The organism is Streptomyces sp. NPDC015345, from assembly GCF_043078805.1.
GTDB lineage: Bacteria > Actinomycetota > Actinomycetes > Streptomycetales > Streptomycetaceae > Streptomyces.
Genome location: NZ_JBIBTX010000011.1, coordinates 1 through 112,712, shown reverse-complemented (window position 1 = coordinate 112,712; position 112,712 = coordinate 1). Strand labels below are relative to the sequence as shown.

Annotated in this window: 104 protein-coding genes and 3 tRNA genes (1 of these 107 running past the window's edge); 45 read left to right on the top strand and 62 right to left on the bottom strand. The window is 71.4% G+C overall.

The genetic code is table 11. The annotated features are described in order from the left end of the window. From ACF062_RS35005 to ACF062_RS34995, 3 genes are all read right to left on the bottom strand, one after another. Window positions 1-242, bottom strand: partial view of a cellulose-binding protein gene (locus ACF062_RS35005; protein WP_392143618.1) — the 5' portion only. 661 nt of this gene lie to the left of the window's left edge; 242 of the gene's 903 nt are visible here — the first part of the coding sequence; its start codon is at window positions 240-242; its stop codon lies beyond the left edge, outside the window. Window positions 243-575: 333 nt separating this feature from the next. Next, entirely contained in the window at window positions 576-3,452 is a 2,877-nt protein-coding gene (locus ACF062_RS35000; protein ID WP_392143617.1) for an SUKH-4 family immunity protein, read from the bottom strand. 7 nt (window positions 3,453-3,459) lie between these two features. Next, window positions 3,460-4,455 (bottom strand): SMI1/KNR4 family protein, encoded by a 996-nt coding sequence (locus tag ACF062_RS34995; protein WP_392143616.1) that lies wholly within the window; start codon window positions 4,453-4,455, stop codon window positions 3,460-3,462. A gap of 361 nt (window positions 4,456-4,816) precedes the next feature. On the opposite strand from ACF062_RS34995, the gene ACF062_RS34990 reads away from it, so the two are divergent. Beyond that, window positions 4,817-5,344: a YwqJ-related putative deaminase gene (locus ACF062_RS34990; protein WP_392143820.1), complete on the top strand. Its 528-nt coding sequence runs from the start codon at window positions 4,817-4,819 to the stop codon at window positions 5,342-5,344. 46 nt (window positions 5,345-5,390) lie between these two features. Beyond that, window positions 5,391-5,909 carry an SUKH-3 domain-containing protein gene (locus ACF062_RS34985; RefSeq protein ID WP_392143615.1) on the top strand — a complete coding sequence of 173 codons (519 nt, stop codon included), beginning with the start codon at window positions 5,391-5,393 and terminating at the stop codon, window positions 5,907-5,909. Window positions 5,910-6,225: 316 nt separating this feature from the next. Here ACF062_RS34985 and ACF062_RS34980 read toward each other — a convergent pair whose 3' ends face one another. Beyond that, window positions 6,226-7,563 (bottom strand): sensor histidine kinase, encoded by a 1,338-nt coding sequence (locus ACF062_RS34980; RefSeq protein ID WP_392143614.1) that lies wholly within the window; start codon window positions 7,561-7,563, stop codon window positions 6,226-6,228. 209 nt (window positions 7,564-7,772) lie between these two features. Here ACF062_RS34980 and ACF062_RS34975 point away from each other — a divergent pair. From ACF062_RS34975 to pth, 5 genes are all read left to right on the top strand, one after another. Further along, a tRNA-Gln gene (locus ACF062_RS34975) sits at window positions 7,773-7,845 on the top strand. Between the two features lie 132 nt (window positions 7,846-7,977). Then, entirely contained in the window at window positions 7,978-9,426 is a 1,449-nt protein-coding gene (gene glmU / locus ACF062_RS34970) for a bifunctional UDP-N-acetylglucosamine diphosphorylase/glucosamine-1-phosphate N-acetyltransferase GlmU (RefSeq protein WP_392143613.1), read from the top strand. A gap of 116 nt (window positions 9,427-9,542) precedes the next feature. Further along, window positions 9,543-10,517: a ribose-phosphate diphosphokinase gene (locus tag ACF062_RS34965; RefSeq protein ID WP_223775080.1), complete on the top strand. Its 975-nt coding sequence runs from the start codon at window positions 9,543-9,545 to the stop codon at window positions 10,515-10,517. A 165-nt stretch (window positions 10,518-10,682) separates the two neighbouring features. Further along, the gene (locus tag ACF062_RS34960; protein ID WP_223775081.1) at window positions 10,683-11,276 is read left to right on the top strand and encodes a 50S ribosomal protein L25/general stress protein Ctc; all 594 of its coding nucleotides are present in this window, start codon (window positions 10,683-10,685) and stop codon (window positions 11,274-11,276) included. A 78-nt stretch (window positions 11,277-11,354) separates the two neighbouring features. Further along, window positions 11,355-11,951: an aminoacyl-tRNA hydrolase gene (gene pth / locus ACF062_RS34955; protein ID WP_392143612.1), complete on the top strand. Its 597-nt coding sequence runs from the start codon at window positions 11,355-11,357 to the stop codon at window positions 11,949-11,951. Window positions 11,952-12,023: 72 nt separating this feature from the next. On the opposite strand, the gene ppc is transcribed toward pth, so the two are convergent. Next, the gene (gene ppc, locus ACF062_RS34950) at window positions 12,024-14,768 is read right to left on the bottom strand and encodes a phosphoenolpyruvate carboxylase (RefSeq protein ID WP_392143611.1); all 2,745 of its coding nucleotides are present in this window, start codon (window positions 14,766-14,768) and stop codon (window positions 12,024-12,026) included. 258 nt (window positions 14,769-15,026) lie between these two features. Between ppc and ACF062_RS34945 the strand changes: the two genes are divergently transcribed. Further along, window positions 15,027-16,037 (top strand): acyl-CoA desaturase, encoded by a 1,011-nt coding sequence (locus ACF062_RS34945; RefSeq protein WP_392143610.1) that lies wholly within the window; start codon window positions 15,027-15,029, stop codon window positions 16,035-16,037. Next, window positions 16,034-16,720, top strand: a complete 687-nt coding sequence (locus tag ACF062_RS34940; RefSeq protein WP_223775085.1) for a TetR/AcrR family transcriptional regulator — start codon at window positions 16,034-16,036, stop codon at window positions 16,718-16,720. The genes ACF062_RS34945 and ACF062_RS34940 overlap by 4 nt, the downstream gene beginning before the upstream one ends. Before the next feature lie 27 nt (window positions 16,721-16,747). Here the strand turns inward: ACF062_RS34940 and ACF062_RS34935 are convergent, their stop codons facing one another. The 3 genes from ACF062_RS34935 to ACF062_RS34925 all read right to left on the bottom strand — a co-directional run bounded on the left by ACF062_RS34935 (window position 16,748) and on the right by ACF062_RS34925 (window position 18,700). Next, on the bottom strand, window positions 16,748-17,368 hold the full coding sequence (locus ACF062_RS34935; RefSeq protein WP_392143609.1) for a Uma2 family endonuclease: 621 nt from the start codon (window positions 17,366-17,368) through the stop codon (window positions 16,748-16,750). A 124-nt stretch (window positions 17,369-17,492) separates the two neighbouring features. After that, entirely contained in the window at window positions 17,493-17,855 is a 363-nt protein-coding gene (locus ACF062_RS34930; RefSeq protein ID WP_392143608.1) for a VOC family protein, read from the bottom strand. Next, entirely contained in the window at window positions 17,855-18,700 is an 846-nt protein-coding gene (locus tag ACF062_RS34925; protein ID WP_392143607.1) for a trans-aconitate 2-methyltransferase, read from the bottom strand. Before ACF062_RS34925 ends, ACF062_RS34930 begins: the two co-directional genes overlap by 1 nt. Window positions 18,701-18,819: 119 nt before the next feature. On the opposite strand from ACF062_RS34925, the gene tamR reads away from it, so the two are divergent. After that, the gene (tamR, locus tag ACF062_RS34920; protein ID WP_392143606.1) at window positions 18,820-19,317 is read left to right on the top strand and encodes a MarR family transcriptional regulator TamR; all 498 of its coding nucleotides are present in this window, start codon (window positions 18,820-18,822) and stop codon (window positions 19,315-19,317) included. On the opposite strand, the gene ACF062_RS34915 is transcribed toward tamR, so the two are convergent. Further along, on the bottom strand, window positions 19,276-20,052 hold the full coding sequence (locus tag ACF062_RS34915; RefSeq protein WP_223775089.1) for a response regulator transcription factor: 777 nt from the start codon (window positions 20,050-20,052) through the stop codon (window positions 19,276-19,278). The genes tamR and ACF062_RS34915 overlap by 42 nt on opposite strands. Before the next feature lie 285 nt (window positions 20,053-20,337). On the opposite strand from ACF062_RS34915, the gene ACF062_RS34910 reads away from it, so the two are divergent. Beyond that, window positions 20,338-20,781: a GNAT family N-acetyltransferase gene (locus ACF062_RS34910; protein ID WP_392143605.1), complete on the top strand. Its 444-nt coding sequence runs from the start codon at window positions 20,338-20,340 to the stop codon at window positions 20,779-20,781. Window positions 20,782-20,795: 14 nt separating this feature from the next. On the opposite strand, the gene ACF062_RS34905 is transcribed toward ACF062_RS34910, so the two are convergent. The 8 genes from ACF062_RS34905 to ACF062_RS34870 all read right to left on the bottom strand — a co-directional run bounded on the left by ACF062_RS34905 (window position 20,796) and on the right by ACF062_RS34870 (window position 31,365). Then, window positions 20,796-21,143, bottom strand: coding sequence for a DoxX family protein (locus ACF062_RS34905; protein WP_392143604.1), 348 nt, complete (start codon window positions 21,141-21,143; stop codon window positions 20,796-20,798). A gap of 109 nt (window positions 21,144-21,252) precedes the next feature. Further along, the gene (gene galK, locus ACF062_RS34900; RefSeq protein ID WP_392143603.1) at window positions 21,253-22,407 is read right to left on the bottom strand and encodes a galactokinase; all 1,155 of its coding nucleotides are present in this window, start codon (window positions 22,405-22,407) and stop codon (window positions 21,253-21,255) included. 6 nt (window positions 22,408-22,413) lie between these two features. Next, the gene (galE, locus tag ACF062_RS34895) at window positions 22,414-23,373 is read right to left on the bottom strand and encodes a UDP-glucose 4-epimerase GalE (protein ID WP_392143602.1); all 960 of its coding nucleotides are present in this window, start codon (window positions 23,371-23,373) and stop codon (window positions 22,414-22,416) included. After that, entirely contained in the window at window positions 23,370-24,431 is a 1,062-nt protein-coding gene (gene galT, locus ACF062_RS34890) for a galactose-1-phosphate uridylyltransferase (RefSeq protein WP_392143601.1), read from the bottom strand. The genes galE and galT overlap by 4 nt, the downstream gene beginning before the upstream one ends. Window positions 24,432-24,681: 250 nt before the next feature. After that, entirely contained in the window at window positions 24,682-25,422 is a 741-nt protein-coding gene (locus ACF062_RS34885; protein WP_392143600.1) for a LuxR C-terminal-related transcriptional regulator, read from the bottom strand. A 212-nt stretch (window positions 25,423-25,634) separates the two neighbouring features. Next, entirely contained in the window at window positions 25,635-27,509 is a 1,875-nt protein-coding gene (locus tag ACF062_RS34880) for a PQQ-binding-like beta-propeller repeat protein (RefSeq protein WP_392143599.1), read from the bottom strand. A 61-nt stretch (window positions 27,510-27,570) separates the two neighbouring features. After that, complete coding sequence (locus ACF062_RS34875) at window positions 27,571-29,397, bottom strand: PQQ-binding-like beta-propeller repeat protein (RefSeq protein ID WP_392143598.1); 1,827 nt, start codon at window positions 29,395-29,397, stop codon at window positions 27,571-27,573. A 156-nt stretch (window positions 29,398-29,553) separates the two neighbouring features. Beyond that, window positions 29,554-31,365 carry an ATP-binding cassette domain-containing protein gene (locus ACF062_RS34870; protein ID WP_392143597.1) on the bottom strand — a complete coding sequence of 604 codons (1,812 nt, stop codon included), beginning with the start codon at window positions 31,363-31,365 and terminating at the stop codon, window positions 29,554-29,556. A 157-nt stretch (window positions 31,366-31,522) separates the two neighbouring features. Between ACF062_RS34870 and ACF062_RS34865 the strand changes: the two genes are divergently transcribed. After that, complete coding sequence (locus tag ACF062_RS34865) at window positions 31,523-32,149, top strand: Uma2 family endonuclease (protein WP_392143596.1); 627 nt, start codon at window positions 31,523-31,525, stop codon at window positions 32,147-32,149. Here ACF062_RS34865 and ACF062_RS34860 read toward each other — a convergent pair. From ACF062_RS34860 to rsmI, 7 genes are all read right to left on the bottom strand, one after another. Next, a complete protein-coding gene (locus ACF062_RS34860) occupies window positions 32,127-33,479 on the bottom strand; it encodes an acyltransferase (protein WP_392143595.1) in 1,353 nt (450 codons plus the stop codon). The genes ACF062_RS34865 and ACF062_RS34860 overlap by 23 nt on opposite strands. Window positions 33,480-33,641: 162 nt before the next feature. Next, the gene (locus tag ACF062_RS34855; protein ID WP_392143594.1) at window positions 33,642-34,529 is read right to left on the bottom strand and encodes a 4-(cytidine 5'-diphospho)-2-C-methyl-D-erythritol kinase; all 888 of its coding nucleotides are present in this window, start codon (window positions 34,527-34,529) and stop codon (window positions 33,642-33,644) included. Then, a complete protein-coding gene (gene rsmA, locus ACF062_RS34850; RefSeq protein WP_392143593.1) occupies window positions 34,526-35,392 on the bottom strand; it encodes a 16S rRNA (adenine(1518)-N(6)/adenine(1519)-N(6))-dimethyltransferase RsmA in 867 nt (288 codons plus the stop codon). The genes ACF062_RS34855 and rsmA overlap by 4 nt, the downstream gene beginning before the upstream one ends. A gap of 158 nt (window positions 35,393-35,550) precedes the next feature. Next, window positions 35,551-36,918, bottom strand: coding sequence for a ubiquitin-like domain-containing protein (locus ACF062_RS34845; RefSeq protein WP_392143592.1), 1,368 nt, complete (start codon window positions 36,916-36,918; stop codon window positions 35,551-35,553). A 109-nt stretch (window positions 36,919-37,027) separates the two neighbouring features. Next, a complete protein-coding gene (locus ACF062_RS34840) occupies window positions 37,028-37,903 on the bottom strand; it encodes a TatD family hydrolase (RefSeq protein WP_392143591.1) in 876 nt (291 codons plus the stop codon). A 90-nt stretch (window positions 37,904-37,993) separates the two neighbouring features. Next, entirely contained in the window at window positions 37,994-38,464 is a 471-nt protein-coding gene (locus ACF062_RS34835; RefSeq protein ID WP_392143590.1) for a hypothetical protein, read from the bottom strand. Between the two features lie 173 nt (window positions 38,465-38,637). After that, a complete protein-coding gene (rsmI, locus tag ACF062_RS34830; RefSeq protein ID WP_392143589.1) occupies window positions 38,638-39,534 on the bottom strand; it encodes a 16S rRNA (cytidine(1402)-2'-O)-methyltransferase in 897 nt (298 codons plus the stop codon). Between the two features lie 62 nt (window positions 39,535-39,596). Between rsmI and ACF062_RS34825 the strand changes: the two genes are divergently transcribed. The 5 genes from ACF062_RS34825 to ACF062_RS34805 all read left to right on the top strand — a co-directional run bounded on the left by ACF062_RS34825 (window position 39,597) and on the right by ACF062_RS34805 (window position 46,369). Further along, the gene (locus ACF062_RS34825) at window positions 39,597-41,336 is read left to right on the top strand and encodes a dolichyl-phosphate-mannose--protein mannosyltransferase (RefSeq protein ID WP_392143588.1); all 1,740 of its coding nucleotides are present in this window, start codon (window positions 39,597-39,599) and stop codon (window positions 41,334-41,336) included. A 112-nt stretch (window positions 41,337-41,448) separates the two neighbouring features. Continuing rightward, a complete protein-coding gene (locus tag ACF062_RS34820) occupies window positions 41,449-43,086 on the top strand; it encodes a penicillin-binding transpeptidase domain-containing protein (RefSeq protein ID WP_392143587.1) in 1,638 nt (545 codons plus the stop codon). A 101-nt stretch (window positions 43,087-43,187) separates the two neighbouring features. Further along, window positions 43,188-44,918 (top strand): penicillin-binding transpeptidase domain-containing protein, encoded by a 1,731-nt coding sequence (locus ACF062_RS34815; protein ID WP_392143586.1) that lies wholly within the window; start codon window positions 43,188-43,190, stop codon window positions 44,916-44,918. Between the two features lie 96 nt (window positions 44,919-45,014). Next, on the top strand, window positions 45,015-45,521 hold the full coding sequence (locus ACF062_RS34810; RefSeq protein ID WP_392143585.1) for a YbaK/EbsC family protein: 507 nt from the start codon (window positions 45,015-45,017) through the stop codon (window positions 45,519-45,521). Continuing rightward, complete coding sequence (locus ACF062_RS34805; RefSeq protein WP_392143584.1) at window positions 45,518-46,369, top strand: EamA family transporter; 852 nt, start codon at window positions 45,518-45,520, stop codon at window positions 46,367-46,369. Before ACF062_RS34810 ends, ACF062_RS34805 begins: the two co-directional genes overlap by 4 nt. A 124-nt stretch (window positions 46,370-46,493) precedes the next feature. On the opposite strand, the gene ACF062_RS34800 is transcribed toward ACF062_RS34805, so the two are convergent. After that, entirely contained in the window at window positions 46,494-47,177 is a 684-nt protein-coding gene (locus ACF062_RS34800; RefSeq protein ID WP_392143583.1) for a permease prefix domain 1-containing protein, read from the bottom strand. After that, window positions 47,174-47,515, bottom strand: a complete 342-nt coding sequence (locus ACF062_RS34795) for a helix-turn-helix transcriptional regulator (RefSeq protein ID WP_356573851.1) — start codon at window positions 47,513-47,515, stop codon at window positions 47,174-47,176. The genes ACF062_RS34800 and ACF062_RS34795 overlap by 4 nt, the downstream gene beginning before the upstream one ends. A gap of 77 nt (window positions 47,516-47,592) precedes the next feature. Between ACF062_RS34795 and ACF062_RS34790 the strand changes: the two genes are divergently transcribed. Both ACF062_RS34790 and ACF062_RS34785 read left to right on the top strand, forming a co-directional pair. Continuing rightward, window positions 47,593-48,054 carry a hypothetical protein gene (locus ACF062_RS34790; RefSeq protein ID WP_392143582.1) on the top strand — a complete coding sequence of 154 codons (462 nt, stop codon included), beginning with the start codon at window positions 47,593-47,595 and terminating at the stop codon, window positions 48,052-48,054. Next, on the top strand, window positions 48,051-48,320 hold the full coding sequence (locus tag ACF062_RS34785) for a hypothetical protein (protein ID WP_392143581.1): 270 nt from the start codon (window positions 48,051-48,053) through the stop codon (window positions 48,318-48,320). The genes ACF062_RS34790 and ACF062_RS34785 overlap by 4 nt, the downstream gene beginning before the upstream one ends. 1 nt (window position 48,321) lies before the next feature. Here the strand turns inward: ACF062_RS34785 and ACF062_RS34780 are convergent, their stop codons facing one another. The 4 genes from ACF062_RS34780 to ACF062_RS34765 all read right to left on the bottom strand — a co-directional run bounded on the left by ACF062_RS34780 (window position 48,322) and on the right by ACF062_RS34765 (window position 52,264). Then, the gene (locus tag ACF062_RS34780) at window positions 48,322-49,488 is read right to left on the bottom strand and encodes a serine hydrolase domain-containing protein (protein WP_392143580.1); all 1,167 of its coding nucleotides are present in this window, start codon (window positions 49,486-49,488) and stop codon (window positions 48,322-48,324) included. 67 nt (window positions 49,489-49,555) lie between these two features. Further along, on the bottom strand, window positions 49,556-50,344 hold the full coding sequence (locus ACF062_RS34775) for an energy-coupling factor ABC transporter ATP-binding protein (RefSeq protein WP_392143579.1): 789 nt from the start codon (window positions 50,342-50,344) through the stop codon (window positions 49,556-49,558). Continuing rightward, window positions 50,320-51,081: a cobalt ECF transporter T component CbiQ gene (cbiQ, locus tag ACF062_RS34770; protein WP_392143578.1), complete on the bottom strand. Its 762-nt coding sequence runs from the start codon at window positions 51,079-51,081 to the stop codon at window positions 50,320-50,322. Before cbiQ ends, ACF062_RS34775 begins: the two co-directional genes overlap by 25 nt. 1 nt (window position 51,082) lies before the next feature. Next, entirely contained in the window at window positions 51,083-52,264 is a 1,182-nt protein-coding gene (locus tag ACF062_RS34765; RefSeq protein WP_392143577.1) for an energy-coupling factor ABC transporter permease, read from the bottom strand. A 231-nt stretch (window positions 52,265-52,495) separates the two neighbouring features. Here ACF062_RS34765 and ACF062_RS34760 point away from each other — a divergent pair, with 231 nt between their 5' ends. Beyond that, on the top strand, window positions 52,496-52,843 hold the full coding sequence (locus tag ACF062_RS34760) for an SsgA family sporulation/cell division regulator (protein ID WP_392143576.1): 348 nt from the start codon (window positions 52,496-52,498) through the stop codon (window positions 52,841-52,843). A 12-nt stretch (window positions 52,844-52,855) separates the two neighbouring features. On the opposite strand, the gene ACF062_RS34755 is transcribed toward ACF062_RS34760, so the two are convergent. Both ACF062_RS34755 and ACF062_RS34750 read right to left on the bottom strand, forming a co-directional pair. Continuing rightward, the gene (locus tag ACF062_RS34755) at window positions 52,856-55,105 is read right to left on the bottom strand and encodes an MMPL family transporter (RefSeq protein ID WP_392143575.1); all 2,250 of its coding nucleotides are present in this window, start codon (window positions 55,103-55,105) and stop codon (window positions 52,856-52,858) included. A gap of 122 nt (window positions 55,106-55,227) precedes the next feature. Further along, window positions 55,228-55,818, bottom strand: a complete 591-nt coding sequence (locus ACF062_RS34750; RefSeq protein ID WP_223775120.1) for a TetR/AcrR family transcriptional regulator — start codon at window positions 55,816-55,818, stop codon at window positions 55,228-55,230. 157 nt (window positions 55,819-55,975) lie between these two features. On the opposite strand from ACF062_RS34750, the gene ACF062_RS34745 reads away from it, so the two are divergent. Next, window positions 55,976-59,407 carry a S41 family peptidase gene (locus ACF062_RS34745; protein ID WP_392143574.1) on the top strand — a complete coding sequence of 1,144 codons (3,432 nt, stop codon included), beginning with the start codon at window positions 55,976-55,978 and terminating at the stop codon, window positions 59,405-59,407. A 114-nt stretch (window positions 59,408-59,521) separates the two neighbouring features. After that, the gene (locus ACF062_RS34740) at window positions 59,522-59,746 is read left to right on the top strand and encodes a hypothetical protein (protein WP_392143573.1); all 225 of its coding nucleotides are present in this window, start codon (window positions 59,522-59,524) and stop codon (window positions 59,744-59,746) included. 76 nt (window positions 59,747-59,822) lie between these two features. Here the strand turns inward: ACF062_RS34740 and ACF062_RS34735 are convergent, their stop codons facing one another. From ACF062_RS34735 to ACF062_RS34725, 3 genes are read right to left on the bottom strand one after another with little or no spacing between them, the layout of a single operon-like run. Beyond that, window positions 59,823-60,698 carry an SDR family oxidoreductase gene (locus tag ACF062_RS34735; RefSeq protein WP_392143572.1) on the bottom strand — a complete coding sequence of 292 codons (876 nt, stop codon included), beginning with the start codon at window positions 60,696-60,698 and terminating at the stop codon, window positions 59,823-59,825. Next, window positions 60,695-61,621 carry an alpha/beta fold hydrolase gene (locus tag ACF062_RS34730; RefSeq protein ID WP_392143571.1) on the bottom strand — a complete coding sequence of 309 codons (927 nt, stop codon included), beginning with the start codon at window positions 61,619-61,621 and terminating at the stop codon, window positions 60,695-60,697. The genes ACF062_RS34735 and ACF062_RS34730 overlap by 4 nt, the downstream gene beginning before the upstream one ends. Beyond that, the gene (locus ACF062_RS34725; protein WP_392143570.1) at window positions 61,618-63,183 is read right to left on the bottom strand and encodes a flavin-containing monooxygenase; all 1,566 of its coding nucleotides are present in this window, start codon (window positions 63,181-63,183) and stop codon (window positions 61,618-61,620) included. Before ACF062_RS34725 ends, ACF062_RS34730 begins: the two co-directional genes overlap by 4 nt. A 175-nt stretch (window positions 63,184-63,358) precedes the next feature. Between ACF062_RS34725 and ACF062_RS34720 the strand changes: the two genes are divergently transcribed. Continuing rightward, the gene (locus ACF062_RS34720) at window positions 63,359-63,985 is read left to right on the top strand and encodes a MerR family transcriptional regulator (RefSeq protein ID WP_392143818.1); all 627 of its coding nucleotides are present in this window, start codon (window positions 63,359-63,361) and stop codon (window positions 63,983-63,985) included. 12 nt (window positions 63,986-63,997) lie between these two features. Here ACF062_RS34720 and ACF062_RS34715 read toward each other — a convergent pair whose 3' ends face one another. Then, a complete protein-coding gene (locus ACF062_RS34715) occupies window positions 63,998-65,014 on the bottom strand; it encodes a DUF6528 family protein (protein ID WP_392143569.1) in 1,017 nt (338 codons plus the stop codon). Between the two features lie 140 nt (window positions 65,015-65,154). Then, a complete protein-coding gene (locus ACF062_RS34710) occupies window positions 65,155-65,946 on the bottom strand; it encodes an exodeoxyribonuclease III (RefSeq protein ID WP_392143568.1) in 792 nt (263 codons plus the stop codon). A gap of 286 nt (window positions 65,947-66,232) precedes the next feature. Here ACF062_RS34710 and ACF062_RS34705 point away from each other — a divergent pair, with 286 nt between their 5' ends. Continuing rightward, entirely contained in the window at window positions 66,233-66,757 is a 525-nt protein-coding gene (locus ACF062_RS34705) for a GNAT family N-acetyltransferase (protein WP_392143567.1), read from the top strand. A gap of 65 nt (window positions 66,758-66,822) precedes the next feature. Here ACF062_RS34705 and ACF062_RS34700 read toward each other — a convergent pair. From ACF062_RS34700 to galU, 7 genes are all read right to left on the bottom strand, one after another. Continuing rightward, window positions 66,823-66,896: transfer RNA gene (locus tag ACF062_RS34700), tRNA-Ala, on the bottom strand. A gap of 86 nt (window positions 66,897-66,982) precedes the next feature. Continuing rightward, window positions 66,983-68,185: a gephyrin-like molybdotransferase receptor GlpR gene (glpR, locus tag ACF062_RS34695; protein ID WP_392143566.1), complete on the bottom strand. Its 1,203-nt coding sequence runs from the start codon at window positions 68,183-68,185 to the stop codon at window positions 66,983-66,985. Window positions 68,186-68,402: 217 nt separating this feature from the next. Further along, the gene (locus ACF062_RS34690; RefSeq protein ID WP_392143565.1) at window positions 68,403-68,963 is read right to left on the bottom strand and encodes a GNAT family N-acetyltransferase; all 561 of its coding nucleotides are present in this window, start codon (window positions 68,961-68,963) and stop codon (window positions 68,403-68,405) included. A 59-nt stretch (window positions 68,964-69,022) separates the two neighbouring features. Further along, window positions 69,023-69,523 (bottom strand): molybdenum cofactor biosynthesis protein B, encoded by a 501-nt coding sequence (locus ACF062_RS34685; protein ID WP_392143564.1) that lies wholly within the window; start codon window positions 69,521-69,523, stop codon window positions 69,023-69,025. Continuing rightward, window positions 69,520-70,044 carry a cyclic pyranopterin monophosphate synthase MoaC gene (gene moaC / locus ACF062_RS34680; RefSeq protein ID WP_392143563.1) on the bottom strand — a complete coding sequence of 175 codons (525 nt, stop codon included), beginning with the start codon at window positions 70,042-70,044 and terminating at the stop codon, window positions 69,520-69,522. Before moaC ends, ACF062_RS34685 begins: the two co-directional genes overlap by 4 nt. Before the next feature lie 87 nt (window positions 70,045-70,131). Further along, complete coding sequence (gene glp / locus ACF062_RS34675; RefSeq protein ID WP_392143562.1) at window positions 70,132-71,478, bottom strand: gephyrin-like molybdotransferase Glp; 1,347 nt, start codon at window positions 71,476-71,478, stop codon at window positions 70,132-70,134. A gap of 4 nt (window positions 71,479-71,482) precedes the next feature. Beyond that, window positions 71,483-72,418 carry a UTP--glucose-1-phosphate uridylyltransferase GalU gene (gene galU / locus ACF062_RS34670; protein ID WP_392143561.1) on the bottom strand — a complete coding sequence of 312 codons (936 nt, stop codon included), beginning with the start codon at window positions 72,416-72,418 and terminating at the stop codon, window positions 71,483-71,485. A gap of 93 nt (window positions 72,419-72,511) precedes the next feature. On the opposite strand from galU, the gene ACF062_RS34665 reads away from it, so the two are divergent. Beyond that, a complete protein-coding gene (locus ACF062_RS34665; RefSeq protein WP_392143560.1) occupies window positions 72,512-73,129 on the top strand; it encodes a 5-formyltetrahydrofolate cyclo-ligase in 618 nt (205 codons plus the stop codon). Window positions 73,130-73,208: 79 nt separating this feature from the next. Here ACF062_RS34665 and ACF062_RS34660 read toward each other — a convergent pair whose 3' ends face one another. After that, window positions 73,209-76,010 carry a penicillin acylase family protein gene (locus tag ACF062_RS34660; RefSeq protein WP_392143559.1) on the bottom strand — a complete coding sequence of 934 codons (2,802 nt, stop codon included), beginning with the start codon at window positions 76,008-76,010 and terminating at the stop codon, window positions 73,209-73,211. 216 nt (window positions 76,011-76,226) lie between these two features. Between ACF062_RS34660 and ACF062_RS34655 the strand changes: the two genes are divergently transcribed. From ACF062_RS34655 to mscL, 6 genes are all read left to right on the top strand, one after another. Next, window positions 76,227-77,759, top strand: a complete 1,533-nt coding sequence (locus ACF062_RS34655) for a potassium/proton antiporter (RefSeq protein WP_392143558.1) — start codon at window positions 76,227-76,229, stop codon at window positions 77,757-77,759. Between the two features lie 263 nt (window positions 77,760-78,022). Beyond that, the gene (locus ACF062_RS34650) at window positions 78,023-79,294 is read left to right on the top strand and encodes an MFS transporter (RefSeq protein WP_223775137.1); all 1,272 of its coding nucleotides are present in this window, start codon (window positions 78,023-78,025) and stop codon (window positions 79,292-79,294) included. 67 nt (window positions 79,295-79,361) lie between these two features. Further along, window positions 79,362-79,691 carry an FmdB family zinc ribbon protein gene (locus tag ACF062_RS34645; protein WP_392143557.1) on the top strand — a complete coding sequence of 110 codons (330 nt, stop codon included), beginning with the start codon at window positions 79,362-79,364 and terminating at the stop codon, window positions 79,689-79,691. Between the two features lie 84 nt (window positions 79,692-79,775). Next, a complete protein-coding gene (locus ACF062_RS34640) occupies window positions 79,776-80,627 on the top strand; it encodes an S-methyl-5'-thioadenosine phosphorylase (RefSeq protein ID WP_392143556.1) in 852 nt (283 codons plus the stop codon). 235 nt (window positions 80,628-80,862) lie between these two features. Then, window positions 80,863-81,378, top strand: coding sequence for an RcpC/CpaB family pilus assembly protein (locus ACF062_RS34635; protein ID WP_392143555.1), 516 nt, complete (start codon window positions 80,863-80,865; stop codon window positions 81,376-81,378). 138 nt (window positions 81,379-81,516) lie between these two features. Continuing rightward, the gene (gene mscL / locus ACF062_RS34630; RefSeq protein WP_392143554.1) at window positions 81,517-81,993 is read left to right on the top strand and encodes a large conductance mechanosensitive channel protein MscL; all 477 of its coding nucleotides are present in this window, start codon (window positions 81,517-81,519) and stop codon (window positions 81,991-81,993) included. A 7-nt stretch (window positions 81,994-82,000) separates the two neighbouring features. Here mscL and ACF062_RS34625 read toward each other — a convergent pair whose 3' ends face one another. Continuing rightward, on the bottom strand, window positions 82,001-82,228 hold the full coding sequence (locus ACF062_RS34625) for a hypothetical protein (protein ID WP_392143553.1): 228 nt from the start codon (window positions 82,226-82,228) through the stop codon (window positions 82,001-82,003). Window positions 82,229-82,265: 37 nt separating this feature from the next. After that, window positions 82,266-82,580: a hypothetical protein gene (locus ACF062_RS34620; RefSeq protein WP_392143552.1), complete on the bottom strand. Its 315-nt coding sequence runs from the start codon at window positions 82,578-82,580 to the stop codon at window positions 82,266-82,268. A 232-nt stretch (window positions 82,581-82,812) separates the two neighbouring features. Here ACF062_RS34620 and ACF062_RS34615 point away from each other — a divergent pair, with 232 nt between their 5' ends. From ACF062_RS34615 to ACF062_RS34600, 4 genes are all read left to right on the top strand, one after another. Then, entirely contained in the window at window positions 82,813-84,084 is a 1,272-nt protein-coding gene (locus tag ACF062_RS34615) for a low temperature requirement protein A (protein ID WP_392143551.1), read from the top strand. A gap of 23 nt (window positions 84,085-84,107) precedes the next feature. Continuing rightward, window positions 84,108-85,175 (top strand): P1 family peptidase, encoded by a 1,068-nt coding sequence (locus ACF062_RS34610; RefSeq protein WP_392143550.1) that lies wholly within the window; start codon window positions 84,108-84,110, stop codon window positions 85,173-85,175. Window positions 85,176-85,328: 153 nt separating this feature from the next. Then, complete coding sequence (locus ACF062_RS34605; protein ID WP_392143549.1) at window positions 85,329-86,546, top strand: Ig-like domain-containing protein; 1,218 nt, start codon at window positions 85,329-85,331, stop codon at window positions 86,544-86,546. 155 nt (window positions 86,547-86,701) lie between these two features. After that, on the top strand, window positions 86,702-87,463 hold the full coding sequence (locus ACF062_RS34600; protein ID WP_223775146.1) for a DUF6227 family protein: 762 nt from the start codon (window positions 86,702-86,704) through the stop codon (window positions 87,461-87,463). A gap of 73 nt (window positions 87,464-87,536) precedes the next feature. Here ACF062_RS34600 and ACF062_RS34595 read toward each other — a convergent pair whose 3' ends face one another. The 6 genes from ACF062_RS34595 to ACF062_RS34570 all read right to left on the bottom strand — a co-directional run bounded on the left by ACF062_RS34595 (window position 87,537) and on the right by ACF062_RS34570 (window position 94,487). Further along, complete coding sequence (locus tag ACF062_RS34595; protein WP_392143548.1) at window positions 87,537-87,800, bottom strand: hypothetical protein; 264 nt, start codon at window positions 87,798-87,800, stop codon at window positions 87,537-87,539. Between the two features lie 104 nt (window positions 87,801-87,904). Continuing rightward, a complete protein-coding gene (locus ACF062_RS34590; RefSeq protein WP_392143547.1) occupies window positions 87,905-89,896 on the bottom strand; it encodes a fructose-specific PTS transporter subunit EIIC in 1,992 nt (663 codons plus the stop codon). Between the two features lie 46 nt (window positions 89,897-89,942). Further along, on the bottom strand, window positions 89,943-90,890 hold the full coding sequence (pfkB, locus tag ACF062_RS34585; RefSeq protein WP_392143816.1) for a 1-phosphofructokinase: 948 nt from the start codon (window positions 90,888-90,890) through the stop codon (window positions 89,943-89,945). Between the two features lie 23 nt (window positions 90,891-90,913). Continuing rightward, the gene (locus ACF062_RS34580) at window positions 90,914-91,675 is read right to left on the bottom strand and encodes a DeoR/GlpR family DNA-binding transcription regulator (RefSeq protein WP_392143546.1); all 762 of its coding nucleotides are present in this window, start codon (window positions 91,673-91,675) and stop codon (window positions 90,914-90,916) included. 129 nt (window positions 91,676-91,804) lie between these two features. Beyond that, the gene (locus tag ACF062_RS34575; protein WP_392143545.1) at window positions 91,805-92,479 is read right to left on the bottom strand and encodes a TetR family transcriptional regulator; all 675 of its coding nucleotides are present in this window, start codon (window positions 92,477-92,479) and stop codon (window positions 91,805-91,807) included. Window positions 92,480-92,963: 484 nt separating this feature from the next. Beyond that, window positions 92,964-94,487 carry an MFS transporter gene (locus ACF062_RS34570; protein ID WP_392143544.1) on the bottom strand — a complete coding sequence of 508 codons (1,524 nt, stop codon included), beginning with the start codon at window positions 94,485-94,487 and terminating at the stop codon, window positions 92,964-92,966. 127 nt (window positions 94,488-94,614) lie between these two features. Here ACF062_RS34570 and ACF062_RS34565 point away from each other — a divergent pair, with 127 nt between their 5' ends. After that, window positions 94,615-95,619: a helix-turn-helix transcriptional regulator gene (locus tag ACF062_RS34565; RefSeq protein WP_392143543.1), complete on the top strand. Its 1,005-nt coding sequence runs from the start codon at window positions 94,615-94,617 to the stop codon at window positions 95,617-95,619. A 17-nt stretch (window positions 95,620-95,636) separates the two neighbouring features. On the opposite strand, the gene ACF062_RS34560 is transcribed toward ACF062_RS34565, so the two are convergent. After that, entirely contained in the window at window positions 95,637-96,635 is a 999-nt protein-coding gene (locus ACF062_RS34560) for an RNA polymerase sigma factor RpoD/SigA (protein WP_392143542.1), read from the bottom strand. 232 nt (window positions 96,636-96,867) lie between these two features. On the opposite strand from ACF062_RS34560, the gene ACF062_RS34555 reads away from it, so the two are divergent. Continuing rightward, window positions 96,868-97,410 carry a GNAT family N-acetyltransferase gene (locus ACF062_RS34555; RefSeq protein WP_392143541.1) on the top strand — a complete coding sequence of 181 codons (543 nt, stop codon included), beginning with the start codon at window positions 96,868-96,870 and terminating at the stop codon, window positions 97,408-97,410. Window positions 97,411-97,458: 48 nt separating this feature from the next. Continuing rightward, window positions 97,459-98,526 carry a questin oxidase family protein gene (locus ACF062_RS34550; RefSeq protein ID WP_392143540.1) on the top strand — a complete coding sequence of 356 codons (1,068 nt, stop codon included), beginning with the start codon at window positions 97,459-97,461 and terminating at the stop codon, window positions 98,524-98,526. An 18-nt stretch (window positions 98,527-98,544) separates the two neighbouring features. On the opposite strand, the gene ACF062_RS34545 is transcribed toward ACF062_RS34550, so the two are convergent. Then, window positions 98,545-99,324 carry a dioxygenase gene (locus tag ACF062_RS34545; protein ID WP_392143814.1) on the bottom strand — a complete coding sequence of 260 codons (780 nt, stop codon included), beginning with the start codon at window positions 99,322-99,324 and terminating at the stop codon, window positions 98,545-98,547. Between the two features lie 109 nt (window positions 99,325-99,433). On the opposite strand from ACF062_RS34545, the gene ACF062_RS34540 reads away from it, so the two are divergent. Continuing rightward, on the top strand, window positions 99,434-99,949 hold the full coding sequence (locus ACF062_RS34540) for a MarR family winged helix-turn-helix transcriptional regulator (protein ID WP_392143539.1): 516 nt from the start codon (window positions 99,434-99,436) through the stop codon (window positions 99,947-99,949). A gap of 16 nt (window positions 99,950-99,965) precedes the next feature. On the opposite strand, the gene ACF062_RS34535 is transcribed toward ACF062_RS34540, so the two are convergent. Together ACF062_RS34535 and ACF062_RS34530 are read right to left on the bottom strand one after the other, a co-directional pair. Further along, the gene (locus ACF062_RS34535; protein WP_392143538.1) at window positions 99,966-101,474 is read right to left on the bottom strand and encodes an MFS transporter; all 1,509 of its coding nucleotides are present in this window, start codon (window positions 101,472-101,474) and stop codon (window positions 99,966-99,968) included. Window positions 101,475-101,597: 123 nt separating this feature from the next. Next, on the bottom strand, window positions 101,598-102,254 hold the full coding sequence (locus tag ACF062_RS34530) for a helix-turn-helix domain-containing protein (protein WP_320590724.1): 657 nt from the start codon (window positions 102,252-102,254) through the stop codon (window positions 101,598-101,600). 281 nt (window positions 102,255-102,535) lie between these two features. Between ACF062_RS34530 and ACF062_RS34525 the strand changes: the two genes are divergently transcribed. After that, the gene (locus tag ACF062_RS34525) at window positions 102,536-103,819 is read left to right on the top strand and encodes a M6 family metalloprotease domain-containing protein (RefSeq protein WP_392143537.1); all 1,284 of its coding nucleotides are present in this window, start codon (window positions 102,536-102,538) and stop codon (window positions 103,817-103,819) included. Here the strand turns inward: ACF062_RS34525 and rho are convergent. From rho to ACF062_RS34510, 3 genes are all read right to left on the bottom strand, one after another. Continuing rightward, window positions 103,806-104,999: a transcription termination factor Rho gene (gene rho, locus ACF062_RS34520; RefSeq protein ID WP_392143536.1), complete on the bottom strand. Its 1,194-nt coding sequence runs from the start codon at window positions 104,997-104,999 to the stop codon at window positions 103,806-103,808. The two genes, ACF062_RS34525 and rho, sit on opposite strands and share 14 nt — an antisense overlap. 308 nt (window positions 105,000-105,307) lie before the next feature. Further along, on the bottom strand, window positions 105,308-106,096 hold the full coding sequence (locus ACF062_RS34515) for a maleylpyruvate isomerase family mycothiol-dependent enzyme (RefSeq protein ID WP_392143535.1): 789 nt from the start codon (window positions 106,094-106,096) through the stop codon (window positions 105,308-105,310). Further along, the gene (locus ACF062_RS34510) at window positions 106,080-106,592 is read right to left on the bottom strand and encodes a MarR family winged helix-turn-helix transcriptional regulator (RefSeq protein ID WP_392143534.1); all 513 of its coding nucleotides are present in this window, start codon (window positions 106,590-106,592) and stop codon (window positions 106,080-106,082) included. Before ACF062_RS34510 ends, ACF062_RS34515 begins: the two co-directional genes overlap by 17 nt. A gap of 139 nt (window positions 106,593-106,731) precedes the next feature. Here ACF062_RS34510 and ACF062_RS34505 point away from each other — a divergent pair, with 139 nt between their 5' ends. Both ACF062_RS34505 and ACF062_RS34500 read left to right on the top strand, forming a co-directional pair. Then, entirely contained in the window at window positions 106,732-107,145 is a 414-nt protein-coding gene (locus ACF062_RS34505) for an organic hydroperoxide resistance protein (RefSeq protein WP_223775163.1), read from the top strand. A gap of 95 nt (window positions 107,146-107,240) precedes the next feature. Then, window positions 107,241-107,316, top strand: a tRNA-Arg gene (locus ACF062_RS34500). A 609-nt stretch (window positions 107,317-107,925) separates the two neighbouring features. Here the strand turns inward: ACF062_RS34500 and ACF062_RS34495 are convergent. Further along, the gene (locus ACF062_RS34495; protein ID WP_392143533.1) at window positions 107,926-108,261 is read right to left on the bottom strand and encodes a hypothetical protein; all 336 of its coding nucleotides are present in this window, start codon (window positions 108,259-108,261) and stop codon (window positions 107,926-107,928) included. 168 nt (window positions 108,262-108,429) lie between these two features. Here ACF062_RS34495 and ACF062_RS34490 point away from each other — a divergent pair, with 168 nt between their 5' ends. The 3 genes from ACF062_RS34490 to ACF062_RS34480 all read left to right on the top strand — a co-directional run bounded on the left by ACF062_RS34490 (window position 108,430) and on the right by ACF062_RS34480 (window position 111,323). Beyond that, the gene (locus ACF062_RS34490) at window positions 108,430-109,761 is read left to right on the top strand and encodes a transcriptional regulator (RefSeq protein ID WP_392143532.1); all 1,332 of its coding nucleotides are present in this window, start codon (window positions 108,430-108,432) and stop codon (window positions 109,759-109,761) included. Window positions 109,762-109,804: 43 nt separating this feature from the next. Further along, complete coding sequence (locus ACF062_RS34485) at window positions 109,805-110,353, top strand: NUDIX hydrolase (RefSeq protein ID WP_392143531.1); 549 nt, start codon at window positions 109,805-109,807, stop codon at window positions 110,351-110,353. 214 nt (window positions 110,354-110,567) lie between these two features. After that, window positions 110,568-111,323 (top strand): hypothetical protein, encoded by a 756-nt coding sequence (locus ACF062_RS34480; RefSeq protein WP_392143530.1) that lies wholly within the window; start codon window positions 110,568-110,570, stop codon window positions 111,321-111,323. Between the two features lie 86 nt (window positions 111,324-111,409). Here ACF062_RS34480 and ACF062_RS34475 read toward each other — a convergent pair whose 3' ends face one another. After that, window positions 111,410-112,333, bottom strand: coding sequence for a DUF4365 domain-containing protein (locus ACF062_RS34475; protein WP_392143529.1), 924 nt, complete (start codon window positions 112,331-112,333; stop codon window positions 111,410-111,412). Between the last annotated feature and the right edge of the window lie 379 nt (window positions 112,334-112,712).

The following is a 112,712-nucleotide window of genomic DNA, read 5'->3' as shown; positions in this document are numbered from 1 at the left end:
CGGGCCCGCCCGCCGAGGTTGTCGTACGTCTGCGGGGCGAGCCGGGAGACCACCTCGCGCAGGTGGGCGGCCTCGGCCTCCATGTTCTTGGCGAGGACGGTCAGCCGGGCGGCGCGCTCCCACGCCTCGTCCCGTTCCTGGAAAAGTGCGGCGGCGTACGCCTCCACCTGCTGGGGACGGTAGCCGCGGCCGCGCACGGTGGTGAAGCCGTGCGGCGACGACGTTGCACCGCTGCTGCTCATCCTGGGAACCCCTCTCCGACGTACCTCGCGCGTGGAGCACGATGGGCGCACATCTTGATGGATCCAGCGGAAGCACCCATAACGCGACACTCCGCCCACTCCACAGGTCAAGGATGCGGCAATCGCGGCCGGAAGGAGGAATCAAGCGGCCGGTTCACCCTCTCCAGGTCCATATGGGCGAGACATGGGCGCGAGATGGCGAGAGATGGCGAGACATGACGAGACATGGGCGAGCACCCCGCCACATACGGGAGAAGGCGCCCGACCCGTCGCACAGGTCGAGCGCCTTCTTCCGTACGCCGCCGGCTCACGCCCCGGCTCCGTACCGCCCCGCTACAGCAAGCCGTCCCACATCTGCTCCAGGAGAACCGACCACCAGCTCTCCGGCGACGCGAGCGCCGCCGGGTCCAGGGCCGCGAGCTGGTTCTGGAAGTCGACGGTCCAGCGGCCCGCCTGCTCCTGGTTGAGCCCGAAGCGCAGCCGCCACATCCGGCCGAGCAGCGCCATGCACCGCGCGAACTCGGGCAGGCCCGTGTTCACGAACTGCGGCGGTACGGGGGCGCCGCCGGGGCCGGCCTCCACCGGCACCGCCACGATGTGCGCCGTCCCGTACTGGACGCAGAGCGCACGCCCGAAGTCGCTGCCCATCACCAGGTACGAGCCCGCGTCGGACGCCGGCTGCACCCCGCGTTCCTGCGCAAGCTCCGCCAGTGTCGGCACCGGCCGGCCCGGCTGGGCCTGTGCCCAGAAGAACGGCCCGAAGTCGACGGGCAGCCCGGCCACCACGAGGGTGTGCGCCACGATGTCCGGCACGCCCTGCCGCGACACCGCCCGCTGGTCGAAGCGGAACACGCCCGGGCCGAAGGCCGCGGCCAGCTCCTGCGCCACGCCCTCCGGCGGGATCGGCGGGGCGGGCGGCATCTGCTGCAACGGCGCGCGCACGGGCGCCGGACGCGCCGGGCCGTCCGCGACCTGGTGCAACTCGCCCTGATGCGCGATCAGTTCCCGCATGCCCTGCTGGCGGGACGCGTGGTCCCTGCCGTACGGGGCGATGGACGTGATCCGCGCCTGCGGCCAGGTCTCGCGGATCATGCGGGCGCAGTACGCGCCCGGCAGCTCGCAGGACTCCAGCTCGGTGTGGAGCTCCAGGACCTGCTGCGGGGGCACGTTCATGCCGCGCAGCTCGTGCAGGATCTGCCACTCCGGGTGCGGGGTGCCGGGCGCCGAGCGGCGGATGAGCTGCTGCTCGGAGCCGTCGGCCGCGCGGTAGCGCAGCACGGCCTGGTAGCCGGGGCCCACGGTGGGCTGACCGGTGGGCGGCTGCGGGTAGCCGTACGGCTGTCCGGGCGGGCCGGGCTGTACGGGCGCGGGCGGCGGCGGCATGCCGGGCCCACCCGGACCGCCGACCGCGGGACCGGCCAGCATCGTCGCGGCGTGGTGGACGCCGCCGCCGGGCGGGCCGGGGGGCTGGGGGGCGCCGGAAGCACCGGGGGCACCGGGAGGCCCGGGAGGCTGCGGGGCACCGGGAGCGCCGGGAGGGCCCGGAGGCTGCGGCGCGCCGGGCGGCTTGATCCCACCCGGACCACCGAGACTCGGATCGGCGAACATCGTCGCGGCATGGTGCACACCACCGGGAGGCGTACCGGGCGCGCCGGGCGGCCCAGGCGGCTGCGGCGCGCCGGGCGGGCCAGGAGGCTGCGGCGCCCCGGGAGGCTGAGGCGCACCCGGCGGCTTGATCCCACCCGGACCACCGAGACTCGGATCGGCGAACATCGTCGCGGCATGGTGCACACCACCGGGAGGCGTACCGGGCGCGCCGGGCGGACCAGGAGGCTGCGGCGCACCGGGAGCCGCGGGCGCGGCCGGCGGCTGTCCGTCCGGGCCGAGGGAGGAGACGAGCTGCGTCGGGACGTACCCACCGGCAGGAGTACCGGGGGCGCCTGGCCCGGACGGAGGCGGTGGCGTCGCACCGGGCGGCCCCACCGGCGGCGGAGTCGCCCCACCGACGGCACCGGGCCCTTGCGGATAGCCGTACGCGGAGGCATCGGCCCCCGGCGGCGGAACCGGCGAACCAGCGGGCGGCTGCGACGCGTTCACACCAGCGGCACCAGGCGCACCCTGCGGATACCCGTACGCGGAAGCATCGGGCCCCGGCGGCGGAACCGGCGAAGCAGCGGGCGGCTGCGGAGAGTTGCCGCCGGCAGCACCCGAAGCGTCCGAAGCGCCGGGCACACCCACCGCACCCTGCGGCCCCGCCACACCGGGCCCTTGCGGATAGCCGTACGCCGAAGCGCCATCCCCGGGCGGCGGAGGCAGCGGCGCGCCGGTGGGCGGGGGCGGAGTCGCCGGGCCCGCGGACGGCGCAGGCGTGGCCGGGCCGTCCAGGGCCGGGGCGATCGCCGTGGCGGGCAGATGGCTGCCGCCGTGCATCAGCGCCGTCTTGGCGTCCGGCGCGACACCGGGCGGCGGGGTGTCGTCCTCGCCCAGCGAGGACAGCGGCGGCGAGAACACCGTCGCGGGCAGCGGCACCGAATGGTCCTCGGCCGGGTCGGCGTTGGTGTCCGTACCGGCCCACGGCGTCGCCCCCGCGGGCGTGCCCGCCGACGTGGCGGCCAGGCTGTCGTCCCACGCGGGCTCGCCATCGCCCTGACCACCGGCCTCGGGCCACGGCGTGCCGCCACCGGGAGCGGCGGGAGGCAGGGGCGCCCCTGCGTCCGTGGGAGCCGGCGGCGCCGGCTGCCCGGCACCGGAAACCTCCCCGGGCCCCGCCCCCGTACCCGCAGCCGAATCCGAATGCGAATCCGCAGCGGACGCACCCGAACGGCGGTCCGGGATGCCCATCTTGTCCGCCGCCTCCTGGAGCCACTCCGGAGGACTCAGCAGGAACGACGTCTGATTCAGATCGACCCGCTCCACAGGCGGCGGCGCCGCGTCCTGCGGTGCCGCGTCCGGCAGGCCGTACTCCTCCTCGTACCGGCGGATCACCTCGCCCACGGGAAGCGAGGGCCACAGCGTGGCCTCGCCGCTGTCCCGCGCGATGACGAGCCGCTGGGCGCCGCCGTCCGACACCGGACCGTCCTGGCGGTCCTCGGCCCAGACGACGAATCCGAGATCGAACTCCCGCACCCGCACCTCACGGTGCTGGTAGCCCGGCACATCGCCGTTGATCCACTCTTCGGCGCGCTCCTGCGCCTGCGCGAAGGTCACCATCGCCTAGTCACTCCCCAGCCGAGGACACGGGAACGGCGCGCGCGAAGCCGCCGTCCACCATCAGATTCGCCACGGTCTCCAGCTCCGGCGGATTGCCCGCGAGCCGCCCCAGGAACGCGTCGAAGTCGTCACCGCACGGCAGCAGCAACCGCCGCACACGCTCCGCCGGCGGCCACGAGGCCGCCTCCGAGACGTCCCGCACGTCGTCGTACGCGCAGAACCACACCGAACCGACCCGCTCACCCTTGACCTTCACGGCGAGCAGCCCGCCCTGCACGAACCCGACACCCAGAAAGTCCTTGGTGAGATGGTCGCGCAGACACTTGTTGACGTACACCAGGTCATTGACGGCGGCCTCGTCGCGCACCGTGAAGAACGGCTGGTCCACCAGCAGGCCCAACTCGGCGTCGAGCGCCGCGCCGACCGGCGCGCAGCCGCCCGCAGCCTTCAGGAACGAACGGTAGGCACCCGGCAGCCGGTAGCCCAGGTCCTCCTCCACGCCCTGCACCTGCTGCTCGGTCACCGCGACCGCGGCCTTCGGCAGACCGAAGTGCGCCGGACGCGTCTCCTGCAACGGACGCGTCCCCCTCTTCTCGTGGTCCACGGCCGTCGTCGCGATCCCACCGTGATGCCGGAGCAACGCCTTCACCTCGACCGGCACCAGCTCAAGCCGCCGACCGCCCGGCACGTGATGCCAGGTCCAGCCGTGCGGGGTCGCCACCGCGGGAATCGTGTCCCACAGGTCATGGCCGTCCGCCGCCAGCGCCGCGTTCGCCGACACGTAATCCGTCAGGCGTAGTTCATCGACGCCGAAGCCCTCCGGGGGCTCCGCGATCTCGGCGGCGGCCCGTGCGTAGGCCGAGAAGTCCGGATAGCCCCGCTCGTCCACCCGCACGCCTCTGGGATGGCGGGCGGCGCGGACCGGATCCGGGAAGTGCACGACCTGCCCGGCGTAGGCCGCGTTCGGCGGCGCGGACTGCTGCCCCAGCCGACCTGTCGTCATGGCGGTTGCCCCCTGCGGCACTGTGAAGGTTCTGATGCTGCTTCTGCGAATGCTGGTTCCGCGGATTCTCGGTCCCGCGGATGCCGACACAGCCTATGCGTAAGGACGACACGGGTCACCGGGCCTCCGGTTCCATGACCAGCAGCCACCGGACGGTCACCGTGCGGCGAAACCTCTTCAAAGCCAGGCGTGTCGCAGTGCCCCAGCTTCCGCATCACCCGCCCCATTTGACAGGCTGTCCCCCGCGACGCGGGGGCGTGGCACAGCGGTGACGGCCGCGAGCAGGGGGAGGGACAACAGCACGATGCACACGGCACAGAGCGGCACGACCGGTCAGACGCTGTCCACGACGGCGGCCACCATGCCACCCACGGCGGCATCCGCCGGCGGCGAGGCGGCGGCCGCCGCCTCCGGCGACCCACGCGTCGGCTGGAGCAGTACCGCCGCCCTCGCGCCCATCCTGCGCCAGCGCCGCGACGGCATCCTGCCGACCGTCGCCGCCGCGCTCTCCGTACGCGGCCAGACCACGCTCACCTGCACCGCGGGCCGCGGCGAGGAACCACCCGCGCTGCACCCGCTCGTCCAGGACTTCCTCGACACCCTCACCAGCGGCCAGCGCGAACGCTTCACCGGCCGCTGCGCCGAAGCCATCCTCATCTCGCGCCACCTCACGGCGGCGGACGCGAGCCGCTCCAAGCGGGCCGCGCGCAAGCCCATGACCAACGGTGAGGCCCGCAAGGCCCTCAAGCACGCCAGACTCACCACGCGCCGGATCCGCGAGGACGGCGACCCCCTGCACGGCTCCTTCGCGCCGCTCTGCCGCTCCTGTACCGCCCTCACGGCGCACTTCGGCGTACGGGTCGTGGACCCGACGGCGACCGAAGCCTGACCGCCGCCCCTCCACGCGACCGCCCCGACCGAACAAGGGCCACCCCATGCACGCCGACCACAGCACCACCACCGCCGTCCCTGCGGGCGGCAGCACCCGCTTCCCCGTCCCCGTCGACGCCGCCCTGCGCGCGGCCGGCTGGCGGCCGGGACACTGGGACATCAAGCAGGCCGAGATCTGGGCCGACGTCCTGCGCCGCCACACCTCACCCGCCGGACACCGCCACGCCGTCTTCCCCGCCGCCGTCGAGGCCTGGGCGGAATTCGGCGGGCTGCACATCACCCCACAGGGCCCCGGCCGCCAGATAGCCCCGGCCACCATCCACCTCGACCCGATGTACGGCCTCCACCTCGCCCGCACCCTCGGCGACCTCGGCCGCGCCCTCGACTCCGAGGTGTGCCCCATCGGTGAGGAGACGGACACCCAGGCGCTGCTCGCCATCGACGCCGACGGCCGCGTGTACAGCCTCGACCACAGCGGCGACTGGTTCCTCGGCGCCCACCTCGACCAGGCCCTGGCCACCCTGATCACCGGCGCCCAGCCGACCCGCCTCTCAGCAACCTGACCCCCAGCACGCACGAGCCCGTTCCCGGCGCCCGCAGTCAAACGTGGGCCAGAGAGAGGGCACGAGCCACGACGGGCCCGCAGCCGCCCACGCACCCGAGGGGACGTGGGGGTATGTGCGCGCGGAGCACAGTGGTGGTCACCAGGGCCCCGAAGCAACAAAACGCCCGCGCCAAGATAGCGAGCACGGACATACCCCCACGGCCCCGCCCCCAAAACGACCACCGGCACCCCCACGCACCCGCACACGCACCCCACCGCTACCGCACCCTCAGACAGGCACCCCCCGTACCCCCATCCCCACCACTACCCCAGCCCTACCCCACCCCCGGAACCGCCGCCGGCAGCACCGCCGACACGCGGAAACCGCCCCCATCCGTCGGCCCCGACACGAAGACGCCGCCGAGCCCCGTCACCCGCTCCTTCATCCCCACCAGACCATTGCCCCCGCTCGGCAGCCGCGCATCCGCCGTCGACCCCGCCTCCGGCGGCGGCTCGTTCTCCACCTGCATCGCGATCTCCGCAGCCCGATGCGCCAACCTCACATACGTCTTCGCACCCGCCGCGTGCTTGTGGACGTTGGTCAACGCCTCCTGCACCACCCGGTACGCCGTCTGCTCCACATCGGCGGCATAGCCACGCGGCTCCCCCTCCACCGACAGGTCCACCGCCATGCCCGCGGCCCGCGACTGCCCCACCAGCTCGTCCAGCTCCGCCAGGCACGGACCGTCCTCGTCCACCGCACGCGACGCCGCGGCCGCCGCCGCGTACCCCACGGCGGCCAACGGCACCGGCTCCACCGGCTCCACGGGCTGCGCGCGCCTGCCGCCGTCGCCCGTACGCAGCACCCCGAGCATCTCCCGCAGCTCCGTCAGCGCCTGCCGGCCCATGTCACCGACCAGCGCCGCGTTCTTCACCGCCTTCTCCGGGTCCTTCCTCGCCACCGCCTGCAACGCCGCCGCGTGCACCACCATCAGACTCACCCGGTGCGCCACCACGTCGTGCATCTCGCGGGCGATCCGCGTCCGCTCCTCGCCCCGCGCCCACTCCGCGCGCTCCTCCGCCCGCTCGGCAAGGAGCTGAAGCTCCCGTTCCAGATCGTCCGCCCGCTCCCGCAGGCTCTCCATCAGCCGCCGCCGCGCCCCCACATACAGCCCGAGCAGCACCGGCGGAGCCGTCACACCGATCGCCGCGGCCACCGCGAAGAACGGCACGTACTCGCTTCCGATCGGCGGATGCGCCCCCTCCTCCGCGAGATCCCGGCTGGCCCGCACCATCGTGACGATCAGCGTCCCCGCCATCGACATGCCCGCGAGCGCGCCCGTGATCCGGCGCGGCAGCTCCGAGGCCGCCAGCGAGTACAGGCCGACGATCGTCAGCAGAAAGCCCATCTGGGCGGGAGTGATCGCGATGGCTATCAGCACCACGGCGACGGGCCAGCGGCGGCGGAACAGCAGCGAGGAGCCCGCGAGCACCCCGAAGCCGACACCCACCGCCGTCGGCAGCCCCGCGTCCTTCGCGAACGCGATCCCCTCGGCCCCGCACTCGGCCGCGGACACCGCCGCGAGCCCCACATCCAACGCGGCCCCGAGCCGCCTCTCCCACCACCACGGCCCGGTCAAGGCCGCGGTGTGGTCGTCCCCCGTCGTGGTCATGCCTTCCAGCGTACGGGCGTTCCTCCCCGGTTTTCCGGTGAGTTTCCGGCGCGGTGATCCAGCCGCCGGGTCCGGGTGCCGACGAGCCGCCCGTGATCCACGCCGAGCAAAGTGCCGATCTCCACCGTCGCGTCGAAGGGCCTTGGTACGGCATAGTGTTGGGGGCCGACTCGGCAACCTGACCGGATGTCCGGTTTAGTCGAGTTTCATCCCCCATGGTGTAATCAGGCAGCACTGCGGTTTTTGGTACCGTCTGTTCAGGTTCGAATCCTGATGGGGGAGCTGCGCTTTTCGTCGGGTCCTGACCGCCACGGTCAGGACCCGCCCCCATTTCCACCCCCCTACGCCCCGGTATCCTGCGGATGTCCACCCCACCCAGGCACCCCAAGCCATCCGAAGCCGAAGGGCACCCCCGTGAGCGCAACCTGCCCGGCAGCCGTCGTCGTCCTCGCAGCGGGTGAGGGCACCCGCATGAAGTCGGACCTGCCCAAGGTCCTGCACGAGATCTGCGGCCGTTCCCTCATCGGGCACGTGCTGCACGCCGCCTCCGCGCTCTCGCCCGAGCAGCTCGTCACCGTCGTCGGCTTCCAGAGCGACCAGGTCCGCGAGCACCTCGGCGCCATCGCGCCGCAGGTCCGCACCGCCTACCAGGCCGAGCAGAACGGCACGGGACACGCCGTCCGCATCGGTCTCGAGGAGCTCGGCGGCTCCGTGGAGGGCACCGTCATCGTCGTCTGCGGCGACACCCCGCTGCTGACCGGCGCCACGCTCCAGAAGCTCGCCGCGACCCACACCGGCGAGGGCAACGCCGTGACCGTGCTGACCGCCGAGGTGCCGGACGCGACCGGCTACGGCCGCATCGTGCGCGACGGCGTGAACGGCGCGGTCACCGCGATCGTCGAGCACAAGGACGCCACCGAGTCGCAGCGCGCCATCCGCGAGATCAACTCCGGAGTCTTCGCCTTCGACGGCCGGCTGCTCGCGGAAGCCCTCGGCAAGGTCCGCACGGACAACAGCCAGGGCGAGGAGTACCTCACGGACGTGCTGGGAATCCTGCGCGAGGCCGGGCACCGGGTCGGCGCGTCGATCGCGGAGGACCACCAGGAGATCGCGGGCATCAACAACCGCGTTCAACTCGCCGAGGCCCGCCGGACCTTGAACGACCGGCTGCTCACGGCGGCGATGCTCGACGGCGTCACCGTCGTCGACCCGGCCTCGACGTGGGTCGACGCGACCGTCACCTTCGAGCGGGACGCCGTCGTGCACCCGGGCACGCAGCTGCACGGAGCCACGCATCTGGGCAAGGGCGCCGAGGTGGGGCCGAACGCGCGGCTGACGGACACGAAGGTGGGCCCGGGGGCCCGGGTCGACAACAGCGTCGCGAACGGCGCGGAGATCGGGGAGCGGGCGAACGTCGGCCCGTTCGCGTATCTGCGGCCGGGCACCCGGCTTGGGGTGCAGGCCAAGGCGGGTACATATGTGGAGATGAAGAACGCGACGATCGGTGACGGTTCGAAGGTGCCGCACCTGTCGTACGTGGGTGACGCGACGATCGGTGAGCACTCCAACATCGGCGCCGCGAGTGTCTTCGTGAACTACGACGGCGAGGCGAAGCACCACACCACGGTGGGGTCCCACTGCCGGACCGGCTCGGACAACATGTTTGTGGCTCCTGTCACGGTCGGGGACGGTGCCTACACCGCCGCCGGGTCCGTGATCACCAAGGACGTGCCGGCGGGTTCGCTGGCCGTCGCCCGGGGCCAGCAGCGGAATATCGAGGGCTGGGTGGCCCGCAAGCGTCCGGGGAGCGCGGCCGCGAAGGCGGCCGAGGCGGCATCCCGGGAGGCGGACGGCGCAAGCTGACCGGAAACAGGTGCGCCTGACACGGCGTACCGTGATAGGTGCACACATTCGGCCGACTCGTCGCATCGGGACGCGTGAGTACGGCAGCGGGAAGAACTCTCTGAGGAGACAGTGCTGTGACCGGGATCAAGACGACCGGCGAGAAGAAGTTGATGCTCTTCTCCGGCCGCGCCCACCCCGAGTTGGCCGAGGAGGTCGCACACAAGCTGGGTGTCGGCATCGTGCCGACGAAGGCCTTCGATTTCGCCAACGGCGAGATCTACGTCCGCTACCAGGAGTCGGCGCGTGGCGCCGACTGCTTCTTGATCCAGAGCCACACCGCTCCGATCAACAAGTGGATCATGGAGCAGCTGATCATGATCGACGCGCTGAAGCGCGCGTCGGCCCGCTCCATCACCGTCATCGTGCCGTTCTACGGTTACGCCCGTCAGGACAAGAAGCACCGCGGGCGTGAACCGATCTCGGCGCGCATGGTCGCCGACCTGATGAAGACCGCGGGCGCGGACCGCATCCTCACGGTCGACCTGCACACGGACCAGATCCAGGGCTTCTTCGACGGCCCGGTGGACCACCTCTTCGCGCTGCCGATCCTCGCGGACTACGTGGGCGCGAAGGTCGACCGCACGAAGCTGACCGTCGTCTCCCCCGACGCGGGCCGCGTGCGCGTCGCCGACCGCTGGTGCGACCGTCTGGGCGCGCCGCTGGCGATCGTCCACAAGCGCCGCGACAAGGACGTCGCGAACCAGGTCACCGTCCACGAGGTCGTCGGTGAGGTGCAGGGCCGCGTGTGCGTCCTGGTCGACGACATGATCGACACGGGTGGCACGATCTGCGCCGCCGCCGACGCGCTGTTCGCGCACGGCGCGGAGGACGTCATCGTGACGGCGACGCACGGTGTGCTGTCCGGTCCGGCCGCCGACCGCCTGAAGAACTCGAAGGTCAGCGAGTTCGTGTTCACGGACACGCTGCCGACGCCGGGCGAGCTGGAGCTCGACAAGATCACGGTGCTGTCGATCGCGCCGACGATCGCGAACGCGGTGCGCGAGGTCTTCGAGGACGGTTCGGTGACGAGCCTCTTCGAGGAGCAGTAAAGATCCTTTTGGGTGTGGCCTCCCGGCCGAGTAGACTGCTGAAGTTGCTCGGCGAGGGAGGCCTCACCTTTTTGGTGGGGCGGTCCGTTATCGACGCGCTCTTCGTAGCAGGCCAGTCGTATGGCCGGGTAACCCCATCCGACACCTGTTGTACGAGGAGTGCACATGTCCGAGGTCAAGATCTCCGCCGAGGTCCGTACGGAGTTCGGCAAGGGCGCTTCGCGCCGCGTCCGCCGCGAGAACAAGGTTCCCGGCGTCCTCTACGGCCACGGTGCCGACCCGGTCCACCTGACCCTGCCGGGCCACGAGCTGCTGCTCGCCCTGCGTACCCCGAACGTCCTGATCTCCCTGGACGTCGACGGCAAGACCCAGCTGGCCATCCCGAAGGCCGTGCAGCGTGACGCCCTCCGTCAGGGCATCCTGAAGCACGTCGACCTGCTGCTCGTGCGCAGCGGCGAGAAGGTCACGGTCGAGATCCCGGTCCACACCGAGGGCGAGCTGGCCCCGGGCAGCAACCTGCTCGAGCACGTGCTGAACACGCTGCCGGTCGAGGCCGAGGCCACGCACATCCCGACCGAGGTCACCGTCTCCATCGCGGGCCTGGACGCCGGTGCGTCCATCCTCGCCAAGGACATCCCGCTGCCCGCCGGCTCCAAGCTGGCGATCGACGAGGACGCGGTCGTCATCCAGGTCCTGGCCGCGCAGGCCGAGGAGGCCCCGGCCGAGGGCGCCGAGGGCGACGCGTCCGCCGAGGCCTGATCCTCGCGACGCACATCCGGCACGGCAGCCGCCGCTCCTTCGGGGGCGGCGGCTGCCGCGTATGAAGGAGACACGCACGTGACGACCGACGCCAACGCCCCCTGGCTGATCGCGGGCCTGGGCAACCCCGGCCCCGAGTACGCCATGAACCGGCACAACGTGGGTTTCATGGTGGCCGACCTGCTCGCGCACCGCATCGGCGCCAAGTTCAAGCGGGCCGCGAAGGCGCAGGCCCAGGTGGTCGAGGGCCGGATCGGGGCGCCGGGTCCGGCGAGCCGCCGGGTGATCCTCGTGAAGCCCATGTCGTACATGAACGTCTCGGGTGGTCCGGTGACGGCGCTGCGTGACTTCTACAAGGTGCCGACGGAGCACATCGTCGCCGTCCATGACGAGCTGGACATCGACTACGGCACGCTTCGGCTGAAGCTGGGCGGTGGCGACAACGGCCACAACGGTCTGAAGTCGATGACGAAGGCGATGGGTCCGGACTACCACCGGGTGCGGTTCGGGATCGGCCGCCCGCCGGGCCGGATGCAGGTCGCGGACTTCGTGCTGAAGGACTTCTCGTCGACGGAGCGCAAGGAGCTGGACTACCTGGTGGACCGGGCGGCGGACGCGGTGGAGGCCCTGATCACCGAGGGCCTGGAGCGGGCACAGAGCACGTACAACTCCTGAGGGACGCCCCGTGAGGAGCGCCCCGAAGGGGCGCGGGGAACTGCGCGACCAGCCCCCACGCGCCCGCGGGAGTCAGCCGGTGTTCCGCAACCCGGCCGCGACACCGTTGACGGTGAGAAGCAACGCCCGGCCGAGCAACGGGTCCGGCTCCTCCCCCGCCGCCGCCGCGTCCCGCTGCCGCTTGAGCAGCGCGACCTGGAGATACGAGATCGGGTCGAGGTAGGCGTCGCGGATCGCGAAGGTCTGCCGCAACGCCGGGTGCGACCCGAGCAGTTCGCTCTCCCCCGTGACGCGCAGGACCTCGCGGACGGTCAGCTCGTGCTCTTCCTCGATCATGGCGAAGACGTGCTTGAGCTCGTCCGGCACGAGGGTGTCCACGTAGTGCCTGGCGATCCGCAGGTCCGTCTTCGCGAGCGTCATCTCGACGTTGGAGATGAAGTTCCGGAAGAAGTGCCAGTGCTCTTGCATCTCGTCGAGCACGGTGTCGAGACCGGCCTCGCGCAGCGCCTTGAGGCCGGAGCCGACACCGAACCAGCCGGGCACGATCTGCCGGGACTGGGTCCAGCCGAAGACCCACGGGATGGCCCGCAGGCCGTCGAGCGAGACGCCTGAGCCGGGGCGGCGGGACGGCCGCGAGCCGAGGTGCAGGTCGGCGAGCTGGTCGACCGGCGTCGACGCGAGGAAGTACGTCGGCAGGTCCGGGTCCTCGACCAGGCGCCGGTACGCGGAGTGCGCGGCGTCCGAGACGACGTCCATGGCGGCGTCCCAGCGGGCGAGGGCCTCGTCGGACTGGCGCGGCGCGGTGTGCAGGGCGGAGGCCTGGAGCGTCGCCGCGACGGTCAGTTCGAGGTTCTCACGGGCCAGGGACGGCACGAGGTACTTGTCGGAGATGACCTCGCCCTGCTCGGTCACCTTGATCTCGCCCTCCAGGGTGCCCCAGGGCTGGGCTAGGATCGCGTCGTGCGAGGGGCCGCCGCCGCGGCCGACGGTGCCGCCGCGGCCGTGGAAGAGGCGCAGCCGTACGCCGTACCGGTGGGCGACGTCACGCAGCCGCCGCTGCGCCCGGTGGATCTCCCACTGGCTCGTGGTGATGCCGCCGAACTTGGAGGAGTCGGAGTACCCGAGCATGACCTCCTGCACGTCACCGCGGAGCGCGACCAGCCTGCGGTACGACGGGTCGGCGAGCATCTCGTCGAGGATGACGTCGGCGGCGCGCAGCTCGTCGGTGGTCTCCAGGAGCGGCACGATGCCGATCTTGGCCCAGCCGGCGTGCAGGTCGATGAGGCCCGCCTCGCGGGCGAGGACGGCGGCGGCGAAGACGTCGTCGGCGCCCTGGCACATCGAGATGATGTACGACTCGACGACCTCGGGGCCGAAGACCTCAAGGGCCTTCTTGACGGTGAGGAAGACGCCGAGGGTCTTCTCGCCGGCGGCGTCGAGCGGTGCCGGGGACGGCGCGAGCGGGCGCCGGGAGCGGAGCTCCTTGGCGAGCAGCTTCTGGCGGTACTCGCGGGGCATGTCCGTGTAGCGCCAGGACTCCTCGCCAAGACGATCGAACAGCTGACCGAGCGCGTGGTGGTGGGCGTCGGCGTGCTCGCGTACGTCCATGGTGGCCAGCTGGAGGCCGAAGGCGGCGAGCGTGCGGATGGTGCGGTTCATCCGGCCGTCGGCGAACAGGGCGCCCTTGTGCTCGCGCAGCGACGTCTGGATGAGCGTCAGGTCGTCCAGCAGCTCGCTCGTACCGAGGTAGTCGCGGCCGGGCTCGTGGGCGGTGCCCCTGGCGAGGCGCTGCTTGGTGTTCTCCAGCTTCTGCCGGATGCAGGTGGCCTTGAGGCGGTACGGCTCCTCGGCGTTGAGCCGCTTGTAGCGGGGGCTGATCTCCGGGAGGCGCTCCAGGTCGCCCTGGAGGGAGGCCTTCAGCTCGTCGGTGGCTCCGGTGTAGCGGATGGAGTTGGAGAGGAAGCCGCGCAGCTCGTCGATGATGTCGAGCGCGTCGTTGATGCCGTGCTCGTGCTGGAGGATCAGGACGTCCCAGGTGACGGCGGGCGTCACGTTGGGGTTGCCGTCGCGGTCGCCGCCGATCCAGGTGCCGAAGCTGAGGGGGCGGGTGCCCTCGGGCAGCTGGACGCCGACGCGCTCCAGCTCGGCGGTGAGGTCTTCGAGTACGTCCCCGACGGCGCCGGCGTGCAGCTCGTCGAGGTAGTAGATGGCGTTGCGGGCCTCGTCGGCGGGCTCGGGGCGGACCACGCGCAGCTCGTCGGTCTGCCAGACGAGGTCGATGTTCTCGGCCAGGCGGGTGTCGTGGCGGCGCCGGTCGGAGTCGATGACCGGGGTCTCCAGGAGCTCGGCCACGCGGCGGAGCTTGTTGAGGACCGAGCGGCGGGCGGCCTCGGTGGGGTGCGCGGTGAAGACGGGCCGCACATTGAGGTGCTGCACGGTCTGGCGCAGGTGGTCGGGGTCGGCGTCCTTGAGGCGGTCCGCGGTGCGGGCGAGGAGACCGCCCTCGGTGGCGCGCCGGGCACGCAGCTCGCGGCCGCGGTGGACCTGCTCCGTGACATTCGCCAGATGGAAGTACGTGGAGAAGGCGCGGACCAGCTTGGCCGCGGTCTCCAGTTCCGTGCCGCCGAGCAGCTTGGCGGCGGCCTCGCCGTCCTCGCGCGTCAGGCGGCGGACCTTCTCGACCAGTTCGAGTAGTTCGGGACCCTCCTGGCGTACGAGGGTCTCGCCGAGCAGGTCGCCGAGGCGGCGGATGTCGGCGCGCAGCTCGGTGCTGGCGGGGCTGGTGGCCTGGCGGCCCTGGTCGTCGGCACTGCTCACAGGTGCGGCTCCTTGCAGTGTTTGAAGCTCATCTGGGAGGGGTCCCGGTACGGGTCCGGGGAGTATCAGAGCGGACCGCGCTGTCCGACCGGTTCCAAGGATATGTGTCGTGTCGCGGCGCGGAAGTTTCGGCCACTTGCCGAGACGCTCCTCACTGCCATACTTACGACGCCGTAGGTTACGGAACCGTAGGAAGCGGAACCCGTACCTGTGCACCTTCTCTCCGACCTTGACCCTCGACCCCCAGGGGACGTGCCCATGACGACAGCTTCCGATGCGCCTTCCGAGACCGATGTGATCGACGACGCTCCCGCCCACAGGGTGGCGGCGTCCACCGAACCGCTTCCTCCCGCGACGCTGGGCGGTGAGCAGAAGCGGTCCGTGGAGCAGCTGGCCCTGCTCCTGTTCATCGTCGTCCCGTTCCTGGCGGTGCTCGCGGCGGTGCCGCTGGCGTGGGGGTGGGGGGTGAGCTGGCTGGATCTCGGCCTGCTCGTCTTCATGTACTACCTGGGGTGCCACGGCATCACGATCGGTTTCCACCGCTACTTCACGCACGGTTCCTTCAAGGCGAAGCGTCCGCTGCGGATCGCGCTGGCGGTCGCCGGTTCGATGGCCGTGGAGGGGCCGGTGGTGCGGTGGGTGGCCGATCACCGCAAGCACCACAAGTTCTCGGACGCGGAGGGTGACCCGCACTCGCCGTGGCGTTTCGGTGAGACGGTCCCGGCTCTGATGAAGGGCCTGTGGTGGGCGCACATCGGATGGATGTTCGACGAGGAGCGGACGTCGCAGGAGAAGTACGCGCCGGACCTGCTCAGGGACCCGGCGATCCGCCGGATCTCCCGGCAGTTCCTGTTCTGGACGATCGTCTCCCTCGCGATCCCGCCGCTGGTCGGCGGTCTGGTGACGATGTCGTGGTGGGGGGCGTTCACGGCGTTCTTCTGGGGCTCGCTGGTCCGCGTGGCGCTGCTGCACCACGTGACGTGGTCGATCAACTCCATCTGTCACGCGGTCGGCAAGCGTCCCTTCAAGTCCCGCGACCGCTCCGGCAACGTGTGGTGGCTGGCGGTGCTGTCGTGCGGCGAGTCCTGGCACAACCTCCACCACGCCGACCCGACGTCCGCGCGGCACGGCGTGATGAAGGGGCAGCTGGACTCGTCGGCGCGGATCATCCGCTGGTGCGAGCAGCTCGGCTGGGCGTACGACGTGCGGTGGCCGTCCAAGTCGCGCATCGACTCCCGCCGACAGCCGCAGGGCGCTGACGCGGCATGATGGACGACGTGGCGACCGACTCCAGCAATTCCAGCCCTGCCGGCAAAGAGAAGCAGCCCCGGCGCACCCGCCGGACCCGGATGACGGGTGCCGAGCGCCGGGAGCAGTTGCTGGACATCGGCCGCACGCTCTTCGCCTCGAAGGGCTTCGAGGGCACGTCGGTGGAGGAGATCGCGGCGAAGGCCGGGGTCTCCAAGCCGGTGGTGTACGAGCACTTCGGCGGCAAGGAGGGGCTGTACGCCGTGGTGGTGGACCGGGAGATGCGCCAGCTCCTGGACATGGTGACGAGCGCGCTCACCGCCGGGCACCCGCGGGAGCTCCTCGAACAGGCCGCCTTCGCCCTCCTCGACTACATCGAGACGTATACGGACGGCTTCCGCATCCTGGTCCGTGACTCGCCCGTGGCGCAGTCCACGGGCACCTTCGCCTCCCTCATCTCCGACATCGCCACGCAGGTGGAGGACATCCTGGGCCAGGAGTTCAAGGGCCGCGGCTTCGACCAGAAGCTGGCGCCGCTGTACGCGCAGGCGCTGGTCGGCATGGTCGCGCTGACGGGCCAGTGGTGGCTGGACGTCCGCAAGCCGAAGAAGGCGGAGGTCGCGGCGCACCTCGTGAACCTGGCCTGGCACGGCCTGGACGGCCTGGAGCCGAAGCCGCGGCTGATAGGCCACAGGAAGAGCTGACGCTCCTGTCTGTCCCGGGGGGCGCGGTCAGCCGCGCGTGATCTCCTCGCCGATGGCGAAGCCCTTGGCGGGGCCGCTCGGGACCTCCACCTCAGCGCCGTAAGGCACCCGTAGCTCGCCCTCGTAGATCGCCTTCTGCACGTTGGGCAGGGTCAGCACGAGGACGGCGCCGTCCTCGTCGAAGTCGTCGACGATCACGTAGACCGGGATGCCCGCGCGAGCGTACTCGCGGCGCTTGCGGACCCGGTCCCGCTCGATGTTGCGGCGGCCGGGTGACACGACCTCGATGACCATGGCGACTCCGGAGGCGTCGACGCCGAGGTCTTCTTCGTCGGGGACCTCGTCGAGGTCTTCGGGGGCGAGGAAGACGTCAGGGATCCAGGCTTTTTGGCGGTGGATGACATTGACGTCCTGGTACGCCGCGTAGTCACCGCCCGCCAAATGGCGGTTCAGCGCGCGGCTGAGACGGTTGCTGAGCACGCCGTGACGACGGCGACCGGTAGGCGACACCTCGATGGCTCCCTCGATGATCTCGGCGCGGTAGCCCTCGGGGAGATCCATGGCCTTCCACGCCTGCCACAGGATCTCGTCCAGGTCGGATACCGGGTTGTCCACCACGGGAGTCACCTCGTGTGCGAGAGCGGTCATCGTGCAGCACCTCCTCCATCAGTGTGGGCGCGGGCGCCACTGCGGCACAAGCGACACCGCGACGCTAGGGCGCGTGGCGCGCTCTCACCCGGAAAGTCCGGGGCCTTCACCCAAACGTGCGAGGTCAGGCCAAGGGTTCGAGGAATTCGAGCCGGTTCCCTACCGGGTCCTGCGAGTAGAACCGCCGGTGCCCCGGCAGGTTCTCGTCCCACGTCACCTCCGCGCCCCGCGCGGCCAGCCGTTCCGCGTACGCCTGGATGCCCCGCACCCGCAACCCCGGGTGCGCCTTCCTGGCAGGCCTGAAGTCCTCCTCGATGCCCAGGTGCAGCTGTACGCCGCCCGCAGCGAACCAGCAGCCGCCGCGCGCCGCGAGAGCGGGCGACTTCAGTGTCTCCGTCATGCCGAGGACGTCGACGTAGTACGTACGAAGGACCGGTTCGCTGTCCGGAGGGGCGGCGAGCTGTACGTGGTCGAGGGCCACCAGCATCAGACCTCGCCCCCTGCCCGCGCCACCACGAAGACCCGCCGGAAGGGGAACACCGTGCCCCCGCCCCCGGGCATCGCCGGGTAGGCCTCGCGCAGGAGGGCTCGGTACTCGCCCAGGAAGGCCTCCGTCGCCTCCTCGTCGTCCGCGAGCGCCGTCAGGACCGGGCGCAGGCCCGTCCCCTTGACCCAGTCCAGGACCGGGTCCTCGCCCTCCAGTACGTGCAGGTACGTCGTCTCCCACGCGTCGACCTCGCAGCCGAGCCCCGCCAGCCGCTCCAGATACGCCCCGGGCGTCAGCACCGCGTCCGCGTGCCGCAGGCGCCCGCCGAGCCGCTCACGCCACCGCGCACGCGCGCACAGGTCCCGCATCAGCACATGGCTGGGAGCGTCGAAGTTGCCGGGCACCTGGAAGGCGAACGTACCGCCGGGCGTGAGCGCGCGGAGCCAGGCGGGGAAGGAGTCCGCGTGGTCCGGCACCCACTGGAGGGTGGCGTTGGAGACGATCAGGTCGTACGTTCCCGGGTCCGGCGCCCAGGCGATGGCGTCGGCGGCGGCGAAGTCCAGGCGGCCGCCGCCCGGCGTGGGCCCCGCGTACCGCTCGGCTTCGGCCAGCATGTGCGGGGAGTTGTCGAAGCCGGTGATGTGCGCGTCGGGCCAGCGCCGGGCGAGCAGCCGTGTGACGTTGCCGGGCCCGCAGCCGAGGTCGGCGACGCGTGGCGGGCGGCCATCGGGGCGGGGCGGATCGGGGACGCGTGCCAGCAGGTCGACGAAGGGCCTGGCGCGGTGGTCGAAGTGGCGCAGGTACTGCGGCGGATCCCAGGTGGCGGCGGTCGCGGCGGCGGACATGGAGAGCCTCCTCATGGACGGCGGCGGCAGGTGTTCACACCCCTCGCCCCGTCATCCTCACCCGCAAGTATCTTGACGTCAAGAGACTTCACGTCGACAGACCCCCTACACTGATCGTCATGGAGGACGAGGTCGATCGGCTGGTCGCGGCGTGGCGCAGAGAGCGCCCGGACCTCGACGTGGAGCCACTCGAGGTGCTCAGCCGCGTGAGCAGGCTCGCGCGCCATCTGGACCGGGCCCGCAGACTCGCCTTCTCCGAGCATCAGCTGGAGCCGTGGGAGTTCGACGTCCTCACCTCGCTGCGGCGCGCGGGCGCGCCCTATCAGCTCTCCCCCGGCCAGCTCCTGACGCAGACCCTCGTGACGTCCGGGACGATGACGAACCGCATCGACCGCCTCGCGAAGAAGGGCCTCGTCGAGCGCCTGCCCGACCCCAGCGACCGGCGCGGCGTGCTCGTGCGCCTCACCACCGAGGGCCGGGACCGCGCCGACCAGGCCCTGGCCGGACTCCTGGAGCAGGAGCGGGCGATCCTCGGCGAGCTCTCCCGCGCCCAGCGGGGCGAACTGGCCGGGCTGCTACGCCAGTTGACCGCCCCGTTCGACAACATCCCCGGTTAGGTCGACCGGGCCGACACCGGCCCGGCGGGCGAGCGCGACCGCCGCGAGCGTGGAGTGGACGCCCAGCTTCCCGAGCACGTTCTGCATGTGCGTACGCACCGTGTGCGGGGAGAGGAAGAGGCGCTCGGCGACGGCCTTCCTGCCCAGGCCCGCCACCATGCAGCGCAGTACCTCGCGCTCGCGCGGGGTCAGGGACTCCACGAGGCGCTCGGACTCGGTGCGGTGCTTGCGGGCGGCGGTCAGCTCGCGCAGGACGCCGGTGAGCAGGGCGGGCGGCAGATGCGTCTCCTCCCGGAGCACGCCCCGGATGACGGTGAGCAGACGCGAGAGCGAGCAGTCCTTGGCGACCCAGCCACAGGCGCCGGCCTGGAGCGCGAGGGCCGCGCGGCGCGGGTCGTCCTTCTCGGCGAGCACCACGGTGCGTACGGCGGGCTGGCCGGTGCGGACGCCCGCGACCAGGGAGATGCCGTCGACGAGCCCCTCGGCGTTGCCGTCCTGGACGGGGACCGCGGGCCGGCTGCCGTGCAGGGCGCTCGCGGTGGCGCCGAGGTCGGCGTCGACCAGCAGCACGTCATATCTGCGGCCCTCGGCGACCGCTCGCTCCAGGCAGCGCAGCGCGGCCGGCCCGCTGCCCGCCGCGGACACCTCCACGTCGGGCTCGGCCGCCAGCGCCGCGGCCAGCGACTCGGCGAAGATGCGATGGTCGTCGACGACCAGGACTCGGATACGAACCACAGAAACCCCCTTCCCCGCGCTCCCGCAAGGAGCAGGGGATACCCCCGTCGGACACGTCGGGGAACGATCCGCGCGGGTACGGCGTCCGGGACAGGGGTCGCCGCGGTCGCACGGCCGCCGCCGCGCGTGCCCGCGCCCACCCCCATGCCGGGCGTCGTACCCGACTGTCTCGCCCCCCTGATCGGCGCCGGCCCCCACCGGCACTGTTCTTCAGAGTAGGGCCGCACGCCGGGAGCGGAAGGTGATTTGCAGAACTGATTGTCCGGCGCGTTTATGGTGAGCCGTATGTTTCGCATGGAGACAGGAGTCGACAAAGAGCGGCTGTCCCTGCTTCGTTCGCGGCTCGCCGCGACGAACACGGCGGCCTCCCCTCGGCTCCGCGCCCTGCGCGGAACGGCCGACGACCAGGAACTCCCGCTGGCACTCTGGGCGTTGGACGCGGCGGGTGATCTCGTGGCCGGTCTCGCCGGACACACCTGGGGCCGCTGGCTGCATGTGGACCTCCTCTGGGTCGACGACCGCTGCCGCGGCGCGGGCCTCGGCACCCGGCTGCTCGCCGAGGCGGAGCGGGTCGCCCGCGAGGAGCGGGGCTGCGTGGCATCGCGGGTGGAGACGTGGGACTTCCAGGCGCCGGGCTTCTACCGCGGCCAGGGGTACGAGCTGGTGTGCGTCATCCCCGACTACCCCGAGGGCGTCAAGGAGTTCACGCTCACCAAGCGGCTGGCCTGAGGGCCTGGCCGGGCTCAAGCCGCCGCCCCGAGGGCCAGGGCGCCGACGACCGGCGCCGCGTACACCAGGGGGAAGGGGATGTGCGCGTACCAGCGGGCCCGCACCACGGTGATCACCGCGCCGGTGAAGTACAGGACAAGGGCGATGCCGGCCGCGACCCCGACGACCGGCACGGCCAGGCCGACGAGCAGGCCAACGGCGCCCGCGGCCTTGGCGGCGCCGAGCCAGGGCAGCCATGTCATGGGGATGCCGTAGTCGGCCATGGGCTGGACGACCCACTTCGAGCGGAGGAAGACCGAGGCGGCCGAGAAGCCGGTCATCGCGGCGGCCAGGATGGTGACGACGACGTGCGCGGTGGACATCGGGAGTGCTCCTCAGTTGGCAGGCGCCGGGGCGCGTCCGCGCCCCGGCCAAGGGGTTGTTCACTGCCATGACGAGCCGCTCCGCGGGAGTGTGACCGCTCGGCGAGAATCAGATTTCCCGGCGGGCCCCCGCCGACGCCACCGCCGGGAAGACCCGGGGCGCCGTGAAGCCCGCGGCGGCGAAGGCCTCCAGGACGGACGCGGTGACCCGGTCGGCGTCGTCCGTCTCGACCAGGACGATCGCCGAGCCGCCGAAGCCGCCGCCGGTCATCCGGGCACCCAGCGCGCCCGCCGCGTTCGCCGTGCTCACCACCAGGTCCAGCTCCGGGCAGGAGATGCGCAGGTCGTCGCGGAGCGAGGCGTGGCCCTCGGTGAGGACGGGGCCGATCGCGCGGACGTCACCGGCGTCCAGGAGGCCGATGACCCGCTCGACGCGGTGGTCGTCGGAGACGATGTGGCGGACGTAGCGGCGGACCTTGTCGTCCGACAACTTGTCGAGCGCGGCGGGCAGTTCCTCGTACGCGATGTCGCGCAGGTGGCTGACGCCGAGGGCGCGGGCGCCTTCCTCGCAGCCGGCGCGGCGCTCGGCGTAGGCGCCGTCGCCGAGGGCGTGCTTGACCCGGGTGTCGACGACGAGGAGCCGCAGGCCCTCGGCCGCGAGGTCGAAGGGGACCTGGCGTATGGACAGGTCGCGGCAGTCCAGGTGCAGGGCGTGGCCGTCGGTGCAGCAGGCCGACGCCGTCTGGTCCATGACGCCGCAGGGGACGCCGACGAAGGCGTTCTCGGCGCGCTGGGCGAGCACGGCCAGTTCGGGTCGGGTCAGCCCGAGGCCGAACAGCTCGTCGAGGGCGAGCGCGGTCACGACCTCCAGGGCGGCCGACGAGGACAGTCCGGCTCCCGTCGGGACCGTGGAGGCCAGGTGCAGGTCGGCACCGGTGACGGGGTGTCCGGCGTCCCGCAGCGCCCAGACGACCCCGGCGGGGTAGGCGGCCCAGCCTCCGTCGGACAGCGGGGTCAGCTCGTCGACGCGCAGTTCGGCGAGCGGGGCGTCGAGGTCCGCGGAGTGCAGGCGCAGGACGCCGTCGGTGCGCCGGGCGACGGCGGCGACCGCGGTGTGCGGCAGGGCCAGCGGCAGCACGAAGCCTTCGTTGAAGTCCGTGTACTCGCCGATGAGGTTGACGCGGCCGGGGGCCGACCAGACCCCGTCCGGCGCGTACCCGTACAACTCCTCGAACCGCGCGGCGACTTCGGCTGCGGTGGCCATCGACAACTACCCCTTTCGCTGGGCGAACGCCCAGGCGTCGGCGACGATGCCCGCGAGGTCCGGGCGGGACGGGTGCCAGCCGAGCTTCTCGCGCGCGGTGGCGGCGGAGGCGACGAGCACCGCCGGGTCGCCGTCGCGGCGCGGGGCCATCACCTCGGGGATGGGGTGCCCGGTGACCTGGCGGACGGTCTCGATGACCTGGCGCACGGAGAAGCCGTTGCCGTTGCCGAGGTTGCAGATGAGGTGCTCGCCGGGGGCGGCGGCCCGGACGGCGAGGAGGTGGGCCTCGGCGAGGTCGGCGACGTGGATGTAGTCGCGTACGCAGGTGCCGTCGTCGGTGGGGTAGTCGTCGCCGTAGACGCTGATCGCCTCGCGCGTGCCCTGGGCGACCTGGAGGACGAGCGGGATGAGGTGCGACTCGGGGTCGTGGCGCTCGCCGAACTCGCCGTAGGCGCCCGCGACGTTGAAGTAGCGCAGCGAGACGGCGGCCAGGCCGTGCGCGGTGGCCTCGCCGGTGATCATGTGGTCGACGGCGAGCTTCGAGGCGCCGTAGGGGGAGGTGGGGGCGGTCGGGTCGGTCTCCGTGATGGGGGTGTTCACGGGCTCGCCGTAGGTGGCGGCGGTGGAGGAGAAGACGAGCCTGCGCACGTCCGCGTCGCGCATGGCGGCGAGCAGCGCCATGGTGCCGCCGACGTTGTTGTCCCAGTACTTCTCGGGCTTGGCGACGGATTCGCCGACCTGAGAGAAGGCGGCGAAGTGCAGGACGGCGTCGAAGGAGGAGTCCAGCCATTTGGCGGCGTCGCGGATGTCGCCCTCGATGAAGGCGGCGCCGGCGGGGACGCCCTCGCGGAAGCCGGTCGAGAGGTTGTCGAGGACGCTCACCTCGTGGCCGGCCTCGATCAGGTGCTGGGCCACCACGCTTCCGACATAGCCCGCGCCACCGGTGACCAGGTACTTACCGCTCATGAACTCGCTACCTCTCGCAGTCGCTCGGCCGCGGCTTCCGGCGGCACGTCGTTGATGAACACGCTCATGCCGGATTCGGAACCCGCGAGGAACTTCAGCTTGCCCGAAGTGCGGCGGATCGTGAAAAGTTCGAGGTGGAGGGCGAAATCGTCACGGTTGATCCCGTCATGTCCCTCCAGGGCCGTGAAGGGCGCCTGGTGCCAGGCGGCGATGTACGGGGTCGGGTTCCCGGCCTGCCCGAAGATCCGGTCGAAGCGCCTCAGGAGTTCCAGATAGATCCGTGGGAACTCCGTGCGCGCCCCCTCGTCGAGCCCGAGCAGGTCGGGCACCCGGCACTTGGGGTAGAGGTGCACCTCGTAGGGCCAGTGGGCGGCGTAGGGCACGAAGGCCACCCAGTGCTCGCCCTCCAGGACGACCCGCTCGCCCGCGCTCTCCGTGGCGACGATGTCGTCGAAGAGGTTCTGGCCGCCCGAGGCCTCCTTGAACGCGGCGAGCGAGCGCAGCATCAGGTCGGTGCGGGGCGTGACGAACGGATAGGCGTAGATCTGCCCGTGCGGGTGGCCGAGGGTCACACCGATCTCGGCGCCGCGGTTCTCGAAGCAGAACACCTGCTCCACGGAGGGCAGATGGGAGAGTTCGGCGGTCCGGTCGGTCCAGGCCTCCAGGACGAGACCGGCCTGCTCGGGGGTGAGGTCCGCGAAGGACGAGGCGTGGTCGGAGGTGAAGCAGACCACCTCGCAGCGGCCCGCGTCGCCCGCGAGCGAGGGGAAACGGTTCTCGAAGACGACGACGTCGTACGAGGAGTCGGGGATCTCGCTGAGCCGGTCCCCGGCGGAGGGGCACAGGGGGCACTCGTCGGCCGGCGGGTGGTAGGTGCGGCCCTGGCGGTGCGAGGCGATGGCCACCGCGTCGCCGAGGAGACGGTCCTCGCGGACCTCGGACGTCGTGGAGACGGGCCCGAGCGGGCGCCGGTCGACGGCGTCGCGGACCGCGTCGTCGCGCACGTCGTAGTAGATGAGCTCACGACCGTCGGCGAGACGGGTCGAGGTCTTCTTCACGTCCGGGACTCCTCACCACCCACATCAAACAGAACCGCACACAACAAACCACAAGCGAACAGGTTCGTCAATGGCCGTGGTGAGAGGGTCAATGGCCGTGATGGAGGCGGCCTTGTACAAGGCAAACGTGACCACCGGCAGCAAGAAGAGAAGGTCACCACCGGGAGCAAGAAGAAGGTCACCGACCGGCGGGGCATGCCGCACCCGCTGGAACCACCCCTGGGCCGCGCCACCGGGCGCCCCGTGCCGCTCAGCGCGGTGACTCGGGTCCCATCCGCCTGGCCGCGTCCTCGGTGTCGGCGGTCGGCTCCGCGTACGCCGGTGCCGGCCGCTCGGCGCGGTCCAGCAGGCCCGTGCGCGCGGCGAGCGCGGCGGCCTCCAGGCGTGAACCGACGCCCAGCTTCATCAGGACCCGCTGCACGTGTGTACGCGCCGTGCTCGGCGCTATCCCCATCCCGGCCGCGATCAGCCGGGTGTCCTCGCCGTCCGCCACCCGCACGAGCACCTCGACCTCGCGGGGCGTGAGCATCTGCAACAGGCGCTGCCCCTCGTCGTCGGGCTGCGCGGCCGGATTCAGCAGCTCGCTGAAGGCTCCTTGCAGCAACTGCGGCGCGACGGCGGCCTCCCCGGCGCGCGCCTTCATGATGGCGCGCTCCACTCCTTCTATGCGCTCGTCATGGCGTACGTATCCGGAGGCGCCCGCGGCGAACGCCGCGGCGATCCCGCGCGGACTCGGCACCGGGCCGAGCACCACGACCGCCACCTGCGGCCGCTCCCGCTTGATCCGCACCACCGGGTCGAACATGCCCGGCTCGGCGGGCGTGGCCGTGCCCAGGAGGCAGACCTCCGGTGCCCTGCTGATCACCAGCTCCGCCGCCCCCGCTGCGGGCGCCGCCGCGGCGAGCACCCGGTGCCCGCGCAGTTTCAGCGCCGAGGCGAGCGCCTCGGCGAGCAGTCGGTGATCGTCGACCACCATGAGCCGCACACCCATAGCAACCCCCCACTTCCCCCAGGCCCCCCGGCCCTTCATCTCCCGGAAGCTACACGCTTGTTCGACGTTGCGCGCCCCCTACCCACCAGATGCGGCCCGGAATGCCGAAATCCCTGCCATTCGTGGGTGATTGGGGTTACTGGGCGGCGCGATGACGACGGCGGCCGCCCCCTCGTGCTCCGAGGGGACGGCCGCCGTGCGGGAACGCGGGACTACTTCGCGGCGAAACCGAGCGCGACGTACTCCTTCTCGCCCTTCGAGTAGGGCTTGCTCAGCAGCTGCTTGCCGAGGAACAGACGCCCGTCGGCGTAGACCAGTTCGTTCGACTTCGGGACCATGCCGCTGATCGCGTCGGTGACCGACTCCGAGGAGGGCGTCTCCAGGAGCTTGGTCTCCTTCATCGTCTTGCCGTCGAGCGAGACGATCTGGGCGCCCTTCTGGTAGCCGTGCGCCTTGTACGCGATGACGTTGCCGCCGTCCATGCGGACCGGGAAGATCTCGCCGTTGTCGCCCGCCATGGCGCGGTCACTGGTCGGCTTGCCGGTGGCCAGCGAGAACGACACGATCTCGTTGGTCCGGTTGTAGCTCTCGCCGCTGCCGTCGTGCTGGCGCGTCGGGACGTACAGCCGGTCGTTGCCGACCGTGATCGACGTGCAGTCGTTGACCATGTTGACGCCGCAGTCGTGGTCGTACTTGCCGTCCTCCAGCGAGATCTTGGCGCGCAGCTTGCCGTTGCCGCCGAGGGAGAAGACGTCCGTGGCGCCGCTCGCGGTGATCTCGGTGGTGTCCTGGCCGAAGACGACCGGGTTGGTCGAGATGATCTTGGCGTTGTCGATGCCCTCGGCCAGCGGGTACGTCCACTTGTCGTCGCCGGTCTTCGGGTCGAGGAGCTGGATCTTCAGCTTCTCGTCGCCGTACGTACCGCACTTGCGGACCGCTACCAGCTGGTCGCCGCCGGCGTAGCCGACGTCCTCGCACTTGCCGACCTTCGGCGTCCACAGGGTCTTGCCGGTCACGTCCCAGGCGGCGCCGCCGCTACTGGTGCCCGCGCCGGCGGCGATCGTGGTGCCGGAGATGGTGACTTCCTTGAACGTCGCCTTCACGCCGTTCGTCTCGACGCTCTCGGTCCAGAGCTTCTTGCCGGACTTCAGGTCGATCGCGGAGACGTTGGTGCACTGCTCGTAGTCGCCCTTCTTGTTCCGCTCGGCCTCTTCGGTGACCACCGCGGCGACGCCGTCCTCGGTCATCTCCCGCGACATCGCGCAGACCTGGCCGGAGAGCGGCACCGACCACTTCTCCTTGCCGGTGTCGAGGTCGTAGCCGTTCACTTCGCTGACGCCCGACTTGACGTAGGTGTCGTCGGTCAGTAGCGAGCCGGGGACCTGCCAGATCTGGTCCTTGGGGATCGCCGGCTGCGGCAGCTGCATGACCACCTTGGCCGAGGGGTCGGCCGGGGCCTTCTCCTTGGCCGGGCCCGCGTCGGGCAGGGTGCTGCCGCCCTTGCCTCCCTTGCCCTTCCCGCCGCCCTTGCCGTTGGACTCCTGGGCGGTGTTCTTGGAGTCGTCGTCCTTCGACGAGGAGGCGTACCAGACGCCGCCGCCGACGATCAGCGCGATCGCGACGACCGCCGCGACGATGATCGCCATCTGGCCGCCGAACTTCTTGCCGCCACCGGAGCCGCCGGGCTGCGGCTGCATCGGCATGGTGGGCGGCTGCTGGTAGCCCTGCTGGTACGAGGGCTGCTGGTACTGCGGCGGCTGCTGGTACTGCGGCTGGGCGGGCTGCGTCGGGTAGCCGTAGCCCTGCGGGGCCTGCGGTGCCTGCGGTGCCTGCGGGTAGCCGTAGTTCGGCTGGCCTGCCGGGGGCGTCGGCGGGGCCTGCGGCGGCGGTCCCGCGGGGGCCGGGGGCGTGGCGGGCGGCGGGGTCTGCGGGTAGCCGTAGGACGGGTCCGGGGCCTTGCCGAAGCCTCCGGGCGGAGGGTCCTGCGGGGCGCCGAAACCGCCGGGCGGGGGGTCCTGGGGCGCGCCGAAGCCGCCCTGCGGGGGTTCGTTCGGCGGCTGCTGGGGCGGCTGGGGCGGCTGGCTCATGGGGTCGTCGATTCCTTGGGGACGCTGAGGGACGAGAGGGTGAACGGGGCTGCGGGCGGGGTCACTTGCCGTAGGCGAGCATCAGCTTCGCCTGGCCGGAGGTGCTGCCCGTGATGCTGGTGGTGGAGATGTAGAAGCGCCCGTCCACGTAGTCGATGTCCTTCGAGTAGAAGCCGCTCTCGATCTGCGAGGTGCCCTTCGGGTGCTGGAGAAGGGTCCTGGGCTTGTGCGAACCGGACGTCGCGATGGAGACCACGCGGCCGCCGGAGTCGTACGACGGTTCGACGTACGCGATGAGCGAGCCGCTCTCGGCCTTCATCGGCAGCATCGTTTCGTCCAGCGGCGACTTGGTGCGCCAGGCCTCCTTGCCGGTGGCCAGGCTGATGGCGACGATCGAGTTGGCGCCGCCCTTCTCCAGGGTCGGCAGGTAGAGGTACTTGTCGTCGGCGGTCGCGCCCAGGCAGCCGCCCAGCTCGCGGTCGAGGATCGAACTGCCGCAGTCCGGTGCGAAGCTCTCGTCGCTGTCGACCTCGGAGCGGGTCGCGTCGCTGTCCTCCTTCAGGACGGTGATGTTCCACTGCTCCTTGTCGGGGTTCTTGAGGTAGACGACCGTGGGGCTCACCGAGTAGACGTTGCCGATGGTCCAGCCCTTGGGGAACTTCTTGGTCCACAGGGCCCGGCCGGTCTTCGGGTCGAGCTGCTGGAGCTCGTCGTGCTCCTTGGGACCTGCCGCGCCGCAGGAGAGCGCCATCAGCAGCTTCTCGCCGCCGGCGAAGCCGCGGGGGAAGCAGGTGCCCTCTTCCTTCTTGTCCGCGACGAAGAGCTTCTTGCCGTCGCTCATGCGCAGCGCCGTGCCGGACTGGTCGCGGCCCACCATCAGCGTGTCGCCGACGAGGACGAGGTGGCTCTGCATGGAGAAGTCGAACATGCCCTCCTCCTTGACCGGCTTGCCCCAGCCCTTGCCGCCGGTCTTCAGGTCGATGACCTGGAGCTGGTTGCACTTGGCGTTGCTCTTGGTGCCGTCCTTGAAGGCGACGACGATCTTGCCGTCGTCGGTGGCCGTCTGGGTCGCCGCGCAGATCTTCTGCGGGAACTTGATCGGGTCCCACGCGGTTTTGCCGGTCCGCACGTTGTAGGCGAAGAGTTCCTTGTACGCGGCCTTGACCACGGTGTCGCCCTCGACCCACATGCCCGGGGCGTCGCCACCGGCACCGGGCACCTTGGGCGCCTCCTTGTACCAGAGGACCTTCGCCTCGCCCGGCTGGCGGCCTTCGTTGAGGTCTTCCTTGCCTTCGTTGCCGTCGCCGTCGCCGGTGCCCGGGTTGGCGGGCGCGGTGGCGGAGGGCTTCGGGTCCTTCTTCTTCGCCTCGGGCTTCTTCCCGCCGTCGTCGTCACCGCCGACGACGGCCCAGGTGACGCCGCCCGCGACGAGGAGTGCGGCCACGGCCGCGGCGGCTATCACGAGGAGCTTGTTGCGCTTGCCGTTGCCGCCGCCGGGGGCGCCGGGGCCCGCCGGGAACTGCGGCTGGGTGGGCGGCTGCTGCTGCGGGTAGCCGTACTGCGGCTGACTCGCGTAGGGGCCCGGCTGCGTCGGCTGGCCGTAGGGGCCCGGCTGCGTCGGCTGGCCGTAAGGGCCCGGCTGCTGCGGCTGGCCCGCGTACGGACCGGGCTGCGCCGGCTGGCCGTACGGACCCGGCTGCTGCGGCTGGTTCGCGTACGGTCCGGGCTGCGTCGGCTGTGCGTACGGGTTGTCCGCCGCGGGCGGCGGGGTCTGCGGAGCTTGCGGAGTCTGCGGGTAGCCGTAGCCGGGCTGCGAGGCGCCGCCGGGTGGCGGATCCTGCGGAACTCCGAAGCCGCCGGGCGGCGGCTGGTTGGGCGGCTGAGTCATCAGCGCTTCCCCCTTCACTGATTTTCGGCACGCCAAATGGTGCTCAGGTCAGCCTTTCTATCACCCGGAGCCCCTACCAGACGGGGCCGGTCCTGCCCCTGTTCCCAAGGGAGGACCGGCCCGTGATGCGTCCGTTACGCGAGCTGCACGGGAGCTTTACGCGTCTTCCGCGAGCTCCATCCAGCGCATCTCCAACGCCTCGCGCTCACCGATCAGTTCGCGCAGCTCGGCGTCCAGTTTGGCCACCTTTTCAAAGTCCGTGGCGTTGTCGGCGATTTGAGCGTGCAGCTTGGTCTCCTTCTCGGAGACCTTGTCCAGTTGCCGCTCGATCTTCTGGAGTTCCTTCTTCGCCGCGCGGGCGTCGGCGGCGGAGACCGTCTTCGTGGCGCTCTGCGCGGGGGCGGGCGTGGGCGTGGAGGCGGCGGCGGTGTCGGCCATCCGGCGGCGCCGCTCCAGGTACTCGTCGATGCCGCGCGGCAGCATCCGCATCGTGGCGTCACCGAGGAGCGCGAACACCTTGTCCGTGGTGCGCTCGACGAAGAACCGGTCGTGGGAGATCACGACCATGGAGCCCGGCCATCCGTCGAGTACGTCTTCCAGCTGCGTCAGCGTCTCGATGTCGAGGTCGTTGGTCGGCTCGTCGAGGAAGAGGACGTTCGGCTCGTCCATCAGCAGCCGCAGCAGCTGGAGCCTGCGCCGCTCACCACCGGAGAGATCACCGACCGGCGTCCACTGCTTCTCCTTGCTGAAGCCGAACGTCTCGCACAGCTGCCCCGCGGTCATCTCCCGGCCCTTGCCGAGGTCGACGCGCTCGCGCACCTGCTGCACGGCCTCCAACACCCGCAGCGTCGGCTTCAGTTCGGCGACCTCCTGCGAGAGGTAGGCCAGCTTCACCGTCCTGCCCACGACGATCTTCCCGGCCGCGGGCTGCACCTCGCCCTCGCTGCGGGCGGCGTCGGCCATGGCGCGCAGCAGCGAGGTCTTGCCCGCGCCGTTCACCCCGACCAGGCCGATGCGGTCGCCGGGGCCGAGCTGCCAGGTCAGATGGTTGAGCAGCAGCTTCGGTCCGGCCTGGACGGAGACGTCCTCCAGGTCGAAGACGGTCTTGCCGAGCCGCGTCGTCGCGAACTTCATCAGCTCGCTGGTGTCGCGCGGCGGCGGCACGTCCGCGATCAGTTCGTTGGCGGCCTCGATGCGGAACTTCGGCTTGCTGGTGCGGGCCGGGGCGCCGCGGCGCAGCCAGGCCAGCTCCTTGCGCATGAGGTTCTGCCGCTTGGTCTCCTCGGTGGCGGCGATGCGCTCACGCTCGGCGCGGGCGAAGACGTAGTCGGAGTAGCCGCCCTCGTACTCGAAGACGGAGCCGCGCTGCACGTCCCACATGCGGGTGCACACCTGGTCCAGGAACCACCGGTCGTGGGTGACGCAGACGAGCGCCGAGCGGCGCGTGCGCAGGTGCTCGGCCAGCCACGAGATGCCTTCGACGTCGAGGTGGTTGGTCGGCTCGTCGAGGACGATGAGGTCCTGCTCGGCGATGAGCAGCTTGGCGAGCGCGATGCGGCGGCGCTCACCGCCGGAGAGCGGGCCGATGACGGTGTCCAGGCCCTGCGGGAACCCGGCCATGTCGAGCCCGCCGAACAGCCCCGTCAGCACGTCCCTGATCTTGGCGCTGCCCGCCCACTCGTGGTCGGCGAGATCGCCGATGACCTCGTGCCGGACGGTGGCCGCGGGGTCGAGGGAGTCGTGCTGGGTCAGCACACCGAGGCGGAGTCCGCCGTTGTGCGTGACGCGGCCGGTGTCGGCCTCCTCCAGCTTGGCGAGCATCCGGATCAGCGTGGTCTTCCCGTCGCCGTTGCGCCCGACGACGCCGATCCGGTCCCCCTCGGACACGCCGAGTGAGACGCCGTCGAGCAGGGCACGGGTGCCGTACACCTTGCTGACTGCCTCGACATTGACCAGATTGACGGCCATTTCTCTCCTGACAGGGGGGATCGATCGACTCTCCAGCGTAGTCGCCTCCGGGGGGCGGGCCGTCGGGTGCTTGTGGGTACCGGGGCGCTCACTCTTTGTGATGACGGATCCGGAACGTGGCGGCTACGGTGGGGATGCAGGCCGAAGAATCCCGCCCATGGGAGGAACCATGACCGCCGAGCCGATTTCCGAGCCGATCTCCGAGCCGGTGTCCGGGACCCGCTGGCCGGTGCCGCCGCCGGAGGGCTGGACCGTGGACGACCTGCACACGCTGCCCGACCTCCCGCCGCACACCGAGCTGATCGACGGGAGCTTGATCTTCGTGAGTCCGCAACGCCTGTTCCACAGCCTCGCCATCGATCTGCTGGTGAACGGGCTCCGCAGCAGCGTGCCGGCGGAGATGCGGGTGAGTCGGGAGATGACCGTCGTCCTCGACCGCCGCAACGGCCCCGAACCGGACATCTCCGTCGTCCGCAAGGAAGCCGTCAAGAGCCGCGACCAGACCTCCTTCGCCGCCGCCGACGTCCTTCTCGCCGTGGAAGTCGTCTCCCCCGACTCGGAGGCGCGCGATCGGGACACCAAGCCGCGCAAGTACGCCGCCGCCGGAATCCGCCACTTCTGGCTGGTGGAGATGGCGGGCCAGGACGATCACCCTGTCGTCCAGGTATACGAACTCGGCACGGTGTCCGGTACGTACGCCCTGACCGGCATTTACCACGACCGCCTCAAGATCACCGTGCCCTTCGGCATCGACATCGACCTCAACGCCATCGACGAGCTGTAGAGACGGCGGAGCCCCGCCCCGCCCGCTCCACCAGCAGCCACCCCACCAGCGCCATCGCCACCGCCGCCGGAGCCGTCACGTGGACGGCCACCAGCATCGCCGCACGCCCCTCCAGCAGGCCCCCGAAGCCGACCATCGACAGGCCGAGCACCCCGAAGAGGCAGAGCGTGACGCCGAGTGCCGCCGCCGGGCCCGAGGCCGTTCCGGGAGCGATCGGCTCCGCCGCCGCCGGGCGTTCGAAGCGGCGGAAGGCCGCCACCAGTGCCGCCGTCAGGGCCGCGGCCACCGCCATCCGCAGCGGGACCTGCGCCCACCACGCGGCGCTCGCGGGCTCCGGGAGCGGAACACGGAGGGCGAGCAGCATCCCGTACACCCCGAGCATCGCCGTCAGGTGCCAGAGGAACGCCGTCATGGAGATGCCGTTGGCCGCCACCACGCCCCGCCAGACCCGGGGCCGCGCCAGCCACCGCGTCGCCGGGCCGCGCAGCGCCTCCACCGCGCCGACCAGCCACAGGCCGTGGCAGAGGAGGGCGAAGGTGGGCGGGGCCATGTTGGAGACGCGCTCGCCGGGCATGCCGACCATGGAGAGCGGATAGGGGCCGACGGCGACCAGGAGCGCGGCGCCGGTCAGGCCGGTGCCCGCGAGGGCGTACGGCAGCCGCAGCTTCCCGTCCACGCGCAGGAATCCGAGCTGGTGCACCGCGAGCCACACGAAGGCGAAGTTCAGGAACTCCAGGTACGGCACGCCGAACGCGAAGCGGGCCACGTCGACGGCGCCCGCGGCGGCCACGAGCGCGCCGAACGCGCCCCAGCCCCACCGCTCGTGCAGCCGCAGCAGCGGCGGTGTGAAGGCGACCATCGCCAGGTAGATGCCGATGAACCACAGCGGCTGGGCGACGAGGCGGAGTGCGACGTCGAGCAGTCCGCCGCCCTGGCCGCCCAGTTGCAGGATCAGCGCGCCCGCGCCCCACACGCCTATGAAGACCATGGTGGGGCGCAGCAGCCGCTGGAGGCGGGCGCGCAGGAAAGCCGAGTAGACCGAGCCGCCGTTCGAGGCGCGGCTCAGCGAGCGGTACGACAGAGCGTGCGAGAAGCCGCCGACGAAGAAGAACACCGGCATGATCTGCAACGCCCAGGTGAGGAGCTGGAGTTGCGGTACGACGGCGAGGAGGTTGCCGATCTCGGCGCGGCCGTCGTCGCCGATGGTGACGGCGGCCATCAGCCAGTGCCCGGCGACGACCGTGCCGAGCGAGGCGACCCGCAGCAGGTCGATGTACCGGTCACGCCCGGCGGGCGTCTTCTCGGCCAGTTCGCGAACGCTTGATCCCATGGACGTACGGTCGCCTGTCGTGCCGTCCGCGCGTCAGCGTGCGCGTACTCAGATCCGGGAGTGAGTATGTGAGCGCTCCGCCGCGTCCGGGGTCCGCCGCGGGTACGTCGTGGCTGGTCGCGCAGTTCCCCGCGCCCCCTTCGGGGCGCCCACCGGCGCCGACTAGACGATCCGGGCCCCCAGGGCCGGGGACATCGCCGCACGCGCCGTGCGGCACGTGCCGGAGGCCGTCAGCGCGTCGGCGACCTTGCGGGCGGACGTGGCGTCGGCCGTGAGGAACGCCGTCGTCGGGCCCGAGCCGGAGACCAGCGCGGCCAGGGCGCCCGCCGCCGTGCCCGCCGCGAGGGTGTCGTGGAGCGCGGGGAAGAGGGAGAGCGCGGCGGGCTGGAGGTCGTTGGCGACGGTGGCGGCGAGGGCTTCGGCGTCGCCCGTGCGCAGCGCTTCGAGCAGCGCCGGGGACGCCTCGGGGGCGGGTGCGTCAGGGGTGAGCCGGTCGAACTCGCGGTACACGGCGGGCGTGGAGAGCCCTCCGTCGGCGACGGCGAACACCCAGTGGAAGGTGCCGCCGACCTCCAGCGGCTGAAGCTTCTCGCCGCGCCCGGTGCCGAGCGCGGCCCCGCCGACCAGGCTGAACGGCACGTCGCTGCCGAGCTCGGCGCAGACGTCGAGCAGCTCGTCGCGGGTCGCGTCCGTCCCCCACAGCGCGTCGCACGCCACGAGCGCGGCGGCGCCGTCCGCACTGCCGCCCGCCATGCCGCCGGCGACGGGGATGTCCTTGGCGATGTGGAGGTGGACGTCGGGCGCGATGCCGTGGCGCGCGGCCAGCAGTTCGGCGGCACGGGCGGCGAGGTTCGTACGGTCCAGGGGCACCTGGTCAAAGCCGGGGCCCTCGCAGGTCACCCGCAGTTCGTCGGCGGGCGTGACCGTGACCTCGTCGTAGAGGCCGACGGCGAGGAAGACGTTGGCAAGGTCGTGGAAGCCGTCGGGGCGGGCGGCGCCCACGGCGAGCTGGACGTTGACCTTCGCGGGGACCCGTACCGTCACGCTCACGCGGCGGCCTCCTTGTGCTCTGCGATGCGCGCGAACTCCTCCACGGTCAGGGCCTCGCCGCGCGCCTGCGGGGAGACTCCGGCGGCGACCAGGGCGGCCTCCGCGGCGGCGGCCGACCCGGCCCAGCCGGACAGGGCGGCCCGCAGCGTCTTCCTGCGCTGCGCGAAGGCGGCGTCGACGACGGCGAAGACCTCACGCTTGGACGCGGTGGTCTTCACCGGCTCGGCGCGGCGCACCAGGGAGACGAGCCCGGAGTCGACGTTCGGCGCGGGCCAGAAGACGTTGCGTCCGATGGATCCGGCGCGCTTCACGTCGGCGTACCAGTTGGCCTTCACGGACGGCACTCCGTACACCTTCGAGCCGGGGGCCGCGGCGAGCCGGTCGGCGACCTCGGCCTGCACCATCACGAGCGTGCGCTCGATGGTCGGGAAGGTGTCGAGCATGTGGAGGAGCACGGGAACGGCGACGTTGTACGGGAGGTTCGCGACGAGCGCGGTGGGCGCCGGGCCCGGCAGTTCGCGCACGAGCATGGCGTCGCTGTGCACCAGCGCGAAGTGGGCGGCCTTCTGGGGGAGGCGGGCCACGATGGTCGCGGGCAGGGCGGCGGCGAGTACGTCGTCGATCTCGACGGCGGTGACGTGGGCGGCGGTCTCCAGCAGGGCCAGGGTCAGGGACCCGAGGCCCGGGCCGACCTCGACGACGACGTCGTCCGGGCGGACTTCCGCGGTGCGGACGATGCGCCGCACGGTGTTGGCGTCGATGACGAAGTTCTGGCCGCGCTGCTTGGTGGGGCGTACGCCCAGGGCAGCGGCCAGTTCGCGGATGTCGGCGGGGCCGAGGAGGGCGCCGTGCTCAGTGCTCACGGCTCAAGGTTACGGTGCCTGGCCCGGCCTCCGGGCCGCGGAAGCCGCCGGGGTCCCTCGAAGCCGCGGCTTCGCCGCGCGCCCTTCAGGCGCGCGGGGAACTGCGCGAGCGACCACAACACACCCGCGGCCGACAGACGGCAGAGCCCCGCGGCACCTCATCCCCGCAACCGTCCCCCGCAGTGCGGCCACGGACTCGCCCCCCGCTGCACGTACAGCTTCTTCGCACGGTACGTCTGTTCCGACGCGGAGGCGTCCTGGGGGCGGCCCGTGCCGCCGAGGGCCTGCCAGGTCCGTGTGTCGAACTGGTAGAGCCCGCCGTACGTGCCCGATGGATCGACCGCGTCCGGTCGGCCGCCCGACTCGCAGCGCGCGAGCGCACCCCAGTCCAGCCCCTCCGCACCGGCCACCGTCTGCGGCTTCTGCCGGGTGCCGACCTTCACGATCTGGTCCTGCGGCGCGCGCACCACCTCGGAGCTCACGCGCCGCGGCCGCTGCTTGACGCCATTGACGCTGCGCAGCGCGTACGTGACGCGCCGGGCGCCCGGCCGCCCCGCCTGCGCCACGGCCTCCGTGCCGCGGAACAGCGCCGGGTCCTCGATCCTGTGCACGTCGAAGGGGATGGCCTCCTCCCGTACCTCCCTCGCCCCGGTGATCCGCATGACCGTGACGGTCTGGCCGTCGCGCGGGAAGCTGTCGGGCGCCACCGACGTGGTGTCCTGGCCGCGGAGGGTGACCCCGGCCTCCTCGACGGCCTCCCGCACGGTCGCCGCGTTCGTGCGGATGGTCCGCTCCCGGCCGTCCGCCATGATCGTGACGGTGCGTTCCGTGCGGACGGCGAGATCGAGCCCGGCGCGGCCGATCCGGCGGCCGCGGGAGGCCGACAGGTGCGCGCCTTCCGCGCGCACCCCGAGCTGGCGCAGGGCGCCGTCGACGGTGTGGGCCGTGGTCCACACCTCGCGCCGCTCGCCGTCGAGGGTGAGGTGGACGGGCCGGCCGTAGCGCACGGCGATCTCGTCGCCGCTGGCCAGGGCGGTGCCCGTGGCGGGCGCGACGATGTCGTGGGCGCCGACGGCGAGGCCTTCGTCGGCGAGGAGTTCGCTGACGTCGTCGGCGAAGGTGTGCAGGGTGCGCGGCTCGCCGTCGACGCTCAGCCGCACGGCCTTGTCGTTGGCGACGAACGCGGACGTGCCGCCCGCGAGGAAGGCGACGACGAGGGCCTGCGGCACCAGCCGCCGCAGCGCCACGGCCCGCTCGGAGGTGCCGGGGCCGCCGGTGGTGCCCCGCGTGGTCCTCCGGCGGCGCGCGGCCCGCCGCGCCTCGGCCCGCCCACCGCTGCCGCCGCTGCCACCGCCGGGGGCGGAAGGCGGGCCGGACGCCTGGCCCGGCACGTATGCCTGGCCGTACGGCTCGGTCACCTGGCCGTACGGCTCGGTCGGCTCGCACGAAAAGTCACGCGGAAGGTCATACGGCGCTTCCGCGAGGCCATACGGCGCTTCGTACGTCTCGTACTGCGACTTGCTCACGATGACGCTCCAGGGGTCCGGACCGGGCGGACAGAACCTAGCGGAGCCGTCGTCACTCTCCAAAGTCGACCGGCTACGGAGCGTCGTTACGTTATCGGCCGGTGATCACTCAGTAATCGAAGGCGCGTGCGGTATTCGCGGAGAGGGCCGTGGCCATGGCGTCCTCGTCGATGCCGCGGACCTCCGCCATGGCGCGCACGGTGACCGGGATGAGATACGGGGCGTTGGGCCGGCCGCGGTAGGGGGCGGGCGTGAGGAAGGGCGCGTCGGTCTCGACGAGCACCAGCTCCAGCGGCGCGACGGCCAGCGCGTCCCGCAGCCCCTGCGCGTTCTTGAACGTGACGTTGCCCGCGAAGGACATGAAGTAGCCGTGCTCCGCACAGATCCGGGCCATCTCGGCGTCCCCGGAGTAGCAGTGGAAGACGGTGCGCTCGGGGGCGCCCTCCTCCTTCAGGACCCGCAGCACGTCCGCGTGCGCCTCGCGGTCGTGGATGACGAGGGCCTTGCCGTGCCGCTTGGCGATCTCGATGTGGGCGCGGAAGGACCGCTCCTGGGCGGCCATGCCCTCCGGGCCGGTGCGGAAGTGGTCGAGGCCGGTCTCGCCGACGCCCCTCACCTGGGGCTGCGCCGCGAGCCGGTCGATCTCGGCGAGCGCCTCGTCGAGCGCGGCCTCGCCGCCCGCCTCGCGCGCGCCCTGCCGGGACCAGCCGTCTGGGTCGCCGAGCACGACGCGGGGCGCCTCGTTGGGGTGCAGGGCGACGGCGGCGTGCACGGCGTCGTACTCGGCGGCGGTGGCCGCCGCCCACTGGGAGCCGCGCACGTCGCAGCCGACCTGGACGACCGTCGTGACGCCCACCGATGCGGCCTTGGCGAGCGCTTCCGCCACCGTGCCGGACTGCATGTCGAGATGGGTGTGGGAGTCGGCGACCGCCACCCCGAGCGGTGCGGGCAGGGGCGGCGGGACGTCGGCGTTCTTCGAAGGCATGCCCCCGATCCTACGAAGCGGCGGGCCTCGCCGGGCGGGGGCGTCTGCCCCGCCTGGCGGGTGCGGTCTCTCGCGCCGGACGGGTGCGTCTCAGCGCGCCCTGCGGTGCTGGAAGGGGTGCAGCAGGTCGGACAGATGCCAGTGGTGCTCGTGTCCGCGCGCGGCCGGCACCGGCACGGGCCCCGGCCCCGCGGCCCGCACGTCGGAATCCGTCGCGCCCGCGGGCTCGCCCGCCTGCCCGCTCACCTGACCGGCCCCGCGCCCGGGGCCGCCCTCGCGCTGGCGCCGCATCATGTCCAGGACCGACGACACCTGGCCCGCGCGCATGATCCGTACGACGTGGCCGCCGCAGTTCAGGCAGGTGGGGCGGGACAGCGGCGACGGCACATGCTGACCGTCGGCCAGGTACATCACGAATTCCTGGCCCCTGGCGTCCACGTGATGCTCGATCTCGTACGACTGTTCCCAGCCATGCCCGCAACGCATGCAGGCGAACGCGTATGACTCATGGACGACGTCGAGCGCCGTCCGGGGGTGGCCGGTGCCTGCGATCTCACTCATGCCAGCTGCTCCTCTTGTCCGGGGGACAAGCGTTGTCCGGGGGACAAGCGCCACGCGTCCCCACGACCAGTGGACGCCTTTCCCGGAGCGAGCGCATCAGATCTGTCGAGCGTTGAGGCCGATTTGGCGATTCCGTGGGAAACAAGCCCCGTGCGCGGCCCGCGCTTTGCCTTTCACGATAGTCCTTTGCCCTCCGATGGGCCGCTTCGAGCCGCGTTCTTTGCCGCGACGACGGCATCGAAGACCTCGCGCTTGGGAACGCCCGCTTCGGCGGCGACCGCGGCGATCGCCTCCTTGCGCCGCTCCCCCGCCTCCTCGCGCACCAGCACCCTGCGCACCAGCTCGCCGGGGCCGAGATCGGCCGCGCTCTTCTCCGGGGCGCCCTCGACGACGACGGTGATCTCACCGCGCACCCCGTCGGCGGCCCAGGCGGCAAGCTCCGCGAGGGAGCCGCGCCTGACCTCTTCGTACGTCTTGGTCAGCTCGCGGCAGACCGCCGCCCTGCGGTCCGCGCCGAACGCCTCGGCCATCGCGGTGAGCGTGTCGTCGATGCGGTGCGGGGCCTCGAAGTAGACGAGCGTCCTGCGGTCCTCGGCGACCTCCTTCAGGCGGGAGAGCCGCTCGCCCGCCTTGCGCGGCAGGAAGCCCTCGAAGCAGAAGCGGTCGACCGGCAGACCGGACAGGGCGAGCGCGGTGAGCACGGCCGAGGGGCCCGGCACGGCGGTCACCTTGATGTCCCGCTCCACTGCGGCGGCGACGAGGCGGTAACCGGGGTCGGACACCGACGGCATCCCGGCATCCGTCACGAGGAGCACGCGCGCGCCGTCCGCGAGGGCCTCGACCAGCTCGGGGGTGCGCGCGGATTCGTTGCCCTCGAAGTAGGAGACGACACGGCCGCCGACCTGCACGCCGAGCGCCTGGGTGAGCCGGCGCAGGCGCCGGGTGTCCTCGGCGGCGACGACGTCGGCGGACGCCAGCTCGGCGGCGAGCCGTGGCGGCGCGTCGGCGACATCGCCGATGGGAGTGCCTGCCAACACGAGGGTTCCGGGGGAATCTGCGCTTCCTGTCACGGATCCATCCTCGCAGGGCCCACCAGCGGGACTCGCACACCTCGGTTCCCTACGATGGCGCGGTGACCAGTACCGCGTCTTCCCCGGACACCCGCGAGGGCCAGGCAGCCGAGGAGCAGCAGCCCTCGTGGCCTCGGCGGCTGCGCCGATTCGGCTACGCGGCGCGCCCCCCGGCGGACATCACGGCGCGGCTGGTGCCCCCGTACACCGAGCCGGGACCCCGCCTGTGGATGACGCTCGGCGTGGCGAAGCCGGCCGCCGACCAGCTGGTGCGCTGGTCGGCGTGGGCGGGCCCGCTGCTGGTCACGCTCGTCGCCGGGGTGATGCGCTTCTGGAACCTCGGCAATCCGAAGGCCGTGATATTCGACGAGACGTACTACGCGAAGGACGCCTGGGCGCTCATCCACCGCGGCTTCGAGGTCAACTGGCCGGAGAAGATCAACGACGACGTGCTGCGGCAGGGCAGCGACATCGCGATCCCGCACGACGCGGCGTACGTGGTGCATCCGCCGGTCGGCAAGTACGTGATCGGCGCCGGTGAGTGGCTGTTCGGCTTCGACCCGTTCGGCTGGCGGTTCATGACGGCGGTGCTCGGCACCCTCTCCGTCCTGATGCTGTGCCGGATCGGGCGGCGCCTCTTCCGCTCCACGTTCCTCGGCTGCCTGGCGGGCGCGCTGCTCGCGGTGGACGGCCTGCACTTCGTGATGAGCCGCACCGCGCTGCTCGACCAGGTCCTGATGTTCTTCGTCCTCGCCGCCTTCGGGTGCTTCCTGATCGACCGGGACCACGCGCGGGCCAGGCTGGCGGCGGCGCTGCCGGTCGACGAGGACGGCATCATCCGCGCCGACGCGCACGTCGCCGAGACGCTGCGCCTCGGGTGGCGGCCCTGGCGGTGGGCGGCCGGGCTCTGCCTTGGCCTTGCCTTCGGCACCAAGTGGAACGGCCTGTACGTCATGGTCTTCCTCTGCCTGATGACGGTGCTCTGGGACGTCGGGGCGCGCCGCGTCGCCGGGGCGGACCGGCCCTACCGCGCGGTGCTGCGGCGCGACGTGCTCCCGGCGTTCGTGTCGACGGTGCCGGTGGCGCTCATGACGTACGTCGTGTCCTGGCTCGGCTGGATCCTCTCCCCGACGGACGGCACCGGCGGCTACTACCGCGACTGGGCGGCGACGTCGGGGCGGGGCGGCAGCTGGACGTGGCTGCCGGACTGGCTGCGCAGCCTGTGGCACTACGAACACGCGGTGTACGAGTTCCACGTGGGGCTCTCCTCGCCGCACACCTACCAGTCCAACCCGTGGAGCTGGATCGTCGACGGCCGCCCCGTCTCGTACTTCTACGAGTCGCCGCTGCCCGGCAAGGACGGCTGCCCCGCCGGCACCACGGAGAAGTGCGCCCGCGAGGTCCTCGCGCTCGGCACGCCGCTGCTGTGGTGGCTCGCCGCCCTCGCGCTGCTCTACGTCCTGTGGCGCTGGTTCTTCCGGCGCGACTGGCGGGCGGGCGCGATTCTCTGCGGGGTGTTCGCGGGTTATCTGCCCTGGTTCTTCTACCAGGAGCGGACGATCTTCTATTTCTACGCGGTCGTGTTCGTGCCGTTCCTGTGTCTGGCGGTGGCGATGCTGATCGGCGCGATTCTGGGGCCGCCGGGCTCCAGTGAGCGGCGCCGGGTGGCGGGGGCCGCGGGTTCGGGCGTGCTGATCCTGCTCGTCCTGTGGAATTTCATCTACTTCTGGCCCATCTATACCGGCACCGCGATTCCCGTCGATTCATGGCGTTCGCGAATGTGGCTGGATACATGGGTGTGAACAGACACCTTCGGATAACGGACGTCCCAGGTTTCTCCCCTTCCCCATAAGGTGCCGAAGGAACGACCTTCCCGTATGCCTTCGGGAAGGCTCCTGGGGAGGGGAGCGCATCGTGCGCAAGGGAGCAAAGGCCGCTCTGGTCGGCGGGATCTTCGCCGTCATGGTGGGGGGCGCCGGTTATGGCACGTACAACCTGGTGAACGGGGTGACCGGGGGCGGTGGGTCCACCGGAGCCGGACCGGCCCCCTTGCGGACCGGGCCGCCGACCAGCGGTGAGGTCCGGGAGACCGCGCGGAAGTTCCTCGACGCGTGGGCGGCGGGCGACGCCCGGCAGGCGGCGGGGTACACGAACGACGACGCGGCGGCATCGGACGCCCTGGCCGGCTACCGCGAGGACGCGCACGTCTCCAAGGTGAAGCTGACGCCGAAGCGGGCGTCCGGCGCGCACGTGCCGTTCTCCGTGTCGGCCACCGTCTCGTACAAGGGGAAGAGCAAGCGGCTCGCCTACGACTCCAAGCTCACCGTCGTGCGGGGTGAGACCACGGGACGCGCGCTCGTCGACTGGTCGGAGAGCGTCCTGCACCCCTCCCTGGAGAAGGGCGACACGCTCGTGACGGGTGAGGCCGCGGCGCCGCCCCTGAAGACGGTGGACCGCGCGGGCGTCGCCCTGCGCAAGAAGGACTACCCCTCGCTCGGACCGATGCTGGACGCGCTGCGAACCAAGTACGGCGAGAAGGCGGGCGGCACACCGGGCGTGGAGCTGTACGTGCAGCCGGCGGACGGGGGCTCCGAGGCGGTGACGCGCACGCTGCTCACCCTCCAGAAGGGCAAGGCGGGCAAGCTCCGTACGACGCTCAGCGCGGGCCTGCAGAAGGCGGCGGAGCGGGCGGTGCTGCGCTACGACGAGTCGTCGGTGGTGGCGCTGAAGCCGAGCACCGGTGAGGTCCTCGCGGTCGCCAACAACCGCAAGGACGCCTTCAACGCGGCGTTCCTCGGCAAGGTGGCCCCCGGCTCGACCATGAAGATCGTCACGGCGGCGATGCTCATCGACAAGGGCGTCACCAAGGCGAGCGGCCCGGCGCCCTGCCCGGCCACGGCGGTCTGGCAGAGCCAGACCTTCCCCAACCTCAAGGGCATGGCCCCGGACGAGTCCGCGACGTTCTCGGACAGCTTCGCGCGCTCCTGCAACACCGCGTTCGTGAAGCTCATCGACGAGGAGGGGCTGACCGACGCCTCCCTCACCGAGGTGGCACAGAACAACTTCGGCCTCGGCAGGGGCGACTGGAAGGTCGGCGTCTCCTCCTTCGACGGAGCCGTCCCGCCCGCCCCGGGCCCGGACCGCGCCGCCAACGCCCTCGGTCAGGGCAAGGTCCAGATGAGCCCGCTGGACATGGCCTCGGTCACGGCGACCGCGATGACGGGCACCTTCCGGCAGCCGGTCATCGTGCCGCGCTCCTTGGACGGCCGCGAACTGGCCACCGCCCGGGGCCTGCCCGCCCCCACCGTCGCGCAGCTGCGCCAGATGATGCACCGCACGGCGGTCAGCGGCACCGGGGCGCGTGCCATGGCCGGCCTGACCGGGGACGTCGGGGCGAAGACGGGCTCGGCGGAGGTGGACGGCCGGGCGGAGTCCGACAGCTGGTTCACGGGCTACCGCGGCGATGTGGCGGCCGCCGCGATGGCACAGCGGGGCGGGCACGGCGGTGACGCGGCGGGGCCGATCGTCGCGGACGTCCTGCGCGCGGGGTAGGGCTTCGCCGGGCGGCAAAGTGGTCGAGGGCTTCTCCGTACGCCTCTAAGGTGGCCTTTCGGTGAGGAGCATGGGCAGCTCTGGGGAACTGCGGAGGGTTTGTGGGCAAGCGAAGGCGCGCCACTGAGCGCAAGAGCGTCGGAGTGCGGAACGTGCGGGTGCGCAGGGGCGTGCTCGCCGGGGCGGCGGCCGTCGTCGTGTGCGGCATGGGGGCCGCCGCGTTCGCGCTCTCCGGTGGCTCGGCGTCCGGCGAGGCGACCGGCGAGGAGAAGTCGGTGCCGACGGGTCCGCCCACGTCCGCCGAGATCCGCGCGACCTCGCGGGAGTTCCTGACCGCCTGGGCGGAGGGTGACGTGGCGCGGGCCGCCGCGCTGACGGACGACCGCACGGCGGCGAGGAAGGCCCTGACGTCCTACCGCAAGGACGGCCGGCTCACGAAGGTGCGGCTGAAGCCGGGCAAGCGCTCGGGCGCCGAGGTGCCGTTCAAGGCGGCCGCCATGGTGTCGTACGAGGGAGTGAGCAAGCCCTACTCGTACGCGTCCGAACTCACCGTGGTGCGCAGGAAGAGCGACGGCGAAACGCTGGTCGACTGGCGCCCCTCGGTGCTCCATCCCGAGCTGCGGCCGGGGGACCGCCTGGTCACCGGTGAGGCGGGCGACCCGCCGATCAAGGCGGTGGACCGCAAGGGCGCCGAGCTGACGGCGGCGAAGTACCCCTCGCTCGGCGCGGTCCTCGACAGCCTGCGCGAGAAGTACGGCAAGAAGGCCGGTGGCACGGCGGGCGTCGAGCTGCGGGTGGTGCGGGCGGAGGACGGCAAGGCGACCGGGAAGTCCGGGAGGGCGGAGAACGACGCCAAGGCCGATGACGGCGCCAAGCCGGTGCCGGACAAGACGCTTCTGACGATCGCGCCCGGCACCCCGGGGACGCTGAAGACCACGTTCAGCGGCTCGCTCCAGGCCGCGGCGGAGCGGGAGACGGCCAAGCGGAAGCAGGCGTCCGTGGTCGTCGTGAAGCCGAGCACCGGGGAGATCCTGGCCGCCGCCAACTCCAACCCGACCGGTTTCAACACGGCCTTCCAGGGCTCCCTCGCGCCGGGCTCGACGATGAAGGTCGTCAGCGCGTCGATGCTGCTGGAGAAGAAGCTGGCGGGGGTGGACAAGAAGCACCCGTGCCCCAAGTACTCCACGTACGGCGGCTGGAAGTTCCAGAACGACGACAAGTTCCAGATCAAGAACGGCACGTTCCGGGCGAGCTTCGCGCGCTCCTGCAACACGGCCTTCATCAGCCAGGCCAAGAAGCTGGAGAACGACTCCCTGACCCGGCAGGCACAGGAGGTCTTCGGCCTCGGCCGGAACAACTGGTCGATCGGTGTGCCGACCTTCGACGGCGCGGTCCCGGTGCAGGCGGACGCGCAGATGGCGGCGTCTCTGATCGGCCAGGGCGGAGTGCGGATGAACCCGCTCAACATGGCGTCGGTGGCGGCGACGGTGAAGTCCGGCACGTTCAGGCAGCCGTACCTGGTCTCGCCGGACGTCGACGACCGCGCACTGGCGACGGCACCGCGCAAGATGTCGGGGGCGACGGCGGCGGCGCTGCGCGACCTCATGCACTACACGGCGGTGGCCGGCACCGCGGCGGAGCCGATGCGGGGCCTCGGCGCCGACTCGGGCGCGAAGACGGGCTCGGCGGAGGTCGACAACCAGAAGAAGCCGAACGGCTGGTTCACGGCGTACCGGGGCGACCTGGCGTCGGCGGCGGTCGTGCGGGAGGGCGGGCACGGCGGGGAGTCGGCTGGGCCGTTGGTGCGGGCGATGCTGCTGGCGGGGAGCTGAGAGCGGCCGTACGGGATCGCGCGGCCGGGATCTCCGGTACGCCTCCGGCACATACGTGGTCGCGTGGCCGGTACACGGACCGCTAGCGTGCCGGGCATGAGCGCTACCGCACCCGAAGCATCCGATGCCCACCCCCGTTTCGCCGAGGCCCTTCGCGAACTGGGTCTGGCCGACGTGATCGGCCGGACCCGCCGCTTCCCGGAGCAGACCCGCACCGCGCAGGAGGCCGCCGCCGCGATCGGCTGCGAGCTGAGCCAGATCTGCAAGTCCCTGATCTTCGCGGCGGACGGCGTTCCCGTCCTGGTCCTGATGGACGGCGCGTCGAGGGTCGATGTGGAGCTGGTACGGCGGGAGTTGGGCGCGGAGAAGGTCACGCGCGCGAAGGCGGACGTGGTCCGGGCGACCACCGGCTACGCGATCGGCGGCGTACCGCCCTTCGGCCACGTGACCAGGACCCGGGTGCTCGCCGACCGCTCCCTGCTGGAGCACGACGTGGTGTGGGCGGCGGCGGGCACGCCGTACGCCGTCTTCCCGATGGACCCGAAGACGCTGATCGCCCACGCGGGCGGCACCGTGGTGGACGTACGCGAGACCGCGAAGTGACGCCGCTGGTCGCGGCGGCGGTCCTGCTCGCCGCCGTCACGCACGCCGGCTGGAACGCGATAGCCCACCACATCACGGACAAGCTGGTCGGCTTCACGCTCATCTCCGGCGGCGGCGCGCTGATAGGCCTGCTCCTGGCCCCCTTCGTCGCGATCCCGGCGGCGGAGGCCTGGCCGTACCTGATCCTCTCGGCGGTGATCCACGTCGGCTACTACGCCCTGCTGATGCGGTCGTTCAAGCTCGGCGACTTCGGCCAGGCCTACCCGATCGCGCGCGGCACGGCGCCGCTGGTGGTCACCGTCCTGGCGGCGGTCTTCGCGGGCGAGGTACCGGACGGCTGGCAGGCGGCGGGCGTGGCGGTGTCGTGCGCGGGCCTGACGGGCCTGGCGCTGTGGGGCATACGGGGATCGGGGCGCCGCCCGGACTGGCCTGCGCTCGGCGCGGCCCTGGCGACGGGCGTCTCCATCGCGGCGTACACGGTGGTGGACGGCCTCGGCGTACGGGCGTCGGGCTCCTCGATGGGGTACATCGCGTGGCTGATGATCCTGGAGGGCGCCGCGATCCCGCTCTACGCGGCGTACCGCTGGCGGGGCGAACTGCCCACGAGACTCCGCCCGTTCGTGGCGGTGGGCCTGCTGGGCGCGGCCCTGTCCGTCGGCGCGTACGGCCTGGTCCTGTGGGCCCAGACGAAGGCGGAGCTGGCCCCGGTCTCCGCGCTCCGCGAGTCCTCGATCATCGTCGGCGCGGCGATCGGCGCGATCTTCTTCAAGGAGCGGTTCGGGGCGCCGCGGCTGGTGGCGGCGGGGTTGATGGTGGCGGGGATCGGATTGATGCTGCACGCGGGGTAGACCCGGCCGGAACCGGTCGCGGCAACTCGCCAAAGGCGTCACGCACCTCGATCCGCACGCCGCGTGCCATCCGCGGACAGCGGGTCCCCACCTCCCGCCACACTGGCCGCCTTCGCGACAGACCCTAGCTCCGTACGCCGGTCACCGCGACGACGGGCAGCCGCGCGCACCGCCGGCAAGCGCGGGCCGAGGTCGCGACCGTTGCGTGGGCGGTGGCGGACAGGGCTCCGGCGAAGGTCAGCAGGGGCCAGTCCGTGGTCAGCGTCGCCGCCGTGGCGAGCGCGAGGGTCGCGGCGGCCATGGCTCCGCTGGCCGTGGTGCCCGCCCAGGCGACGAGCAGCGGCAGGCGTTCCGGGGTCGGGAGGCGGCGGGCGAGGCTGCCGGTGGCGGTCAGGGTCGCCGCGGCGAGCAGCGCGGCGATCGTTGCGACGAAGGCCAGGTGGACGGCCAGCAGCTGGGCGGCCGCAGGCAGTTGCCAGGCGGGGTCGTGGCCCGCGGTCCTTGCCAGGTACCAGCAGGCGAGCAGGAAGGGGGCCGTGAGCGTGACGGCCCGTGCCGTGTGCCGTGCCTGGGCGACGGTCAGTTCGCGCTGGCAGCTGGGGGCCAGCTCCTCGACGGTGCCGAACTCCCGTACCGCCTGGCGGGCGGCGTCCTCCGCAGGCAGCCCGGCATCGGCGTACGCGGCGGCCGTGTCGGCGAGGCCGTCCCGTACCTCCTCGACCAGCCGGGACTTCGCCTTGGCCGGGCCGTGCAGCGCGGCGGTCAGGTCGGCCGCGTACTCCTGTACGAGCCGGTCGGCGGGGCTCATGTGGCGAGCCCAGGGGTCGGGCCCGGGTTCAGGACCGAGCCGATCGCCTCGGTGAATTCCGCCCACGCCGCCCGCTCCCCGGCCAGCGTCGCCCGGCCGGCGTCCGTCAACTCGTAGCACCTGCGCCGCCGTTCACCGGACGACTGCCAGCTGCTGCTCAGCAGGCCGAGCCGCTCCAGGCGGTTCAGGGCCGGGTAGATCGTGCCCGTACGCAGCTCCAGCGCGCCGCCGCTGCGGCGCTGCACGGCGGCGATGATCGCGTACCCGTGCAGGGGGCCCGGTTCCAGTACGGCCAGCAGCAGTCCGTCGAGGTGCCCTCGCACCGCATCCGCCTTCATGAGTAGGCAGCCTACACAAAGTCTGCGTAGGCAGTGTATGTATTGGCTGCCAACACATAACCGCTCGGAGGTTCGGCGTGACCAAACTGCTGTTGTCCGTCCACGTGCTCGTGGCGATCCTCGCCGTCGGTTCCATCACCGTGGCCGCCTCGATGTTCCCGCGCCAAGCGCTGCGGGCGATCGGCGGCGAGGGGCCGAAGGTGGCCGCGCTGCTGCACCGGGTCTGCCGGGGCTACGCGCTCGCCGGTATCGCCGTGCCGGTGTTCGGGATAGCCACCGGCGCGCAGCTCGGTGTCCTCGGCGACGCGTGGCTGATCGTCTCGCTCGTCCTGACGGCGGGCGCGGCGGGCCTGCTGGCGCTGGCCGTCCTGCCGGGGCAGCGGGTCCTGCTCGCGCTGGCGGAATCCCCTGGAGGCGCCGAGGAGGCGGCTCGGCCCGTCGCCGCCCGGCTGACCATGCTCACCGGCGTCTTCAATCTCCTCTGGGCGGTCGTCGTGGTGCTGATGATCGTCCGCCCCGGCTCCACGACGGGAGCGTGAGCAGCGTGCGTACGCTCCGCTTCGCGGCCGCCGCCGAGGCCGCCTCGCTCGTCCTGCTGCTCGGCAACCTCTTCACCGTCCACGCGCCCGCGCTCTCCGCGCTCCTCGGCCCGCTGCACGGCACCGCGTATCTCGTCGTCATCGCGGCCACGTGGACGGCGGCCTCGGCCGCGGCACCGGGCACCCGGTGGCGCGCCCTCGTCCCCGGCGTCGGCGGGCTCCTCGTCCTGCGGCGGGTCGGGGAGCGGGCACCCGTGGCGGAGTGACCTACGCCTGCCGCAGGGCCCTGACCAGGGCCTGGGCGCGGGGGTCCGCCGTCACGCCCTTGTTCATGCCGTTGGTGACGTAGCCGAAGGCGATGCCCGACTCCGGGTCGGCGAAGCCGAGGGCGCCGCCACGGCCGGGGTGGCCGAAGGAGGCGGGGGACAGCAGCGGGGAGGCGCCGCCGTGCAGCATGTAGCCGAGGCCGAAGCGGGTGGGGACGACCAGGACGCGGTCGGGGCCCGCCGACGCCTCGGTCCTGGCCGCGTCCACCGTCGCGGGGGCGAACAGCCGGGCCGCTCCGTCCACTTCGCCGATCAGCGCGGCGTAGAACCGGGCCAGGCCGTCCGCCGTGGCGATGCCGTTGGAGGCGGGCAGGGCCGCCGCCCGGTACGCCGGGTCGTTCTCGTCCGGCAGCGGATCGATCGCCCCGAAGGCGCGGCGGGTCAGGGATGCGGGGTCGGCGTAGGCCTGCGCCACGTTCCGCTTGGGGCGGGCCCGCAGGGCACCCGGCACGGTGGGCGGCTCGATACGTCCCATCCGGCCGGCCCGCGCGGCTTCCGCTTCCGGCAGGCCCACCCAGAGGCCGAGGCCGTACGGCCGGGCGATCTCGGCGTCGATCCACTCCCCCACGGCCTTGCCCGTCACGCGCCGCACCAGCTCGCCGGTGAGCCAGCTGTAGGTCTGCGCGTGGTAGCCGTGGCCGGTGCCCGGCTCCCAGAACGGGGCCTGCGCGGCGAGAACGGCCGCCGCGAGATCCGGGTCGAGCGCCTCGGCGGGCGTGAGCGGACGGTCGAGGGCGGGCACCCCGGCGCGGTGCGCGAGGACGTGCCGTACGAGGACGCCTTCCTTGCCGCGGGCCTTGAACTCCGGCCAGTAGGTGCCGACCGGCGCGTCCAGGTCCAGTTCGCCGCGCTGCTGGAGCAGGAGCAGCGCGGCGGCGGCCACGCCCTTGGTGGCCGAGCGGATCACCTGCGCGGTACCGGACTCCCACGGGGTGTCCCCGTCGACGTCCTTCGTGCCGCCCCACAGATCCACGACCTTGCGTCCGTCCCGGTAGACGGTGACGGCGGCGCCGCGCTCCCCCCGCTCGCTGAAATTGCGCACGAAGGCGTCGCGAACCGGTTCGAAGCCGGCGGCCACCGTGCCGTGCACCCCACCCGTCACGTCCATGTCATTCATGACAAGGCCAACAGCGGCCCCGGGCCGAGGATTCCCGGGCTGTGCGCGACGGCGGGCTTCACATCGAAGCTTCGGGGGCCACCGTCCTCGGATCGAAACCGAACGGCAGCTCCAGGCGGTGGGCGCTCATCAAGGCCTCGTCGGCCAGCAGTTCGCCCGTCGGGCCGTCCGCCGCGATCACGCCCTCGCTGAGGATCAGGGCGCGGGGGCAGAGCTCCAGGGCGTACGGCAGGTCGTGCGTGACCATCAGGACCGTCACGTCCAGCGAGCGCAGGATGTCGGCCAGTTCGCGGCGCGAGGCCGGGTCGAGGTTGGAGGACGGCTCGTCCAGGACCAGGATCTCCGGCTCCATGGCCAGCACCGTGGCGACCGCGACCCTGCGGCGCTGCCCGAAGGAGAGGTGGTGCGGCGGGCGGTCGGCGAACTCCGCCATGCCGACCTGGCCGAGCGCCTTCAGCACGCGGGCCTCCAGCTCCGGGCCGCGCAGGCCGGCCGCCGCGGGCCCGAAGGCCACGTCCTCGCGGACCGTCGGCATGAACAGCTGGTCGTCCGGGTCCTGGAAGACGATGCCGACCCGGCGCCTGATCTCGGCCATGTGCTTCCTGCCGACGGGCAGCCCGGCCACCGTCACGGTCCCGGCGCCGCCGGTCAGTATGCCGTTCAGGTGCAGGACGAGGGTGGTCTTGCCCGCGCCGTTCGGCCCGAGCAGGGCGACGCGCTCGCCTCGCGCGACGGTGAAGTCGACGCCGAACAGCGCCTGATGGCCGTCGGGGTAGGCGAAGGCGAGGCCGGCCACTTCCAGCGAGGGTGCGGTCGTCACGGTCACAGGGTCCATCCCAACAGGCATACGGCGAGCGCGGAGAGGGGCAGGGCCAGCGCGTACGTCCACTGCGCCCGCGAGGCGGTCACCTCGTCGATGACCGGCATCGACCCGGTGTAGCCCCGGCTGACCATGGCCAGGTGCACCCGCTCCCCCCGCTCGTACGAACGGATGAAGAGCGCCCCGGCGGACCTGGCGAGGACGCCCCACTGCCGCACGCCCCGCGCCTCGAAGCCGCGTGACTCCCGGGCGGTCCTCATGCGGCGCATCTCGTCCGTGATGACGTCGCCGTACCGGATCATGAACGAGGCGATCTGGACGAGCAGCGGGGGCAGCTTGAGCCGCTGGAGGCCGAGGAGCAGCTCGCGCAGTTCGGTCGTGGCGGCCAGCAGTACGGAGGCGGCGACGCCGAGGGTCCCCTTGGCGAGGACGTTCCAGGCGCCCCAGAGACCGTGCGCGCTCAGGGAGAGGCCGAGTACGTCGACGCGTTCGCCCTGCGCCACGAACGGCATCAGGAAGGCGAAGGCCACGAACGGGACCTCGATCAGCAGGCGCTTGAGCAGGAACCCGGCGGGGACGCGGGCGGCACCGGCGACCACCCCGAGGAGTACGGCGTAGAGCCCGAAGGCCCACATCGCCTCACGGGGCGTGGAGACGACCACGACGACGAAGCAGAAGACCGCCGCGAGCTTGGTGTGCGGGGGCAGCGCGTGCACCGGCGAGTGCGCGCGCCGATAGAGCCGGTGGGCATGCCCCGCCCCCACGTCAGACCTCCCCGGACGCGGCCCGCCCACCGGCGCCACCCGCCTCGCCCGCGCCGGCCGTCCCGGTTACCCCGGCCGCCCCGGGCAGGCCGTCGGCCTCCGGCACAGCCACCGCGGACGCCGCCCCCGCTCCCCGGCGCCGCAGCGCCCAGAAGACCGCCGACCCCGCGACCACCGTGACACCCACGCCGATCACGCCCGCCAGACCCCCGGAAAGGCGCGCGTCGGTGATGTCCTTGACGCCGTAGTCCGCGAGCGGCGAGTCCGCCGTGGCGTGGTCCTCCGTCTTCTTGTCGATGCCCTTGTCGTGCGCGACCTTCTCCAGGCCGTCGGGGTTCCCGGAGGCGTAGAAGCTGACGACGCCCGCGAGGACGAGGGACGTGGCGATGCCCGCGAGCCACAGCTTGCGGTGGGAGCGGGCCGGCACGGCGGACGGCGTCGGTGCCGTGGCTGTAGGGGCGTCCACCAGTTCCCCGCCGACCCGCAGCTTCAGCGGCCGCGTCAGGCCGCGCGCCCCGTACACGAGATCGGGCCGTACGGCGATGACCGCGCCGACGGTGAGCGCGGTGATCGCGGCCTCGCCGACGCCGATCAGGATGTGCACGCCGACCATGGCGGTGGCGACCTTGGTGAGGGAGACGTCGGTCGTGCCGCCCACGGCGTAGATGAGGGTGAAGGCGACCGCGGCGGCGGGCACGGACAGCAGCGCCGCGACGAAGGAGGCGGCCGTGACCGAGCGGCGCCCGCGCGGAAGCACCTTCACCAGGCCGCGGAAGACCACGTAGGCGACGACGGTGGTGACGACCGCCATGTCAGTGATGTTCACGCCGAGCGCGGTCAGCCCGCCGTCCGCGAAGAGGACGCCCTGCATGAGCAGCACGACGGAGACGCACAGGACGCCGGTGAAAGGGCCGACCAGGATCGCGGCGAGCGCGCCGCCGAGCAGGTGACCGCTGGTCCCGGCCGCGACAGGGAAGTTCAGCATTTGCACGGCAAATATGAAGGCGGCGACGAGCCCGGCGAGCGGCGCGGTCCGTTCTCCCTCGCTCCCGGCCACGCTCGAACCGGCGGCACCCCCCAGCTCACGCCGTGCGCCCTTGAGGCTGAGGGCCACCGCACCCGCGGCGACGAGCCCGGCCGCGGCGGAGACGGGGGCATCGATGAATCCGTCGGGGACATGCATGGGCGCACTCCTGGGCAGGGGCCCTGGCAGGGGCAGACCGCTCTGGACCAAACCGTTCAATGATAGGTCCTTGTTGCGAACGATTTGCAAGAGCACTGCGGTCCCAATACGGCTACGCCCGGGGTGCGCGGCCCGCGCCGCGCGCCCGGAGCGATAGGCGTACATATGGGACATTGGTGAGGAAGTACGCGGCAACGGCGGCGCACGCACGCCGGGACGAGGAGTTCAGCGATGTCCGCAGTCGAGCAGTACGCACGTGCCCACCTCGTCACGGACTCCTCCGAGGGCCACCGCGCGGTGCCCGTCGTCCTGCGCTACGACGCGGAGGCCGACCCGCACACGGTGCGGATCGGCCTCCCCGGCCGTCACGAGTGGACCTTCGCCCGGCAGCTGCTCGAACAGGGCCTGCGGGCCCCGGTCACCGCCGGTGACGTGCATATCTGGCCGTGCGGCCGGGTGCAGACGATCGTGGAGTTCCACGCAAGGGAGGGGGTGACGGTCGTCCAGTTCGACGCCTCGGCCCTGATCCGCTTCCTGCGCCGCACCTACGCGGCCACCGCCACCCCGGTCACCCGCTGACCCCCGACGGGATCAGACCCGTACCGGCTCCCGCTCGGCGCCCGCCTCGCGGCCGGCCTCCTTCTCTGCCGCCGTGCGCAGCCCCTCGCCCTCGACGTCGACGTTCGGCAGCGCGCGGTCGAGCCACTTGGGCAGCCACCACGCCTTGTCGCCGAGCAGCGCGAGGACCGCGGGCACCAGCGCCATGCGGACCACGAACGCGTCGAAGAAGACCGCGATCGCGAGGCCGAAGCCGATCATCTTGACCATCTGCTCGCTGGAGCCGATGAAGCCCGCGAAGACCGCGATCATGATGACGGCCGCCGCCGAGACCACCCGGGCGCCGTGCCGGAAGCCGGTCACGACCGCCTGGCCGGGCCGCTCCCCGTGGACGTACGCCTCCCGCATGCGCGTCACGAGGAAGACCTCGTAGTCCATCGCCAGGCCGAAGACCACACCGACCATGAAGATCGGCATCATCGACATGATCGGTCCTGTCTGCTCCACGCCGAAGAGCGAGCCGAGCCAGCCCCACTGGAAGACCGCGACGACCGCGCCGAGGGCCGCGAGGACCGAGAGCAGGAAGCCGAGGGCCGCCTTGAGCGGGACCAGGACCGAGCGGAAGACGACGATCAGGAGGAGGAAGGCGAGGCCCACGACGAGCGCCAGATAGGGCAGCAGGGCGTCGTTCAGTTTCTGCGAGACGTCGATGTTCATGGCCGTGGTGCCGGTGACCATGATCTCGGCGCCGGTGTCGGAGGTGATCTCCGCACCCGTGCCGCGGATCGAGTGGACCAAATCCTCGGTCTCGATGCCGCTCGGCTTGGACGACGGCACGACGCTGATGATCGCGGTGTCGCCGGCCTTGTTGAACATGGGCGGGGCGACGGTCAGGACGTCGTCGAGCTTCGAGATCGTCTTGGTGATCTCACCGGCCGCCGCCTTCGGGTCGTCGGCGCCCCGGAGGTCGCCGACGACCATCAGCGGACCGTTGAAGCCAGGACCGAAGCCGTCGGAGACCAGGTCGTACGCCTTGCGCTGGGTCGTGGACGTGGGCTGCGCGCCGTCGTCCGGCAGACCGAGCTCCAGGTGGGAGACCGGGATGGCGGCGGCGCCGAGCCCGACGATGCCGACGAGCAGCACCGCGACCGGGCGGCGGACCACGAAGCGGGCCCAGCGGGTGCCCATGTTCGGCTTCTCGCCCCCGTTGTCCGGCTTCTCGCCGTCGGCCCGCGCGGCCTTCCTGCCGCCGAACAGCCTGCTCTTCTCACCCATGGGCATGACCCGCCTGCCCGCGTATCCGAGCAGCGCGGGGATGAGGGTGAGCGCGATGAGGACGGCGATGACGACCGTGCCGGCCGCGGCGAAGCCCATCTTGGTGAGCATCGGGATGTTGACCACGGCGAGGCCGACCAGCGCGATGACCACGGTGAGCCCGGCGAAGACGACCGCGGAGCCCGCGGTGCCGACGGCACGGCCCGCCGCCTCCTCACGGTCGCGGCCCTCGGCGAGTTCGCCGCGGTAGCGCGAGACGATGAACAGCGCGTAGTCGATGCCGACCGCGAGGCCGATCATCATGGCGAGCGTCGAGGTGGTGGTGCCGAGGTCCAGCGCGTTCGCGAGCGCCGTGATGGACGAGACGCCGATGCCCACCCCGATCAGCGCGGTGAGCAGCGGAAGCCCGGCCGCGATCAGCGAGCCGAAGGTGATGACGAGGACGACCGCGGCGACCGCGATGCCGATGATCTCGGTGGAGCCGGTCTCGGGCATGGCCTGGAGCGCGTCACCGCCGACCTCGACCGTGAGCCCGGACTTCCGCGCCTTGTCGGTGGTCTTCTCCAGCGCGTCGCGGTCCTCGTCGGTCAGCTCCATCGAGGTGACCTTGTACGAGACGGAGGCGTACGCGGTGGAGCCGTCCTTGCTGACGGTCTTGGCGCGGAACGGGTCGTCGGCGCGGGCCACGTGGTCCGAGCCGGTCTTGAGGGCGCCGACGGTCTTGACGATCTCGGCCTTGTTGGCCGGGTCCGTCACCTTCTCGCCGTCGGGCGCCTTGAAGACGACGCGGGCGCTCGCGCCGTCGGCGCTGGCCTCCGGGGCCCGCTTCTCCAGGAGGTCGAAGGCCTTCTGCGCCTCCGTGCCCGGTATGGAGAAGGAGCTGGACGCGGCGGTGGGCGCCGACGCCGCGCCGACCCAGGCGAGGGTGAGCAGCGCCACCCAGATCAGGGCGACGAAGTGCCGTCGCCGGAAGGCGAGTTTGCCGAGTTTGTAGAGGAAAGTGGCCACGAGGGCGTACTCCCGGTCAGGTCGTGGTGGCCGCGGAAGCGGGGGTCTTCCGCGGGCAGGGGAGGTGAGCCCGACGACGTGAGCGGTCGCGTCAGGTACGGGGGTGTCGCGAGAGGGGCTGGTCAGACGCCGAGGGCGGGGAGCACCACGGCGTCCAGGTACGAGGCGAGGAAGGCCTGGTCGACCGGGCGGTCCTCGATGAGGTCCCGGGCGACGAAGCCGCCGACCATCATGTGTACGACGTACTCGAGGGCCGGATTGTCCGCGGCGACCTCACCGCGCTCCACCGCTCTGCGCAGCAGGGCGTTCAGGCCGGTGAGCTCCGGCTCGATGAGGAGGTTCCGCAGCGCCTGGTGGAGCTCGGGGTTCTCGTGCACGGCGTGGAACAGACCCCGCATCAGCGCGGCGTCCTTCTCCATCTGGCAATCGTCCGAGCGGGCCACCATCTCGTTCAGGTCGCCGCGCAGCGACCCGGTGTCGATGTCCGCCAGCGACGCGGGTTTGTTGTGCCGCAGCGCCTTGGCGACCAGTTCGGGCTTGCTCCCCCACTGGCGGTAGAGGGTGGCCTTGCTGGAGCGGGTGCGGGCCGCCACGGCGTCCATGGTGAGGGCGTCGTAGCCGACCTCGCGGAGCAGGTCGAGCACGGCCTCGTACAGTTCGGCCTCGCGCTCGGGCGTGATCCTGCTGCGCCGCGCGCTCGCCGCCTCAGCCATGGTCCCCACCTCTTGCTCGTATGAACTCGTACGAAACGGTTTCGTACACGGTCACCGTACCCAGCCGCCCAACGAAACGAAACTGTTTCGTACGTGGTCTGGGTCACGTGCCCGGTCACGAGTTGCCGGGGCCCCCGGAGCGGAAAAGCATGGTGAGGTGACCGACGAGCGCGACGAAGCCCAGGCAGCACAGGCCCGCCAGACCGACCGGGCCTACCTGCGATTCCCCCATGTCAGCGGCGACCGCCTCTGTTTCGCCGCCGAGGACGACCTCTGGGTGGCCCCCCTCACCCCCGAGGGCGTCCCCGCCGACCGGGCCTGGCGGCTCACCGCGGACCGGACCAAGATCGGCCACCCCCGCTTCTCGCCGGACGGCCGCCACATCGCGTACACGAGCTGGCGCAGCCTCGACCCGGAGATCCATCTGGCGCCGGTGGCCGGCGGGCCCTCGCGCCGCCTGACGTACTGGGGCAGCACCGACACCCGGGTCTGCGGCTGGTCGCCCGACGGCCACATCCTCGCCGTGTCCTCGCACGGCGAGCCCTTCTCGCACTTCTGCTTCGCCTACAGCGTGCCGACCGACGGCTCCCCCGGCGGCAAGCTGCCCTGGGGCCCGGTCGCCGACATCGCGGTCACCGACACCCTCACCGGCGCCCCCGCCGACGGCGGCACCGGCGCCTGCGACCGCAAGACGCTCCTCCTGACCGGCAAGCCGCCCCACGAACCGGCCGCCTGGAAGCGGTACCGGGGCGGCGCGACGGGCCGCCTGTGGATGCACGGCAAGCGGATCCTCGCTCACCTCGACGGCCACCTCGACTCCCCCATGTTCGTGGCCGGACGCATCGCGTTCCTCTCCGACCACGAAGGCGTCGGAAATCTGTACTCCTGTCTCCCCAACGGCTCCGACCTGCGCCGCCACACCGACCACGACGCCTTCTACGCCCGGCACGCCGCCAGCGACGGCACGCGCGTCGTCTACCAGTGCGCGGGCGAGGTCTGGCTGGTCGACGCGCTCACCGCGGACTCCGCGCCGCGCCGCCTCGACGTGCGGCTCGGCGGGCCCCGCTCCGGGCGGCGGATCTACCAGGTGCCGGCCGCGCAGCACATCGACGCGCTCTCCGTGGACACGACGGGGCGGGCCAGCGCCGTCGTCGTGCGCGGCAGCCTCTACTGGCTCACCCACCGGGACGGCCCGGCCCGCACGATCACCGACACCCCGGGCGTACGCGTGCGGCTGCCGGAGATGCTGGGCACCGGCGGGCAGGTCGCGTACGTCACCGACGCCGACGGTGAGGACGCCGTCGAGATCGCCGGTCTGCCGCGCGCCACCGGCGACCGCAGGCCGCGCAGGCTGGTGACCGGTGGCCTCGGCCGCGTCCAGGAGATGGTCTCCGACCCCGACGGCGAGCGCCTCGCCATCGCCTCGAACGACGGCCGCCTCCTGCTCGTCACGGTCTCCGACGAGCAGGAGACCGCCGCCATGAACCGCAGGCTGCGCGAGGTCGGGGAGACCGCCCCCGAGGCCCCGGGGGAGACCGAGGCCGACGCCGGGGACGTGGAGAGGACCGAGGCCGCCGATGTCACCGAGGTGATCCGCTCCATCAACGGGCCGGTACGCGACCTCGCCTTCTCCCCCGACGGCACCTGGCTCGCCTGGTCGCACCCGGGCATCGGCCGCTCCCTGCGGCAGATCAAACTGGCCCGCATCGCCGGGCCGGGTCCCCGCACGATCGTGGACGTCACCAACGGCCGGTTCGAGGACGAGAACCCCGTCTTCACCCGCGACGGCCGCTACCTCGCCTTCCTCTCCTGGCGCGGCTTCGACCCCGTCTACGACGTGCACACCGGCGACCTGTCCTTCCCGCTCGGCTGCCGCCCCTACCTCGTACCGCTCTCGTCGGCGATCCCCTCCCCCTTCGCGCTGCTGCCCGACGGGCGCCCGGCGGCCGGCGGCCTCGACCCGGCCGACGACAACCGGGGCGACGGCACGACGACGGTGGAGACCGAGGGCCTGGAGGCACGGGTCACGCCCTTCCCGGTGGCGGCGTCGAAGTACTCGGCCCTGCAACCGGTCAGCGGCGGCGGCCTGGTCTGGCTGCGCTGGCCGATCTCGGGCGCGCTCGGCGAGACCTTCGCCAATCCGGCCGACACGTCGGGCCGCCCCACCTTGGAGCACTTCAACATCGCCAAGGCGAAGAAGTCCCAACTCGTGCAGCACCTGGACTGGTTCGCGCCGAGCGGCGACGGCACCCGGCTCGTCGTCGTCGACGAGGGCGACCTGACCGCCGTGCCCGCCACCGAGCAGGGCGACAGCGACACCACGGTCTGGATCGACCTGCGCCGCATCCTGCACGAGGTCGACCCGGGTGCCGAGTGGCGCCAGGCGTACGAGGAGGCGGGCCGGATCATCCGCGCCTACTTCTGGGACCCGGGGATGAGCGGCGTCGACTGGGACGGGGTGCTCGCGCAGTACCGGCCGCTGGTCGAACGCGTCGCGTCCCCGGACGAGTTCGCGGACCTGCTCCGTGAGGTCCTCGGCGAGCTGGGCACCTCCCACGCCTACGTCTCCCCGGCCCGCCGCAACGAGGGCCCGCCGCACTACCAGCGCGCGATGGGCCTGCTCGGCGCCAATCTCGTACGCAGGGACGAGGGCTGGCTGGTGAAGCGGATCCTGCCCGGCGACTCCTCCGACTCCAAGGCGCGCTCCCCGCTCGCCGGTTCGGGCATCCGCGAGGGCGCCGTCCTCACCCATGTCGACGGCCGCCCCGTCGACCCGGTGACCGGCCCCTACCCGCTGCTCGCGGCGGCGGGCGGCACGACCGTCGAGCTGACGTTCCGCCCGGCGGAGGGCGAGGGGCGCCCGCGGCGGGTCGCCATCGTCCCGCTCATCGACGAACGCCCGCTGCGCTACCAGGACTGGGTGGCCAAACGCCGTGAGGTCGTCCGGGAGTTGAGCGGCGGCAAGTGCGGATACCTGCACATCCCCGACATGGGCGGCTCCGGCTGGGCGCAGTTCAACAGGGACCTGCGCCTGGAGGTGTCGCGGCCCGCCCTCATCGTCGACGTGCGCGGCAACGCGGGCGGCCACATCAGCGAGCTGGTGGTGGAGAAGCTCACCCGCAAGATCCTCGGCTGGGACCTCACGCGCAACGCCCAGCCCGTCTCGTACGCCTCCAACGCGCCGCGCGGCCCGGTGGTGGCGCTGGCCGACGAGGCGACCTCATCGGACGGCGACATGATCACGGCGGCCTTCAAGCTGCTGGGGCTCGGCCCGGTCGTCGGGCAGCGCACCTGGGGCGGCGTGGTCGGCATGACCGGACGGCACCGGCTCGGCGACGGGACGGTGATCACGGTGCCGATGAACGCGGGCTGGTTCGACGCGTACGGCTGGTCCGTGGAGAACCACGGCGTGACCCCCGACATCGAGGCGCTGCGCACGCCGCTGGACTGGGCGGAGGGGCGGCACGCCCAGCTCGACGACGCGGTGCGGGTGGCGCTCGACCTCCTGGAGCGGCACCCGGCGGTGGCCCCGCCCGGCTACTCCGACGTGCCTGACCGTCGGCGGCCTCCGCTGCCGCCCCGCTCCTGACGCACCCGCCGATGCTCCCCTGACGCTCCGTAGTTGATCGAAATGCGGCGAATGTCCACCCATGTAAATCTGGTCGAGGCCCCAACCCCCTCACCCACAACGGGAGTGAACAGCATGGGCATCAAGGACCAGTTCCAGGACAAGGCTCAGGACCTCGCCGACAAGGCCAAGAGCCGCGCGGGCGACAAGGACAAGGCGCGCGAGCGCGGCTCGCAGGCCCGTGACGACATGCGCGAGCGCGGCACCCGGGCCCGGGACGAGGCGTCGGAGCGGTCCTCGCAGGCCCGTGACACCGCGCGCGAACAGCGGGACAGGTTCGAGCAGGACTACGACATCTGACCCGCGGCGCACCCACGCGCGAGAAGGCCCCCGGGACGCCGGGGGCCTTCTCGCGCGACCGCGGAGGCCGGACCGCTCAGCTCGCCCGCGCCGCCTCGTCCGCCGAACCGCCCGCTCCCACCAGGCCCGTCGGCACACTGGCGAGCCGTGGTTCGAAGCGCCGCATCTCGCGCTGCCCGACCGCGCCGATGACACCCGGCAGATAGCCGCGAATGCCCTGCATGCCCCGCAGCCACCACTGCGCGTACACATGACTGGAGCGCCGTTCGATGCCGGCGACGATGCGGTCCACCGCCGGGCCGAGTGGATACGTCTTGTTGGACGGCCACGGCAGCCGCTGGCGCAGCTCGCGCATCACCTCGTCCTGGTCCGCGCCCCGCACCATGTCGGTGTCCGTCCAGGACAGATAGCCGACGCCGACCTTGACGCCCTTGTAGTCGACCTCGGCGCGCAGCGCGTGCGCGTACGCCTCGACGCCCGACTTCGACGCGCAGTACGCCGTCATCATCGGCGCCGGCGTGATCGCGGCGAGCGAGGCGATCTGGAGCAGATAGCCGCGGCTCTCCATCAGGACCGGCAGGAAGGCGCGGGCGGTGACCGCGCTGCCGATGAGGTTGACCTCGATGACGCGGCGCCACGCCACGGGGTCGGACTCCACGAAGGGCCCGCCGCCGGCCACGCCCGCGTTCGCGACGACGATGTCGACCTTGCCGAAGCGCTCCTTGACCTCTCGCGCGACCCGCGCCATCGTCTCGTGGTCGGTGACGTCCGCGTGCCAGTGGTCGGCCTCGGTGTGCAGCCGCTGCGCCACCTGCTTCAGCTCGTCCGGCTCCAGGCCCACGAGCGCGACCTTCGCGCCGCGCGCCGACAGCTTTCGGGCGAGCAGCTCACCGACCCCGCGCGCCGCGCCCGTGACGACCGCGACCTGTCCCTCCAGGCTGACCCTGCTCATGCGCCCTCCTTCACCTGTACGTACGTTGCGACGAGTTCCGCTATGCGTGCCGTGACGGCGTCCGGTGCCTCGATGGGCGTCATGTGCCCGACCCCGGCCAGTTCGGTGAGCCCCACGCAGTCGGGCAGGGCGGCGGCGATCCGCCGCGCGTGCACGACGGGGGTGAGCCGGTCGGCCAGCCCCGCGAGGACGGCCGTGGGCACGCGCAACGCGCCCACCTCGACATCCAGTTCGAGCGTGGCGAGCACATGGGACCAGCCGTGGCGCACGGCGGTCGGGCAGGCGTGCACGATCCGCGCGCACGCGTCGACCTTGTCCCGCGCCGAACCGGGGCCCATGGTCCCGTACTTGAGGATGCGGCGGGACAGCGGCGTGACGGGCCCGAGCGGCGCACGTGAGCCGAGCACGGACCGCGTGATCCGGGTCCGCACCCGCCCGGCACGCAGCGGCACCACCATCGACTCGGCGACCAGGCTCGAACTGCCCGTGCTGCACAGCAGGACGGCGGCGGCGTGCTCCCGGAAGGTCTCGCGCCCGCCCGCGGCCATGATCGTCATGCCGCCCATGGAGTGCCCGACGAGCACGGCCTTCTCACCCGGCGCGAGCGTCGCCGCGAGGACCGCTTCGAGGTCGTCGGCGAGCGCCCGCGTGCTGTACCCCTCGGGGTCCGCGGGCGCGGCGCTGCGCCCGTGTCCCCGCTGGTCGTACGTGATGACCCGGTGGTCACCGCTGAGGGAACGTATCTGCGCGGCCCAGAAGGCCGTCGAGCACGTCCAGCCGTGGGCGAGCACCACGGCGGGCGCTTCCTCCGGACCATGTGCCTCGACGTGTATGCGGGCCCCGTCGGCGGAGACGGCGGTCAGTTCGCGCGCGGGGGCGGGCGGCGCGTAGGGCCCGTCCGCGAGGCGGGTCAGCCTGCTCATGCCCCGGCCTCCACCTTCGCGCCGTCGGACTCCCTCTTCTTGTGGGACGGCGGTGTCTCCTTCGGCGCCCGCAGCACCTCGTACTCGTTGAGGTCCACGCGCCGCGTCGCCGCCCGGAACTCGGTGGTCGTGCCGGGCCAGACGGTGGTGTTGACGCCGTTCGCGTCGAGGTACCAGCTGGTGCAGCCGCCGGTGTTCCACACGGTGCGCTTCATCCGCTCCTGCACCCGGCGGTTCCAGGCGCTCACGGCGCTCGGGCGGGCGGCGAGCGCGGCGCGGCCTCCGAGGACGTCCAGCTGGCGCAGGTAGTCGGCCATGTAGTTCAACTGGGACTCGATCATCAGGATCATGGAGGAGTTCCCGAGCCCGGTGTTGGGACCGATGATCGTCATCCAGTTCGGGAAGCCGGCGGCGGTCGCGCCGCGCAGCGCGTTCATGCCGTCCTTCCAGGTCTCCATGAGGGTGAGCCCCTCGTCGCCCACGACGCGCTCGGCGATCGGCATGTCCGTGACGTGGAATCCGGTGCCGAAGATGATCGCGTCGACCTCGGCCTCGGTGCCGTCGGCGGCGACGACCGTGTTGCCGCGCACCTCGGCCAGACCACTGGCGACGACGTCCACATTCGGCTTGGCGAGCGCCGGGTAGTAGGTGTTGGAGAGCAGGATGCGCTTGCAGCCGATGCGGTACGTGGGGGTCAGCTTGGCCCGCAGCGCCGGGTCCTTGATGGCGCGGTACATGTTCCGCTTGGCGAGCTGTTCCACCATGCCGAGTTCGTTCGGCCGCTTGGTGAACGCCTGGACCTGCAACTCCCGGATGCCCCACAGGAGTCCGCGCCGGGCCTGGGTGGTGAACGGCAGCTGCTTGTGCAGCCAGCGCTCCACGCCGGTGATGGCACGGTCCGCGCGCGGCATCACCCACGGCGGCGTGCGCTGGAAGAGGGTGAGCCGGCCGGCCTTCTTCTGTATCTCGGGCACGATCTGGATGGCGGAGGCACCGGTGCCGATCATCGCGACGCGCTTGCCGCTCAGGTCGTAGTCGTGGTCCCAGCGGGCGGAGTGGAAGACCTTGCCGGGGAAGGTGTCGATGCCCGGGATGTCCGGCGTCTTGGGGTCCGAGAGCGGCCCGGTGGCGGAGACGACGACGTCGGCGGTCAGGACCCCGCCGCTGGTCTCGATGACCCAGCGCAGCCGGGCGCCGTCCCAACGCATCAGCTCGACCTCGGTGTTCAGGCGGATGTGCGAGCGCAGCCGGAAGGTGTCGGCGACATGCTCCAGGTACTCCCGGATGTGCTCCTGCCCGGAGAAGGTGCGCGGCCAGTCCGGGTTGGGCGCGAAGGAGAACGAGTAGAGGTGCGAGGGCACGTCACAGGCGCAGCCCGGATAGCTGTTGTCCCGCCAGGTGCCGCCCACCGCGCCGGCCCGCTCCAGGACGACGAAGTCGGTGATGCCCTCCCGGCGCAGCCGCACGGCGGCCCCGAGGCCACCGAACCCGGAACCGATCACCGCCACCCGTACGTGCTCGTGCTCGCGCCCCTGCTCAGGGCCACGCTCGCGCTCGGCCATGCCGCCGCCTCCCGAAGTACACGACTCTGCCAGTAACTACTGGCGCAATGGGGAGAGTAGAACACGTACGTACTCATGGGTAGGGGTCGGCCAGCGAAAGTTACCGACGGTACGACATAGGCTTCCCCCCGTGGCAGACCAAGGGGAAGGCGAAGGCGGCGTCCGCGAATACCGCATGGCGGAGCTGGCCGCGGAGGCCGGCATCACCGTGCGCACCGTGCGCTTCTACCGTGAGCGCGGGCTGATCCCGCCGCCGCGCCGCGAGGGCCGCATCGCCTGGTACGACGAGCACCACCTGGCGAGGCTGCGCACGATCGCCGCGCTCCTTGAGCGCGGCCACACCCTGAACGGCATCGCCGAGCTGGCCGACGCCTTCGAGAAGGGCCGCGACGTCGGCGAACTCCTCGGCCTCGGCGAGCCCACCGAGGAACAGCCGGTCCGCCTCACCCCCGAGGAACTGGCCGACCACTTCGCGGGCGAGGTCACCCCGGAGAACCTCGTCGCCGCCCTGGACCTCGGCTATCTCGGCACGGACGGCGACGAGCTGGTGCACATCAGCCGCCGCCTCCTGGACGCGTCATCCACCCTCGTGCGCAAGGGAGTTCCGCTCGCGGCGGTCCTGGAGGCGGGGCAGCGGGTGCGTGAACACGCTGACGCGCTGGCGGAGTTGTTCGTCACCGTCCTGCGCGACCACGTCCCCGCCACCGCCGAGACGGACCTCGACGACCTGCGCCCGGTGGCCAAGGCCGTGGTGGAGGCGGAGCTTTCGATGGCCCTGGACCGCCGCCTCAAGAAGCCCTGACCGGCGGAACCCTCACCGCGGCAGCCACCACCGCGCCTTGTAGATCCCGCCGCCGACCAGCTTGTAGCCGCTCGCGGGCCGATGGACGCCGACCGTCGTCGTCCACCACGTCTCCCCGAGGCCGCGCTCGGGCACGGTGCTCACGACCTGCCCGGTACGGGGATCGTCACCGACGGCCTTCACCGACTTCCGCGAGATCTCCCCGGCCCCGGCGAAGTCCTGCACGAAGGCCCCGCCGCTCATCTCGTACTGGAAGACGGCCGCGTTGGTCGTCACCCACAGCCGCCCCGGCCGCCCCGCCACCGGAAAGAGATCGTGCCCGCCCGGCGTGCGGCCCGGCGTCCCCACCGGCAGGCCGACCGCAAAGGTCGGCGTCAGGGCGGGCCGCGCGGCGGTGCCGCCCACCTCGTACGCCACCAGCTCGTCGTCGCCGATGGCCCACAGCACCCGCCGCGCGCCGTCCCAGTGCAGCCCGTGGGCGCCCTTGAGCACGGCCTCCGCGTACCGCTTCGCGCGCGGGCCCTGCGAAGCCGCGTACAGCCGCACGAGCGCGCCCGTGCTGCACGCGACGGCCACATTGCCGTCGGGCAGGATCTCGGCGCTGTGCGGATTGAACAGGTCGTCCCCGGGCCCGAGCCCCGTGCCCCAGTACCGCCGTCCCGACGGATGCTCGACGACCGCCACGAAGCCGAACGACGCCGTTGTCAGCACATACGTACGCTTCCGGTGCACCCGCACCTTCGCCTCGCACGGATACACCCAGCTCACGTCGGGTTGGAGGTCCCCGTACCGCGGATCGCCGAGCGGCGAGAACTGCCACCGCACCACCGACGGGTCGGCGGCCGGGTCCCACACGCGCCGCCGCGGGTCGAGGACGAGGATGCGCCTGGACGCCTGCTCGGTCAGCAGCACCGGCGGCGTCCCGGCCGGGACCGGACTCCCGCTCGCCCCGTGCGCCGCCGCGGCGGGCAGCGCCGCCGCGATCCCGGCCCCCGCGGCGCCCAGCACCACGGCTCGTCTCGTAGGCATGGCCGACACGAAGTACCCCCGGATCCACGGCAGTTGGTCGTGTACGCGACCGCAATCTGCCATGCCGGGCGGGGCCCGGGACAGCCCTCTGCCGGACTTTGTGACCGTGTCCCGCCGAGGACCACCCCCCTGGCGGACGCCTACAGGTCGTAGACCACGGTCACGGGCGCGTGATCGCTCCACCGCTCCGCGTGCGTCGCGGCCCGCTCCACGTACGCCTTCACGGCGCGCTCGGCGAGGCCGGCCGTCGCGACGTGGTAGTCGATGCGCCAGCCCGTGTCGTTGTCGAAGGCGCGCCCGCGGTAGGACCACCACGAGTAGGGCCCCTCCACACCGGGGTGCTGGGCCCGTACGACGTCCTCGTACTCCTCGAAGACCTCGCTCATCCAGGCGCGCTCCTCCGGCAGGAACCCGGAGTTCTTCTTGTTGCCCTTCCAGTTCTTGAGGTCGGCCTCCTGGTGGGCGATGTTCCAGTCGCCGCAGACGACGACGTGGCGCCCGTCGGCGGCGGCCCGCACCTTGAGCTCCTTCAGGTAGACGAGGAACTCCGCCATGAACCGCACCTTCTCGTCCTGCCGCTCGGTGCCGACCTCCCCGGAGGGCAGATACAGGCTCGCGACGGTGACACCCGGCAGGTCGGCCTCCACATAGCGCCCGCTGCCGTCGAACTCGGCCGACCCGAAGCCCACCCGCACCCGGTCCGGCCCGCGGCGCGTGTACAACGAGACACCGGCGCGGCCCTTCGCCGCGGCGGGCGCGTGCACGACATGCCACCCCTCGGGCGCACGGACCTCGTCCGGCAGCTGCTGCGGCTCGGCGCGCACCTCCTGGAGGCACAGCACATCGGCCGTGGTGTCGCCGAGCCACTCGACGAACCCCTTCTTGGCAGCGGCACGCAGCCCGTTCACGTTCACAGAGGTCACTGTCAGCACAACACTCGCCTTACTCTCCTCCGGCGTCTTCTCCCGGACCGCCGATCAGACTCCCACACGGCCGACAGTGACCCGTGCCGCCGGCACGGTGAGCAGAGGCCGCCTCCCCCTGCCGCCCGCACCGCTGGGCCTGCCTGCCGTCGTGCCCTGCGCGGCACGGCCCCAACCGCTTCAGGAGAGCAACGTCACACCCGGGGCTCCGACGAAGGGCCCTGCCGCCCGCCGCCCCCTCCCGGCACACTGAAACTCGCCCCCGCTCCCTCCGTATAGAAGTACGATGCCTCGCATGACTATCCAGCCCACCGACACGGCCACCACCGCCGCCACCGGCGTCCACCTGCGCACCGTCACCTTCGCCCACCCCGACGCCATCGCGCTCAACGACCGCGTCCAGCTCGAATACGCGGAGCGCTACGGCGACGAAGGCGACGTCACCTTCCTCGACCCGTCGATGTTCACGCCGCCCCGGGGCCTGTACCTCATCGCGTACGACGGGAACGGCACCCCGCTGGCCACGGGCGGCTGGCGCGCGATGGACGAGAACGGGGAGGGGTACGAGAACGGCGACGCGGAGCTCAAGCGGATGTACGTCACACCCGAGGCACGTGGCCTCGGCCTCGCCCGGCGCATCCTGGCGGCCCTGGAGGCGGACGCCAAGGCGGCGGGCCGCGTACGGATGGTCCTGGAGACGGGCACGAAGCAGCCCGAGGCGATAGCCCTCTACGCCTCCAGCGGCTACACCCCCGCCCCGGCCAAGTTCGGCCACTACCGCTTCGACGACCTGAGCCGCTGCTACGCGAAGGCGCTCTGAAGGACGCGGGGCACGACGCAAAGATCCCGCCCAGTTCGATGAACTGGACGGGATCTCATGTGCAGTGGACCTGTGGGGATTTGAACCCCAGACCCCCTCGATGCGAACGAGGTGCGCTACCAGACTGCGCCACAGGCCCTTGCAACGAGTGAAACTCTAGCATCCCGATCGGGGTGCTTGGAAATCCGTTCCTGGCTGGTCAGCCGGGGCGGACCCCGCGGCGCCTCACTCGTTGGCGGCGCGGGGCCGGTCCCCGTCCTCGTACTGATCGAAGAGCGGCGTACGACCGCGCTCGCGGGCCCGTCGCGCGGACGCGGCCCGGCGCTTGTCGCTGCGTCCCCCGGCCGCGTCGGAGCCCTCGGCCGCGTCGATGTCTCCGGCGGCCGCGGCGGCACCCGTGGTCCCGGCGCCGCGCCGCGCCTCGTCGGCGGCGGGCTCCGCCGTGCTGGAGCGTGCCGAGCTCCAGGTGTCGGGGGCGCCCAGGTCGACGCTGCCGGTGGCGCGCGGGGCGACCGGCGCGGTCACGTACGTCGGCAGGGGCACCGGGACCGGGTCCCAGCTGTCGCCACGGCCGGGCCCGCGCTGGCGCTCGCGCTGCTGGTCGACCCACTCCGCGTGGTCGGTCTGCTCGACGAGGGCGCGGCGGTCGGCGGCGAGCGCCGACAGGCCGGTCTCCGTCTCGGGCGGCTGCTGCGCCTCCCGCTCCTCGTCGACGGCGGGCTCCGCGCTCGCGGGCCTGCGCCGGGGCCGGTTCTCCCGCAGCCGCTGCGCCGCGGCCTCGGCCCGGCGCCGGTCCATCGTGTACGTGAAGCGGCGCCGCTCCTGGCCGCGCAGATAGACGATGTAGGCGCTCAGCAGCACGGCGGGCGCGGCGGGCGCCCACAGGAAGGCGAGGCCGCCCACCCCGGCGACGACCGCTCCGGCCGTGAAGGCGAGGAAGAGCAGCATCGTCGTGCGCCGGCGCCGGGCGAGGACCTTCGAGCGCCTGGCACGCGCGGCGGCCTCGGCCGAGGCGGCGCGCTGCGCGGGCGAGGCCTTGGCACGCGGCGGCTGTTCGCGTTCCGGTTCGGCGTCGGGGTGCGCCTGCTGACGGGCCGGAGGTTCACTCCGCGCCGCGACAGGCTCCGCCCGGTCCGCCTGGGGCTCCACCCGTTCCGTGGGAGGCACGGCGAAGGCCCGGACGTCCACCGAGCCGGTGGCGTCGTCCGGTTCACCGCGCGTCTCCCCTTCTTCGGGCGAGCGGGCTTGCAGGTCCTTGGCGTATCGGCGCTCCATGCCCGCCCGTCCGGACAGCAGCCGGATGGCGGTGCTGAAGCGTTCCGTCGGACGGGCTTCGTTCAGCTCGTCCTGCCTACGGAGCCACATCGGCACCAAGTAGGCGGCCCAGGCCCCGACGATGACTGCGTAGATGAGGCCGCTGCTGCTCACGCTCACACGGTAGAGGGGTTTGGTTGAGGCCATCTGCCAATTGCGCCGGTGTGTCGCACGATCCGGCTGATATCTCGAACTTTTTTTGTGACTGATGCGATCAACAGGAGGCCGTCAGCGTGAAATTAATGCCCGGGACAAGGCTCATACGAGTCTCAGACGGACGATCGGCGATCAATTTCGAACACTTATTTCATTTGCCCAGGCGAGTGGTCGGCTAGGCGGTGTTCCGAGGTCGCGCCTGGTGCCAGCGGCGCAACAACCCTTCCGGCACCTCTTCGGCGGTGAGCGCGAAGACAAGATGATCGCGCCAGGCACCGTCGATGTGAAGATACCGTGGACGCAGCCCCTCCTCGCGGAATCCGAGTTTCTCCACGACCCTGCGGCTCGGCGTGTTCTCGGGCCGAATACAGACCTCGATACGGTGCAGTCCGACCGAGCGGAAGCAGTGGTCGACGGCGAGCGCGACGGCGGTCGGCATCACGCCGCGGCCCGCGACGGACTCGTCGACCCAGTAGCCGACGTGGCCCGAGCACATCGATCCCCAGGTGATCCCGGCGACCGTCAGCTGCCCGACGAGGCGGCCCTGGAACTCGATGACGAACGGCAGCATCCGGCCCGCGCCCGCCTCGGCGCGCAGATGGCGGACCATCTGCCGGTAGGTGGGGCGGTGCACGATCGGGCCGCCGGCCGTGGGCGGCGGGATCGTCGCCTCCCAGGGGCGCAGCCAGTCGCGGTTGCGCCGGTTGACCTCGCGCCAGGCGCGCTGGTCGCGCATCTTTATCGGGCGGAGGGTGACATCTCCGTCCGTCAGCTCGACGGGCCAGGCAGGGCTGTTCAGCTCGCACCCCCCGAGGGCCCGGGATGGTCGCCGCCGCGCAACTGGTCGACGGCATGCGTGAGCAGCGGCTCCAGGACGGCGAGGCCGTCGCGCACGCCGCCCGTCGAACCCGGCAGGTTCACGATGAGCGTCCGGCCCGCGACCCCGGCGAGACCCCGGGAGAGCACGGCCGTGGGGACCTTGTCCCTGCCGTACGCGCGGATCGCCTCCGCGATGCCCGGCACCTCATGGTCGATGACGCGGCGGGTGGCCTCGGGCGTGCGGTCGGTGGGCGAGATGCCGGTGCCGCCGGTGGTGACGACGACGTCGTAACCCGCCGCGGCTCCCGCGCGCAGGGCCTGCTCGACGGGGTCACCGTCCGGGACGACCTGGGGGCCGTCGACGGCGAAGCCGAGCGCGGTCAGCGCCTCGGCGATGAGGGGGCCGCCACGGTCGGCGTAGACCCCGGCGGCGGCGCGGTTCGAGGCGGTGACGACGAGCGCGCGGTAACCGCTCATGCCCCCGCTCCTTCGCGGCTCCAGTCCCCGGACTTGCCGCCGGTCTTCTCCTCGACGCGTACGTCCGTGATGACGGCGCCCTTGTCGACGGCCTTGACCATGTCGATCACGGTGAGGGCCGCGACGCTCACCGCGGTGAGGGCCTCCATCTCCACGCCCGTACGGTCCGTGGTCTTCACCGTGGCGAGGATCTCCACGGCGTCGTCCGCCACAAAGAGGTCGAGCTTCACTCCGGAGACGGCCAGCGGGTGGCAGAGCGGGATCAGGTCAGGGGTGCGCTTGGCGCCCATGATCCCGGCGATCCGGGCGGTGGCGAGGGCGTCGCCCTTGGGGACGCCCTCACCCCGCAGGAGCTCGATCACGCGCGGCGAGACCAGGACACGGCCGCTGGCGCGGGCGGTGCGGGCGGTCACGTCCTTCGCGGACACGTCGACCATGCGGGCCGCGCCCGCCTCGTCGATGTGCGTCAGTCGCTGCTGCTCAGGGGATCCGGGGGTGTCCCCCCGGGAAATCGCGGTCATGTGCTGTGGCGCTCCCGGTCCGGGCCCCGCGCGGTGCGGCGCGCGCGGGCCTGCTGTGCGCGACACGGTACCGCGCGGGCGGCGTTCTCAGCCGAGCAGGACCACGTCGACGTCCGTGCCCGGCTCCACCGAGGTGACGTCCTCGGGGACGACGATCAGCGCGTCCGCGTGGGCGAGCGCGGCGACCAGATGCGAGCCGGCGCCCCCGACGGGTGTCACTGTGCCGGCTTCGGCGTCGTACTTCCCCCGCAGGAACTGGCGGCGTCCCCGGGGCGAGCCCAGCGCCTTCTCGGTGGCCAGCCCCGCGCGCGTGAGGGGCCGGTGCACTTCAGGGAGGCCCATCAGCGTGCGGATCGCCGGGCGCACGAAGAGCTCGAAGGAGACGTACGAGGACACGGGGTTGCCCGGCAGCGCGAGCAGCGGCGTGTGGTCGGGGCCGATCGTGCCGAAGCCCTGCGGCTTGCCCGGCTGCATGGCGAGCTTGCGGAACTCCACGCCGCCGCCCGCCCCGATGCCGGTCTCCTCGTCCGGGTCGCCGAGGGAGGTCAGGGCCTCCTTCACGACGTCGTACGCGCCGACGCTCACACCGCCCGTGGTGACGACGAGGTCGGCGCGGATCAGCTGGTCCTCGATGGTGGAGCGCAGCGTCTCCGCGTCGTCGGCGACCGCGCCCACGCGGTAGGCGATGGCCCCGGCGTCGCGGGCCGCCGCGGTGAGGGCGAAGCTGTTGGAGTCGTAGATCTGGCCGTCCGCCAGGGACTCGCCGGGCTGGATCAGTTCGCTGCCGGTGGACATGACGACCACGCGGGGGCGCGGGCGCACCTTCACCGTGCCGCGGCCGACGGCGGCGAGCAGGGCGATCTGCGGCGGGCCGAGGACCGTGCCCGCGCTCAGGGCTCGGTCACCGGCGCGGACGTCGCTGCCCAGCGCGCGTACGTGCGCGCGTGCCTCGGCCGGGCGGTGCACGCGGACCTCTCCGGTCGCACCCTCGGGGGCGGCGCTGTGGGCACGCATACCGGAGACGGGGCCTTCGCCGAGGCCTCCGTCGGTCCACTCCACGGGGACGACGGCCTCGGCGCCGGGCGGCAGCGGGGCGCCGGTCATGATGCGGGCCGCCTCGCCCGGGCCGACGGTGGGCTGTTCGCCCGCGCCCGCCGCCACGTCGCCGATGACGCGCAGGACGGCGGGGAACTCCTCGCTCGCGGCCTCGATGTCGGCGATCCGTACCGCGTACCCGTCCATGGAGCTGTTGTCGAAGGGCGGCAGCGAGACGGGCACCGTGACGTCCTCGACGAGGACGCAGCCCTGTGCGTCGAGGAGTTGGAGCTCGATGGGTTCGAGCGGGCGGACGGTCGCGAGGATGTCGTCCAGATGCTCTTCCACCGACCACAGGGGGGTCTGGCCGGTGGTCGGTGTCGTCGTGCTGCTGCTCAAAGTGCTACATCTCCTCGGTGACGTAACTGCGAAGCCAGGCCTTGAAGTCCGGGCCCAGATCCTGACGTTCGCACGCCAGTCTGACAATGGCACGCAGATAGTCGCCCCGGTCGCCGGTGTCGTAGCGCCGGCCCTGGAAGACGACGCCGTGCACCGGACCGCCGGCCTTCCCCGCGGCGCTAGCCGCTGATTGATACGTCGCGGCGAGCTGCTGGAGGGCGTCGGTGAGCTGGATCTCGCCGCCGCGACCCGGCTCGGTCTTGCGCAGGACGTCGAAGACGGCGGGGTCGAGGACATAGCGGCCGATGATCGCGTAGTTGCTGGGCGCGTCGGCGGTGTCGGGCTTCTCGACCAGGTCGGTGACCTTGACGACGTCGCCTTCCTCGGTCGCCTCGACGGCGGCGCAGCCGTAGAGGTGGATCTGTTCCGGGGCCACCTCCATGAGGGCGATGACGCTGCCGCCGCACTGCTCCTGGACCTCGACCATCCGGGCGAGGAGCGGGTCGCGGGGGTCGATGAGGTCGTCACCCAGGAGCACGGCGAACGGCTCCTTGCCGACGTGCGGAGCAGCGCACAGGACGGCGTGACCGAGCCCCCTGGGGTCGCCCTGGCGGACGTAGTGCATCGTCGCGAGGTCGCTGGACTCCTGGACCTTGGCGAGCCGCGCCTCGTCGCCCTTCTTCAGAAGGGCCGACTCCAGCTCGTAGTTGCGGTCGAAGTGGTCCTCCAGCGGGCGCTTGTTACGCCCCGTGATCATGAGGACGTCGTCGAGACCCGCCGACACGGCCTCCTCGACCACGTACTGGATCGCCGGCTTGTCGACGACCGGCAGCATCTCCTTGGGGGTCGCCTTCGTGGCCGGCAGGAAGCGTGTGCCGAGGCCTGCCGCCGGGATGACCGCCTTGGTGATCCGGGGGCGCGGGGGGTGAGACTCAGTCATGCGGCCACCATATCCGGTACGTATGTGCGGAATCTGTGGGTCCAGATAATTGGATGGCATATGCGCCCAACAGGAAGGATTTGAGAGCATCCCATGAGCGGAAGAGCCGAGGCCGAAGGACAGCCAAACAAGCGCACGTTGCGGCGAGGCCTCCTCGCGGTGAGAAGCGGGTTGACGGGGGATGACACGCGGAAGGCGGCCGCGCTGCTCGCCGAACACGCGCTGGAGCTCACGGAGCTGGCCGCGGCGCGGACGGTCGCGGCGTACGTCTCCGTGGGGAGCGAGCCCGGCACGCGCGTACTGCTCGACGCCCTCCACGCGCGCGGGACACAGGTCCTGCTGCCGGTGCTGCTCCCGGACAACGACCTGGACTGGGCCGCGTACGAGGGGGAGAGCTCCCTGGTCCGCGTGCGGCACCAGGGGAAGATCGAACTCCTTGAGCCCTCCGGGCCCCGGCTCGGCCCAGAAGCCGTCCTGGCGGCGGACGCCGTCCTGCTGCCGGGGCTCGCGGTCGACGAACGCGGGACGCGGCTCGGGCGGGGCGGCGGCTCGTACGACCGCGTCCTGGCCCGCCTGGCGCTCTCGGGCGCCGATCCCGCTCTCGTGGTGCTGCTGTACGACTCCGAAGTCGTCGCGCGCGTCCCCGCCGAAGTCCACGACCTGCCGGTGCACGCCGTGGTGACGCCGTCGGGGGTGCGCCGCTTCAGGTGACTCCCGTGGGTCCGGGAACGCCGAAAGGGCCCTCCACGCGCGCGTGGAGGGCCCTTTCAGGATTTAAGGGTCCCGGTGGTCAGGGGCGCAGGACCAGCTTGTCGCTCGTGCTCTTCTCGACCGCCTTGTCGGTGTAGGCCCACGGCAGGAGCTCGCCCTTGGCCCACTTCTCGGTCTGGTCGGTGTAGTGGTCGTTGTACGCGTGCCCCGAGGCGCCCGTGAGGTTGATCCACTTGGACTTGTCGAGGTCCTTGAGGTTCACCACCATGCGCATCGACGGCACCCAGACCACGCCGTAACCGCCCGCCGCGTTCCAGCCGGTGGCGTTGACCGCCGCCTCGCCGCCGCCGAGGTTCCAGGGCCCGCGGTTGAGCACGTACTGGAGCCAGCCGGGGCCCTCGGTGCCGAGCGTCTGGTTCTTCAGCGTGAGGCGGTGCAGGCGGCCCCAGCTCCAGGTGTCGATGTCCTTGCCGAGCTTGGCCGTCAGGTCCCAGCGCGCGTCCACCATGGCCCGCTTGAACAGCTGGTCGCGGGTCTTGGTCTCCTTCTCGGTGCGGGTCGCGGGCGACTTCCACCAGTCGTTGGTCTCGTCATCGATGATCTTGCGGACCACTTCGTAGTAGCGGTCGCCACCGTCCGGCTGGGCCGAGTCCGCGTCACGCTGGCCGCACTCGCGCACCTTCTTGCCCTCGTCGGCGGGACCGGTGTTGCCGGCCGGCTCGACGCTCAGGCACTGGCCCTTGACGCGCAGCTCCTTGGGGAGCTTGTTGCCGAAGGCGAGCTTGAGGATGTTGCGCCAGACCGAGTTGAAGTACGCGGCGGCGGCCGAATCGGCGTCCTGGGTGTAGTCCCAGCCCTCCAGGAGCTTCTGCGCCTCGCGGACGTACTTGTCCTTGACGTCGATCTTCAGCAGCTTGGGCACCAGCAGCTTGGCGATCTCGCTGCTGTTGTCCATCTGCATGAGGCGCATGTCCTCGGTGGAGATCTTGCCGCCGTTCTTGATCTTCGACTGGATGAGGTCGTCGATGCGCTGGCTGCGCGCGCCGTAGCCCCAGTCACCGGTGAGCTTGTACGGGTACTTGTCCTCGTCGATCACGGCCTGGTTGGCGGTGACGATGTAGCCGCGCTTGGGGTCGTACTCGTACGGCAGGGCGTCCTGCGGGATGTAGCCGGTCCAGCGGTACTCCGGGTCCCAGCCGGGCGCCGGGAGCGAGCCGTCGCCCTTGCCGCGGGTCGGGATCCTGCCCGGCGCCTGGTAGCCGATGTGTCCTTCGCGGTCGGCGTAGACGAGGTTCTGGGACGGCACCTCGAACAGAGCGGCCGCCTTGCGGAACTCCGTGAAGTTCTTCGCCTTGTTGAGCTTGAAGACCGCGTCCATGGACTTGCCGGGGCTCAGTGCGGTCCAGCGCAGCGCCACTCCGTAGCCGTCGCCCCGGTCGGGGGCCGCGGCGTCGACGTGGGCCTTCTTGCCGACCTTGACCAGCTCGTCGTCGCGGTCGGAGATGAGCGGGCCGTTGTTGGTCTCCCGGACCGTGATCGTCTTCGACTTGCCGCCCGCGACCTTGATGGTCTCCTCGCGCGACCGGAAGGGCAGCACCTTCTTGCCGTACTGGTAGCCGTCCCCGGTGAACTTCTCCAGGTAGAGGTCCGTGACGTCGGCGCCGAGGTTCGTCATGCCCCAGGCGATCTCCTGGTTGTGGCCGATGACCACGCCCGGCATGCCGGAGAAGGTGTAACCGGAGACGTCGTACTGGCACTTGTCGGAGACGGACCGGCAGTGCAGGCCCATCTGGTACCAGACGGACGGCAGCTGCGGGGCCAGGTGCGGGTCGTTCGCGAGGAGCGGCTTCCCGGTGATCGTGTGCTCGCCGGAGACGACCCAGGAGTTCGAGCCGATGCCGTTGCCGTTCGGGCCGAGGATCGCGGGGACCTCGTCCAGGGCGTCGGAGACCCCCGAGAGCTGCGACTGGAGCCCGTCGGGCGCCTCGGCGCCACCCGCGAGGCCGGAGCCCGCGGTGCCGCCGCCTGTGCCCGTGGCGCCACCGGTGCCGGTCCCTGTGCCCGTGCCCGTGCCGCCGGTTCCGGACTGCGTGCCGGTGCCCTTGGCGTCGTACTCCTCGGTGACGGCGTCGTAGGCGCCCTCACGGACGATCGGCTTGTTCCGCTTGAACGGGTACTCCGGGTACAGGTCCTTGATCTGCGAGGGGCCGAGGCGGCTCGTCATCAAGGAGCGGTCGATCTCGTCCTGCATGTTGCCGCGCAGGTCCCAGGCCATGGCCTTGAGCCAGGCCACGGAGTCGACGGGGGTCCACTTCTGCGGCTTGTAGTCGTTGGTGAAGCCGAGCGCCGCGTACTCGACGGAGATGTCCTTGCCGTCCTTGCCGTCGAGGTAGGCGTTGACTCCCTTGGCGTAGGCCTGGAGGTACTTCTTCGTCTCCGGGGAGAGCTTGGAGTCGTACTCCTTCTTCGCCACCCGGTGCCAGCCGAGCGTGCGCAGGAACTCATCCCTCTCGACCTGGCTCTTGCCGAACATCTCGGAGAGCCGCCCGGAGGTCATATGGCGGCGTACGTCCATCTCCCAGAAGCGGTCCTGCGCCTGGACGAAGCCCTGTGCCATGAAGAGGTCGGCGTCGGACTCGGCGTAGATCTGCGGGATTCCGTTCCCGTCCCGCTTCACCTCGACGTTGCCCGACAGGCCGTCGAGCTTGAGGGTCCCCTTGGTCTGCGGGAAGGAGGCGCGCACGGTGCTGATGCTCCAGTACGCGCCGAAGCCGATGCCTCCGACGATGGCCAGGACCAGGACGATCACGACGAGTCGGGCTCGGCGCCCCTTCTTCTTGCCGGACTTATGACCGGAAGAGGCGGTGGTGTTGGAGGGCATCGCTGTCCTTGCTGTCCTTACGCGAGCGGCAGGGCGGGCTGTGCTGTCGACTGGGCGGCTCTGGGAGCGCTGGAGCAACCATAGGCGCAGGGCGTCTCGGCCTCGGACGCGGAGTCAGGAACCGGACCCCAGAAGATCGTAAACGCGTTCGAAGGCATCAAGAAGGCGTTAACGATTAGGTAAGGTAACGAAGTACTTGGCTCGCAAGAAGTGCTTGTGCGCGCGCGGAGGAAGGAACGGCCCCTGACTGTCCACCACCTCAACCAGCTCCTGCTCGTCTGCTCCCTGGTTCTGCTCGTCGCCGTGGCGGCGGTCCGCATCTCGTCGCGCAGCGGGCTCCCCAGCCTGCTCCTGTACCTCGGCATCGGCGTCGCCATGGGTCAGGACGGCATCGGCGACGTCCACTTCGACAACGCCGAACTGACGCAGGTCATCGGCTATGCCGCCCTGGTCGTGATCCTCGCCGAGGGCGGCCTCGGCACGAAGTGGAAGGAAGTGCGGCCCGCCCTGCCGGCGGCCGCCGTCCTCTCCACCGTCGGCGTCGCGGTGAGCGTGGGCGTCACGGCGGCGGGCGCGCACTACCTGGTGGGGCTGGACTGGCGGGCGGCCCTGATCATCGGCGCGGTCGTCTCCTCGACGGACGCCGCGGCTGTCTTCTCGGTGCTGCGGAAGGTGCCGCTCCCCTCACGCATCACGGGTGTCCTGGAAGCGGAGTCGGGGTTCAACGACGCCCCTGTGGTGATCCTCGTCGTGGCGTTCTCCACGGCGGGGCCGGTGGACGACTGGTACGTGCTGCTCGGCACGATCGCTCTGGAGCTGGCGATCGGCGCCGCCATCGGCATCGCGGTCGGTTGGCTCGGCGCCTACGGCCTGCGGCACGTGGCCCTGCCCGCCTCGGGCCTCTACCCCATCGCCGTCATGGCCATCGCGGTCGCCGCCTACGCGGCCGGCGCCATGGCCCACGGCAGCGGCTTCCTCGCCGTCTACCTCGCCTCGATGGTCCTCGGCAACGCCAGGCTGCCGCACTGGCCCGCCACCCGCGGCTTCGCCGAGGGGCTCGGCTGGCTCGCCCAGATCGGCATGTTCGTCCTGCTCGGCCTCCTGGTGACCCCGCACGAGCTGCTCGACGACACCTGGCACGCGATCGTCATCGGGCTGGTCCTGACGATGGTGGCGCGGCCCCTGGAGGTCGTGCTGAGCCTTGTGCCGTTCCGCATGCCGTGGCAGGAGAAGGCGCTGCTGTCGTGGGCCGGCCTGCGCGGCGCCGTGCCCATCATCCTGGCCACGATCCCCATGGTGAACGGCGCCGAGGACAGCCAGCGCATCTTCAACATCGTCTTCGTGCTCGTCGTCGTCTACACCCTCGTCCAGGGCCCGACGCTGCCCTGGCTGGCCAAGCTGCTGCGGATCGGCGGCTCCTCGGAGGCCGCCGACCTCGGCATCGAGTCGGCGCCCCTGGAGCGGCTGCGCGGGCACCTCCTGTCGGTCGCCATCCCCGAGGGCTCGCGCATGCACGGCGTCGAGGTGGCCGAGCTGCGGCTGCCGCAGGGCGCGGCGGTCACGCTGATCGTGCGGGAGGGCGAATCGTTTGTCCCGCTGCCCACGACGGTGCTGCGGCGCGGCGACGAGCTGCTGGTCGTGGCGACCGACCCGGTGCGGGACGCCGCCGAGAAGCGGCTGCGCGCGGTCGGCCACGGCGGAAAGCTCGCCAGTTGGCTGGGAACCGACGGAGAAAAACACCAATCGTAGGTGGCGGGGGTCTCATCGGCTGCGATCACAGGGGCGGATCACCCTGTTGCCTGTACGATAAAGGCGCGCCTGAAAAGGCACCTCACTGAACCAACTGATCGAACCAACTCTGCCTGAAGCAGAGCTGGCGCGACCGTATGGCGGCCGTGACGCCCCCGCACCGGGCCCCGGCATCTACCGCAGTTCCGCGCAAGAGGACAGCTCTCGGCATCGTCGCCCCCAAAAAGGGCGCCGCGCTACCAGGCGGCAGAAAGGCACGGGCCGTGGCATCCACGGTCACCGAATCCCGCCCGGGTTACGGACAGCTCCTGCGCACCCCTCGCGCCTGGACGTTCCTGCTCCCCGGCTTCGCGGCGCGACAGCCGTTCGCGATGCTGACCATCTCCATCGTCCTGCTGGTGCAGCACACCACCGGCTCGTACGGTGCCGCGGGCGCCGTCTCGGCCGTCACCGGCGTCTCCATGGCGCTGTTCGCCCCCTTCAGCGGCAAGCTCGCCGACCGGTTCGGCCAGCGTGCCGTGCTGGTGCCCGGCGTGCTCGTCCACTCCGCCTCCGTCATCACCCTGACGGTGCTGGCGCTCTCCGACGCCCCCTTGTGGGCGCTGTTCGTGGCCGCCGTGCCCGCGGGTGCCTCGACGCCGCAGATCGGCCCCATGGTCCGGGCCCGCTGGGGCGTCAAACTCCAGGGCTCCCCGCTGGCCACCACCGCGGCCGCCTTCGAGTCGGTCACCGACGAGCTGACCTTCGTCCTCGGGCCGCTCGTGGCGACCGCTCTGTGCACCGGCGTGGACCCCTCCGCCGGGCTGCTCACGGAGGCCGGGCTCACGCTGATCGGCGGTCTGCTGTTCGCCGCGCAGAAGGGCACCCAGCCGAAGCCGTCCTCGCATGTCGAGGGCCACGCGCGCGTGGAGCACGTCTCCGCGCTGCGGGTCCCCGGTATCCGCGTATTGATCGTGACGTTCCTCGGGATCGGCGCCGTCTTCGGCGGCATGCAGGTCTCGCTGGCCGCCTTCACCGAGTCGATCGGCGAGCCCGGCCTGAACGGCGTCCTGTACGGCACCTTCGCCGCCGGCAACATGCTCTCCGGCGTCGTGTGCGGCGCCATCGCCTGGAAGGTCTCCCCGCAGCGGCGCCTCATCGTCGCGTACGCGGCGCTGACCCTGATGGCCTCCGGGCTGTGGGCCGCGCACTCCGCGCCGCTGCTCGCCGGGCTCGGTCTGCTGGTCGGCGTCTGCATCGCGCCGGCGCTGATCACCGGCTACACGCTGGTGGACAAGCTGGTCGCGCCGACCGGCCGCACCGAGGCCTTCACCTGGCTGACCGGCGCCGTCGCGCTCGGGCAGGCCGCGGCCGTCACGGTCGCCGGACAGCTGGAGGACCGCTTCTGGGACGGCGCCGGATTCCTGGTCCCCCTGGGCGGTACGGCACTGGCTCTCGCGGTCCTCGTGACGCTGCGCTCGCGCCTCGTTCCGAAGGCCCCGGGGCGCACGGTGGCGCGTGGCGTCGGTCACCGCCAGCCGGTCACGGTGGACTGATCCCCCGGAATACGTCACTATGGATCGTCGTTAGCACTCATCGAGTGAGAGTGCCAGGAGGAAGCAAGTGCCGACGTACCAGTACCAGTGCACCGAGTGCGGCGAGGGCCTCGAGGCGGTGCAGAAGTTCACTGACGACGCCCTGACCGTGTGCCCGAACTGCGACGGACGCCTCAAGAAGGTGTTCTCGGCGGTCGGCATCGTCTTCAAGGGCTCCGGCTTCTACCGCAACGACAGCCGCGGCTCGTCGTCGAGCAGCACGCCGTCGTCTTCGCCGTCGAAGTCCACGTCCGACGCGAAGTCCACGGCTTCCACGTCGGCCGCTTCCGGTTCCTCGTCTTCTTCGGGCTCGGCCTCGTCCGGCTCCTCGTCGACGTCTTCGAGCTCGGCCGCGTAAGGCCTCCGGGCTTCTTCTCCAGGGACCTCGCCGTTCACCGACGGCGGGGTCCTCGGCGTGTCCGGCGCCGATACTGTGCCGTCCATGGTGAACACGGCGAACGCGACGCGGGCCGAGATCGGCGTGATCGGCGGCTCCGGCCTCTACTCCTTCCTCGACGACATGACCGAGGTCCAGGTCGACACCCCCTACGGCGCCCCGAGCGACTCCCTCTTCCTCGGCGATGTGGCGGGCAGGCGGGTCGCCTTCCTGCCCCGCCACGGCCGCGGCCACCATCTGCCCCCGCACCGCATCAACTACCGCGCCAACCTCTGGGCGCTGCGCTCCGTCGGCGTACGCCAGGTGCTCGGACCGTGCGCGGTCGGCGGGCTGCGGGCCGAGTACGGGCCCGGCACCCTTCTCGTGCCCGATCAGTTCGTGGACCGCACGAAGACGCGGACGCAGACGTACTTCGACGGGGTGCCGCTGCCGGACGGCAGCGTTCCCGAGGTCGTGCACGTGTCATCGGCCGACCCGTACTGCCCGGTGGGCCGGGCGGCCGCGCTGAAGGCCGCGCGCGGCCGTGACTGGGAGCCGGTGGACGGGGGGACGCTCGTCGTGGTCGAGGGGCCGCGCTTCTCGACCCGGGCGGAGTCGCGCTGGCACGCGGCGCAAGGCTGGTCGGTGGTGGGCATGACCGGGCACCCGGAGGCCGTGCTCGCGCGGGAATTGGAGCTCTGCTACACGTCGTTGACGCTGGTCACCGACCTGGACGCGGGGGCGGAGGCCGGTGAGGGCGTCTCGCACGAGGAGGTCCTGCGGGTGTTCGCCGCGAACGTGGACCGGCTGCGGGGTGTGCTGTTCGACGCGGTCGCGGGGCTGCCGGCGGTTGGGGAGCGGAAGTGCCTGTGCGCGGGGGCGTTGGGCGGGATGGAGCCGGGGATTCCGTTGCCGTGAGGGGGCGGGAGGGCCGGGCGGGTGTGAGGCTCGGGCAGGTGTGAGGGTCGGGCAGGGGTGGGGGCTGTGGCAGGTGTGATGGCTGTGGAAAGTGGTGCCACTCGGGTGGAGGTTTTCCTTCGGGTGAGGGAGTTGTCCACAACCGGCGAGTAGTCCACGGGCCTCAGCGGGAATCGGCGCGGGCCTGCATCGTGAGAGCGCAAGCCCAGCTCTCGCACCGCAGGCGGTGGTTGTCGTGACCCACGTTCCTCCCCAGGCCAGGCCGTCGGACGGCTGCCCTGTCCCCCACTTCTCGCCCGTGCGGGTGCGCGGCGGCCATCCACGGCTGCGCCGGCTGTCGCGGCACCGGCGGCGGGCCCTGGCCGTGGGGCTCGCCATGACCGCCGCCGCCCTCGCGGCCACGGCCCCGGGGGACGCCGACCGGCCGCCGGGGTCCGCCGCGGCGGCCGAGCAGTCGCGGGTGCGGCCGTCCATGGAGACGGTGACCGCGCCGGTGCGGATCGCGGACGCGGGCGCCGCGGGGCTGCTGCGCCCCGGCGACCGGGTCGACGTGATCGCCGCCGAGGGGCCGCCGGGGAGCGGTGCGAAGCCGCGCGTGGTGGCGGCGAGCGCGCGGGTCTCCGAGGTGCCCGAGCAGGCGGAAGGGGCCGCGGAGAGCGGGGCGCTGGTGGTGCTGTCGGTGCCGCGTGACACGGCGTCGCGGCTCGCCGGGGCCGGGGCGAGCGCCCGCCTGGCGGTGACGCTGCGATGAGCCGCACCGTTCACGATCGCACTGGCACCCGGTCAAGTCGCCCGTTGGGGAAAGGCGATTGGACAGGCTCTCCACGGTCTGACGTAGGTTGCGAAGTCGTTTGTTCCGCAACCCGCACATGCAACGAAAGGCCTCGTGGTGAGCGAGAAGAAGGTACCGGGCGTCTGGGAGGGCTTCAAGGCCTTCCTGATGCGCGGGAATGTGGTCGACCTTGCGGTCGCGGTGGTCATCGGCGCCGCGTTCACGAACATCGTGAACTCAGTGGTGAAGGGTGTCATCAACCCGCTGGTCGGCGCCTTCGGCACGAAGGATCTCGACCACTACAGCTCCTGCCTGAAGTCTCCCTGCGAGGTGAACGCCGCAGGCGAGGTGTCCAAGGGCATCCCGATCATGTGGGGCACCGTGCTCAGCGCGGTCCTCAGCTTCCTGATCACCGCGGCCGTCGTGTACTTCCTGATGGTGCTGCCGATGGCGAAGTACCTCGCGAGGGTGGCCGCCAGGAGGGCCGAGAAGGAAGGCACTCAGGAGGTCCTCGAAGTCTCCGAGCTGGAGGTCCTCAAGGAGATCCGCGATGCCCTGGTGGCGCAGCGCGGCTCCGGGCACGACGAGCGGTAGCGCGGGCTCAGAGGTGGTGGGGCGGCTTCTCGTCGAGGAACCGCGCCAGATCGGCGGCGCTGTCACCGCCAGTGTCGGCCCGCTCGCCCCACCCTCGGTCCGTGTCGTCCGAAGACTGCTGCGACAGCGGGTCGTCGAAGACCAGAGTGTTCCGCGGCTTCTTGCCCCGCTCGGGGCTCGCCGGGCTCTTCGGGCTCTCCGGATCGCGCGGTTCGGGGGCGGGGGCGGTGCTCATGTCTCCAGGGTACGGCCACGAGGACCGGCGGCCACCGTCAGACGGCCTTCAGGCCCTCGGCCGCGAAGATCTCCTTGGCGGTGGCGATCTGCTCCGTGCTCGGCGAGGGCGTGTCGCGCAGGGTGAATACCTTGCCGAGCGCCTCCCACTTCGGGCCGGTGACGAGGACGAAGCGCACCCAGACATCCTTGCCCAGGCCCGCCAGGCGGTGGGCGAGGTCGAGGGTCGGCCGCAGGGGCCGGTCCGTGACCTTCGGGTGGGTTCCCGGTTCGCGTTCGCTCAGGGTCCCGACCTTGCTACGGGGCCTGACCTCTCCAAGATCGCCTGCGTGAGGAGCCGGCGGCAGAGCCATAGGACACGGACGCCCGAGCCCGAAGGCACGGAGGTCGAGGGGACTTCGGGCCCCGAACTCCGGCGGCGCGTCCCCGGGGCCGACCGGGCTTCGGCAGGGCCTGGCGCCGAGGGCCCGTCCGCTCGTCGGGCAGGCCGCGGCCGGGCGGCGGCCTTGCTTCGCCCGGGTGGCCCTCCCCCGACGCCGGGCGGCGCAGCCCGGTTCGGCGTACGCCTTCTGCTGTGGTGGCCCCATGACGTCATCGCCTGGCTCCCCCGACACCCCCGGCTCACCCGCCACTCCGGGCCCCACCGGCCCCGCAGACTCCACCACGGCGGACGCGCCTCCCGCATCCTCCGTCTCCGCCAGGCCGCTGCGGCCCCTCCTCTCCCGTGGGCGGGACGAGAAGCACCGCGCGGCGACGCCGCTGGAGCTCTTCTTCGACCTCTGCTTCGTCGTGGCGGTCGCCCAGGCGGGTGCCGAGCTCGTACATGCCGTTGCCGAGGGCCACGCGGGCGAGGGCATCTTGAACTACGCGATGCTCTTCTTCGCTCTGTTCTGGGCCTGGGTCAACTTCTCCTGGTTCGCCTCGGCGTACGACAACGACGACGCGCTGTACCGCGTGGTCACGCTGCTCCAGATCGCCGGTGTCCTCGTCTTCGCGGCCGGAGTCTCCAAGGCCTTCCAGGAACACGACTTCCTGCTGGTCTGGCTCGGCTACCTCATCATGCGGATCGCGCTCTCCTCGCAGTGGCTGCGCGCGGCCAGGAACGCGACGGGCGCCGAGCGCGCCACGGCCCTGCGGTACGCGGCCGGCGTGCTGATCTGCCAGATCGGCTGGACCGGGCTGCTGTTCCTGCCCGAGGGCGCCCGGCCCTGGCTGTTCCTCGTGATGGCGGTCGCCGAGATGTGCGTGCCGGTGCTGGCGGAGCGGGGGTACACCACGGCCTGGCATCCGCACCACATCTCGGAGCGGTACGGCCTGTTCACGATCATCGTGCTCGGCGAGACGATCGCGGCGGCGACGATCGCGGTGAAGTCCGGCATCGAGGAGAACGACGCCCTCGACGAGCTCCTGCCCATCGCCGCGGGCGGCCTGCTCATCGTCTTCGCCGCGTGGTGGATCTACTTCGTCGTGCCCATCCACGGGCGACTGCGCAGCAACCGGCAGGCATTCCTGTGGGGGTACGGCCACTACGTGATCCTCGGTTCGGCGGCGGCGATCGGCGCCGGGATCGAGGTGGCGGTCGAGCAGGCCGTGGGCGAGGCCCACCTGTCGACACTGGCCGCGTCCGCCGCGGTGACGGTCCCCACCGCGCTCTACCTCATCACCCTCTGGGCGCTGCACTCCCGCTACTACAAGGTGGGCATCGCCCAGCAGTTGGTGCTGCCGGCGAGTGCGTTGGCGACGCTGGCGAGTACGTTCGCGGGGCGCTGGGCGGTGCTGGTGGCAGGTCTCGTGGCGGTGGTGACGGTCGCGACGGGGGTCACGCTCACCGCCCGCACGGGCCGCCGCGCGCAGTAGGCATCCGTGATACGCATCGTCGTATGACTACTGACGCGGCAGCGTGCTCGACCACCGGCTCCCTGACCGATGTCGCGGGTCTGCGCGTCGGACACGCCACTCTGCACGGCGACGGACAACTGACGGGCACCACGGTGGTGTTGGCGCCCGAGGGCGGCGCTGTCGCCGCCGTGGACGTGCGCGGCGGCGGGCCGGGCACCCGCGAGACGGACGCCCTCGACCCGCGCAATCTCGTACGGCGCGTCGAGGCCGTCGTCCTCACCGGAGGCAGCGCGTACGGCCTGGACGCCGCGTCCGGGGTGATGGCGTGGCTGGAGGAGCGCGGGCGAGGGGTGCGGGTCGGGCCCGAGCCCTCCCAGGTCGTGCCCGTCGTCCCGGCCGCCTGCGTCTTCGACCTCGGCAGGGGCGGCGACTTCAAGGCCCGTCCCGGTTCGGCGACCGGGCGGGCCGCGGTGGAGGCGGCCGCGCGCACGGAGCCGTTCACGCCGGTCGTGGAGGGCAACGTCGGGGCGGGGACCGGCGCGGTGGTCGGCGCCGTCAAGGGAGGCGTCGGCAGCGCGAGCGTCCGCCTCGACTCGGGCGTCACGGTCGCGGCGCTGGTCGTGGCGAACGCCGCGGGCTCGGGCATCGACCCCGGGACAGGCACGCTCTACGGGCGGTACTTCGCGGGGCGGCGGGTCGACCACCCGGCGCCGGAGGTCCACGAGGAGGCGACGCGGCGCCTCGCCGAAGTCGCGGCGGAGAAGGGACCGCCGCCGCTCAACACCACCCTCGCCGTCGTCGCCACCGACGCCGAACTGTCCAAGGCCCAGGCGCAGAAGCTCGCCGGTACCTCGCACGACGGCATGGCGCGCGCCGTGCGGCCCGTCCACCTCCTCAACGACGGCGACACGGTCTTCGCCCTCGCCACGGGAGAGCGCCCGCTGGCCCCGGACGGCCCGCTCGCCCTCAACGAGATCCTCGCCGCCGGGGCGGACATGGTGACCGCGGCGATCGTGCGGGCGATGCTGGCGGCGGAGTCGGTCCGGACGCCGGGCGGCACCTTCCCCGCGTATCTCGACCTCTACGCCGCAGAGAGCCCTCACCGATAACCGCATAGCATGTGACAAACGAGCAAATACCCACCCTCGCAAGCCTCTTGGGCACGAAGTGTGCTTACGCTCACACCCTCCGGAGGGAACCTCTCCGCGCATCCGGGCGCTCTTTACTCGTACTGGATCAGAACACGTACGTTGGAGCAGCCCGTGACAAGGTCGGTCATAGTCAACCCCCGGCGCCGTGCCCTGCTGGCCGCCACCGCGCTCGCCGCTGCGGGCGCGCTGACCCTTACGGCCTGCGGTGGCGACGCCGACGCCAACGGCGACAAGAAGGGTGCGAACTCCGCCGCCAAGGGCGCCGACATCACCATCTCCTCCAAGGACGGCGCCACCGACGCCTCGATCAACCACACCGGCGTCAAGGTCAAGAACGGCAAGCTGACCAGTGTGAAGATGACGTCCGTGACGTCCGGCACCGCGGTCGAGGGCACCATTTCCGGGGACGGCACCTCCTGGAAGCCGAAGGTCCAGCTGGAGCGCGGCACGAAGTACAAGGTGACCGCCAACGCCAAGGACCCGAAGGGCAACGCGGCGACGGAGAACGCGACGTTCACCACGGTCTCCACGGCCAACAGCTTCATCGGCAGCTACACCCCCGACGGCGGCACCACGGTCGGCGTCGGCATGCCTGTCTCCTTCAACTTCGACAAGCCGATCACGGAGAAGAAGGACGTCCAGTCGCACATCACGGTGACGTCCACCAGCGGCCAGAAGGTCGTCGGCCACTGGTTCGGCAACCAGCGCCTGGACTTCCGGCCCGAGGAGTACTGGAAGGCCGGTTCCAAGGTCACCATGAAGATCGACCTGGACGGCGTGAAGGGCGCGAACGGCATCACCGGCGTGCAGAAGAAGACGGTCACCTTCACCGTCGGCCGCGCGCAGGTCTCCACCGTCGACGTCAACACCAAGAAGATGACGGTCGAGCGGGACGGCAAGGTCATCAAGGCCATCCCGATCTCCGCGGGCAGCCCGTCGAACCCGACGTACAACGGCAAGATGGTGATCTCCGAGAAGTTCACCCAGACCCGGATGAACGGCGACACGGTCGGCTTCGGCGGTGAGTACGACATCAAGGACGTGCCGCACGCCATGCGCCTGTCCACGTCGGGCACCTTCATCCACGGCAACTACTGGGGCTCGCCGTCGGTCTTCGGCAGCGCCAACACCAGCCACGGCTGCGTCGGCCTCCAGGACGCGCGCGGCGCGGGCGACCCGAACACCATGGGTGCCTGGTTCTACAACAACTCCCTCATCGGCGACGTCGTGACGGTCAAGGGCTCCCCCGACAAGACGATCGCCCCCGACAACGGCCTCAACGGCTGGAACATGCCGTGGAGCGAGTGGACGGCGGGCAGCGCGGTCTGACCCACCTCCGGGCGGCCCCGCCGCCCCCCAACCGCGCGAGCCACGGGGGAACTTCCCTCGTGGCTCGCGCGTTTTCCCGTTCCCGGGCATGATGTCGGACCCAGGGGCTACGGTATGCACTCACCAGGTGACATGCAGCAACGCCGGGAGAAGCCTTGAGCGTTCCGTACGAAACGGCGTACGAGCCACCCGAGTCGCCCGAGCCACACTCTCCGGAGGAGCACCTCGAGCGACTCCTCGGCCGCGCCCTGAACTCCTTCGACCTGCCGGACGAGGTGATCCGCCGCCTCGACTCGGCCTTGGCCCACGACAGTTCCCTGCACTCCGCGCACCACAGCGCGGGCCTGCACCGCGAGACGTACAGACACTCCTGGCTGCTGGCCGACGCGTCCGTGCTCACGCTCTGGGAGCTCGTCCACAACACCACGCCGGGCAGCGCCCCGACGTACGAGCTCTACGCCGACGAGGAGGAGGCGGGCGTCGCCACCTCGCGGCTTCCGCTGCCGCCCGACCCGCCCGCCTGCGGCCGGCCCGTCATGTTCCACATGTCCGCCGACCCCGGCCCCCGCCACACGTACGTCCCGGACGACTCCGCGGACCACGCGCGGCGGCTGCTGCGCCGCGCGGAGAACCCGGACGGCGACTTCCCCGGCGAGGACATCGCGCGCCTGCTGCGGGCGGCGTTCGCGCACCAGATAACGCAGGCCTTCGGCCGCCCCGGCCTGAGCGGCGAGGCGCGTCTGAGCTTCTCGCTCTACGAGCACGCGTTCCTGCTCTTCGACGGCGGCGAGATCAGCCTCTGGGAGGTCGAGCACACCCTCACCCCCGACAGACGCCACATGTGCGAGGTGTACGTCACCGAGGAGGCGGCCCGCGCCGCGATGGAGCGCAGGGCCCGGAACGCGGCGGCGGGTTAGCGGTGCGGCGGGGCCCGCGACGTGTCGGGGTCCGCGACGTGCGGACCGGTCGGCGGGCCGACCGGCCGACCTTCTAGGAGTGTCGTTTCCCGAACTGCCGGACGAGACCGGCGAAGGCGGCCCGCTCGTCCGCGGTGAGTTCCACGGCCTCCGCGCGCGGCGGGCGCTGCTGGCCCGGAAGGGCCCGGAGGCCCTGGAGGCCCTGGGCCTTACGCCACGCCTCCACGTCGGGGCGCTCCCTGCGCATCACCCGCACCAGGCCGACGGCCCAGGCCACGGTCGCCACGGCGAGCGCGGCCACGCCAATCTGCTGAACGATCGAGACATCCTGGAGCATGCGGCCCAGTAGACAACAGCGGACAGGACTTACGACAGGGGGTTATGGGGCTTAGGTCCCGAAGTGACGCAAGTCGCACATCCCCCTGCCGCAGACGTCCTGTGTCACGCGGCCGTCGGCACGCGCTTCGTGTCGGCGGCCTCGGCCGCGGCCCCCGTCTCGGCCCCGCTGCCCGAAGGCGTCGTCTTCCGGGCGCCCTTGAGTGCGACCACCACGGCTGTGGAGACGCAGACGCCGGCGGCGATCGCGACGAGGTAGAGCAGCGGCTGCCCGATCAGCGGGACCACGAAGACGCCGCCGTGCGGGGCGCGCAGCGTGCAGCCGAAGGCCATCGACAGGGCGCCGGTGACCGCGCCGCCCGCCATGGACGCCGGGATCACGCGCAGCGGATCGGCGGCCGCGAACGGAATGGCGCCCTCGGTGATGAAGGAGGCGCCGAGGAACCAGGCCGCCTTGCCGTTCTCCCGCTCGGTCTTGGTGAAGAGGCGGCCGCGGACGGTGGTCGCGAGAGCCATGGCGAGCGGCGGCACCATACCGGCCGCCATGGCCGCCGCCATGACCTTGAGGCTGCCGTCGGTCGGGTGGGCGAGGCCGCCCACCGCGAAGGCGTACGCGACCTTGTTCAGCGGGCCGCCGAGGTCGAAGCACATCATCAGACCGAGGATGACGCCGAGGATGATCGCGTTGGCGCCGGAGAGGCCCTCCAGCCAGTCGGTCAGCGCGCTCTGGAGGGACGCGATGGGCTTGCCGACCACGAGGAACATCAGGAAGCCGACCACCGCCGAGGAGATCAGCGGGATCACCACCACCGGCATGATGCCGCGCAGCACGGTCGGGATGCGTACCCGCTGGATGCCGAGGACCACGGCGCCCGCGATCAGGCCCGCGGCGAGACCGCCCAGGAAGCCCGCGTTGATGGTGACGGCGACCGAGCCGCCCACGAAGCCGGGGACCAGGCCCGGCCGGTCGGCCATTCCGTAGGCGATGTAGCCGGCGAGGACCGGGACCAGGAAGGCGAAGGCGAGCCCGCCGATCTGGAAGAGCAGCGCGGCCCAGCTGGTGTGGTCCGTCCAGATGAAGTGCTCGGCGACGGACGGCGCCTTGTCGATCTTCCAGCCGCCGATGGCGAAGCCGAGGGCGATCAGGAGGCCGCCCGCGGCGACGAAGGGCACCATGTAACTGACGCCCGACATCAGCCACTTGCGGAGCTTGGTGCCGTAGCCGTCGCCGCTCTCCCCCGCCTCGTCGACCGGGCTCGGGGACTTGGCGTCCACGGTGACCTCGCCGCGGGCGGCCTTCTCGCGGGCCTCCGCGATGAGCGCCGCGGGGCGGTTGATGCCCGCCTTCACCCCTACGTCGACGGTCGGCTTCCCGGCGAAGCGTTCCTTGTCACGTACGGGGACGTCGTGGGCGAAGACGACCGCGTCCGCGGCGGCGACGACCGCCGGGTCGAGACGGGCGAACCCGGCGGAGCCCTGCGTCTCCACCACCAGTTCGACGCCCGCCTCGCGGGCCGCGTTCTCCAGTGCCTCCGCGGCCATGTAGGTGTGGGCGATGCCCGTGGGGCAGGAGGTGACGGCGACGATCCTGAAGGCGGGAGCCTCTTCGGTGGCCGCCTCCCGGGACGGCTGTCCGGCGTCGGGGGCGGGCTCGTCGCCGTTGATCAGCGCCGCTGCCGAGGCCGGGTCGGACACGGAACGCAGGGCGTCGGTGAACTCCGCGTCCATCAGCTGCCGGGCCAGGGACGACAGGATCGTCAGGTGGGCGTCGTCCGCGCCCGCCGGGGCGGCGATCAGGAAGATCAGGTCGGCCGGGCCGTCCGGCGCCCCGAAGTCGATGCCTCGCGCCGAGCGGCCGAAGGCGAGGGTCGGCTCGGTGACGTGCGCGCTGCGGCAGTGCGGGATGCCGATACCGCCGTCCAGGCCGGTCGGCATCTGCGCCTCACGGGCCGCGACGTCGGCGAGGAACCCCTCCAGGTCGCTCACCCGCCCGAGGGCCACCATCCGCTCGGCGAGGGAGCGGGCCGCGGCTTCCTTGGTTTCGGCGGACAGGTCGAGTTCGAGGTCGACCAGATCCGCGGTGATCATGTCGGTCATCGCGGGCTCCTTGGCTGGGTTCCGTGGGCGTGGGCGTGAGGGCGGCTCATGAGGCGGGCTCCGTCAGTACGCGGTCCAGCGGGACCTCGGCCGTCACGGTGACCGCGTCGGGTCGCAGGTCGGCGGGCGAGGGCATCACGCTGCCCGGCAGCTGGACCGCCGCCGCGCCGTGCGCCACGGCCGAGGCGAGGGCGCGCGCCCCCGTGCCGCCCGCGATCAGGAAACCGGCCAGGGAGGAGTCACCGGCGCCCACGTTGCTGCGTACGGCGTCGACGGGGGCGCTCGCGAAGTACGCGCCCGAGCCGTCGACCAGGAGCTGGCCGTCCGCGCCGAGGCTGGCGAGCACGGCGTGCGCGCCCAGCTCCCGCAGTTCCTCCGCCGCCTTGACCGCGTCGCCGACGGTGGTGAGGGGGCGGCCGACGGCTCCGGCGAGCTCCTCGGCGTTCGGCTTGACGACGTCAGGGCGCTCGGCGAGCGCGGCGAGCAGGGCCGGGCCCGAGGTGTCCAGGGCGATACGGGCGCCCGCGGCGTGGGCGCGGGCCACCAGCTCGGCGTACCAGGAAGGGGCGAGGCCGCGCGGGAGGCTGCCGCAGCAGGCGACCCATTCGGCGCCGGCCGACCGCTCGCCGACGGCGGTGAGGAGCGCCTCGCGCTCGCCCTCGGAGAGTTCGGGCCCCGGAGCGTTGATCTTCGTGAGGGTGCCGTCCGGCTCCGCGACCGCGATGTTGGAACGGGTCTGCCCGGCCACCGGCACCGGGGCCGCCTCGATGCCCTGCTCGTCGAGGAGCGTCGCGACCAGCGCGCCGGGGGCGCCGCCGAGCGGCAGCACGGCGACCGTGCGTACGCCCGCCGCCGCCACCGCCCGCGAGACGTTGACGCCCTTGCCGCCCGGGTCCATGCGGTCGCCGGTGGCGCGGACGACCTCGCCGCGGTCGAGGGAGGGGACCTCGTAGGTGCGGTCGAGGGAGGGGTTGGGGGTGACGGTGAGGATCATGCGTGTACCGACTGTTTCCGTGCTCATGCGCGTGCTACTTCCGTGCCGGCCCGCTCGATGGCGGCGGCGTCCTCGGGGGCGAGACCGGTGTCGGTGATGAGCAGGTCCACGTCGGTGAGGTCGCCGAAGCGGGCGAAGTGCTCCTGGCCGTGCTTGGCGGAGTCCGCGAGCAGGACGACCCGGCGGGCGGCGGCGACGGCCGCGCGCTTCACGGCGGCCTCGGCGAGGTCGGGGGTGGTGAGCCCGGCCTCGGCGGAGAAGCCGTTGGCGGCGAGGAAGAGGACGTCGGCGCGGATCTCGCCGTACGCGCGCAGGGCCCAGGCGTCGACGGCCGCGCGCGTACGCTGCCGGACCCGGCCGCCGATGAGGTGGAGCTGGATGCCGGGGTGGTCGGCGAGGCGGGCGGCGGTCGGCAGGCTGTGCGTGACGACGGTGAGCGTGGACTCCAGCGGGAGGGCCGCCGCGAGCCGCGCGACGGTCGACCCGGCGTCGAGGACGACGCTGCCCTCGGCCGGCAGCTCGGCGAGGGCCGCGCGGGCGATGCGGTCCTTCTCGTCGGCGGCGGTGCCCTCGCGCTCGGCGAGGTCCGGTTCGAAGTCGAGACGCCCGGCCGGGATGGCCCCGCCGTGCACGCGGCGCACGAGCCCGGCTCGGTCCAGGGCCTTCAGATCACGGCGGATCGTCTCCGCGGTGACCTTGAACTCCTCGGCGAGCGACAGCACGTCGACCCGCCCGCCGTCCCGCGCGAGCCGCAGGATCTCCTGCTGCCGCTCCGGTGCGTACATGTCCGTTCGCCTCCGCCGAATGCCCGAGCCTGTGGTTTCACTGGGAGAGTACGGCTGGATTTCGGGAAAGTAAACAGCTTCGGGCGTGATATGGGCACAAACGGACTTCGGGTGCCTTGCCGTGGTTCCCTACGGCCAGGGAAACGTTCGCAGTGCCTCCAGGCCGCGGGCCGCGAGCGCGGCCGGTCCCTCGGGTCCGTCGGCGGAGGCGTCGCCGGCGGCCCACGCCTCGACGGCCACCCGCACCGCCGCGCTCGCGACGGCCGCCGCCAGGCTCAGTTCCAGGGACGGTCCACCGCCGCCCGCGCGCTCCACGAGGGCCGCCAGCAGCGTCTGCTCGGAGGCGTGACAGGTGTCCGCCCACACCGCGCGCAGCGCCGGGCTCTGCTCCGACATCCGCAGCAGCGAGCGCACCCACTCCAGGGATTCCGCGGCTCCCGCGTCCCCGGGGGCGAGCGTGTGGGTCACCGCGTGGCGGAGCGCGTCCGGCACCGGGAGGCCGTCCGGTGCCTGTCGCACCGCCTCCGCCCACTGCTGGGCGCCCGCCGTGAAGAGCGGGGCGACCGCCTCTTCCTTGGTCGCGAAGTAGCGGTAGAAGGTGCGCGGCGCGACGCCCGCGGCCCGGGCGATGTCCTCGGCGCGGGTGGCCCGGAGTCCGTCCGCGGCGAAGAGCGAAGCCGCCGTGCGGGCGATGTCGAGGCGGGTCTCGGTCTTACGGCGCTCCGTGAGCGACGGCTGCGGGGACGGCTGCGGGGAGGGCTGTGATGCCTGGGCCGGCTGCGACGGCTGTGAACGGGGGGGCATGTCGGGCAGGTTATGCCAGCGCCGCCGCCTCGGGGGGCTCGCGGTCAGCTACTGCCCCTGTGGCAGAATCTGCCACCTGGCGGCCGCGACGCGCTACCGGCAGGACCCGTAGACCCGTAGACCCGCAGATCCGTAGATCCGTAGAGGCAAGAGGTGGCAGCAGCGGTGCGTCGTCGGCAGTTCCTTCTCCAGCGCAGTTCCCCGCGCCCCTCACGGGGCAAGTCCGGCGCCAGGCTGACGGGGCACGAGCCCTGTGGCCGCTTCTTCTCGGCTGCCGGCCGGTGGGGGTTGCGCGCGCAGTTCCCCGCGCCCCCGACAGGGCAAGTCCGGCGCCAGGCCGATGGGGCACGCGCCCTGTGGCGGCTTCCTCTCGGCTGCCGGCCGGTGGGGGTTGCGCGCGCAGTTCCCCGCGCCCCTCACGGGGCAAGTCCGGCGCCAGGCCGCTCAGTTCCCCGCGCCCTTGTGGGGCGCGGGGAGGTCCGCGTCAGGGGGTCAGTGCCGGTTCCTTTCGGGGGACGGCGTCCGCGGGCGGCGCCTCGCCGCCGCCCTCCACATGCTGCTTCGGCTTCGCCGGGAGTGCGAACATCAGCAGGAAGATGATCACGAGCACGCCCGCGACCCACCACAGCGCGTTCTGGAACCCGGCCGTGAACTCCGCCGGGATGCGGCTCCGCGGGACCCGCTCGTCGATCACCCCGAAGAAGACCACCGACACCAGCCCGAGGCCGAGCGCGGTGCCCATCTGCTGCACGGTGTTGATGAGCCCGGAGGCCGAACCGGCGTGCTCGCGCGGTACTTCCGAGAGCACCGCGTCCGTCAGGGGCGCCACGATCAGGCCCATGCCGAGGCCCATCACGACGAGCGGCAACGCCATCTGCCAGGACGTGATGCCCGCGCCGTACCGGTCCGCCTCCCAGATGTAGACCAGCAGGCCCGCGGCCATGGTCAGGGCCCCGGTCTGGAGCACCTTGCGCCCGAAGCGGGGTACCAGCTTCTGCACGGACAGGCCCGCGGCCACCGAGACGGCGATCGAGAACGGCACCCCGGTGAGGCCCGCGCGCAGCTCGCTCCAGCCGAGCCCGGCCTGCATGTACATGGTCCAGACGAGGAAGAAGACGCCCATCACGACACCGAACACGGTCTGCACGGCGATGCCCGCGGCGAAGCTCTTCACCTTGAACAGCGACAGCTCCACCAGCGGCGAGCCGTCCTTGGCGGTCTTCCACTTCTCGTACGCGATGAGGGCGCCGAAGACGACGACGGAGCCGCCCATCATGACGAAGCCCCAGGCCGGCCAGTCCAGCTCACGGCCCCGCGTGAGGGGGTAGACCAGCATCAGCATGCCGAGCGTGACCAGGACGACGCCGACGAGGTCGAGCTTGAGGGCCTTCGGGGCCTTGGACTCGGTGATGAACTTCCGGCCGAGGACGAGGCCGACGATGCCGACCGGCAGATTGATGAGGAAGATCGGCCGCCACTCGAGGCCGAGGATGTTCCACTCGGTGAGCAGCGCGCCCAGCAGCGGCCCGGAGACCGCGCCGAGCCCGACGATCATGCCGAAGAGTCCGAACACCTTGCCGCGCTCGTGGGCGGGGAAGGTCGCGTGCACGATGGACAGCACCTGCGGCACCATCAGCGCGGCCATGCCGCCCTGGAGGATGCGGGAGGCGACCAGCATCTCCGGGTTGACGGCGAAGCCGCAGAGCGCGGAGGCGACGGTGAAGCCGGTGATTCCTATCAGGAAGAGCCGCTTGCGGCCGTGGATGTCACCGAGCCGCCCACCCGTGATGAGTCCGGCGGCGAAGGCGAGCGCGTAACCCGCGGTGATCCACTGGATCTGGCTGTACGTGGCGCCCGCGTCCCGCTGGATCGACGGGATCGCGATGTTGACGATCGTGACGTCGACGAGGTCCATGAAAGCGGCGGTCATCACGATGGCCAGGGCGAACCAACGTCGTCGGTCCGCCTCCGGCGGGGCTTCGGGCACGGGGGTGGTGGAAGAACTCATGCCGGAAGAGTAGAAGCCATGTAGGTCATAACAGTTCCTATTTAGCGGGCATCCTGGGGCGCATGAAGATGATCCTGGGTCTGATGCCGATGCCGATGCCGATGCCGACGCCGTCTCGGGCGCGCGCGTGACGGGGGCGACGGGGGCGCAGACCCCCATCCGGCTGCTGCAACTGCTCTCGCTCCTCCAGACGCCCCGCGAGTGGCCCGGCAGCGAACTCTCCGAGCGGCTCGGGGTGAGCCGGCGGACGGTGCGGCGCGACGTGGACCGGCTGCGGGACCTGGGCTATCCGGTGCAGGCATCGCAGGGCGCCCTCGGCGGCTACCGGCTGGTCGCGGGCAAGGCCATGCCGCCGCTGGTCCTCGACGACGAGGAGGCGGTGGCGATCGCGGTGGGGCTGCGGGCCGGGGCGGGGCACGCGGTGGAGGGCGTGGAGGAGGCGTCGGTGCGGGCGCTCGCCAAGCTGGAGCAGGTCCTGCCCGCGCGGCTGCGCCACCGGGTCTCCGCGCTGCAGACCGCGACGATGCCGCTGACCAGCGGGGACGGCGCGAGCATCGCACCGGAGACGCTGACGGTGATGGCGTCGGCCGCGGCGGGCCACGAACGCCTGCGGTTCTCCTACCGCTCCGGCGACGGCACGGAGTCACGCCGCCTGACCGAGCCGTACCGGCTGGTCTCCACGGGACGGCGGTGGTATCTCGTGGCGTACGACATCGACCGCGAGGACTGGCGGACCTTCCGCGTGGACCGGGTGGCCGAGCCGTTCGCCACGGGGGCGCGGTTCGTGCCGCGGGAGCTGCCGAAGGGGGACGCCGCGGAGTTCATCCGCCAGTCGGTCTGGCGCGGGCAGCAGTCGTACGACGTCGACGTGACCTTCGCCGCGCCGGCCGAGTTCGTCGTGGCCCGGCTGCCCTCGGCGCTCGGCACGGTGGAGCCCCTCCCCGCACCCCACGAGCACCACTGCCGCCTGCGCGGCACGGTCACGGACTCCCTGGAATGGCTGGCGGTCCGCCTGGCGCTGACCGACTGCGACTTCACGGCCCACGGCCCCCCGGAGCTGCTGGACTGCCTCACGGAGATGGGCGGCCGGCTGACGCGGGCGGGGGGAACGGGCGGCGGCGCCCGGGGGTGACGCGCGGCGGCGCGAGGTCAGGCCGCCGCGTCGAACCCCGTGTCCCGCGCCAGCTTCTTCAGCTCCAGCAGCGCGTGCTTCTCGATCTGCCGGATCCGCTCGCGGGTCAGCCCGTGCTCCTTGCCGACCTCGGTCAGCGTCCGCTCGCGGCCGTCCTCGATGCCGTACCGCATCTTGATGATGGAGGCCGTGCGCTGGTCGAGGCGGCCGAGCAAGCCGTCCAGCTCCTCGCTGCGCAGCAGCGAGAGGACGGACTGCTCGGGCGAGACGGCCGAGGTGTCCTCCAGGAGGTCACCGAACTGGGTGTCGCCCTGGTCGTCCACGCCCATGTTCAGCGAGACGGGGTCGCGGGCCCAGTCCAGGACGTCGATGACGCGCTCGGGCGTCGAGGACAGCTCCGCGGCGATCTCCGCGGGCTCCGGCTCCCGGCCGTGCTCGCGGTTGAACTCGCGCTGGACACGGCGGATCCGGCCCAGCTCCTCCACCAGGTGGACGGGGAGGCGGATGGTGCGGGACTGGTCGGCTATCGAACGGGTGATGGCCTGGCGAATCCACCACGTGGCGTACGTGGAGAACTTGAAGCCCTTGGCGTAGTCGAACTTCTCGACGGCGCGCACCAAGCCCGCGTTCCCCTCCTGGATCAGGTCGAGGAGGGGCAGGCCGCTGCGCGGATAGCGGCGGGCGACCGCGACGACGAGGCGGAGGTTCGAGCGGATGAAGACGTCCTTGGCCCGCTCGCCGTCGGCGACGAGGGCTTCGAGCTCCTCGCGGTCCGCGGTGACCTTGCTGTCCTCGACCTCGCCGTCCAGGATCTTGCGGGCATACACGCCCGCCTCGATGACCTGCGACAGCTCCACTTCCTTGGCGGCGTCGAGCAGCGGCGTACGCGCGATCTCGTCGAGGTACATGCCGACCAGGTCGCGGTCGGCGATCTCCCCGCCTACGGCGCGAACACTGCGTGCCGCGTCGGTCTCGCCGGAGGCGGACTTGCGACGGGCGACGGCACGGGTTGCCATGCGTGCTCCCTTGCGGTTGGGGTCTCCCCTGGACGGCTTGTTCACCGCCCCTTGGGGAAGGTCCTGGTCGGCTCTGTGTTCTGGGGCCTCTGTGGCGGATGGCACACCCTCGGGTGCCCTGCATCCGATGGAAACAACGACTGGAATCCGGACAGAATTCCCATGCCGCACATCTTTTTTCCTGACGGTGCAGTACCCTGTCGCGCCACAAGGGGAGACAGAGGGCGGGGACATGCTGTCCGGACGCACAGAGGTGCAGGTCAGGCCGGGAGTCGAGAGTGACCTGAGCGCCCTCACCGAGCTCTACAACCACTATGTACGTGAGACGGCCGTCACCTTTGACACCGTCGCCTTCCTGCCTGAAGAGCGCCGCCCTTGGCTGCTCTCCCACCCTCAAGACGGCCCTCACCGCCTCTTGGTTGCTCAGGAGCGGGATCCCGGGGCCCGCCCGGGCCGGCTGCTCGGGTACGCCACCAGTAGCCCTTTCCGGCCTCGCCCCGCTTATGCCACATCCGTGGAAGTCAGCGTCTACTGCGCGCCCGACGCCGCAGGTCGCGGCATCGGCACGCTGCTCTACAAGGAGCTCCTGGCCGCCCTGGAGGGCGAGGACCTGCACCGCGCCTACGCCGGGATCGCACAGCCGAACGAGGCCTCGGTCCGCCTCCACGAACGCTTCGGGTTCCGCCATGTGGGGACGTACGAGGAGGTGGGCAGGAAGTTCGGGCGGTACTGGGACGTCGCCTGGTACGAGCGCCCCCTCGGCCGGCGGACCTAGGTCCCCGGGCCGTTACGAGACTCCCGGCCCCCGGCCTACCGTCCCCGCATGACCGACATCGGCACCGGCACGGCCATCGAGACCGACACCAACACCGCCACCGACACCACCGGCATCCTCGACGAGGCACTTGAGCGGCTGCACACCCGCGGGCCCGAGCGGCAGGGGCGGCTCACCAACCACGCCCCGATGGCCGTCGAGGCACTGGCCGCGCGCGGGCGACCGGAGGCGGTCCACAAGTGGCTCGATCTGTACGCCCCGAAATTGGAGGAGTTTCCCGCCGGGGTCGAGCCGGTCACCGACGCCGACTGGCACGCGGCGCTCGGGGACCCGCGCCGCGCGGCGGACTGGATCGCGTACTTCGGCAGGGAGCTCGGCGCGCACCCCTGGCGCGAGGTGCTCGCCCGCTGGTGGCCACGGCTGCTGCCCGGGATGTACGGGGGCTCCACGCACCCGGTGATCCGGGTGGGGCACGCCGTGCGCACCCTGGAGGCGGGCGGCGAGACCGCGCCCCGCCTCGCCGAGCTCGCGCACGGCCTCGGCTACTGGGCCGCCCGGCACCACCCCGTCACCGGCCTCGCCCCGCTGCCGGGCGCCGAGAGCGCGGCCGCCGCCCTGGACGCGGTGCCGCCCCTCGCGGACCGGACGGACGGCGGCTTCCCCGCCCGTCTCGGCCGGGTCCGGGCGCTGCCGGTGTGGGCCGCCTCGGTGGACGGCCCCGAGGAGGCGCGGCGCAGGCTGACGGAGCTGGTGCGGGCGGCCACGCACCGGTACGCCACGCACGGCCACGGCGACGAGGTGATGCTCGTACACGCGGCGACGGCGCCGAACGCCGTGCTGCGCGCCCTGCCCGCGCTCCCCCGCGCCCTGTGGGTGCCGAGCCTGCACGCGGCGTGGACGGCGTCGGCGGCGGTCACCGCCATGTACGCGCCGGATGCCCCGGTGGCGTACGACCCGCCCGGCAGTTTCACCGCCGAGGAGGTCTTCGAGCGGGCTCTCGCGCACGGCGACGAGCACGTCATCAAGCTGACGGACACGGCGCTGGACGTGGGCGACGAGCAGGCCCTGGCCGCCGCCCTGCGGGCGATCGAGCTGGGTGAGCCGCTCCGTCAGTGACCTGGGTGAGCCGTTCGGTCAGGAGGGGCACCCGCCTTGGCCGAACTGCACCGACCTCTTCGCCAGCCCCATCCAGAAACCGTCGATCACGCTGCGCTGCCCGCCGAGGTCCCCCAGGGCGTCGGCGGCGCCGAGCGTCACGAAGAGCGGGGCGAAGTGCTCGGTGCGCGGGTGGGCCAGCCGCCCGGCCGGCGACTTGTGCCCGAAGTCGAGCAGCGCGTCCACGTCGCCCGCGTCGAGGGCCTCGCGCCCCCAGGCGTCGAACTCCGCCGACCAGGCAGGGATGCCGCCCTGCCGCAGCGCGGCCAGGTTGTGCGTGAAGAAGCCGCTGCCGACCACCAGCACCCCTTCGTCCCGCAGCGGCGCGAGCCTGCGGCCGATGTCCATGAGGCGGCGCGGATCCAGCGTGGGCAGGGAGATCTGGAGGACGGGAACGTCCGCCTCGGGATACATCTCGACCAGCGGGACGTACGCGCCGTGGTCGAGCCCTCGTTCCGGCACGTCCTGGACGGGTACGCCGGGCGCGCGCAGCAGCTTCCGTACGGACGCGGCGAGTCCGGGGGCGCCCGGCGCGGCGTACGTCACCTGGTAGTAGTGCTCGGGGAAGCCCCAGAAGTCGTACACGAGCGGCAGCGTCTCGGTGGCGCCGATGGCCAGTGGGGCCTCTTCCCAGTGGGCCGAGACCATGAGGATCGCGCGGGGGCGCGGCAGCCGCGCCGACCAGGCGGCCAGCTCGGCGGGCCACAGCGGGTCGTCGGCGAGCGGCGGCGCGCCGTGACTGAGGTACAGGGCGGGCATACGGGTCATCGCGCACCTCCGGCGATTTACTTGAACTCTCAAGCTATCTGACGCAAACGTACGCGTGGTTTGTTCAAAGTTCAAGGAGCAGCCTCGTACAGTGGGGTACATGGATATGGCACCCACTCCTCTCCCGGACGGCGAGCCGAACTGGCTGAACGGCGACGAGCAGCGCGTTTGGCGCGTCTACCTTCAGGCGACCACGCTGCTCGACGACTTCCTCGACCGTCAGCTCCAGCGCGACGCGGGCATGCCGCACATGTACTACGGCCTATTGGTCCAGTTGTCCGACGCCCCCAGGCGACGGCTGCGGATGACCGAACTGGCCAAGACCATGAAGATCACCCGGTCCCGCCTCTCGCACGCCGTCGCCCGCCTGGAGAAGAGTGGCTGGGTGCGCCGTGAGGACTGCCCGTCGGACAAGCGGGGCCAGCTCGCGATCCTCACCGACGAGGGCTTCGAGGTGCTCCGCAGGACCGCCCCCGGCCATGTCACGGCCGTCCGCCAGGCCCTCTTCGACCGGCTCACCCCGGAACAGCAGAAGTCCCTCGGCGAGATCATGACGATCGTCGCCGAGGGACTTCAGCCGGAGGAGGCCGGGGCGGACCTCCCCTGGCTCCGCTAGGTCCTGACCAAGGAGGTCAGTGGGCCATCACCGGGATCTTCACCTCGTCCTCGACGCCTTCCGCCGAGTCGCCGGAGGCCGCGGGGCCGCCTTGGTGGCCGGTGTTGATGAACGTCGCCGCGATCGCCGCGGAGACCACCAGGATGCCGACCGCCCACCAGATGGCGCTGGTGTAGCCCTCGACCATGGCCTGCGCCTGGACGAGCTTCGGGTTGGCGGCGCCGGCCGCGTGGTCCGCGATGTACGCGGAGGTCGCGGAGGCGGCGATGGTGTTCAGCAGGGCCGTACCGATGGCGCCACCGACCTGCTGCGAGGTGTTCACCATCGCGGAGGCGACACCGGCGTCACGGGCCTCGACGCCGTGCGTGGCGAGCGACATGGCGGGCATGAACGCCGTACCCATGCCGAGGCCCAGCATCAGCTGCGCCGGCATGATCAGCCCGGTGTACGAGGAGCCGACCTCCAGCTGCGTCAGGAGCAGCATGCCGACGGCGGCGAGCAGGAAGCCCGGACCCATCAGCAGCCGCGGCGGAACGCGCGTCATCAGGCGGGCGCCGACCTGCGTGGAGCCCACGATCATGCCCGCGATCATCGGCAGGAAGGCGAAGCCGGTCTTGACCGGCGAGTAGCCCTCGACGATCTGCAGGTAGTACGTGAGGAACAGGAACAGGCCGAACATCGCGATGACGGCGAGGCCGAGCGAGAGGTAGACGCCACCGCGGTTGCGCTCGGTCAGGACGCGCAGCGGGAGCAGCGGCGACTTGACCTTGGCCTCGGTGAGGACGAACGCGGCGAGCAGCACGACCGACGCGACGAACATGGTGACCGTCACGGAGTCCGACCAGCCCTTGGACTCGGCGCGGGTGAAGCCGTAGACGAGCGCGACCAGGCCGAGGGTCGAAAGGACCACGCCGGGGATGTCGAGCGGCGAGCGGTTGCGGCCGCCGGCCGGCTCACGGATGACGAAGTACGCGCCAAGCGCGGCGACCACCGCGAACGGGATGTTCACGAAGAAGGTCCAGCGCCAGTTCAGGTACTCGGTGAGGAAACCGCCGAGGATCAGGCCGACGGCGCCGCCGCCACCGGCGATCGCGCCGTAGATGCCGAAGGCCTTGGCGCGCTCCTTGGCGTCGGTGAACATCACCGCGAGCAGCGAGAGGGCGGCGGGCGCGAGCAGCGCGCCGAACACACCCTGGAGGGCGCGGGCGCCGAGCATCATGGCCTCGCCGGTCGCGGCGCCGCCGAGCGCGGAGGCCGCCGCGAAGCCGATGAGGCCGGTCACGAAGGTGCGCTTGCGGCCCCAGAGGTCGGAGATGCGGCCGCCGAAGAGCAGCAGGCCGCCGAAGGCGAGCGCGTAGGCCGTGATGACCCACTGGCGGTTGCCGTCGGATATGCCGAGGTCCTCCTGGGCGGAGGGCAGCGCGATGTTCACGATGGTCGCGTCGAGGACGACCATCAGCTGCGCGAGAGCGATGAAGACGAGGGCTTTCCAGCGCCTCGGATCCGTTCCGGATGTTTCAGACATGGATGGGGCCACCTAGCGGTACGAAAGGGCTGATGCCGTACGAAAAGTCGATGCAGTACGAAAGGGTTAACGCCGCATGAAAAGTCGATGCGGTGCGAAAAAGGTGATGCTGTTCGAAAGTGGTCAGCGTCGCCGGAGGTCTTCCAGGGTCGCCGCCTCCCCCGGCAGCTCCGAGCGGGCGGGCGTCATCAGGCCGTCCAGGAACAGCTGGAGATGGCGGTGGACGAAGCGGTCCATGTTCGGGCAGGCCGTGCCGGGCAGCGGCCGCCCGAGCTGGGAGAGGGCGATCATCAGGTCCCCGACGTCGATGTCGGTGCGCAGCTGCCCCGCCGCGCGGGCCCGCTCCATGAGGCCTTCGATGGCCCGCTCCAGGCGTTCGCGGCCTTCGAGCAGGTCGGGGTGGTCGGGGTCGAAGCCGGCCGACAGCATCGGGCACAGGGCGCCGATGCGCTCGTCGGCCGCCGCGTGCACGAAGGTGCGCAGCGCGTCGAAGGCCGCGCTCTCGTCGGCGTCCGCGGCGGCGATGCCCCGCTCGGCGTGGACGGTGACGCAGTCGGTCACCGACAGGACGACCTGGCGCACCAGTTCGGCACGGTCGGCGAAGTGGCGGTAGACCGTGGCGTTGCCGACGCCCGCCCGGCGCGCGACCTCGTCGAGGGGTACGTCGGGTCCGTACTCCACGAACATCTCGCGCGCGGCGGCGACGATCCGCTCCCGGTTGCGCAGGGCGTCGGCCCGCGGGCGGGTGGCTCGGCGCTGCGGGGCGGTGGCGGCCTCCACGGCTCCTCCTCTGATCGGTGGCTTCGGGTCAGTGGTCTTCGGGTGATCCGGCCCGATGCGGGGAGTAGTTCCCCGTTTCGCGCGGACACAGGTCTAAACGGGGAGGCAGTCCCCGGATATTTCCCGAACGAGGCCTTCATGATGTGACCTGCATCACACGTCGCGGCCGGAAAAACCCACGATCGGTCGCACCCAGCGAGCGCCCGCGCACCCCCCGACACAGGGTGATCGAACAGGGTGCAGCCAGGACCGGCGGCTGCCGCGGAGCGGAAGGCCCACGTATGCAGCAGCCGATGTGGCGACGGATATCCGCCACCCGCCGCACTGTGGCCCTCGCGTCGGTCACGGCACTCGCCCTCGCGGTCACGACCTCGGCGAGCACCGGACGCCTGATGGAGGATTCGCCCAGCGCGGCGGGATCGGTGTCGATGGCCCGAAACGCCACGCTCGGCCCGTGCATGATCAGCGGCACGATGGGCGTACAGATGTCGGAGGGCGTACCGACACAGCCCGGCTACTCACGCTCCACCGGCACCGTCCGGGCCCTGAACCTCATGGTCGACTTCTCCGACGCGCCCGGTGAGGGCAGCGCGATGGACCGTCTCGCGGAGTTCTTCCCGCAGACCTCGCAGTGGTTCCGCACCAGTTCCTACGGGCGCCTCGACTACCGCCCGGAATCCCCCGTGCCCGACTGGCTCCGGATGCCCAAGCCCTTCGCGAAGTACGGGATAGAGCGCGGCGCCCCCTTCGACCCCGGCTACCGCGAGCTCGTCGAGGACATCGTGGCGGCCGCCGACCCGGACGTGGACTTCCGTGCGTACGACCTCGTGAACGTCCTGGTCACCCCGAACGCGGGCCCATCGGCTCTCGACACGGTCCTGTCGGTGACCTTCGCGGGCAACCACGAGGCGCCGGTCGCGGACGGCGTGCCCGTCGCCAACGCGTCCTTCGTCTACAGCCGCCAGGACGACGGCTCGGGCAGCTACCACGAGACGGGCTACCGCGTCCTGCCCCACGAGAACGGCCACGTCTTCGGCCTGCCCGACCTCTACACGCACGAGGGCGGCGGCGCGGTCGGCCACTGGGACATCATGAGCGAGGACTGGGGCGCCAACAACGACCTGCTCGCCTGGCACAAGTGGAAGCTGGGCTGGCTCGACGACGACCAGGTCAGCTGCGCGGCGAAGGCCGGCACCACCGAGCACCTCCTGACCCCGCTGTCCCGCTCCGGCGGCACCAAGCTCGCCTTCGTCCCGCTCAGCGAGGAGACGGGGTACGCGGTCGAGGTCCGCACCCCCGGCGGCAATGACGAGGCGGTCTGCAAGCCGGGCGTCCTCGTCTACCGCGTGGACGCGAACGTCGACACGGGCCACGGCCCGGTCACGGTCGCCGACTCGACCGCCGACAGCGGGGGTTGCACCCGCAGGCCCAACGTCCACGCAGAACTCTCCGACGCGCCCTACGGCCCCGGCGAGACCTTCACCGACCGCGAGTCCGGGGTGCGGGTGACGGTGGCGGAAGTGAACGGCGAGGGCCACTACCGGGTGCACGTCACGCGGCCGTAGCGCCGTTCGCCGAGCCGGCCCCCGGCACGGTCTGCTGCACCTGCCGCAGGAACGCGGCGTTGTCCGGAGTCTTCTTGAGCCGGTCGAGCAGCGTCTCCAGGGAGCTCGTGCTGTCCCTGCCATGAAGGGCGCGCCGCAGCCCGCGTACGGCGATCAACTCATCGTGCGGCACGAGCAGTTCCTCCCTGCGCGTGCCGGAAGGCGTGACGTCGACGGCCGGGAAGAGGCGCCGGTCGGCGAGGGTGCGGTCGAGCCGCAGCTCCATGTTGCCGGTGCCCTTCAGCTCCTCGAAGTAGTAGTCGTCGGCGCGGGATCCGGTCTCCGCGAGGACGGTCGCGAGCATCGTCAGGGAGCCGCCCTCCTCGGCGAGGCGCGCGGCGCCGAAGAGCCGCTTGGGCCCCTGGATCGCCGCCGCGTCGACGCCGCCGCTGAGAGTGCGGCCGCCGCTCGCGGCCGCGTTGTTGTACGCGCGGCACAGGCGCGTCAGCGAGTCGAAGAGCATGACGACGTCGCGGCCGTCCTCGACCATGCGCTTGGCGCGCTCGACGGCGAGTTCGGCGAGGGCGATGTGCTGCTTGGCGGGCCGGTCGAAGGTCGAGGAGAGCACCTCACCGCGGACCGAGCGCCGCATGTCGGTGACTTCCTCGGGGCGTTCGTCGAGGAGGACGACCATCAGATGACACTCGGGGTGGTTCCGGGCGACGGCCGCGGCGATCTGTTGGAGCAGTACGGTCTTGCCGGTCTTCGGCGGCGCGACGATCAGGCCGCGCTGCCCCTTGCCGACGGGCGCGACGAGGTCGACGAGCCGCCCGGCGAGCGCGCCGCCCGGGGACTCCAGGGTGAGGCGTTCGCGGGGGTGCAGCGGCGTCAGCTCCCCGAACCGCCGCCGTCCGCGCAGGGCTTCGGGAACACGTCCGTTGACGCGGTGCGCGCCGGTGAGCGTACGGGCCCGCCCCGCGCACTCCCCCTCGACGAAGTCGCCGCTGCGGAGGCCGTGTTGGCGGATGAGCGGCGCGGGCACCTGGACGTCGTCGGAGGCGGGCAGGCAGCCGGCGCCGCGGAGGAATCCACGGCCGTCGCGGGCGATGTCAAGAACTCCGGTGCAGATGAGGGGAGTTGCGGCGGCAGGGGAGGTGGTGGCGGATGCGGTGGTGCTGGGGGCGGTGTGGGTGAGGGTCATGGGTGTGGGTCCTTTCGCGGACATGCGCGGGAGGCGGCCCGGCGGGGCGGCGTGAACACGCCCCGTACGACGGGTGAGGGGAACTGCTGCGTGACGAGCAGCGAAGGAAGAGAAGAAGCAGACCGGAAAACCGAATGCTCTGCCGAGAACCGGCATGGTCTGTTCTGAGTGAGATCCCGGAACCGGGAGAGAAAACGTGGCACGGGCGTCCCGATGGGACGTACGAACGTGCTCTCCGCAAGGTAACACACCGGCGGGCGGGCCGACAGAGGTCGTCGGCGGCCTCGGCGCCGTGCCGTGCCGTGCCGTCAGAAGGCGGAGCTGTCGAACCAGCGCGTCAACAGCCGCTGGTCACCGGCGACCGCGAAGGCGTCGGCGGCACGGTCGAGGCGCCCGTAGAGAAGCAGCAGGAGGTCGGCGGCGGGGGCGTGAACGGAGGCGTGCGGCTCCTCACGCGCGGCCTCACGGGCGCCCTGGTGGGCGTCGGCAGCGACGAGCCCGAAACCATCTGCGCGCAACTGCACGTGCCAGTCGTGGCCGGTGTCGGTGGCACGGAAGCGGATGACTTCACCCGCGCCGCGGAGGCGGGCGACGCCGGGGGCGAAGGGGGTGGCGAAGGGCAGGTTGACGAGGAACTCGTCCACGCCGTCGGCGGCGGTCGCCGGGTCGATCACGGACGGCAGCCCGAGGGCGGCCTCCGCGTCGGTGCGGTGCACCAGCGTCTCGTACAGCATGCGCCGCACCCAGAACCGGGCGTGCGGATCGGCGCCCCAGGCCCACATCGGAGCGTCCGGGTCGATCCCGTCGAAGGTCCGGGCGGCTTCCTCCCCGCCGGCCGCGAGCCACGCGGGGTACGCGTCGAGGCGCTCGGGCAGGCGCAGCTCGACGTCACGGGTCCTCGGCGGCTCCTGGACACCCTGCCGCAGCAGTACGCAGAACCAGCGCTGCACGCCTCCCGTGTGCCGGACCAGGTCGAGGAGGGTCCACCCGGGGCAGCCGGGCACGGGGGCGGAGAGGTCGGCGCCGTCGAGAAGGCCGGCGAACGCCGCGGTCTCGTCGGCGACGGCGCGCTGCCGCCACTCACCGGACGCAGTCACGTGCGCCTCCGTCCGACGCGTCCTCGGTCTCTCCGTCGAGCGCGGCGGTGAGCTTGTTGAGCCGGGAGCGCAGGTCGCGCACCTCGTCGAGCGAGAGCCCGGTGGACTCGGCGATGGCGCGCGGCACGGCGAGGGCCTTCTCGCGCAGGTCGGCGCCCTGCGGGGTCAGCCGTACCGAGACGGAGCGCTCGTCCGCGACACTGCGCCGCCGCTCGACGTGCCCGGCCGCCTCCAGCCGCTTGAGCAGCGGCGAGAGCGTGCCGGAGTCCAGCCGAAGCCGCTCGCCGATCTTCTTGACGGGCAGCTCGCCGTCCTCCCAGAGCACGAGCATCACGAGGTACTGGGGGTAGGTGAGCCCGAGGTCCTTGAGGGCGGTGCGGTAGACGCCGTTGAAGGCGCGGGCGGCGGCGTGCAGCGAGAAGCAGACCTGGTGATCGAGCCGAAGGAAGTCCTGGCCGGTCAGGTCGTCGGTGGCGCCGACGGATGCGTTCTCCATACCCACAGCGTACAACAACATGCCTCGCGATTAAGTTGCGCACAACTAAATAGCGTGCTCTACTAATGCCCTAGTGATCGCAAAGCAGCTCGCCGCGGAGTCGCGAAGCTGCTCACCCGCCGAGGAAGAGGGACGCACCATGGACGCGCTGTACACCGCCGTAGCCACCGCCAACGGCCGCGAGGGCCGCGCCGTCAGCTCCGACGGCCAGATCGACCTGCCGCTCGGCTTCCCCACCGCCCTCGGCGGCAACGGCAAGGGCACCAACCCCGAGCAGCTGTTCGCCGCGGGGTACGCGGCCTGCTTCGCCAGCGCGATGGGCAGCATCGCGCGCCAGGAGAAGATCGACGTATCGGACGTCTCCGTGACCGCCGAGGTCAGCATCGGCAAGGACACCGACGGCGGCTTCGGCCTCGCGGTGGTCATGCGAGCCGAACTCCCCGACCACCTCCAGGGCCCCGCCGGCGAGGACCTCCTGAAGAAGACCCACGCCTACTGCCCCTACTCCAAGGCCACGCGCGGCAACATCCCCGTCGAGCTCGTCATCGAGTAACCCCCAGCACCCCGGAACAACCCCCGGCCCCGAAATGACCACCCGCTACACTGACGGCGGTGACGCACTCCACCCGAGCGGCGCCACCATGCCTCGCCTTCGTAGCTCAGGGGATAGAGCACCGCTCTCCTAAAGCGGGTGTCGCAGGTTCGAATCCTGCCGGGGGCACCAGGTCAGAACACCAAAGGCCCAGGTCACGGACGCGAAGTCCGGGCCTGGGCCTTTGTCTTGTGCACTCTGGCTACACGCCCAAACGGTCTCGCTACACCCTTACCACCGAAGATCATCGTCCAAATATCGTCCAAACGATCTTCGCATCTCCGCAGGTGAGAGCCGGGGAGTGCACACAGACCGCCCCCGTACGCCGCAGCGTACGGGGGCGGCCCCAAGTGCCGGGCCCGTCACGAGGGGGGTACCAAGTGGGACGGTCCCGGCACGTTCGTGACGGGGGGGTGGCGCTCTGCCTATGTGTAAGTGCCGCTGGCGACGCTGATGGAGTGACCCTCTCCTCAACCACCGCCCGCGACCTCGTGTGATGAGCGGCCCGCCCCGTGGGTCGGCGACGGGCGGGCCGCCCTCGTCCCGGTGTGACCCTTCCCAGGGCCGCACCGGGGGCCTAGTAGGGGTACCGGCGCGTGAGCGGGGGCGGCGCCGGGCACCTGCCTGTGTGGATCCAGACCACGGCACCCCCGCCCGAGAGGGAATTCTTCGCGGTGGACGTGCCGGGATGCTGCTTGGTGATCGGCATGTCGCAGCGAGAGCAGTACCGGACGCCCTCACTCATCGCCGCACCGTCCGCATGGCCATGCGCAGGCCCGTGCCGACGCGGCAGCGGGTGAGGTCGTCGGCGCACTGCTCGCAGGACTGGGTGTGGTCGAGGAGCGCCCGATAGATGTGCTCGAAGCCGCACGGGCGGCAGCAGCGGGGGAACCAGCTGCTGGTGCTGCCGTGCGCGCTCACCTCGCGACGCTCCCTGAGGTCGACGGTGATGGCGGTGTTGAGGGAGGCCGCGCACCAGACGCAGCGCCGACCGCACAGCTGATCCTCGGCCAGGCCGCTGGGAGCAGGCAGTTCGATCGGGAGCGACGGTACGTCGGTGCTGAGGGCGATGGACATGCGTGGGCCTCCACGTGAGTGGCCAGTTCGTTCACACACATCGTTCGCGCTGGTCAGGGAGTCGGGAAGTGTGTGAGGTCGCGCCTCGGCATTGCTCCATACACACACTGTGTGAATTGTTCGGCGCTACTCTCGGCGCACTGACAGTGACGTTAAGGCGGGTCGCCGATGGAGCCGAATACCCTGCTCGACGCCCTCCTGGACGAAGCCGGCATGTCCCGTGTCGGTCTGGCCACGCGGGTGAACCAGGCCGGAGCGACACGAGGGAAGCGCATGCGTTATGACCACAGTTCCGTCATCCGCTGGCTGCGGGGCGAGCGACCTCGTGGGATAGTCCCGGATCTCATCGCCGAGGTTCTCGGGCCACGGCTGGGGCGGACGCTGTCTCTTGATGACATCGGCATGGGTGCAGCGAGCGCTGCGCCCAGCACGCCACTGGATGGGTTCATCGGCAAGGCAACGGCCCTTTGGCACGGTGACCACCAGCAACGTGAGGATCTCCAACAGGTCCCGGTCATCACCGGACTCCCCGCGGTCGGGCCGGTCTGGGAGTGGGAGAACCCGCCCGACGACACTGACGTGTCCAGCCGCGGCACGATCCGAGTCGGTCTGCCCGACGTGGAGCAACTCCGCACTGCGCGCAGTCACTACGAGCAGATGTACCGGAAAGCGGGCGGCGTCGCTACGCGCACCCGGGTCGTGCGCTATCTCGTGCAGGACACAGCCCCGCTCATGCGCGGTACGTACACCGATGGCACAGGCCGTGAACTGCACCGCGCCATCGGTGGGTTGGTGGCGATCGCTGGGATCTGCGCGTACGACTCGAACGCACAGGGCCTCGCCCAGCGCTACTACCACCAAGCCCTACGGCTCGCGAAGGCCAGCGGGGACCGCGCGTTCGGCGGGTACGTGATCGCGCTCCTGGTCAACCACTCGCTCTACCTCGGAGATCACCGGCAGGCCGTCGCTTTCGCTGAGGCGGGACTCCGAACAGCCGGGCAGGCCATCAGCCCTGCTCTGGCGTGCGACTTGCACTCGATGCAGGCAAAGGCCTTCGCGCGAATGGGAGACCAGAGCAGCGCCCACCGGGCCACGCAGCAGGCAGAGGCCGCAGCCGGGCGGATTCGCCCCGACGAGGAGCCAGCGGAGACCGGATACGTGCAGCCCGGCCTCCTGGAAACCTCGCTCGCCGACACCCTCATGCGGCTCGGCGACACCGGGATCGCCCAGCAGTACGCGGCCGAGGCCGTCGCCATCCAGGCGCACGAGCGTGGACGCGTGCACCGGCTCGCCACCCTCGCTGATTGCGAGGTCAAGGCGGGCGAGGTCGACCAAGCGGCAGGAACCGCATCGCGGATGCTCGACAGCGTGCAGGGCATGGAGTCTCACCGCCTGTACGACCGGCTTGCTGGTGTACGGCGTGCCCTTGCCTCTACCCGGAGCCACGCCGTGGCCGACGTCGTCGGTCACATCGACGACACCCTGCGAATCCCCCTGTAGCCGGGTGTGGTCGGATGGGATGGTCCCGATGAGAGGCAGCAGCGTGTCAGTGTGGCGGAACCTGGGCGAGCGCACCGTGTACGAGAACCAGTGGGCACAGGTGAACATGGCGGACGTCGAACTGCCTGACGGCCGGCACCTGGACCACACTGTCATCCGTCTGCGCCCGGTCGCGGTGGCCACCGTCGTCAACGAGGCGAACGAGGTGCTACTGCTCTGGCGGCACCGCTTCATCACGGACGCGTGGGGCTGGGAGCTTCCGTCAGGAGGGACCGGCGAGGGCGAGGACCCAGCGGTCGCCGCGGCCCGTGAGTTCGAGGAAGAGACCGGGTGGCGCCCCGGCCCGATGAAGCTTCTCCTCGCCGTCGATCCGATGCCCGGGATCTCGACCTCCCACCACCGCGTGTACTGGTCCGACCAAGCCGAGCAGGTCCGGGCAGTGCCTACTGACGACTTCGAGTCGGCGCGGCGCGAGTGGGTTCCGTTGGCGTCGGTACCCGGTCTGATCGCGCGCGGCGAAGTGCGCTCGGCGAACGCGGTGTCGGCGCTGCTCATGCTCCACCACCTGCGCATCGGCTCGGCCCAGACGTGACGAAAGGCCCCTTCCGCCCGAAGGCGGAAGGGGGCCGGGTCATCTGGTGCGCATGTGCTCGCGCACTTGGTCGTGGATGTCGGTCGGGTCTGGGGTGATGCCGCGGTCCCGCATGGCAGCCACTTTGGGGCGAGCCTCTAAGATCATGGCCCCAACGTCGTGCTTTACCGGGCAGGTCCACAGACTGCCCGACGCGCCGGAAGCTTACGGGGCCATGATCACTCGCCCCAAAGCAGCTGCAGCCCAAAGCCGCTCCACCGACCTACGGGTCACAATTACCCATCAGACCCAGGATCGCGTTCGGGAGGCAGCAGTGATTCTCAGTGCTCAGTTTGACATGGGTACTGTCCCGGCTTGGTTTGGTGGGGCATCACTCGTGCTTGCATTGCTAATCTTCGGTAGGGATCGAACCGCGAATGACCGCAAATACGTTGATCTAGTCGCGGTGTGGTGGGAAATCGAATACGAGCGCCGAATGCCGAACGACTCGACAAGAATCGAGGACGTCACCGTTACGCTGTTCCTTAAAAACGCTGGAAACCTGCCGGTAGAAGTCACGGCCGTGGAGTACACGCTTACACCGAGTTGGCTCGTCCGAGATCTGCATCAATGGCCGAAGCGAGCCGACGGAAGCTTCATGGAGCCGAATGATCCTGGCTTCACCGGAGTATGGACTGTCTCCACAGCGCAAAGCAGTGGCCGCAACTTTATCCAAGATATTAGAATTCCGCCTGACAAAATCATCACATGTGGACCGTACCCGATGAACATCGCTCACCTAGTTCCCGACCACGCCGATCAGCTCTCTCCGATCAACGGAGTGAAATGTAAAATCGAACACATGGAAGTCATCGATAACACCGGCAGAAAATGGGAAGTGCGCCCCGGTGCCGCGCGTCGCCCCATCCACCTTCACCGCTACAGGACTCGACTCCGCGCCTTCAGAGACAAGTGGTCAACCAAGCCTTAGATAGAGAAGGTTCAGGTAGGAAATTGATCGCCCCGGCCCCGCCAAGGCCGAAACGGTTCCGAACGGGCAGGAGGATCGCATTTGAATCACGAAGAGGAAGCACCCTTTCTCGCCCTACTTTTCATCACCTTCTGCATTCCCGGCCTATTTGCAACGCGCCACATCCTTTCCCAAGCGCGTACGTCCATCAGGTGGCCAGGAATCTTGATTTCGTTTTCATGAGAACACTCGATAAGCGCTTGAACTATTGCGACAACCCTGCCCCTCCTGGGGCGCGCTGTTCCGTTCAAATACCGAGAAATCTGGGAAGGTTGATATCCAGTTTTTGCGGCCAACAAGTCACATCCCGGTGCGCCTACACGGCGATGCAACGCCCGTAACCGGGACGCAAAGGCGAGGATGAAATCTCGCGGCTCAGCTTCGTCCACCGTTTTCCCCATGGCAACAGCCAGCAGGTCGATAGCGCTGGCCAGCTCATAGTCCGCCTGTCGAACAGAGGACCCTCTCGACGGGTTCGGAATCATCACCCCGCCAACGGCGCGACGTCGAGCTGGAGCACCCAGCTCCATCCCGCATGATGCACCCAACCGTTGTTCATGAGGAACGAGAACCTTGTAGTTTTTCCCGGCAGGAATAAGTGTTTCCCCGTTTACATGCTGCCAGAAAACCAGCTCTGACTCAGGGTCAAACAGCATAAGAACAACTGGAAGTGAATGATTCCTCCAGTATGCAACGTGAGCCGCGTCGCAGTAAAACCACCAGCCGCGATCGGCAGGCGCCGCAAAATGACTCGCCCCCGACTTGATCTGGACAGCTAGCAGGTGCCCAGTACCCCGCCTGGATCTACCGCTAGAGACGCTCATTTCTTCCACCACCTCGATTTGAGCGTCGATTCCGATGTCGCTGGTCTCTTGCTCACGAAACAGCCAGCCAAGTTGCGTAGTAACTAGGTAGGCAGTCCAAGACACACCAGCCCTATCAACCAGGTGAGTGGGAGGAACGATCGTCAAGCTGCACCCCTTACGCCTGCGCCGACCAGTCAAGGAGTCCAAGCCTAGAGGGCGAGACTGACAGTCTGCCTCACCCCCAACTTGGCCGCACTGCGGCGAAGTTGGACGGCATCCACAGACGACCTCACGCCCTCGGGCCGCAGCCGCACGAGCGTCGCGTCGCCGCGCAGCCACGGGCTTCAGGCGGCCGTGTGACCAGCCCAGCAGGCTTCAGCAACCGCCCCGCCCGTAGTTCGGCATCGAGGGGCAACCTGACATCCACGGATAACATCAACGACGCCGGATAAGGGCTGTCCCGGAATCCGGTACCGGGCTGGTACGCCACTACCCCCAGAGTGGGAGGTGTCAGCTACTGGCCTTGGCGCTTGCGTTCGACGCC

Excerpts from the sequence above, each read along its gene's own strand:
- ACF062_RS34740 (WP_392143573.1), top strand. The coding sequence starts at position 59,522 with ATGGGCATCAAGGACCAGTTCCAGGACAAGGCTCAGGACCTCGCCGAC.
- ACF062_RS34495 (WP_392143533.1), bottom strand. The coding sequence starts at position 108,261 with ATGTCCATCGCCCTCAGCACCGACGTACCGTCGCTCCCGATCGAACTG.
- ACF062_RS34660 (WP_392143559.1), bottom strand. The coding sequence starts at position 76,010 with ATGCCCTCCAACACCACCGCCTCTTCCGGTCATAAGTCCGGCAAGAAG.
- ACF062_RS34715 (WP_392143569.1), bottom strand. The coding sequence starts at position 65,014 with ATGCCTACGAGACGAGCCGTGGTGCTGGGCGCCGCGGGGGCCGGGATC.
- ACF062_RS34905 (WP_392143604.1), bottom strand. The coding sequence starts at position 21,143 with ATGTCCACCGCGCACGTCGTCGTCACCATCCTGGCCGCCGCGATGACC.
- ACF062_RS34570 (WP_392143544.1), bottom strand. The coding sequence starts at position 94,487 with ATGAGTTCTTCCACCACCCCCGTGCCCGAAGCCCCGCCGGAGGCGGAC.
- ACF062_RS34560 (WP_392143542.1), bottom strand. The coding sequence starts at position 96,635 with ATGGCAACCCGTGCCGTCGCCCGTCGCAAGTCCGCCTCCGGCGAGACC.
- ACF062_RS34865 (WP_392143596.1), top strand. The coding sequence starts at position 31,523 with ATGGGAGGAACCATGACCGCCGAGCCGATTTCCGAGCCGATCTCCGAG.
- ACF062_RS34535 (WP_392143538.1), bottom strand. The coding sequence starts at position 101,474 with ATGTCTGAAACATCCGGAACGGATCCGAGGCGCTGGAAAGCCCTCGTC.
- ACF062_RS34840 (WP_392143591.1), bottom strand. The coding sequence starts at position 37,903 with ATGCCTTCGAAGAACGCCGACGTCCCGCCGCCCCTGCCCGCACCGCTC.
- tamR (WP_392143606.1), top strand. The coding sequence starts at position 18,820 with ATGGAGGACGAGGTCGATCGGCTGGTCGCGGCGTGGCGCAGAGAGCGC.
- pfkB (WP_392143816.1), bottom strand. The coding sequence starts at position 90,890 with ATGATCCTCACCGTCACCCCCAACCCCTCCCTCGACCGCACCTACGAG.
- ACF062_RS34625 (WP_392143553.1), bottom strand. The coding sequence starts at position 82,228 with ATGAGCACCGCCCCCGCCCCCGAACCGCGCGATCCGGAGAGCCCGAAG.
- ACF062_RS34980 (WP_392143614.1), bottom strand. The coding sequence starts at position 7,563 with ATGACCACGACGGGGGACGACCACACCGCGGCCTTGACCGGGCCGTGG.
- ACF062_RS34580 (WP_392143546.1), bottom strand. The coding sequence starts at position 91,675 with ATGTACGCACCGGAGCGGCAGCAGGAGATCCTGCGGCTCGCGCGGGAC.
- ACF062_RS34735 (WP_392143572.1), bottom strand. The coding sequence starts at position 60,698 with ATGAGCAGGGTCAGCCTGGAGGGACAGGTCGCGGTCGTCACGGGCGCG.
- ACF062_RS34935 (WP_392143609.1), bottom strand. The coding sequence starts at position 17,368 with ATGACCGCTCTCGCACACGAGGTGACTCCCGTGGTGGACAACCCGGTA.
- ACF062_RS34870 (WP_392143597.1), bottom strand. The coding sequence starts at position 31,365 with ATGGCCGTCAATCTGGTCAATGTCGAGGCAGTCAGCAAGGTGTACGGC.
- ACF062_RS34765 (WP_392143577.1), bottom strand. The coding sequence starts at position 52,264 with ATGCATGTCCCCGACGGATTCATCGATGCCCCCGTCTCCGCCGCGGCC.
- ACF062_RS34505 (WP_223775163.1), top strand. The coding sequence starts at position 106,732 with ATGGACGCGCTGTACACCGCCGTAGCCACCGCCAACGGCCGCGAGGGC.
- ACF062_RS34800 (WP_392143583.1), bottom strand. The coding sequence starts at position 47,177 with ATGAGCCCCGCCGACCGGCTCGTACAGGAGTACGCGGCCGACCTGACC.
- ACF062_RS34610 (WP_392143550.1), top strand. The coding sequence starts at position 84,108 with ATGACTACTGACGCGGCAGCGTGCTCGACCACCGGCTCCCTGACCGAT.
- moaC (WP_392143563.1), bottom strand. The coding sequence starts at position 70,044 with ATGACCGCGATTTCCCGGGGGGACACCCCCGGATCCCCTGAGCAGCAG.
- ACF062_RS34775 (WP_392143579.1), bottom strand. The coding sequence starts at position 50,344 with ATGCCTGTTGGGATGGACCCTGTGACCGTGACGACCGCACCCTCGCTG.
- galE (WP_392143602.1), bottom strand. The coding sequence starts at position 23,373 with ATGAGCGGTAAGTACCTGGTCACCGGTGGCGCGGGCTATGTCGGAAGC.
- galU (WP_392143561.1), bottom strand. The coding sequence starts at position 72,418 with ATGACTGAGTCTCACCCCCCGCGCCCCCGGATCACCAAGGCGGTCATC.
- ACF062_RS34510 (WP_392143534.1), bottom strand. The coding sequence starts at position 106,592 with ATGGAGAACGCATCCGTCGGCGCCACCGACGACCTGACCGGCCAGGAC.
- ACF062_RS34525 (WP_392143537.1), top strand. The coding sequence starts at position 102,536 with ATGCAGCAGCCGATGTGGCGACGGATATCCGCCACCCGCCGCACTGTG.
- ACF062_RS34990 (WP_392143820.1), top strand. The coding sequence starts at position 4,817 with ATGCCACCCACGGCGGCATCCGCCGGCGGCGAGGCGGCGGCCGCCGCC.
- ACF062_RS34945 (WP_392143610.1), top strand. The coding sequence starts at position 15,027 with ATGACGACAGCTTCCGATGCGCCTTCCGAGACCGATGTGATCGACGAC.
- ACF062_RS34810 (WP_392143585.1), top strand. The coding sequence starts at position 45,015 with ATGAGCGCTACCGCACCCGAAGCATCCGATGCCCACCCCCGTTTCGCC.
- ACF062_RS34665 (WP_392143560.1), top strand. The coding sequence starts at position 72,512 with ATGAGCGGAAGAGCCGAGGCCGAAGGACAGCCAAACAAGCGCACGTTG.
- ACF062_RS34960 (WP_223775081.1), top strand. The coding sequence starts at position 10,683 with ATGTCCGAGGTCAAGATCTCCGCCGAGGTCCGTACGGAGTTCGGCAAG.
- ACF062_RS34780 (WP_392143580.1), bottom strand. The coding sequence starts at position 49,488 with ATGGACGTGACGGGTGGGGTGCACGGCACGGTGGCCGCCGGCTTCGAA.
- ACF062_RS34835 (WP_392143590.1), bottom strand. The coding sequence starts at position 38,464 with ATGAGTGAGATCGCAGGCACCGGCCACCCCCGGACGGCGCTCGACGTC.
- ACF062_RS34760 (WP_392143576.1), top strand. The coding sequence starts at position 52,496 with ATGTCCGCAGTCGAGCAGTACGCACGTGCCCACCTCGTCACGGACTCC.
- ACF062_RS35000 (WP_392143617.1), bottom strand. The coding sequence starts at position 3,452 with ATGGTGACCTTCGCGCAGGCGCAGGAGCGCGCCGAAGAGTGGATCAAC.
- ACF062_RS34875 (WP_392143598.1), bottom strand. The coding sequence starts at position 29,397 with ATGACTCAGCCGCCCAACCAGCCGCCGCCCGGCGGCTTCGGAGTTCCG.
- ACF062_RS34730 (WP_392143571.1), bottom strand. The coding sequence starts at position 61,621 with ATGAGCAGGCTGACCCGCCTCGCGGACGGGCCCTACGCGCCGCCCGCC.
- ACF062_RS34705 (WP_392143567.1), top strand. The coding sequence starts at position 66,233 with ATGACTATCCAGCCCACCGACACGGCCACCACCGCCGCCACCGGCGTC.
- ACF062_RS34555 (WP_392143541.1), top strand. The coding sequence starts at position 96,868 with ATGCTGTCCGGACGCACAGAGGTGCAGGTCAGGCCGGGAGTCGAGAGT.
- ACF062_RS34795 (WP_356573851.1), bottom strand. The coding sequence starts at position 47,515 with ATGAAGGCGGATGCGGTGCGAGGGCACCTCGACGGACTGCTGCTGGCC.
- ACF062_RS34540 (WP_392143539.1), top strand. The coding sequence starts at position 99,434 with ATGGATATGGCACCCACTCCTCTCCCGGACGGCGAGCCGAACTGGCTG.
- ACF062_RS34615 (WP_392143551.1), top strand. The coding sequence starts at position 82,813 with ATGACGTCATCGCCTGGCTCCCCCGACACCCCCGGCTCACCCGCCACT.
- ACF062_RS34860 (WP_392143595.1), bottom strand. The coding sequence starts at position 33,479 with ATGGGATCAAGCGTTCGCGAACTGGCCGAGAAGACGCCCGCCGGGCGT.
- ACF062_RS34885 (WP_392143600.1), bottom strand. The coding sequence starts at position 25,422 with ATGGGTGTGCGGCTCATGGTGGTCGACGATCACCGACTGCTCGCCGAG.
- ACF062_RS34995 (WP_392143616.1), bottom strand. The coding sequence starts at position 4,455 with ATGACGACAGGTCGGCTGGGGCAGCAGTCCGCGCCGCCGAACGCGGCC.
- ACF062_RS34720 (WP_392143818.1), top strand. The coding sequence starts at position 63,359 with ATGGCGGAGCTGGCCGCGGAGGCCGGCATCACCGTGCGCACCGTGCGC.
- ACF062_RS34925 (WP_392143607.1), bottom strand. The coding sequence starts at position 18,700 with ATGTCCGCCGCCGCGACCGCCGCCACCTGGGATCCGCCGCAGTACCTG.
- ACF062_RS34985 (WP_392143615.1), top strand. The coding sequence starts at position 5,391 with ATGCACGCCGACCACAGCACCACCACCGCCGTCCCTGCGGGCGGCAGC.
- ACF062_RS34480 (WP_392143530.1), top strand. The coding sequence starts at position 110,568 with ATGATCACTCGCCCCAAAGCAGCTGCAGCCCAAAGCCGCTCCACCGAC.
- ACF062_RS34725 (WP_392143570.1), bottom strand. The coding sequence starts at position 63,183 with ATGGCCGAGCGCGAGCGTGGCCCTGAGCAGGGGCGCGAGCACGAGCAC.
- ACF062_RS34685 (WP_392143564.1), bottom strand. The coding sequence starts at position 69,523 with ATGAGCGGTTACCGCGCGCTCGTCGTCACCGCCTCGAACCGCGCCGCC.
- ACF062_RS34490 (WP_392143532.1), top strand. The coding sequence starts at position 108,430 with ATGGAGCCGAATACCCTGCTCGACGCCCTCCTGGACGAAGCCGGCATG.
- ACF062_RS34940 (WP_223775085.1), top strand. The coding sequence starts at position 16,034 with ATGATGGACGACGTGGCGACCGACTCCAGCAATTCCAGCCCTGCCGGC.
- ACF062_RS34620 (WP_392143552.1), bottom strand. The coding sequence starts at position 82,580 with ATGGCTCTGCCGCCGGCTCCTCACGCAGGCGATCTTGGAGAGGTCAGG.
- ACF062_RS34750 (WP_223775120.1), bottom strand. The coding sequence starts at position 55,818 with ATGGCTGAGGCGGCGAGCGCGCGGCGCAGCAGGATCACGCCCGAGCGC.
- ACF062_RS34910 (WP_392143605.1), top strand. The coding sequence starts at position 20,338 with ATGTTTCGCATGGAGACAGGAGTCGACAAAGAGCGGCTGTCCCTGCTT.
- ACF062_RS34550 (WP_392143540.1), top strand. The coding sequence starts at position 97,459 with ATGACCGACATCGGCACCGGCACGGCCATCGAGACCGACACCAACACC.
- ACF062_RS34690 (WP_392143565.1), bottom strand. The coding sequence starts at position 68,963 with ATGCGCGACCAGCGCGCCTGGCGCGAGGTCAACCGGCGCAACCGCGAC.
- rho (WP_392143536.1), bottom strand. The coding sequence starts at position 104,999 with ATGACCCTCACCCACACCGCCCCCAGCACCACCGCATCCGCCACCACC.
- ACF062_RS34640 (WP_392143556.1), top strand. The coding sequence starts at position 79,776 with ATGGTGAACACGGCGAACGCGACGCGGGCCGAGATCGGCGTGATCGGC.
- ACF062_RS34575 (WP_392143545.1), bottom strand. The coding sequence starts at position 92,479 with ATGCCCCCCCGTTCACAGCCGTCGCAGCCGGCCCAGGCATCACAGCCC.
- galK (WP_392143603.1), bottom strand. The coding sequence starts at position 22,407 with ATGGCCACCGCAGCCGAAGTCGCCGCGCGGTTCGAGGAGTTGTACGGG.
- ACF062_RS34880 (WP_392143599.1), bottom strand. The coding sequence starts at position 27,509 with ATGAGCCAGCCGCCCCAGCCGCCCCAGCAGCCGCCGAACGAACCCCCG.
- ACF062_RS34930 (WP_392143608.1), bottom strand. The coding sequence starts at position 17,855 with ATGCTGGTGGCCCTCGACCACGTACAGCTCGCCGCCCCTCCGGACAGC.
- ACF062_RS34595 (WP_392143548.1), bottom strand. The coding sequence starts at position 87,800 with ATGCTCCAGGATGTCTCGATCGTTCAGCAGATTGGCGTGGCCGCGCTC.
- ACF062_RS34590 (WP_392143547.1), bottom strand. The coding sequence starts at position 89,896 with ATGACCGACATGATCACCGCGGATCTGGTCGACCTCGAACTCGACCTG.
- ACF062_RS34545 (WP_392143814.1), bottom strand. The coding sequence starts at position 99,324 with ATGCCCGCCCTGTACCTCAGTCACGGCGCGCCGCCGCTCGCCGACGAC.